Here is a 111,172-nt window from a genome sequence, read left to right on the forward strand (position 1 = left end):
GTGCTGGCGTACATCATCGGGCCCGCGATGCCGGCCAGGCTGACCAGGCTCATCAGCGCGCCCTGGATGCGGCCCTGCACTTCCGGACCGACCTGGCGCGTGATCAGCGCCTGGGTCGCCGGTCCCGCCAATCCCCACAGCGCGCTGATCGGCAGGCCGACCAGGAACATCCAACCCGCTTCGGCCAGCCCATAGATGAAGAAACCGGCCACGCCGCAGGCCAGGCCGAACAATAGCGTGCGGCGCTCGCCCAACTTCGGCACGATCCGTCCGACCAGCCCCGCCTGCACGATCACGCTGAACACGCCGACGATCGCCAGCACCCACGCCACCTGCCTTTCATTCCACTTGTACTGGTACTCGGCGAACAGCACGAAGATGCTCGGGTACACGTAGTGGGCGAGGTTGGCGATCAGCACCACCGTCGCCAGGCCAAACACCTGCGGGTAGCGCTTCAGCAGCACCAGCGAACCGATCGGATTGGCATGCGACCAGTCGAACCGGGGCGTGCGCCTTTCCTTCGGCAACGACTCCGGCAGCACGAACCAGCCGTACAGGAAATTCAGCAGCGCCAGCCCGGCCGAGAACCAGAACGGCAGGCGCAGATCAATCGCCCCCAGCTGACCACCGATGATGGGACCAATGATGAAGCCCACGCCGAACGCCGCACCGATCATGCCGAACGCCTGGGCGCGCTTCTCCGGCGGAGTGATGTCGGCGATATAGGCGTTGGCGGTGGTGAAGCTGGCCGAGAACACGCCCGAGAAGATGCGTGCGATCAGCAGCCACGGCAGCGACTGCGCCAGCGCCATCAGCAGGAAGTCCGCGCCCAGCCCCAGGCAGGACAGCAGGATCACCGGGCGGCGGCCGAAACGATCCGACAGCGCGCCCTGGATCGGCGAGGACACGAACTGGATGATCGCGAACAGGGTGCCGAAGATGCCGACCCACCAGGCCGCCTTGGCGAAGTCGCCACCGACGAACTCGCGCACCAGGCCGGGCAGCACGGGAATGATCACGCCGAACGACAGGATGTCGATCAGGACGGTGACGAAAATGAAGATCAGCGCGGCGCGGCGGCCGCTGACAGGCGGGGCATCGGTCACGGGATACGCACGGCGGAAAAAAGGTGCCGCAGTGTAGTGGATCTCCCGTCTACAAAGGTGAGACGGACAGGCGCTGCCCCAGTCGATGTTCCGCACCCGGTGCCAGACGGACGACATCGGCGCCGGCGTTGGCGGTTTCCACGCACAGGAATTCCCGCCAGCCCTGCGCCGGCAGGTCGGCGATGGCGGCGGTCCCGGCCTCGCCGGGATTCCAGATCACCAGCGACCGGCTGCCCCGGGTTTCCAGCGCGATGCGGCGCCGGCCAACCGGATCGGTCAGGGTGAAGCGCGCGCCGGCATCGGCGTAGATGCGGTCGCTGCGCCCGGGATCACGCGGTTCGTCCAGCCGCCAGTCGCCGGCCTGAGCGTGCTCGTTGCCATCGAACTTGTCGGCGTACCGCAGTCCATCCACGCCGGAAACGGACACCTGCCGCACATCGCCCACGGCGAAGTAGCTGTGCAGCGCCTGGGTGAAGGCGATATCCGCGTCACCGTCATGGGTGGTGATGAGCGTCTGCTCCAGCACGGCGCCGATGCGCAGCCGCTGGCGCAGGCGCAAGGGCGTGCGCGGATCCGGCGGCAACGCCAGATCCAGCACCACCGCATCGTCCTCTTCCACCGCGTCGACGAACTGCCAGGCCGAGATGCGCGCATGGCCATGCTGCGGCGCGTCGGCAGGTTGCCCGTCGCGACCGAAGTACGGCCAGCATACCGGCACGCCGCCGCGGATCGCCTGCGGTGGCCGGCGCGTGGTCGGCGAGCACCACAACACCTCGTCGAAGCCCGCCGGCTGCCACGCCAGCAACTGTCCACCCTGGACGCTGACCGCCGCGCGCACGGCGGACGTGTCGATCCGCCAGGCGGGAATGCCGTTGAAGTCGCCGAGGTGGATGGAAGCGGGCGTCGAGGTCATGGTGGACTCTTGGGCGGTGCGACCGGCGGGCCGGCGCGTTCGAGGGCGGTCAGGATTTTCTGCCCGGCGCGGCCATCGGCAGGCAGCAGACCGAGGGCCTGCTGTTCGGCCTGGATGGCGCGGCGGGTATTGGTGCCGATCATGCCATCGGCCGCGCCGATCGCGTGGCCGCGTGCCAGCAGCAACATCTGCAACTGCTTGCGCTGCACGCGCGACAGGCCGGGATCGTCGGTGGGCCACGGGGTCAGCAGGCCGGTGCCACCGCGCAAGCGATCGGACAGCAGCGCAATCGCCAACGCATAGCTTTCGGCGGCGTTGTAGGCGTAGATCGCATCGTAGTTGCGGAACACCAGGAAGGCCGGACCCTGCGCACCGGTCGGCAACAGCAATGCCGCAGGCATATCCGCCGTGATCAACGCTCCGCCATCGGCGCGGGCGACGCCTCGCGCCAGCCAGTCCGACAGTGGCCGCCGCTTCGTGCGGCCCGCCAGCGAGACATCGAAACCCGGCGGCAGCTTCACCTCGTAGCCCCACGGCTCGCCGCTGCGCCAGCCCGCGCGTTGCAGATAGGCCGCGGTGGAACCCAGCGCGTCGGGAATGCTGTCGACCAGATCGCGCCGGCCATCGCCATCCTGATCCACCGCGATGCGCGCATAGGTCGAGGGCATGAACTGGGTATGCCCGAACGCCCCCGCCCAGGAACCGGTCAGGTTCGGATCCCGCAGATCGCCGGATTGCAGCAGGCCGAGCAGCGACAGCAACTCGCCGCGGAAGAACGACTGCCGGCGGCCGAAGCAGGACAGGGTGGACAGCGAAACGAGCAGCGGGCGCTTGCCCGACACCCGGCCGTAGTCGCTCTCAACGCCCCATACCGCCACCACCGTCGCCGGATCCACGCCCGACTGCGTGTCCACCGTGGCGAGCAGATCGCGATGCAGATCGAGCTGGGCCCGGCCATCGGCCACGCGCTGGTCGTCGACCAGCCCGGCGAGATAGTCCCATAGCGGCGTGGTGAACTCCGGCTGCGCATCCAGCAGATCCAGCACGGACAGATCCGGCGCCAGATCGGCGGTCAGCCGATCAAAGCTGTCCGCCGTGATTCCGCGTGCCGCGGCCAACGGCCGGATCTTCGCCAGGCAAGCGTCGAATACCGGGTCCCGCCGCACCGGCACGGGAGGCGCGGCGGGCGGTGAAGGCGCGGACGTCGATTGCGCCGGCGGACCCACCGGTGGCGCGGGGGGTGGAAGCGGCGGCGGATCCTGCGGCGCCAGCAGCGCCCACAGCAGCAGCGGTTTCATCGGCGGGCCTCCCTGGCCAGTGGGGAACCCTACTCTGCCCTGCCCGTTGTCGATTGGCGACCACATGCCTGAACGGCGCGCTGTGCCGCACCCGACGCCCCGGCTCAGCGGTGATCGCCGTCCACGTAGAACCAGCGGCCATCCCTTTGCATGAAACGACTGAGCTCATGCAGACGCACCGCCGCGCCGCCACCCACGCGATAGCGCGCGACGAATTCGACTTCGGCGATGCGTTCCCCGGCGGCGTTCTCGCCAGTCAGGCGATGCTGTTTCACCGTCAGGCCCAGCCATTGGGTGCGCACGCCGCCGGGCGCGTCCAGTCCGAGGTCCGGCGGGCACGTCGCCGGATCCCAGCTCGCGCGCAGGTAGGCTTCATCGCCGCGCACGAACGCGCTGTAACGCGAACGCATCAACGCTTCGGCGTCAGGCGCGGCTTCACCAGCATGGTATCGGCCGCAGCAGGCGGCATGGGCGGTGCCGGAGCCGCAGGGACAGGCATCGGGAACGGGTTTCATCCGCGCCATCATCGCAGCGGCGCGGCATCCATGCACGCGCCACCGGTGTCGCGCGCCCTACCTTGCCAGCGTCGGGTTCTGCGCAACCGCGCAGTCACGCAGACGGGCGGCATTGGCTTCGTCGCCCGCGTCGTCGAGAAGATTCGCCAGATCCATCTGCGCGGCCGGATCCCCCAGCCACGCCGCATGCCGGCGCAGGCCCTCGACCAATGCACTAGCGCCACCGGAGCCGCCGTCATACCCGGACGTCGCCGCCAGCAGCGTGGCGAGCTTGTTGTAGCCGGCGGGAACCTCCTGTTTCAGCAGCCAGGCCACGACCACCTGGGCCGATTCGAAATCCTCGTCCGCCAGCATCGCGTCGAACAGGCCCGCGGCGGCGCGCCAGTTGCCGCCGCGTGCGGCCTGCGCGTATGCGGCGACCGCGCCGGGCTCATCATCCAGCATCGCCTGGCGCGGCACCGCGTCCTGCGAGGGCGCGGTGGCCACGGCGGGCTTGAGCCGGCCACAGGAAAACGCATCCGGACCGGCACGCCCCGCGTCCGTCGCCAGCCAGCGCCGATGCGCGGCCAGCGAGTTTTCCAGGATGCGCGGCACCTGCTTGAGGCCGACACGCTCGCTCGCCCAGGCGACGCGTGTCTCGCGGTTCTGCCGGCGCGCGGCGTCCTGTCGTTCGAAGGTCTCGGCCTGCTCGCGCTGCCACGCCGAATCCTCGCGCGGGCGGATGGTCACGCAACCTTCGAACCGGGCCGCCGGCAACGGCCAGCAGTGCGCCGGCACCTTCACCGGAAAGCGGCCCCAGATCATCTCCAGCACGTAGTCCTCGTGACCCTCGCGCGGCGCCACCGTGACCCGCGCGGCCGTGTCGCTGAGGCCCTTGCGGATCACCGTGCCATCGGGCAGTTGCCACTGATAGGGCTCATCGGCCAGCCGCGCTTCCAGTTGCAGGTAGGGCTCATCGGCGGCCATCGCGGCCCCTGTCCCTCCCAGCAGACCCAGTCCGCAGGCCAGAAGGCGCAAGATGCGAGCCGGCTTGGCATGACGCCATGGCATCGGCATTTCCCGAAAACAAAGCGCCATTGTGCGGGCGCCACGCCCGGTTCGAGCCGATGGACTCTTCAATGTCACGTGCCGCATCTGAAAATCACGCCCGCAGGGCCGAATCCGCTCAACCGTCGTAGGAACGGCAACCCCAGCGGAACGCGTAGGCGGCAGCTTCGATGCCGCGCCCGATCACCAGGCGCGGTGCGGTCGCATCCACGCCGGAACGCAGCGGCATGACACGGCTGTATTGCACGTCCAGTTCGCCGAAACCGTCGATCGCCGCCCGCTCTGGTGCGTGCGGCGTGGCTTGCACACGACGGACGAAATCCTCCATGTCGCCGCGCGCCTGCGCGATCACCGCCACACCGCTATCGCCGCGCACGACGATGGCGGGAATCTCGGTGCCGTCGATCTTCAACGGTTCGCGGAACCGGTACAGCAGGTCGATGATCTCGCCAGGCGCGCGGTCGGTGATTTCGACGCCGGACGCGCGCAAGCGTTCGGCCAATGCCGGATCACGCCCATCCGGGAAATCGGTGCGGCAATGCAGCGCGTCGGCGAACAGCGCCGTCACGTCCAGCGGTCCCGCCGGAGTCACCGATCCGGATGACGTGGGAGACGCGCAGGCCGCCAGCAGCACCGGCAGCAGGCATGCCAGCAGGCGAAAACGAATCGATACGGGGTGGATCATGCGACAGCCCTCCGATGGCATTGCGTGGGGATCATGTCCGCGCGCCTCGCGGCAGGCCGGCTTCGCGAACCTGTCCGGGCCAGCCCGCGACACAGCCGCGCGCAACTGGCCGACGGCACTCAGCGGCGGCCGCCGGTCTCGATGAAACGCAGGAATTCGGCGCGGGTGCGCGCGTCCTCGCGGAACTCGCCCAGCATCTTGGAAGTGACCATGCTGACGCCGCGCTTGTGCACGCCGCGCGTGGTCATGCACTCGTGCGCGCCGTCGATCACCACGCCGACGCCGCGCGGTTGCAGCACGTCCTGGATGCACTGCGCGATCTGCGCGGTCAGCTTCTCCTGCACCTGGAAGCGACGCGCGTACACGTCCACCACCCGCGCCAGCTTGCTGATGCCGACCACCTTGCCGTTGGGCAGGTAACCCACGTGCGCCTTGCCGATGATCGGCGCCATGTGGTGCTCGCAATGGCTCTCGAACTCGATGTCGCGCAGCACGATCATCTCGTCGTAGCCGGCCACTTCCTCGAAGGTACGCGCCAGATACTCGCGCGGATCCATCCGGTAGCCACTGAACCAGTCGCGATACGCCTTGGCCACCCGCTTGGGCGTGTCCAGCAGGCCCTCACGCGCCGGATCCTCGCCGGCCCACTCCAGCAGCACGCGGACCGCGTCCTCGGCCTGCTCCTGGCTGACCTTGCCGGGCTTGTCGTCGGAATGGCTCATGGCATCGAAAACCTGCTTGCGGGGCTGGAGATCCTACCGCATCGCGGCCAATGGCGTGATTTCGCGGCGCGCGTCGTCGCGGGTCAGAATCGTCGGAAATCAAGCCATCTTTCGTTTCCGATGAGCGCAGGATGAATCCATGCCACTACGGATTCGCGCCCAGCACCACCGTCGCCCGCAAACCACCCCCTTCCCGGTTTCCGAGTTGCACCTGGCCGCCCAGCGCGCGCGCGAGTTGCTGGGCGATGGCCAGGCCCAGGCCGGTGCCGCCGGTGGCGCGGCCGCGCGAGGGTTCGAGTCGCTGGAAGGGTTCCAGCACGAGGTCGAGCTTGTCCTCCGGAATGCCGGGGCCGCGATCGAGCACGTCGATGCATACGCGCCCCGCGTCATCCAACCGCAGTCGCGTCTCCGCGCCGCCGGCATACGCCAGCGCGTTGTCGATCAGGTTCTGCACCACGCGGCGCAGCACCTGCGGATGGGTTTTCAAAGACGCGCTGTCGCCTTCCAGGCGTTGCACGGGCTTGCCCATGTCCTGGTAGTCGCCCACCAGGCTGTCCAGGAACGCGCCCACATCCAGCCGCACCGCGGGCCCGGTGGCGACATTGGCGCCGCGCGCGTAGTTGACGCCTTCGCGCACCAGCTGGCTGATCTGATCCACGTCCTCGAGCAGGCGGATCTGCGACGGACTTTCGTCCATCGCTTCCAGACGCAGCCGCATGCGCGTGATCGGGGTCTGCAGATCATGGGAGATGGCGGCCAGGATCTGGGTGCGCTCGGACACGTGCGCGGCGACCCTCGATTGCAGGACGTTGAGCGCGCGAGCCGCCTTGGCCACTTCCGCCGGACCTTCCTGCGATACCGGTTCGGGCGGTCCGGCGGGATCCATGCCCTCGGCGGCGGCGGCCAGGCGGGCCAGCGGACGCGTCGCCAGGCGCACCGCGATCCAGGCGCAGCCCAGCAGCAGAAGCACCTGCGCCACAAGCACCCACGGCAACCAGCGCGCGATCGGCATCAGCGACGGGGTGACTTCGATGGTCAGCGGCTGCCCGTCCGCCAGGGTCAGTTCCACCTCGTAGCGCTCGGGCGAACTCGACACCGCGCGCGGCCGCAGGGCATAGCGGTGCATCAGCACATCATCGATGGCGGCGGTGACCTGCCGCGCGCGATCGTTGGTCAGCGGCGCGCCGGGCTGCGCCGGGCGCAGCAGGTAGCGGTAGGTGCGACGCTCCAGCCGCGGCACCCAGCGCGCGCGTTCGGCCGGCGACAGACGTTCCAGCAGCGCCACGCTCAACGGAATGTCCTGCTCCAGGCTGGTCAGCATCATCGAGCGCGTCGCGGCGGCGCGCTCGTAGAACAGCAGGGCGAAGGACAGCGCATGCGCCAGCAGCAGGCCGGTGGCGAGTATCAGCAGCACCCGCGCGCCCAGCGTGCGCGGCAGCCAGCGCCCGGCGCGCGATGGCAAGGGTGATGGCGAGGGCGTATTCATGATTCCTCGCCAACCAGCACGACCGGCAGGCTGAAGACGTAGCCTTCGTTGCGCACGGTCTTGATGTAGGTCTGCTCGCGCGCGCCGTCGCCCAGGCGTTGGCGCAGGCGACTGACCAGCAGATCGATGGAGCGATCGAACAGTTCCGCATCGCGGCCCTGGGTGAGGTTGAGCAGCTGGTCGCGGCTGAGCACGCGCTGCGGATGATCGATGAAGACCCGCAGCAGCCGGAACTCGGCACCGCTGAGCGGGTAGGCGGTGTCGTCGACGTCGAGCAGGTGGCGCGCGGTGGTGTCCAGTCGCCACTGGCCGAAACCGATCAGGCGGCTGGCCTCGCTGACCTGGAGATTGGGCGGCAGCATCCGCGCGCGGCGGATCACCGCGTTGATGCGCGCCAGCAACTCGCGCGAGGAGAACGGCTTGGTAACGTAGTCGTCAGCACCCATCTCCAGCCCGATGATGCGGTCGGTCTCGTCGTCGCGCGCGGTCAGCAGCACCACCGGCACCGTGCGGTGCTTGCCGGCGCGCAGGTTGCGGCACAGCGACAGGCCGTCCTCGCCGGGCATCATCACGTCCAGCACGATCAGGTCGATGTCGCTGGTGTCCAGGGTGGCGCGCATCTCGCGCCCGTCGGCGGCCAGGCTGACCCGCAGGCCGTTGCGGCGCAGGTAGTCCCCCACCATCTGGCGGATCTCGCGGTCGTCGTCGACCACCAGGACATGATCGGTGTGGGATGACATGCGTCTTCTGCTCCGGAAATCCGGCCGCGGGGGCCGGTGGTTCTATGTGGATGTCGAATGTTAGCGCCTGACCGTGTGCCCGTTCCTTCAAAGCGGGCACACGGCGGGCAATGCGATGCGGTTCAGTGGCCGCCGGTGGCTTGCGCGGACGGCAGGCCGCTGGCTTCGAGGATGGCCTCGCTCACCGCGTCCGGCGCCGACAACGGCGACACGTGGCCGGCATCGGTCGCACGCAGATGGGCGCCGATGCGCTGCGCGGTGGCGGCCTGCAACTCCGGCGACAGCATGCGGTCGTTGCGCGAGAGCACGTACCAGCTCGGGTGCGATTTCCACGCGGCGGTCGTCACCGCCTCGCCCAGCGCGCTGGCCTTGAGCGGCAACTGGTGCGCTTCGACCTGGCGCAATTCTTCCGGCGCCACGTCCTGGGCGAAATCGCTGGCCAGCGTGGCCGGCGAGAGCGACAGCCAGCCGTCGCGCTCCTGCAACTGTTGCAGGCCCGGAGCGACCGGGAAACCTTCGCCCTGCTGGGCGGAAGTCTGGCCCGCATCCGGTGCGAACGCCGCCACGTAGACCAGGCCGGAGACCTTGGGATCGTCGCCGGCTTCGGTGATCACCGTGCCGCCCCAGGAATGGCCGACCAGCACCACCTTGCCCGGCGCGGCGGCGATCGCCTTGCGGGTGGCGGCCACGTCGTCGCCCAGCGAACTCAATGGATTGTCCACCGCGACCACCGGCACGCCACGCTGGCGCAGGCGTTCGGCCACCTTGTCCCAGCTGGAGGCGTCGGCGAAGGCGCCGTGGACGAGGATGACGGTGGGCGCCTGCGCATCCGCGCGCGGCGCGGCGGTGGCGGGCAGGGCGGCGGACAGGGCCGCCAGCGACAGGCTCAGGGAAAGCGATAGCGAACGCAGCATGGGAACACTCCTCGGGTTGGGGTGCGCCATTGCACCGCCGCGCTGTATCCGCCGGGTGTCGGCCGCCGGCCGCTTTGTATCCGAATGTATCGACCGCCGGTTTTCGCCGGCTTGGCTGACAAATGCGGGCTTGCGGGGACACGTCGCCGATACGCCCGGGGCGTGCAATGGCCCCATCGCCGACGGGGCCTCCGCCGGCTCCCCACGAGGACACGCACATGAGCCAAGACCTTTCGACTTCGAACAGGACCGCGCTGGTATTCGGCGGATCCCGCGGCATCGGCGCCGCGATCGCCCGCCGGCTGGCACGCGAGGGCCATGCGGTGGCGCTGACCTATGCCTCGCGCGCCGACAAGGCGGCCGAGGTGGTCGCCGACATCCGGGCCGCCGGTGGCCAGGCCATCGCGATACAGGCCGACAGCGCCGACCCGCATGCGGTCACCGCGGCGGTGGCCGATGCCACCGCCCGCCTCGGCCCGCTGCAGGTCGCGGTGATCAATGCCGGCGTCTACCGCGGCAGTCCGCTGGATCGGTTTCCGCTGGAGATGCTGGACCAGATGCTGGCGATCAACATCCGTGGCGTGTTCCTGGCCATCCAGGCCGCTGCGGCACAAATGGTGGACGGCGGTCGCGTCATCACCATCGGCAGCAACACCGCCGTGCGCGGCGGTGTGGTCGGCAGCAGCGTGTACGCGATGAGCAAGGCCGCGGTGGCCACATTGGTGCGCGAACTGGCGCTGGATCTGGGACCGCGCCGGATCACCATCAACAACATCCAGCCCGGTCCGATCGACACCGACATCACCACCGGGATCGTCGACGTGCTGGCCGATCGCAATCCGCTCAAGCGGATCGGCCACCCCGACGAAGTCGCCGCGCTCGCCGCCTATCTGGCCGGCGACGAGGCCGGCTACATGACCGGCGCCAGCCTGACCCTCGACGGCGGCTTCTCGATCTAGTCCCGCCGATTTCCCCGTATCCGCACGCCCTTCCCCCTCAGGAGATTCCCATGTCGCTGTCCGATGCCCGCTTCCCCGTCGATCTCGAACGCCGCCGCCTGCTCGGCTCGGCCGCCGCCGCCGCGGCTGGCGCGGGACTGCTTGCCCTGCTGCCCTCGGCCGCCGTGCGCGCCGCCACGTCGCTGGGCGATGACCGCATCCGCCCATTCCGGGCGCAGGTATCCGAACAGGACCTGGCCGATCTGCGCCGGCGCGTGCGTGCCACCCGCTGGCCGGATCGCGAAACCGTCGCCGATACCTCGCAGGGCCTGCCGCTGGCGACGCTGCGCACGCTGGTCGATTACTGGGGCGGCGACTACGACTGGCGGCGGCTGGAAACGCGCATCAACCGCCTGCCGCAGTTCATCACCCGCATCGACGGCGTGGATATCCACTTCATCCATGTGCGCTCGCGCCATGCCGATGCGCTGCCGGTGATCCTGACCCACGGCTGGCCGGGCTCCTTCCTCGAATTCCTCGGCGCCATCGATCCGCTCACCAACCCCACCGCGCACGGCGGACGCGCCGAAGACGCCTTCGACGTGGTCATCCCGTCGATTCCCGGCTACGGCTTCTCCTCGCGTCCGGACACCACCGGCTGGGGGCCGGAGCGGGTCGGCCGCGCGTGGGACGAGCTGATGCGCCGCCTCGGCTACCACCATTATGTTTCGCAGGGCGGCGATCACGGTTCGGTGATCTCCGATGCGATGGGCCGGCAGCCGCCGCCGGGCTTGCGCGGCATCCACCTGACCATGCCGGCCACCGTGCCCGGCGATCTGATGGCGGCGATCAACGCCGGCGCCGCGCCGCCGGCCGGACTGGCCGCCGACGAGCGCGAGGCATTCCAGGCCTTGAGCGCGTTCTTCGGCCGCAACGCCGCCTACGGCGCGATGATGGTCACCCGGCCGCAGACGATCGGCTATGCGCTGAACGATTCGCCGGTCGGCCTGGCCGCGTGGATGTACGACAAGATCGCGCAGTGGACCGACAGCGACGGCCAGCCCGAACGCGTGCTCGGCCGCGACGCCATCCTCGACGACATCAGCCTGTACTGGCTCACCGGCACCGCGACCTCGGCCGGGCGCTTCTACTGGGAAAACAACAACAACAACTTCAGCGCCACCGCGCAGAAGACCGATCGCATCACCGTGCCGGTGGCGGTCTCGGTGTTCCCCGGCGAGATCTACCGCGCGCCGCGCAGCTGGACCGAGCGCGCCTATCCCTCGCTGTACTACTTCAACTCGCTCGACAAGGGCGGGCACTTCGCTGCCTGGGAACAGCCGCAGCTGTTCAGTGCCGAACTGCGCGCCGCGTTCCGGCCGCTGCGCAAGACCCTCTAACCCCTCCCTTCGCATCGAGGCATCGCCATGAACACCGTTTCCATCGCTCCGACTTCCTCCCTCCGCCGCCTGCCCCTGGTGTCCTGGCTGCTGGCCGCGTTGCTCGCTTCCGGCAACGCCGCCGCCACGCCGGTCGAAGCACAGGCCAGCACCGCCACGCCCGCGCTGATCGCCGACAAGCAGATCGACGCCGGTGATCTCAGCATCGGCTACGCCGATCTGGGGCCGGCCAAGGGCGAGGTGGTGATCCTGCTGCACGGCTGGCCCTACGATATCAACAGCTATGCCCAGGTCGCGCCCCAACTCGCCGCACGCGGCTACCGGGTGATCGTTCCGCACCTGCGCGGCTACGGCAGCACCCGCTTCCGTTCCGCCGACACGCCCCGCAACGGCGAGCCGGCGGCGCTGGCCTCCGACGTCATCGCGCTGATGGACGCGCTGAAGATTCCGCGCGCCACCCTGGCCGGCTACGACTGGGGCGCGCGCTCGGCCGACATCGTCGCCGCGCTGTGGCCGGAGCGGGTCAACGCGCTGGTCGCGGTCAGCGGCTATCTGATCAGCAGCCAGGAGGCCGGCCGCAAGCCGCTGCCGCCGCAGGCCGAGCTGCAATGGTGGTACCAGTACTACTTCGCCACCGATCGCGGCCGCGCCGGCTACACCCAGTACACGCACGACTTCGCCCGCCAGATCTGGCAGCTGGCCTCGCCGCGCTGGAAGTTCGACGACGCCACCTTCGCGCGCAGCGCCGCCGCGCTGGACAATCCGGATCACGTCGCCATCGTCGTGCACAACTACCGCTGGCGGCTGGGCCTGGCCGAGGGCGAACCGAAGTACGCGGCACTGGAGCAGCAGCTGGCGCAGGCCCCGGCGATCACCGTGCCGACCATCACCATCGAAGGCGACGCCAACGGCGCGCCGCACCCGCAGCCGCAGGCCTACGCCGGCAAATTCACCGGCAAGTACGAGCACCGCACCTTCGAAGGCGGCATCGGCCACAACCCGCCGCAGGAAGCGCCGGAGGCCTTCGTGCAGGCGGTCATCGACGCCACCCACCTGGCCCACGCGAAGGGAGGTGCGCGATGAGACGCTTGTTGATTGCCGCCGGCGTGTTCGGCGCCGCCGCGCTGACGCTCGGCCTGATCGGTATCGTGGAAGCACGCGACGGCAGCCGCTCGCCCGCCGCGCCGATCTATGGCGTGCAACTGCCGGACGGCTACCGCGACTGGCCGCTGGTGGCGCCCGCGCAGGAAGCCGCGCCGCTGGACGAACTGCGCGTGATCGTCGGCAACCCGATCGCCATGCGCGCCTACCGCGACAACATCCGCCCCTTCCCCGACGGCAGCGTGCTGGTCAAGCGGGCCTGGAAACATGAGCAATCGCCGGATTTCGAACCGGCCTCCACTCCCGGCGCCGCCACCACCGTGCAGGTGATGGTCAAGGATTCCAAGCGCTACGCGTCCACCGGCGGCTGGGGCTATGGGCGCTTCATCGACGGGCGTCCGGTCGATGAAGCCCAGCATCGCACCTGCCATGCCTGCCACGCCGCCCGCGTGAGCGATCGCGACTACGTGTTCACCCGCTACGCGCCGTGAGTCCACGGCGTTCCTCTCCCGCTCCAACCCACAACACCCACCCATCACAGGAGATTCCCATGAACGCACTCGACACCGTCCTCTACACCGGAAAGACCCGCGTCACCGGCGGCCGCGAAGGCCATGCCCGCAGCGACGACGGCCAGCTCGACACCGCACTGTCACCGCCCGGCAGCGGCCGACCCGGCACCAATCCCGAACAGCTGTTCGCCGCCGGCTGGTCGGCCTGCTTCGAAGGCGCGATGAAGATCGCCGCGCGCGCCCAGCGCATCGCCCTGCCGGCGGATCTGGCCATCGACGCCGAGGTGGATCTGGGCAAGGTCGGCGACGGCTACCAGTTGCAGGCACGTCTCAATATCTCGCTGCCTGGCGTGGATCCCGCGCAGGCGCAGGCGGTGGTCGATGAAGCGCACCGCACCTGCCCGTACTCCAAGGCCACGCGCGGCAATATCGACGTGCAGATCCGGATCGTCTGATCCCGTTCGGTAACGAAACACGCGGCGCCCGGTCCCGGACACGTCCGGATACAAAACCGCCGGGCGCCGCACACACCCCCGCGACATGCGCGCGTTGCAATGGCCTCCATCCCGCACGCGAGTCTCTTCCCATGATCGAATACGCACTGGCCATCGCCGCCGGCATGGCCACCATCCTGTCTCCCTGCATCCTGCCGGTGCTGCCGATCGTGCTGGCCACCAGCACCGGCGGCGATCGCGCCGGCCCGCTGTGGGTGATCGCCGGCTTCGTCGGCACCTTCGCCGCCGGCGGCATCCTGCTCGGCGCGCTGTCCGCCTCTTCCGGCGAACTGCAAGGCGTCATCCGCACCGTCTCCATCAGCGTGTTGCTGCTGGCCGGCCTGGCCTGCTTCTGGCCCGCGCCGTTCGATCGGCTGGTGATGCTGTTCCAACAATGGCGCCAGCAACTCGTGCCGGCGGGCTGGCAGGGTCCGCGCATCGGCGGCCGTCCCGGCGCGCTGCTGGTGGGTGCGTCACTCGGCCTGGCGTGGACGCCCTGCGCCGGACCGGTACTCGCCTCGGTGCTGTCGCTCGCGGCGACCTCGCAGGCACCGGGCAAGGCCAGCGCGCTGCTCGGCCTGTACGCGGCCGGCGCCGGCGTTCCGATGCTGCTCATCGCTTACGGCGGCCACTGGATCAACGACCGGTTGCCGTTCCTCAAACGCCATGCCGGTCGATTGCGCCAGGGTTTCGGCGCGCTGGCCGTCGGTGTCGCCGTGCTGCAACTGACCCAGTACGACGTGTTCGTCTCGGCCTGGGCCACCCAGTGGCTTCCCCCCGTCTCGCAAGGACTCTGACCATGAACAAGATCGCTTCCCTCTCCACCCTGCTCGCCGCCTGCCTGTTCGCCGCTTCCTGTTCCCCCAGCGTGCAGGCCGATCCGGTGTCCCCCACCGCCAGTTCGCCCGCGCCGGTCGCACCGGAATTCCGCGGCATCGACCAATGGCTCAACGGCCCGCCGCAGACCCTGGCCGCCCTGCGCGGCAAGGTGGTGCTGGTCGAGTTCTGGACCTACTCGTGCATCAACTGCGTGCGGGTTATGCCGCACATCAAGGACTGGCATGCCAAGTACCGCGACCAGGGCCTGGTGGTGGTCGGCGTGCACACGCCCGAATACGGCTACGAAAAGAAACTGTCCAACCTGCAGGCGGCGGTGAAACGCTTCGGCATCACCTACCCGGTGGCGCAGGACAACAACTACGAAACCTGGAACGCCTACGGCAACCAGTACTGGCCCGCGCTGTACCTCATCGACGCCAACGGCCGCGTCGTCTACCAGCACTTCGGCGAAGGCGACTACGACACCACCGAAGCCAAAATCCGCAGCCTCCTGGCCACCCGCAAATAACCCGCCTCACCGGTACCCGGCCACCCGGGTACCGCCCCCTTCCATCCCTTGTAGGAGCGACGTAAGTCGCGACCGGAAACCACGCCAGCCCGGATCGCCATCAAAAGCCAAACATCCAAACGCTGACACATCGGAAAGCCACATCCACAAACAACACCGACGCGCACACCAGACTAGTCCGAACATCCCCCATCACCACCGCCCCCGGCACATCCGTCAAAGCCGCTCCCCGAAGCTCCAGGCGCGTCCCCGCCAGTCGCATCCGCATTGTTCGCGAACGCGGTCCGATCCATGAATGGCTTGTCGCCGAGCGTAACCGTGGCCCTGAAGGCAAGACAGACGACCGCCCCCAATACGGGTACCAGCCACACCAGCGCAAGCTGGGCCACACGGCGCGAACGCGGCATGTCGGCGTCGCCAACAACCCTGGCGGAGGCAACGAAGTTGAGTATCAACCAAACCCCGATGAGGGCGCCCCATATCCAGCTCATGCGCTCTCCTTGGTATCTCTGCGAACCATCAGCCATCCCCTCTACCGGAACCCCGTTGAACAAACGGGAATGGCAGCTCCCGTAGACCGATATCCGGCATCCGTTCCAGCGCCCGCAATTCCAGCCCTTCCCATGAACCCTGAAGGTCTTCCTCTGCCAACGATGGCATCCGCCAGACCTCGTAGTGGCCGATGAAGTCATCCAGTTCTTCATCGAAGCGGGAGTAAAAGAAAAAAGTTTCCTCGCCACGCCTCGCAACTACCATGCGCGGCACGTCCCAGAAGTCCCTGTAAGCAATCACTGACCAGCTTGCCAAGGTGCTCTCCTATGCAGCCTTGCCGCATGTCTGGAATGCGCTGATGCCCTCGAGGCCCTCACGGGCGAATATCCACCCCAGGTAGGAGCGGCCTCCGGCCGCGAGCTCTCCCGCGCGATGTCCGGTTCCGATGATTGCGACGGTGAGGGTCGTGGCGATCGCGCAAAAAGATCGCGGCCGGAGGCCGCTCCTACCTCGTTTTTTTCTGCATTGCTTCGTGTGCATCGGGGTTTGTGGCGAGCCTTCACGTCAACCCTACTCCGCCGCCTCCGGCGCACAGAACGCATTGCTGTAAATCCCCGACCGATCAAAACAGCAGGCCCGGCGCTTGCCGGACTCCAGCTGATCACACGCGGTAGCAATGCGCTTCACCCGGGTTTCGGCTTTCTTGCCGGAAGTCATCCACTGGATCCAGTCGCGGCGCGCGACCGGGGTGAGGGTGGCCCACTGCGCCTTGGCGGCCGGGTGTTCGGCCAGCGCCTTGCGGATATCGGGCGGGACCTTGGGTTCGGGTTCCACCGCCACCGGCGCCATTTCCAGCGCCACGGTGTCGCCCACCGACACGCCGGCGGCCTCGCGCAGTTTCTTTTCCACCTTGAGCCAGTGGCTGCCCTGCCCATCCGGCTCCAGCGTCGCCTGGAAGGCATGCCCGTCGAGCCTGCCGTCCACGGTCACCTGGCTGCGCGTGGGCAGCTTCGCACTGGCCTCGGCCGGCAGGACCAGGAAAGTCCAGGCCGCGCCTTTCGGCTCCGCCGGCCGGGACAGCTTCGCCTTGAATTTGACGGTGTTGGTGGCTGTGCTCATGGAGGCGAACGATAGCATCGGCAGGGGTCATTCGCCTTCATTGGCCTGGCCCACTCCTTTCGAAGGAACAGGACTATCTGGAATCGAGATCCACAGCCCGGTCTGCGCACCCAAAAAACGGGACGCCCCATCGAAAATCCATTCCACTGCTTCGTCCTCGCTGGCGTGTCGCCATCCCTTTTGAGGTGCGTGACGACCTCGCCGGACCAACAGCTCCGCCTCGGTTCGGCGGACATCCAATGTGGAGTCGTTGTCGTCCGGAACGGGCACATAAATGAGAGCATCAACAGGCAAGGCCCTGATCACCTGCCTAAGCGCACTTCGCATTGACTCACCGGTGATATGGACGTTGTGAACCGTGCCAGCTCCCGAGGGCTGGACGGAGATAAGCTTCAGAGGTAACGAGGAAAAGTCCATCGGATCATTCCATCAGTATTTAGCTCGCCACCGCCTTCTCCAGCGCCGCGATGTCGATCTTCTTCATCTCCATCATCGCCTTGAACGCGCGCTCGGCCTGTTCGCCGCCACCACTGACCAGCTCGATCAGGCGCCGGGGGGTGATCTGCCAGCACAGGCCGAAACGGTCCTTGCACCAGCCGCACATGATCTCCTGGCCGCCGCCCTCGGTGATGGCCTTCCAGTAGCGATCGGTTTCCGCCTGATCCTCCGTCGACACCTGAAAGCTCATCGCATCGCTGAAGGTAAACGAGGCGCCTCCGTTCAACAGCAGGAAGGGCTTGCCGAGAATCGTCATCTCGATGGTCAGCACGCCGCCCTGCTTGCCGTCGGGATAGTCGCCGGGCGCGCGGTTGACCTTGTCGATGCGGCTATCGGCGAAGGTGTCCGCGTAGAACTGGGCGGCTTCTTCGGCGTTGCCATCGAAACACAGGCAGGGCTGGATGCGCGGGATCATGGCGGGCCTCGTGAGTCGGGTTCGGGATGGGGAGCGTACTGCGGTGACATTTGGTTCAAGTGAATACCGGCTGGCCTCCGGCGAGGGCGAGCACAAGCGGCATTCGGCGCTTCTGCCTATGCGAACTCATTCTCTGACGCTACGATTGAATGCTCCTGCGTTACTTCTATTCCCAGCGTGGTCGGCGGCATGATGTGGCGAAAGACTATCCGCTGCCCGTTGCTGGTGGTCAGCGCATATTGGCTGACAAGGCCATCTCCCACGGGATCCGATTCATCAATCCGCAGGATCGAAAAAGGCAAGAATGGCAGTACTTCCTCCAATGGCACGGCATCGATGCACTGATCTTTCGAATAGGAAAGGCGCAGTGCTGAAGGCGAACTGCTCTCCACCTCAAGATTCAGTCCGGAATAGCGATCTGGCCACATGTTGAATTCGCTCGGGTTGATCCGAACCAGTTCACCATCACTGAACTCCAGAAACGCGGCATAGGCAACGATCGGCAAAGTCAGGTCATCCACCCAGGCGGAATGAACGCCACTCGCCCGGAACACCCAGATCCTGTGCACGATTCGGCCAATCAACAGTACGGGGTAATGCACGCTGAGCTCCATCAGTTCAGCCGCCTTCTTGAGATTCCGCCAGTACTCCATGTTGACGGATGCGTTGGAGCCGTGGCGCTCCAATGCATTCAATGCTACTTCAAACTCATTGTGCGACAGGTACTCGGAGACCTCAGAATGTCCATCAACAGATGAAATCTGGGCGAGAGCGCCCTGAAGTAATCCATTGAGAATCTCCCTTTTTTTGATGATTTTCTCGTCCATTGCCTACTTGCCGTTTGTCTACACCGACAACGCTACGGAGAAGAACCCGGCCCCGAGCCAAATCAGAAGGAACAGAACGGCGGCGGGCAACACCAGCACACGGAAGAACGCGCCCAGTGCGAGCGCAGCCGCGAGTGCAAGCGTGGTCATCCAGAACAGCGTGCGGGTTCCTCCCCATACCAGCAGATGCGGGGGACCAACGAGCGACGCATTGAAGATTGAGCCGCCCGGCAACCAGTCCGGTCTATGCAGCGCCACCCAGCACAGACCCGCATAGGCCAATATCAGACCGGCCAATACGCAGGCACCCAGCACATGCGGCAATAGGCCGGCCCGGCGTTCTCCTTGAGCAGACCGCATGCTTCGCTCCTTCCGCCATCCTTCCAATGACTGATCAGCAGCATGCCACGCCCTACGGTCATCTGTGGGCCATCTCCGACGGCAAAGCCGCATGGCTACCGTAGGCAGTCCGACAGGCGCAGCCTGGAGCCGTTGCGGCTGACAATCCGTTTCACGCAACCTCCACCCCCTCACCCCAACGCCTGCGCACGCTTCCAATCCCGCGGCGCCAGCCCCACATGCGCCTTGAACGCGCGCGACAGCGCGGCTTCGCTGCCGTAGCCGACGTCGGCGGCCACGACTTTCAGGGGACGGTCCTGGCGCAGGGCCTGTTGGGCCAGGCTGACCCGCCAGCCTTGCAGGTACTGGCCGGGCGTGATGCCCAGCGTTTCGCGGAAGGCGCCGGCGAAGACGCTGCGCGACATGCCGGCGGTCGCGGCCAGATCGTCCAGCGTCCATTCCCGGGCCGGTGATTCGTGCATGGCCACCAGGGCGTGGCGCAGGCGCGGGTGCGACATGCCGGCCAGCATGCCGCCGCGCACCTCGCCGCGTTCCATCAGCTGGCGCAGGATGAGGACCATCAGCGCCTCGAACAGGCGGTTGATCAAGGCATGGCGGCCGCACCGCTGCGCGAACGCCTCGTCGAACAGCAGATCCAGCACCGGCGAGGCGCCATCAATCGCGTCGAGCGGCAGGCAGATGAATTCCGGCAGCGACGCCGCGATGGGATTGCTCGCGCCACCGTCGAAGCGCACGTTGGCGCAGGTCATGTCCGCGCCGCGCACCGGATCGGTGACGAAGCGGTGCGACATCGGCCGCGGGTACAGCAGCAGGCTGGGCACCTCCACGCAGTGCGAGGCATTGCCGTGGAAAACCTCCACCGCGCCGTGCCGGATCAGGTGCAGCTGGCCCAGGCCCGCCTCGGCCTCCAGCAGGTTGACGCCACACAGGGCCCCGGCCTGGAACACCTGGGCGGTGACGGAAAAGCGCTCCAGCAGGGCGGCGAGTCGGTCGGACATCAGGACGCTCGGTCAAGTTTAAAGGACGATACGTAGCCAATCGTATCGCCTTGGCGCGCAAAGTACACCTCGCCAACCGGCACGGCCTCACCGCCGACCACCCACCCCTTCAGCCAAGGATTCCACCCATGAACGTGCTCACCCGCTCCGTCGCCGTCGCCCTGATCGCCTTTGCCGCCCAGACCGGCGCCACCGCCCAGGCCGCCCAATCCCCGCAGACGCCCACCGCCCTGGGCGCCACCGTCAGCGGCAGCTACGTCACCACCCGCGACGGCGTGCAGCTGTACTACAAGGACTGGGGCCCGAAGGACGGCCCGGTCGTCACCTTCAGCCATGGCTGGCCGCTCAACTCGGACAGCTGGGAATCGCAAATGCTGTTCCTGGCCGCCAAGGGCTACCGCGTGGTTGCCCACGACCGCCGCGGCCACGGCCGCTCAAGCCAGCCGTGGGACGGCAACGACATGGACCACTACGCCGACGACCTGGCCGCGGTCATCGAAGCGCTGGACCTGAAGGACGTCACCCTGGTCGGCTTCTCCACCGGCGGCGGCGAAGTGGCCCGCTACATCGGCCGCCACGGCACCGCGCGGGTCAAGAAGGCCGTGCTGGTCAGCGCCGTGCCGCCGCTGATGCTCAAGACCGCCGACAACCCGGGCGGCCTGCCGATCGAAGTGTTCGACGGCCTGCGCAAGGGTTCGCTGGACAACCGCGCGCAGCTGTACACCGACATCGCCTCCGGCCCCTTCTTCAACTTCAACCGTCCGGGCCAGAAGCCGAACGCCGCGATGATCCAGTCGTTCGTCGCCCAGGGCCTGCAGGCCGGCCACAAGAACACCTACGACTCCATCGCCGCGTTCTCCGCCACCGACTTCCGCGCCGACCTGAAGAAGTTCGACGTGCCCACCCTGGTGGTCCACGGCGATGACGACCAGATCGTCCCCATCGACAGCTCGGGCAAGGCCTCGGCCGCGCTGGTCAAGGGCGCACAGCTGATCGTCTACAAGGGCGCCCCGCACGGCCTGGCGGACACCCACAAGGATCGCCTCAACCAGGACCTGCTGGACTTCCTGGGCAAGTAAGTCAGCCGCATGGCAACAGGCCCGGACATGTCATGTCCGGGCCTGTTTTTTTTTGTGGGTGGCGATACCGGATTCGAGCAACGAGATCGCGCCGGCATGGCGTCAATCGTCAACCGCGCGTGCGCCGACTCACCAGCAACACGCCACGCCCGACCGTCACCTGTAAATCATCACCAACCGCGAAGCCGCATTGCTCCAGCCAGCGGCCGGACAGGCGCAGCTTGGGCACGGGGCGGCTGACGACCTGCTCGTCGTGGCGTTCGTCGTAGTACTGGAAACCCATCGTGCAGCGTTGCGGAATGCGGAAGCGGCGGCGTTGCGGGCGCGGAGGCTTTGCGGGCGGCAGCGGTTCGGGTGGCGTGGCTTCCGTGGCGGGCGGATCTTCCGCGATGGTCCAGACGCATCGGGCGCGGCGGGTTTTGCGAGTGGGGGATCTGGACGCGGTGTTGCGCGCCGGTGACTTGCGATGGGTCATGTGGGATTCCTCGGTTGTCTGGAATCCATCGTCCTGCTGTCAATCAGGGCGACGGACGGTACGCGGTTGACAGACCGGACCGAGGACCGGCAGACCTTGCGGTCTCCGCGCACCGCCCGCCATATGACAGGCATGCATCCATGCGCCGAAGACCGGCATGAAAAAAGCGCCGGTCATCGGTCGATGGGCGCTGGTGCGCCTCGGTGATTCGGGCTGTCAAACCCGGCTGCCGGATTCAGGGCAGCAGGGGAATGGTGCTACGGAGAGGGTGTGGCGTCAAATGACTTTGGAACACTGCGCCGTATGGCGGCTATCGGCCAGAAGCGGACGTTGGCACGTGCCTCTCCTAAGTCCTAAACCCCAGATCTTCTCGCTAGTTCATCCAGCCTCATGTATCTAGGATCCCGAATCAAATTAGGTGCAGCGAGGCCAATTGCATCAAGGCATTGACGAAGTTCCTGCGTAAGCCATCTCGGCTGGTCGCTAAAAACAGTGGATAACAGACGCACTGCATGCTCCGGGAAGCGCTCAGAGAGCCCAGATTGCCGTAGCTGGTGAATCAGATAGCCAGGCTCATCGACCACACCTAGCCAGTTGCCGACCACAGTGATGGCTGATGGGAATTCGTCTCCAGCGGCGACACACAAGCGGGCCAAAGACTCAGCATTGGCATTCAATGCTTGGTCATTCGATTTCGGCCAAATCCTTTCCCAGAAGGGCAAGACCCGGTTCTTCCAGTAGTCTTCGCGCTGTTCTCCTGCGCCTTCCAGCGCCCGCACTAGGGCTCGAGCCGATTCGCGCAGGCCTTCGGCAGGGAGCCCGCGGATGGCTGTGGCCAGTTGCGCTATGGTGAAAGTGTCGCCGGGATCGAGCGCCGCGAATGTCAGGAACGCCGCGAACTGCTCGCTGTGCTTGCCCAACTGTGAATAGTGATTCGCCGTGTCGAGAAAGGCGGGCCTGATCGCTTCCATCAACGGGCGATAAAGGCGTGGCGACCAAAGGAACCCTTCCCATGCAGCCTGCGCTTCGGCTTCGGAACGATTCCAGTCGAGCAGTGGCAGCAGATGTTGCTCCGACCAAGCCTTATCCACCCGGAACAGCGAGAGGGCATGGGCTGCCAGCAAGACCCGACCGTGCCTGAACTTGGCGACCTGCGTGTCGCAAAGTGCCGTGAAAATTGGCTTGATGGAATCCGGCAATCCTTGTCCATCGTCTGGTTCTCGGCGGTACAACCAATCCAGCAATGCCTGCGTCACATGGCCGACAGGGTGATTAATGGCCCGAAAGACTGGATCATCAGTGTCGCCGTCGCTATCGACATCGAAATCCAAATGCAAGATCCGTTTGGCCAACGTCAGGAAGTGATCCTCGTGCCCCTCGAAGGTCTTCGCCACGGCTTGCAGCCACCAACCGATGCCGTGAGACAAGGCTTGTACCAAGTTATCCGGGGAACCGACGACCACTGGAGCCATGAAATGCCACGAACGATCGCGCAGATTTTCTTCCGCCCAGGCTTGCAGCGCATCGCGCCACCGCTCGACGGGCCAATTGTTCTGCTGCGCGAGTGTCCACAACGCGTAGGCCGTTGCCTGAAACATGTCTGAGCACAACTTGCGCCAGTCGTCTTGCTCCGAGTCTCCCAGAACCGGATGTGCCGACAGATAGTTGAGGAGACCCCGCCTCGTGTGCGGAATTGGAGTGAAAACCTTCCACGGATCGCGATCACCGACCCAACCGCCTCCCATCCAGATGGGAAATTCGTCGCTCTCATCCGCTGCGAGTTGCCAAGGGTGCTCTGCTGACAGAGTGTCGAACCGGGACAGTCCCGATTGGCTGAGCATCGCGCCTGTTTGGGCTATTTTCGCAAGTCGCAGCCAAATGCCGTGATCAACGATGTCGTTCCAAGCATCTTGCTCGATTTCTGCGCGATAAAGATCGCGAGGTGGCCCGGAAAGAATGGCCTGCTCCAGCTCGGCCAGCATATCTGCATCCAGTTGCGGAGCCAGAGAAACCAGCAGACGCATGGTTTCACGCCTGGTTTCTTCAGACCAGAGCCACCGTCGCCCATCTGTCAACAGCCAGTCGAATGCCTGCCGAAGTGGGATGACACGCTCCTGCGCGGCCGCGAACAGCGCAAGTCGCCGGAATACCGGATATGAACCGTGCGCCCAGGACTCGGCGACGATCCGCGCTCGTTCCGGGGACTTCTTGGCGACGGACAACCACGCATCGCGGGTCAATTCGATTAGCGCCGTCCAGTCGTGAAAGTTCCTGTTCTGAGAGTGATCTGAAATCGAAGGTTGATGGATGTACGAATGATCGCTATTGCTGTCCACGCCGCCAAGTTCACGCATCAAGTCGAGCGCGTCGCGCAGTAAGGCGCTGAAATCGTCCATCAGTTCCGGCAGTGCCGCTGCCCATCGTTCATCGTCGGGCATGTCACGCAGTCCAGAATGGACGTGATCTGATGCCAGCACGACTTCCCATTCCACAATGTCTTTGATTCGATCCTGCACTTCGTTGTCACTGTCCGCGCCGGACCAGCGGAAAGGCTCGCGCAAAGACAGGCGTGGTGTGAGTGTCTCCCGAAGAGCCAAGCGCACGCTTGCGGTCAACCCTTCGTGCTTGAATTGGTCACGCCAACGGTAGAGGCTTAAGTCACGAAAGCCCGACTTCACATGCCCGTTGAGCAGCAAGCGCCAAAGGGTTCGCATTGCGGGACGAGGAATGGCGTTAGGGGCATTCGCTCGAATACGATTCAATTCGGTGTTGCTGCCACCATTTTTGAGTTTGTCTAGTTCGTCGAGACGACGTTCGATCAACCAGATCAGTTGATTGTGCAGCTGGCCACCGCGCTTGATTAGCCAGATCAATAGTTTTGGGTCGTCGAGGTGACGAAGTAGCCAATGAGCCAGTTGGAACATCACCGAATCCCAGCCGCTGCTGCGATGTCCGGCGTCAACGATCCTCATCCAGGGGGCGAGCGGGTATGGAGTGGGCCTATTGATCAAGCTGTAGGCGAGCTTGTTGTCCACGGTAGTTTGAGCCGGCACACTGAATCGTCCCAAGTCGGCATGACGATAGAGCTCCTCACTCAACGGCTCCAGCCAGTCCAGCGACGGCACCGGGTCAAGTTCCGCGAACCGCTTTGCGGGCAAGCCGCCTGGATCGCTCAACGCCCACAGCATCCGCCCGACGAAATCGTCCTGCTTCGTGCTCGCTAGAGGGCGGGCGATGGCGCATTCGACAACGATACGTTCCTTTCCGCGTACACCGTCGCGGTAGGTGTTTGCCCAAGCCCGTAAGGTTTTGTGCAAATAGGCGTGATGCTGATGCTCACGGTAGAGGATGGGGGTGACGTTTTTTGCCTTCCATTCGCTGGCGCGATCGACCTCCTTGCCCTTGGAATAGCTGCCGAAGGCGAACATCTCCGGTGGGGATTCCCCCAGCAAGCGGTCCGCGGCCAACGCATCCATCATGTAGCGCAACACCGGATCGTTGATGCTATACCCAATGAAGCAGACGGTGAAGTTTCGGAACAACTCGCTCACAAAACGAGCGGCCCAGCGTTCCGTCAGGTAGGCCAGCCCAAAGTCCCCGCTGGAGACCACGAGCCGATCCAGATCGCCTGCCGTTGCCGTGATGGGCAACAGGCCGTGCAGATACACTAGCCCATCCCACCGGGTCTTCGGCACGGGGAGCAGAGGAGCCTTGTAGTCTGGAAACGACAGCGATTTCGCTGCCCTGACCTCCTCGAACAGACGGTCGAAGTTGGTTGTGATGAGTCGTGTGCGGCCATCGCGATTCTGCCCAAGCGTTAGTAGGGCTTCGTGTGTGGCCGTCGCGTTCGGGGCCGTGAGGTTTGGCGTCAGGATCGTCGCAAGTTCACTGCGCACTTTCCCTCGACCACCGACGACATCCGCTTCCAGGAGTCCAATGGCGGTGTCGAACTGCCCGGCCTTGATCGCGGACTGCTGTACCAGATTTGGCGTGACCGAAAGGGCTTGATAGAGCTTGTCTACCAGACCGGAAAACCCAGGCAGCTGTGCAGGATACGAAATTCCCGCGCCACAGAAGAACACTACCTGCCCGTCTTCGTGTAATTGCAGCAGTCGTTCCGGGACATCTGGGCCGTTACGCACGAATTGCATATCAGGCGGACCGTTAGTACAGGGGTTGAGGGAGGATCATGCCATCACCCGAAAGTTCCCTGGCAGGCGCACCGTCCGCTTCGGGTCGAAAGCGGTCATTCCACTCTCCAGTCTTTTCTCAAATAAATTCAGTTGCGTATTCCTTTGCACGTAGGGAACGTGGAGCATCCCCAGAATCCATTTCCATTCCGCCGATTAACTCTGTGAACCATCGTTTCGCCACATCGCGGGCAGGACGGTATGTCTATCAGCTTCTCTGTCGTTGCAGCCAGCTTTGGTTCTACGCGATTCCTTGCGTCAATCGCTCCCGAGCTCACAACTCGTCCTAGCTCGATCATCGCCAACAAAGTTGAACCGTCGATCAGCCCTATCCGCTTCCCCTCGGCAAACCGCTCCGCATCCGGCGTGAAGCCGCCCAGCGCAGCAATCCGCACCTCATCCGCCCGATGATGAGCCATCAGCCCATACATCTCCCGCACCACATTGACCGGCACGCGTTCGCGTCGCCATTGCTTGCACTGCACCAGGATGCGTCGACCATCGCGACGCAGAATCAGATCGATTCCGCCGTCGGCGCCACCCAAGCCGGTTTCCTCGACGCTGTAGCCGCGACGGCGAAAGGCTTCGCCGACCAGCCGCTCGAAGTCGCGCCAACCCAGCGCAGCGAGGCTTTCCAGATCGGTGCGTGTATCCAGCAACCGGCGGGTGCGCCGGGCATTGAAGAACGAAGCCAGCGCGCCGATGGCGCACACGCCGAAGAACAGCCAGCCGAGCAGCGAGAACGGATGGGACGCGCCGGTGAACGCCTGCGCCAACGGCCCACCCTGACGGGCGAACCACAGCGGTACGCCGTGAGCGAGCGTGAGATAGCCCAGCGCACCAACCATCAGACCGACCGGCCAAGGCAGGCCCGCCAGCACGTCGATGAGATTGCGTTTACCACGTCCCATGTGGCCTTCCCCATTACCCCGGGGCGGACCATAGCGCGAATCTGGGCGCTATTGAAGGGTGCGGCCCGCCGTTTGTCGGCTTGGGGAATGGTGGAGCCTCGGAATCTATCTTCCTGCCGACTTGGACTTTACTCCGCCAGTGTCGCAGCCCAGGTCATATGACCCGACCGTTGAGCGCAAGAAGTCTGGCGATGACCATGACCCCAATCCTTTCGTACATTTCCGAGCTGAGGCTCATTGCCTCCATTTCTGCATTCGAAAGTTCAGGAGTAAAGGTAAAGAAATAGTCGTGCGACCAGTTGATGGGATTGGTCTCTCCATCGGCTCGCACATCATCAAAAAAGAGGCGACTTGTGCCATCCCCCATATCGCGAAGACAGACTACAACGCCCATGCTTGCGCGGATTTTGTCGTCAAATTCCATGACTTTCCTTTGGCTTACAGCCGCAGCTTATCGAACTAACCTGCATGGTCTGCGTTCTTCCGCGTAGTGCTTCTGGATGGCCTTGATGATGGATTCCCGCTCATCGTCTGATACGGCACGCACCGATGTCTCATCAGCATCCAGCCAATGCTGAATTGAGTCCGCATGGATTACCCGGCCACGAGAGAATAGACCCTCTTCATAGTCGACCCACACCAGCACCGAGAGCCCCTCCATGCGATATGCAAGCGTCTCCCGGTCAACCCAATCGATGCGGTACTGCATGAGCCGAAGCGTTCCCTGTCTGGCGGACGCCCACTATCTCATGGGTCAGCTTGAATCCGGCTCCACGGCGGCATCCCTCCTTAGTGCCGTTTTGCGGCTTCCTTTTCCTTCAGCGCTTCCTCGAACGCCGCCCTGAAGTCCTTCACCATCGCAGGAAGTACGGCAGGGTCAACAAACGCATCCGGCTCCCCCGCATCACGCCTGGCCGCCCGCTCCAGCACATCCGCCATCTCGGGATGGCTGGTCAGCACGATGTCCGCGCGCATGGCGGCGAGCTTGGCGAAGGTGGCGCGGTAGTCGTCGGCGATGCCGGGATACGCCTGGTTGCCGACCAGGGTGTTGCCGGCCACGGTGATGCTGCACAGGAACAGCACCTGGCGCGGGGTGCCGCGGTCGTCCACGGTCATGCTCCAGCTGGTGCAGCCGCGGGTGTGGCCGGGGGTGAGGTGGGCGGTCAGGACGACGTCGCCCAGGCGGGCCTGCTGGCCGTCGCTGATGACCTCGTCCACCGGGATGGGGTCGAAGGGCATGATGCCGTAGTTGTTGTCGCCTTCGTTCCGGCCGTTCTCCAGCGCCCAGCGGTCGCCTTCGCTGGCGAGAAAGCGCGCGCCGGTGTCGCGCTTGAGCTGCGCCATGGCGCCGACGTGGTCGGCATGGGCGTGGTCGCTGAGCAGCAGTTTGACCTCGCGCAGGGGCACACCCAGGCTTTCGATGTTGCGCTCGATCTGGCTGGCGTTCTCGGCCAGGGTGGCGTCGAGCAGGATGGCGCCTTCATCGGACTTGATGAGGTAGGCGGCCAGGCCCTGGGTGCCGACGTAGTAGACGTTCCCGACGATGCGGAAAGGTTTGACGGGTTCCGACCATTCCGGCGGATCGTGCGCCAGGACCGGCAGCGTCATGGCGCCGGCCATGACCATCGCGAAAATCCGAACCACCGAACGAAACCCATGACCTGCGTTCATGCTCACTGCCAGTCCTCTGTCGGGAAGGACTGGGACATTGCCCCGGCGGGCTTCGGCGCACAAATAACCAAAACTTGTGCGACGCATGAGTTGTTCTAATGGAAGTGTCGGTACAGGCTGATATCACCCGTGAGCGATTTTCCTGCACTTCGGATTTCAGTCACGTCCCTCTGCCGCGTCGCCGGAGGCGTTGCTCCCGGCCGACTTTCCGGGCGGGAGCGCCTGTTGTTCCTTGGCGATTTCTTGCAGGTATTGCTTGAACCCGGAAAGCTCGCCGTCAACTTCGAGCGCATCGAGCCGCTCCAGGTAGCGCTTTGCGTCGTCGTTCCGGCCGATCCTTCGGTTGTACTCGCCGAGCAGGTACAGGTTTTTAAGGGTCTCACCGGGGTCAGCTGACGCCGCCAGGCTCTTCTCGAGCAGGGGGAGCGCCTTCCTCACATACGCAAGGCTAGTCTCGCTATCTTCCCGGGTTTCAAACGCCATCAAACGGAAGAAATGGCACCAGAAGTCATCGTCCATTCCACGGGCGGCATAAACCTTCTCCGCCCACTTCAGGTGATCCTGCCGGGACTGTGGCGGCGCATTTCGATCGAAGTTGGTCTTGAGCCAGTCCTTCAGGACTGCTCGCTTGGCCGTATCCAGCTCCGCGAAGTCGTTTCCGAATGCGATGTAGCCGGACGCCGGGTTGAACCAGAGCCAGTTGCTGTCGGTGAATGGCCAGAAGACCTGATCGGACTTTTCCGGCCAGCTGTAGACGTAGCTGCCGGATGACATGGGTTGGTGAACCTTTACGCGCTCGTTCGTGACCGGATCGCGCACCTCGCTCTTGGCCCAGGTGATCGCCCGGGCGGACATGGGCACGATACAGAGCAGGGCTGCGATCAGCAGCGCTTTGGTGCGAATCCAGTGGTGCATGGCGTCCCCTTTTGGCCTGTTCCCTAGGGCCACGCAGAGCAACGTCCCCAATGCTCCGCGCGTCGTGGGCAGACCTTAGCATGGGGCGGCCGGGTACCTGGCGCCGGGTATCCGGCGGCGGGCTGAATCGCTCGGGCAACTGCTCCCGCCAAGCCGGTATGACCGTCTCTAATCAGATTCGACGCGTTCGGCCCGTTCACTGACCGCCCCGTTCTCGAACACCGCCAGCGTGCGCACCCTGCCCGCCGCGTCGCTTTCAAATTCAAAGTGCAGATCGCGCTCTCGGGCGAAGAAGCGGTTTTTCGTCTCCGGGTAAAGCGTGGCCACGAAGTCGCCGGCGGTGAGCTTGAGGTGATCGCCATCGACGGAAACGAGGATGTCGCCAATCCGTGCCGAGCGGTAGCGGCCCGCGTACGTGGCGAGCGTCGAGGGGTCGAGTGCGAAGGTGACGGATGGCGGCGTGTAGGGGACCGGCCCGTGGCCGTAGCTCAGTACACGATGCATGCGCCATTGGCCGTCGGCGAACTTCCAGACGGTGGTGAATTCGGCCTGCCCGTCCAGGTACTCGGGCTTTCCCGCTTCCTGCGCGTAAAACCGGTGCTTGCCGGAGAGGATGGCATAGCCGTCCTTGAGGGGATGGAACACCAGGCTTTCATCCACGACTTCGCGCCGCACCCGCATCTGTGGATTGCCACACACACCCTTTCGCAGCGACTCAATCAAGGCCTCGCGTGAAACCGTCAGGCCGGTCTTGTCGTGGTAGAACTCGACATCGGCCGTGAGCAGGCGGCCCATCTCCTTCATGTCGCAGGCGTTGTAGGCCTTCCAGAATTGCGTGTCGGCGGCGCGGACCTGTGCGTCTTCGTTCTCCGCCGCGGGCGATGCCGCGATGGCCACGAGGAGTGACGCGGCCATCAGAAACCTGGTCTGCTTCATGTCCCATGCCTCCGCTTCAGCAGGCACGATTGGGAAGGATTACCGCTCCCGGCTCAAGCGCCGTAAGTCACGGCTCCCGACAAATGCCTGGCGAAGGCGGCGAAGCCAGGCATGCGGGTGGAACGGCACTGCCGGTGGGGATAGCGGGCTCGGCTTGGGGCTTGTGGTGACGCTGCCGGTGCTGCTTCCTGCCAGTGGCAATAGACGTCCTGCCGATGGAGGGATTCAACGAATCTGGTAAGTCCCCTGAATCACGACGGGGAAACCCTTCTTGGCGAATGACTCCGGCGGCGGCGGGGCTTTTATCTTCGTGATGCGCTCCGCGTAGCACCGGGTGTAGTTGCTCTGTTCCTTTTCCGCGACGGCGACATTGATGATGTTGCCCGTGGCATCGATGTCGAACACCGTGGTGAACTTCTCCGTTGTTCCTTTCTGTCCCTGGCTGGAGCAATCGCCATGGGCCTTTTCGAACGCCTCGTCTGTTTCCGGCATGAACTCCTGCATCAGATACTCGCGACCAACCGGCGATGAGCGTTCCACCTTGGTGGCGCGGGCAACACGCGCGTCGAAATCGTCACCGGCGTACGCCATTCCGGTGAACAGGAGCAGGGTCAGCATGCATGCGGGCTTGATCATCCGAACCTCGAGGTCAATGGATCCGGCGGAACGCCGGGAATGGAGTCACTCGGAACGTCCAACCGTCTCCGCCGCCTTGGGTGCGAAGCGGCCGGTCCCGGTGTAGTACTCCAGCATGTACCTGGTTCCCTGCCCCTCCCGTCGCGCGGCGGTCGCCACCACGATAGCGAAGTCCTGGCGGAGGCGCCATTTGGCGCCGGGCGTCACCCGCTATCCGGCACTCGCGTCCGGCCCGATCTACCCAAGGCTCGCCATGATGCTCGATGGGCCGGTTATGGATCCCAATCACCGCGCAGCCTGGCAGCACGGCAGCGTGCACGCCATGGACCTGTGGTGGGAACAGGTTCCGCGTCCGCCCAAGACGTGGTGGCTCAACTGGCGGGACGCGTTGGGGTGAGGGGCCATCGGGCAAATCCTGCAAGCAATTCGAGCGATAGAAGTTAATGTCGCGATCGGCAAGCCTGCTATTGCTTCCCTGGACCGGTTCCCGACTGCATCCGGAATGGGAATCTTGCTTGCACTCCAATACGTCCCACCCACGTTCGCCCAGGATATTCAGCGTGGGTGCCTTCAACTGGAAGTCCATCACCACGCTGATCGTTCTTGTCTCCCTGGTTGCCCTGCTGCTCTCCGGGGAGAATGATCGCGGCTTCATCCTCTATGTCTTGTCGATCTGCGGATTGATCTTCTTTGCCTTGTTCTTCCAGATGCATTTCCCGCGGATCACGCTCTCGGGGGATGTCCTGGTCGTGGGCGGCGGTCTCTACAAGGCCAGGGTCGCCCTGTGCCAACTCGAGGTCACGGGCGCTTCCCTATTGGATGGCGACGAACCGTCCGGGCTGGGGTGGCGGCTCAACGGCATCGGCATTCCCGGTTACTGCCAGGGCTGGTTCAGTGGCCCCAGGAAGAAGAAGATCTTCGCCATCGTTACCCGCCGCCGGCAGCGCGTTTATGTGCCCACTTCGGCGGGTTTCGACCTGATGTTGACGCCGGATGATCCACATAGCTTCCTGAGGGCGTTGAAGGCGGAAGCCGACTAGCCATGTGGCCGGGAAGACCGTTCTGACGGCCTGTCGATTTCCGGCCAGGTCGTTCGTCTATCCAGAGAAGGCGGCGCGGCAGCGCCATTCCCATCATCAGGAGACCCGCCATGAGCCCCACCATCACCGCCTTCGAAAGCTCGCCGGATCGCGGCGGGGGCCTGTCACGCGACGTGCGGGTGCGCTGGGCATTGGAGGAAGCCGGGCAACCCTACGATGTGCGGCTGTTGTCCTTCGCCGCGCTCAAGCAACCCGGGCACCTGGCGCTGCAGCCCTTCGGCCAGATTCCCACCTATGAGGAAGGCGACCTGACGCTGTTCGACTCGGGCGCCATCGTGCTCCACATCGCGGAGCGCCACGCCGGCTTGTTTCCCGAAGACCCCAATGGCCGCGCACGCGCGATCACCTGGATGTTCACCGCGGTCAGCACGATGGAGCCGCCCATCGTCGAGCACGGCATGATGAGGATCTTCGAGAGCGGCCAGCCCTGGTTCGAACCGCGCATTGCCATGATCGAGCAGCGGGTCCGGACCCGGCTGGCCCAGCTCTCCGCGCGCATGGGCGACGCCGACTGGCTGGATGGTGCCTTCAGCGCCGGCGACCTGCTGATGATCTCGGTGCTGCAACGGCTGCGCGGTTCGAACCTGGTGGACGAGTATCCGAACCTCGCCGCCTATGTGGCGCGAGGGGAAGCGAGGCCAGCGTATCAGCGGGCGTTCGCGGCGCAGTTGGCGGTGTTCGAGGCTTCGCAGGCGGGATGAAGAACGGTATTGACCAATGGATGATTCAGATATGAGATCGTCGTCTGGAGATGACCCTGGTCCCCATGCCGGATGGACGGCGCAGGTTCCACTTTTCTGACCTGCTAGGTCCCCATGACGAAGAAGGTAAAGCCACTGCCGGTAACCCGGTCAGCATTCATTGGAACCTCCAAGATTTCCTCGAAGAAGACCCTTGCATCCTCTGACTTTGATTCTGGAGGAACATTGAAAATCTCTTCGTCACGCAGGAGGCCCAACGCGAGCATCTCGGCCTCGTCCGGATTGGGAGCCTCCACGAAACGTGTCGTATAGAAACCAATTGGTGACGATTCGCCCAGCATGGCGCCTGGAAAGTTCTCTCCACAGATAGAGCATCTATAAAGCGGCATGGGACGCCTTGCCTTGCGGGTCTGATCCGGGGACAAAATCGTACAACGCGTCGGCGGAAAGCAGAATACGCAAGTGAGCTTACGGCCGGAAAGCGGTTCGCGCTCCCGGCATTGAACCGAATCAGCTCATTGCACGCGGCGGAGTCTCCCCCGAGCGCAAGGTCAGCACCCGCACGCCGGTCCTGGTCACCGCCACGGTGTGCTCGAACTGCGCTGACAACTTGCCGTCGCGGGTGTAGACCGGCCATTCATCCGGATGGGAGCGAATGGCTGCCCGGCCGGCGTTGAGCATGGGCTCGATGGTGAACACCATGCCCTCTTCCAGTTCCAGTCCGGTGCCCGGCGTGCCGTAGTGGAGCACCTGTGGGTCCTCGTGCATTTCGCGGCCGATGCCATGGCCGCAATATTCCTTCACGACGCTGTAGCCATGCGCGCGCGCGTAGTGGGCGATGGCGTGGCCGACGTCGCCCAGGCGCGCGCCCGGACGCACCGCCGCGATGCCCTGCCACATGGCGCGGTAGGCGGTGGCCACCAGCCTTCGCGCCGGATAGGCGACCTCGCCCACCAGGTAGGTGGTGCTGGAATCGGCGATGTAGCCGTTCTTTTCCAGGGTGATATCCAGGTTGACAATCTGGCCGCCGCGCAGCACGTCGTCCTTCGACGGCATGCCATGGCAGACGACGTCGTCGATGGAGGCGTTGAGCACATACGGAAATCCGTACTGTCCCTTGCTGGCGGGCCGCGCTTTCAGTTCGCCGACGATCATGCGCTCGACGAAATCATTGATGTCCAGCGTATTCCGCCCTTCCAGATCCATACGACCCAGCGCGTCGAACACCTTGGCCAGCAGCGATCCGGCTTCCGCCATCAACGCGATTTCGGCGGTGCTCTTGATCACGTGCGGCCCGGGCGCAGGGTTTGCGGTCGCACGCCGGCCGCGCGCAATTCGTTGGCGACGATGTCCTGGAAGCTCAGTTCCGGGTTCATTTCGCAGAGCATGCCGACCTTGATCCAGAAGTTGGCCTGCGCGTTGATGGAGCGGCTTGTCACGGTGCAGGCGCGACGAATCTGGTCGTGGAGGTCGTCGTCGATGTTGACTATACCCATGGGTCTTTCCAGTGGTTGGACTATACGAAGCATATATGTTTCGTATATTGCACTCAAGACCTGCCATTGCCGGTCCGCTGGTGGATATCCGTGTGATTGGAAGCCTTGGGCGATGACGCGGTCGCGACTTACGTCGCTCCTACAGGGCGCGATTGCGTGGTTGAGTCCGCTTCGGTGTGCGGGAAGGCGCAAGGCGGATTAAACCGCGCGTGTGGTTCACGCATCCCATTCGGCAATCCCGGCGAGGAAAAGGCACATGAGTCCAGCGCGCAAGCTCCGCCTGCTTTGCATATTGCTCGGTTCCGCCCTGTGGCTGTCCGCCCTGTTCGCGGCTAGCGCCGCGGAGCCGCCAGAACCGTATGCGGCGATCCAGGCGGACGTCGAGAAGGAAGTCGCGGCCGGCCGGCTCACCGGTATTTCGATGGCGGTGGTCAAGGACGGCCGGATTATCTGGGAGCAGGGCTTCGGCTGGGCCGATCGCGAAGCGCGCCGGCCGGCCACGGCGCACACGGCGTTCTCGGTGGCCTCGACCACCAAGCCGTTCACCACCCAGGCAGTGATGATGCTGGCGACCGAAGGCAAGCTCGATCTGGATCGCCCGGCCAATGACTACCTGGGCGTGGAAAAGATCGTCGACGCGAACGGGCCTTCGCGCGAGGCCACCGTGCGCCGGCTGGCGACGCATTCGTCGGGCTTGCCGACGTTCTTCTCGATGTATCCCGAGGGCGGCGTCGCCAGGCAACCGACCATGCCGGAACTTATCCGCGACTATGGCCACCTGATCGCGCCGGTCGGCGAGCGCTACGAGTATTCCAACGTGGCGATGGGCATCCTGGGCGAGATCGTCGCGCGCCAATCGGAACAGGAATTCGGCGCCTTCCTGCGCGATCGCATCCTCCAGCCGCTGGGCATGAAGGACAGCTTCTTCGACACCGATCTGTCGCGCCGCGCGGAAATGGCCGTGCGCTACAACGACGACGGCAAGCCGCTGCCTTTCTACCTGACCGGCACGCCGGGTTCCGGCGAGCTGTACGCCAGCGCGCACGACCTGGCGCGGTTCGCGATGCTGCACCTGGGCGGCGAGGGGCTGGACGCCTCCGCGAGGATTCTGGGCCAGGCGCAACTGGACGAGCTGCATCGTCCGGCCACTCAGGTCGCGCCGCACTTCCACTACGGGATGGGTTGGGAGATCTACGACGAGCCCGGACGGATCGGCGTGCTGCATCACGGCGGCGGACAGGCGGGCGTCAAGGCGGAGTTCGTGCTGGTGCCGTCGGCCAACGCCGCGGTGATCGTGCTCAGCAACCGGCGCGGCGAGAAGAACTTCATCGACGACGTGCGCGACCGCCTGCTGAAAACGGTGGTGCCCGGCTGGACCCGCCTGCCCCGGCCGGCGAACGCGCCGCTGCTGCCCTTGCAGCCGGTGAAGGACTATCGCGGCACCTGGCGCGGGACGCTGCTGGCGCAGGGCCGGCGCGTGCCGATCGTGATGGTCATTGCGGATGCCGGCAAGGCGACGCTGGCGGTCGGCGACGGCCCGGCCAATCCGATTGCCGATTTCGGCCTGATCGACGGGCTGGTGTCGGGCGAGGTCAAGGGCGATGTCGGCAGCCCGGATACCCGCCGCGAAAGGCTGAAGGATCTGGCATTGGCATTGAAGCTGCGCGGCAACCGGATCGACGGCGAAATCGTTGCCTGGCGCAAGACTTCCGAGAACATGAACATGTTCCCGTTCTGGACGGATCTGGAGCGTGTCGCGGACGAGTGATCGTGCGGGACATTCCCTATTTGCGCAGGATCTTCTCCATCGCCTTGCCCTTCGCCAATTCATCGACCAGCTTGTCCAGGTAGCGGATTTTCCGCATCAGCGGATCCTCGACCTCCTCCACCCGGATGCCACACACCACGCCGGTGATCAGCGAGACGTTGGGATTCAGTTGCGGCGCCTGCGCGAAGAAGGATTCGAGGCTGGCGTCGGATTCGATCTGCTTGCGCAGGCCGGCCTCGCTGTAGCCGGTGAGCCAGCGGATGACCTGGTCGAGCTCCTCTTGCGATCGCCCCTTGGATTCCACTTTCTTGAGGTACAGCGGATACACGCTGGAGAACTTCATCGCGAAGAGCTTTTCTAGGCGCATTGGGATTTCCTCATCAGGGACGCTTACCCTTTCCACGGGTCTTGAGCGCCTTCTCCGCCGCTTCCAGCGTTCGCAGATCTTCCATATCCGCCGCCATCGCTTCCGCGCTGCGCCGCTGGGTGGAAAATTGCTCGTAGCGCTCGTAGGCCAGGGCTTTCATCGAAGCATGGCTGACCGTGCCAGTGCCCTCCAGGACGGGACGATCATTGAAGGCCAGCAGCTTGTCCACGTTCTCGCGCCAGTAGTCGAGGGTAAGCGATTTGCGATCCTTGACCCGAAGTTCCGCCTGTTCAAGGAATATCACCACCAGGCGGTTGAGCGAATCGATCTCGTCGGCGGTTAGATAGTTCTTGGCGACGATGACGTCCGCCTTGCGGACGCGACTACCTTCCCAGGCGTTGAGCCCCATATTGGGCTGGTCGGGGTCGGCACGCGCGATGACCAGCTCGGCGGCCGTCTTGCCGGTCACCGCATACAGCAGTTTGTTCTGGACTTCGGCAAAGAACAGCGACGCCTGCTGCTCGCTGTCGCGGTAATCCACACTGAGGGCGAAGAGATCGCGAACCTTCTGGTAGAAGCGCTTCTCCGACGCACGGATATCACGGATGCGTGCCAGCAGCTCATCAAAATAGTCCCAACCTCTCGGATCCTTGAGGCGGGCGTCGTCCATGACGAAGCCTTTGACCAGATATTCGGAGAGCTGCGTGGTGGCCCACTGGCGAAACTGGGTGCCGCGGGCAGAGCGGACGCGATATCCAACGGCGAGGATCGCTTCGAGATGGTAATGGTCCACCTGGCGGCGAACCTGGCGCTGTCCTTCGTTCTGAACTATCCGGAATTTCCGGATAGTTCGTTCAGGTTCAAGTTCTCCTTCTGAAAAGACGTTTTGCAGGTGCTCACTGATTGTCTTGACGCTTACTTGGTATAGATCAGCGATCTGCACTTGGGCTAGCCAAACTGATCCGCCATCCAGCCGCACCTGGATGCGGGTCTTCGCATCCTCCGTGCGATACAGGATCAGATCCGAAACCGGCTCTTGGGTGTCTTCCGGACTCATGCAATCTCCTTGTGTTTCTCAACTACGCCCATCAGGTTAGCCCTTCCGCCCCTAGACGCCACCCCAACCCCGACCACCGGCTCGCGTGCCTCGCCAGTGCTTCGCGGATCACCGCTTCGCCACCGGCCACGTGCAGTTCGCGGCGGGCGCGGGTAAGGCCGGTGTAAACCAGTTCGCGCGAGAGCACGCGGTTGGTGCGGGCGGGGAGCAGCAGCCAGACGGTGTCGAACTCCGAGCCCTGGGCCTTGTGCACGGTCATGGCGAAAGCGGATTCGTGCGCGGGCAGGGCGGCGGGATGGAAGGCGCGTGGCTGGGCCGGGTCGTCGCCGGGGAACCAGGCGGCGAGCGCGCCCTGTTCGTCCCTCAGGCAGATGCCGATATCGCCATTGAACAGGCGGTGGCGGTAGCTGTTCTCGGTGACGATGAGCAGTTGGCCGTGGAAGTGGCCCTGCCCGGCGGCGCGGGGCAGGCCGGCGCCCTGGCTTTCCAGCAGCAGGCGTTCGATGCGTGCATTGAGCGTGCGCGCGCCCTGCGGGCCTTCGCGCACGGCGGTGAGGATGCGCAGGCGGCTGGAGAGTGCCAGCGCCTGTGCGGGCGTGGTCGCGGTCGCCAACGCTTGCCAGTGGGCGAGCAAGGCGTCCTGCTGGGTTTGCAGCGGGTCGGCGAGGTTTTCGTGGAAGTGGACGTTGGACAGTTCGCCGGCGCGCAGCAGGGCGAGCGTGGTGTCGACATCGCCTGCGCGCACGGCGTCGGCGAGGGGAGCGAGTTGCAGCGACTCGCTCTGGCGCCAGCCACGCTGGAGATGGACGCGGATGCCGGAAAACGTTTCCTGCGTGCCCGGGTGCGGGTCGCTGCCTTCGCCGGGACGATGGGCGATCCCGTCGATGGCGGCGGCGAGGATGGCGGACAGGACGTCGCCCGCCTCCACCGAGGGCAGCTGATCCGGATCGCCCAGCAGCACCAGCCGTGAGCCGTCGGGGATGGCGTCGACCAGCTTGGCCATCAGTGGCAGATCGACCATGGAGGCTTCGTCCACGACCACGACGTCGAACGGCAAGGGATGATCGGCGTCGTGGCGGAAGCGCGGTGAGTCGGGAATCGTGCCGAGCAGGCGATGCAGGGTGGTGCCGGTGGTGGGCAATGCGGAAAGCAGGTCGGCGTCGATGCCGGCGGCGGCCAGTGCCTGGATGGCATGGCGCACGCTTTCGGCCATGCGCTCGGCGGCGCGTCCGGTGGGCGCGGCCAGGGCGATGCGCGGCAGCGGGTGGCCGACATCGCGCGCCTGTGCCGCGAGCAGCACCAGCAGGCGCGCGGTGGTAGTGGTCTTGCCGGTGCCGGGGCCGCCAGTGACGAGCAGGAGGCTGTGATGGAGGGCGAGGGTGGCGGCCAGTGCCTGGTGATCGATGGTCGTGTTGCCCCCATCCGCCCTTCGGGCACCTTCCCCCGCAGGCGGGGGAAGGGATTTGTTGGGTTCAGCACCAAATTGCTCTTCCGCGAATAGAGGAAGTGTCTGATTCTTCTCTACCTTGAGCCCTTCCCCCGCGTGCGGGGAAAGGGTTGGGATGGGGACACCCGGAAACAGCCGAACAAACAACGCATCAAGCGCGGACACTTCTCCCGCATCAACTCGATGCGCCGCGATACGCCGCAGACCCTCCGCCAGTTGGCGTTCGTATTCGCGATAACGACGCAGGTAGAGCAGTCCCCGCTCCAGCACCAGCGGTGCATGCGGATCGGAAACGGCGACCGGATCATCCGGGGTGGCAACCCAGCGCGACGCCGCCAGTTGCGAAGCCCACGTGTCCGCTGCCGGCCAGACGATATCGGCATCCGTCTCCAGCAGTGCCTGCGGCTGCGCGAGCAATAGCCCGGCATGGCCCTTGGACACGGCGAGCGAGGCGAACGCGGTGGCGGCGAGGACGTCGTCGGGAGTGTCGCGATCGAGACGGCGCAGGCTCTGGGCGAGCGCGTGATCGAGGGTGCGCAGGTGGCCGGCTTGCCAGAGGTTGGCGAGGAGGTTGTGGGTGTTCATGCGCGATCACCTGCGCGGTTGCCCCCACCCCGGCCCTCCCCCGCTTGCGGGGGAGGGGGCAGATCGCGGGACGATGGAACGGAGCCGGCGAACAAGGCATCGAGTGCATGGACGAGTTCGGGAGCGAAGCGTTGGGCGTGGACGCCAGGCGAGGGATCCCGGGTGAGATCCATGCCGCGGCAGAACAGGTAGCGCACGCCGCCGAAGTCGCGTACATAGTCATAGGCCTCGCCCAGCCGGAAACGCAGCCAGCGGTGCAGGGCCAGCGTGTAGATCAGCGCCTGCAGGTCGTATTCGCTGTGCGCCATCGCCTGCTGCATCGAGGCGGTGTCATAGCCGGGCAACTGGTTGGACTTGTAGTCCAGCACGTACCAGCGTCCGTCCCGGCAATAGGTCAGATCGATCAGGCCGGTCATCAGGCCTTCCAGCCGCTGGCGCAGGCCGAACGCGTGCCGCTGGCGCAGCACGCCATGCTCGTGCAGCAACGCGAGCAGCGCGGTGACCGGCGTGGAGGTCATGGCGAAATGGAATTCGATTTCCGCGCGGCGCATGTTCGGCGGCAGGTCGGCGAGGCGACCGCCTTCGGGCATCACCGTGCCCAGGGTATGGCCGATCAGCGGCACCAGCACGGCGAGGCCGTCGGCGACATCGGCTTCGGCATAGCCACCCGCGCGCAGGGCGTCGGCGATGATCCGGTCCTGTCCGGCGGGCGCATCGTCGCCGGGTCGCCAGTCGCGCCAGGCAGCGAAGTCGGCGTCTTCCAGCGCGGCGTGCATGACCACGCCGAAGTGGCTGCCGGCGAAACGCGGATCGGCGGTGAAGACGGAAGCGGCGGTTTCGGCGCCGGCTTCGTCGACGTCGGCCACGCGGGTTTCGTCCTCGCCGCCGGGGTCGGCCTGGGTGGCGGCGGCCAGCGGGTCGGCGCCGGATTCGGCGTGGGCGAGCTGGGTGAAGCTGTAGACCCACCAGTCGGCGGCGATACGGCGGCGGGCGATGCGCGCGGGCGCCACGCCGGCGTCGTGTTCGGCAGGCAGGCGTGGCGGCGGCGGTTCGGCCGGGCCTTCGACGATGCGGACATCGGCGTGCCCGCGCAGCGATTCGGCGCCGGCCAGCAGCGGCGCGAGGCGACTCCTGGCGAAGTCGGTGATGTCGCCCGCCGCGATCCACAGCGCATGCTCGGCGCGGGTGAGGCCGACATAGAGCAGGCGTGCGTCCTCGGCCTGGCCATCGCCGGAAGCCGCGTCGCCGGCGGCCTTCCACGCCGGATCCTCCTTGTCGATGCGCCAGCGCAACACGCGGCGGCCGCCTTCGTGCAGCACGCGGTAGCGGCCACTGTCCGGACGGCGCGTGCCGATGCCGGTGAAGGGCAGGTACACCAGCGGGTACTCCAGGCCCTTGCTCTTGTGCAGGGTGACGATCTGCACGCGGAGCGCGTCCGATTCCAGTCGCAGCAGCTGGGTCTCGTCGTCGGGATCGGCGTTGGCGATGCGCGCCTGCAACCAGTCGAGCAGGCCGTGCAGGCCGAGCGTGTGCGCGGCGGCTTCCTGCAACTGTTCGCCCAACTGCAGGTAGTTGGTCATGCGGCGCTCGCCGTCGATCAGGCCAAGCAGGCGTTCGGCCTGTTCGGCGCACAGGTCGGACACCAGCGCGAACGGACCGCTGCGCTGCCAGCGCTCGCGCCAGTGCAGCAGACGGGCCTGGTGGTGCCGCTGCGCGTCACCTTCGGTTTCCAGCGCGGCAATCGCGTGGGCGTCCTCGCCCAGCAGCACGGTGGACAACGCGGTGCGCAGGCGGCCGCTGTCGGCCGGTTGCAGCAGCGCCAGCAGCAGGGTGCGCAGTTCATCGGCTTCGGTGGTCTCGAACAGGCTCTGCTTGCCGGCGGCGACGGCGGGCACGCCGGCGCGGGCGAGCGCCTGCTGCATGCGGGTGGCGTCGCGGTGGTTGCGCACCAGCACGGCGATGTCGCCGGGACGCACCGGACGGCCGTCGAGCAGCGCGCGGCCTTCGCGCGCGTCGTTCAATACGCGATGGATCTCGGCCACGCAGGCGGCGGTGGCGGCGTCGCGCGAGCCGTCGGCGCCGAGCGGCTGGCCATCCGCCTGGCGCAGCAGGCGCAGGGTCAACGCGGGCGCCGGTTCGCCATCGCGCAGATAGTCGGCGTCACCGCGCTTGCCGCCGGCATGCACGGGTTCGAACTGGATGCCGGGATGGAGAAAGGCGTCCTGCCCCGCCTCCCGCGCGCCGTCGTACAGCGCCTGGACGGCGCGCAGCACGCCGGGGCGCGAGCGGAAGTTGTGATCCAGCCGCGGCGCCTCGTCGGCTTCACCGCGCGCGAGCAGGTAGGTGGCCACGTCGCCGCCGCGGAAACCGTAGATGGCCTGCTTGGGATCGCCAATCAGGAATAGCGCCGGCACGTCGCCGATCGCGCGCACCTCGTCCGAGTCGCCGAACACCCGCGCGAAGATGCGCCATTGGCGCTCGTCGGTGTCCTGGAATTCATCCACCAGCGCGACCCGGTACTGCGCGCGCAACCGCGCCACCAGCGCTTGCCGGTGCGGACCTTCCAGCGCTTCGGCGACGCCTTCGATCAGATCATCGTAGGTTCGCACGCGACGCAGCCGCCTGAGCGCGTCCAGGCGCTGGCGCGCCTCGGCGCGCAGGCGGTGCAGCAGGGCCGTGCGTTGCAGCAGCTGCACCCGCTGCCAGGCCGCATCGGCCTCGCACCAATCGCGCAAGGCGTCGAACAACGGCGACGCCGGCGCGCCGGCACCCTGCCCTTCCTTGCAGAAGCCGGCCAACGCGTCCGGCAACAGCTTCTGCACGTGGGTTTTGTCGGTGCGTGGCCAGTCGCCCAGCCGCGTGCCCGCCTGGAGTTCCTCGAACGCCTTGTCGAAGCTCGGCCGCTTCGCGCGCCGGCCATCGAACACCTTGTTGTCGAACGCAGCCGCAATCGCCGCGCGTGCGTCGGCCTGATGGTTGGTGATGGCCTGGATCAGATTCGCGGCGCGGGCCGCGCGCACGGCCTGTGTTTCAGCCTGCGCCCGCGGATCGGCATCGGGCGGTACCTGCGGATACAGCGGCAACGGTCCGCACAGCGCCGGCAGATCCCCGGCGAGCGCATCCGGTCCGTTCCACAGGCCCACCAGCGCGTCGGCGTCGGCCGGATCGGCCGCGTGCGCGCGCCACAGATCGGCGGCGACCTCGGCGTACAGATCGCGTGCGTTGCCGAGCAGTTCGAACGCATCGAAGCCCTGCCCGGTTTCCAGCGCGTGTTCGCGCAGCACGCGCGCGCAGAAACCGTGGATGGTGAAGATCGCGGCCAGATCGGTTTCCTCCGCCGCGATGCGCAGGCGGCGGGACAACTGGTCGGGAGTTTCCTCGCCGCGTTCGAGCTGGCGCTGGAGAATGCCGCGGGTCAGCGCGGCCTCGTGGCTGTCGTCGTTGCCGGCGAGCGTGCCGACGAGGCCGGCGGCCAGCGACAGGCGTTCGCGGATGCGCTTGCGCAGTTCCTGGGTGGCGGCCTCGGTGTAGGTCACCGCCAGCACCTGGCCCATGCGCAGGCGCTGTTCGACGATCAGGCGGGTGAACAGGGTGGCGAGCGTGTAGGTCTTGCCGGTGCCGGCGCTGGCTTCGATCAGCTGCACGCCATCGAGCGCGCGGGTCAGGTAGGCATCGGCCGCGGGCATGGTCGCGCTCATGCGGCGTCTCCTTCGCCGACGTCGCGATCGCGCGCATGGCCGCGCCGCACGAGGTCGTAGATCACCAGGCTGGTGTCTTCCAGCTGGCGATAGTCGGCTTCGTTGGCGAACGGGTCCCGACCGCGCAGTGCGAGCCGGATCGCCTCGCCCTCCCCTTCGGCCCAGCCGCCGTTGCCGTCGCCGTGCCAGCGCTTCCAGGCAACGCCGCGACGCTTCTCCGGATCGGCGTTCCAGATGTCCCAGCCGGTATAGGGCGCGAACCACAGCGGTTCGCGCAGGCCCCGGGCGTGCAGGGAAAGCAGTTGCCGCAGCGCATCGCGCGCCTGTGCCTCGTCCGGCGCGTCGATCACGTACGGGCCCGGACCATCGCCGCCGTCATGGAACTGCACCAGCGGCAGTCGCGCGCCGGCCGCGTTGGCGAGCAGCCAATCCAGGCCCCAGCGCAGCGCGGCGTTGCCGTTGATCGGGTCCGCGCGCATCCGCACCAGGCCGCGCGGATGCACGTCGGCGACGCGACCGTGCAGCTGCACATCGTCAATGCGGATCTCATAGCGCGCGGAGGTGACGACGTCGTTCGCCAGCCAGTCGCGGCGCGCCTGCGCGAACGGGCGGATTTCCGCGAGCAGGGTTTCGAACTGGCGTTCGCCCAGCGCGCCGGAAGGCAGCAGCGCGCGGGCACGCAGGCGGGCGCGCAGGCCGGGCTCCTCGCCGGCGTCGAGCGCCTCGATCACCGCCTGTTGCAGGGCGGCGCGCTCCAGCCCGCGGCCGGGCAGCACCAGCGGTTCGACATCCTCGGCCTGTTCGATCGGCTCCGGCAGCCGCAGACCCAGCCGCTGGGCGAGGAACTGGCCGTGCGGATCGGCGAAGAAACGACGCAGCGTGTCCAGCGACAATTCGGTGGCGGGCGTGTCCAGTGCCGGCAGCGGGCCGGCCAGCCACGGCGACAACGCGGCGCGCGCGCCACCCAGACGATCCGCGGCCGGACGCCATTGCGCGCGATAACTGAAGCGGCGTGGTTCGTCGCCACCGAAGGCCGCCGGCGCGAACGGCTGCAAGGGATGCTGCACGACCAGCGCTTTCCGCGCGGCCGGGTCGGCGTGGTACGCCGCCGCCGCGTCCAGCAGTTCGCTGACCAGCACCGAAGGCTCGCGGGCGCTGCCGTCGCGCGGATCCGCGCCCTGGTAGCTGAGGTAGAACACATCCTGCGCGGCCGCGAACAGTTGCAGGAACAGGTAGCGATCGTCCTCGCGGGTGGAGCGGTCGCCATGCCGGCGGCGCTCGGTGCCCAGTTCGGCGGTGAGGCGGTTGAGGCCGGCGGCCGGATCCCGGTGCGGGAACTCGCCGTCGTTCATGCCGAGCAGGCAGGTCACCCGGAATGGCAACAGCCGCATCGGCACCATCCGGCCCACGCTGATGCCGCCGGTGAGCAGCGGCGCGCGGGTGTCGGCTTCCGAGAGCAGTTCGGTGAAGTGCGCGCGCACCACTTCCGCCGGCACCTCGGCGTCGTGGCCGGCGGCCTCGGCGTCGCGGGCGAAGCGATCAATCAGCGTGCGCAGGCGATCCAGCGCGCGTTGCGCGCGCGGCGCAGCCGGGCGCTCCGGCAGCAGCGCGTCGAGCAGGCGCAACAGGCGTTCGCGCCACTGCGCGGGCGCCAGCGCCTGGCCCAGGTCGCGGCGCTGGCGGGCCAGTTCGCGCAGCAGGCGGATCAGGGTGTCGAGCGCATCGAGCGCGCCGCCTTCCAGCTCCGTCCACGGCGCGACCCCGGCGATCTCGTCCGCGGCGCCGCTGGCGTGGCCCAGCAACAGCCGATCCAGCGCGAACTGCCAGGTGTAGGCGTCGTCGGCGGGCGCAGCGGACGCGGCGCGGTGCGCGGCGTCCAGGCCCCAGCGCGCGCCGGCCGCGCGCAGCCAGCCATGCAGGCGCTCGATGGCGTCGGTGTCCAGCTCGGCGGCCTCGGCCACCGGCGCGCTGGCCAGAAGATCGAGGATCTCGTCCAGGCCGAAGCGCGAGATCGGCAGCGCCAGCAGCCGCAGGAAGACCTCGGCCAGCGGTTCGCTGGCCAGCGGACTGGTGTCGGCCAGCGCCCACGGCAGCGCGTCGGCGTGGCCTTCACCGCCGAATACCGCGTCAAGGTAGGGCACGTAGGGATCGATGTCCGGCGCCAGCACCGCGATCTCGCGCGGCTGCAGCGGCGGATCGAATCGTTTGTCGTCCAGCAGCGCGCGCAGTTGGTCATGCAGTACCTGCACTTCCCGCAGGCGGGTGTGGCAGGCGTGGATCTGCAGGCCGGGATCCTGGCGATCCACCTGCCCGCGCGGCGGACCGGATGGCGCGGGACGACGATGGAACAGATCCCGCTGCATGCGGTGCAGCAGGCTGTCGGACAGACCGCCCTCGGCCAGGGTGGGCGCGGGGTCCTGTTCGGGATCGGCATAGGCGGCGATTTCGCCGGCCGGATGCACGACTTCGTAACTGCCGAGCACGGCCATGAAATCGCGACCGGCCGCGCCCCAGGCCTGCAACAGCGGGTTCTCGCCGGCTTGCCCGGCAAAGGGATCGGCCACGCCCGCGCGCAGGCGTTCGCCCAGTGTCTGCAGATCGCCCCAATACGCCTGGGTGGGCGTGGGCAGATAGAAATGCAGGGTGCCGGCGCGCGCCTGGGTGGCGACCACGCGCAGCACGTCGGGCGAAATATTGAGGGTGGCGAAGGCGAACAGGCGCCCCGGCAAGCCGGCCGGCAGCGCCGAGTCGGGGCCGGCGAAGCGATCGAGATATTGCTGGATGCGGCGCGCGCGATGTTCGCGCCCGGCGGCGATGTGCCGCCACAGCAGCGCCTGCGGATCTTCCGGATCGGCGCCGGCTTCCCAGCGCAGCAGCCAGTCGCGACGCCAGGCCTGGTACTTCTCGAACACCCCGGCCAGCTCGCCGGCCAGCGCCCATGGCTTCACCGGGTCGCGACCGGCCAGATAGGCGCGCAGCGCCGCCAGCGCGGGCCGCGCCAGCAGCGCCGGATCGGTCAGCGCCGCGTACAGGCGCCAGCGCAGGCCGGCCGCGTCCAGATCCTCGCCTTCGCCGGGCACGTTGGCGGCCAGCGCGCGGGCGACGAATTCGCCAGGGGTCAGGAATTCCAGGTTCGCCGCCACCCCGTGTTCGGCCGCCAGCGTGGCCTGCAGCCAGCGCCGCATCGCCACCTGCGGAATCAGCACCAGCTCCGGCGCCAGCAACGGCTGTCCGGGCACGGGCCGGCGCAGCTCGGCCGCCAACAGGCCCGCCAGCACGTCCAGGGAATTGGAGTGGTAGAGGCGGAAGTCGGGCATCGCGGCGTCGGGCATCCGGCTATCTTGCCGCAGCGGACCCGTGGCGCCGAGCCGGATCCGATCCGGCGGCCCGCGGGGCCCGCGGGGCCCGCGCGATGGGATTGTCTTTCCCGCCGGAAACCGGCTCCGTCGGTCCAGGTTTCCGGCACAATACCTGTACCGGTCAGTTCGGTTTTGTTCAGCCGCCAGCCGCGAAGCTTCCTCGTTGCTTTTCCGTTAAGCGCCCGCCCCCGCCATGACATCCGCCGACACACCCGCCGTGCGCCTGTCCGATGTCCGCCTCGATCGCGGCGGACGCGCCATCCTGCGCGACATCGCGCTGACGGTGCCGCGCGGCAGCATCACCGCCGTGCTCGGTCCCAGCGGCAGCGGCAAGTCCACCCTGCTGGCGGCGCTGACCGGCGAACTGCCGCCGGCCGCGGGCCAGGTGGAAGTGTTCGGCCAGGCCGTGCCGCGCCGCAGCCACGCGCTGCTGGAGATGCGCAAGGGTATCGGTGTGCTGTTGCAGGGCAATGGCCTGCTCACCGATCTGACCGTGGCCGAGAACGTGGCGCTGCCGCTGCGCACCCACACCCGGCTGGCCGCGCCGCTGATCCGGCGCCTGGTCGAGTTCAAGTTGAACGCGGTCGGCCTGCGCGCCGCCGCCGATCTGTATCCGCGCGAACTGTCCGGCGGCATGGCCCGCCGGGTCGCGCTGGCGCGCGCCCTGGCGCTGGATCCGCCGCTGATGATCTACGACGAGCCGCTGACCGGACTGGATCCCATCGCCAGCGGCGTGATCATGAGCCTGATCCAGCGCCTCAACGACACCCTGGGGCTGACCAGCATCATCGTCACCCACCACGTCCACGAAACCCTGCCGATCGCCGACCAGGCGCTGGTGATCGCCAACGGCGGCCTGGTGTTCACCGGTACGCCGGCCGAACTGGAGAACACCGGCGACCCGCTGGTGCGCCAGTTCCTGCGCGGCGAACCGGATGGCCCGATCGCATTCGATGCGGTCAAGCGCGTGGGGGAAGCCGCTTGAAGCCGGGAAGCGGGAAGCGGGAAGCGGGAATCGAAGCCGTGCACGGCCGCCTTGCCGCACTCATAAATAGCCCCCTCCCCCGCGACGCGGGGGAGGGTTGGGGTGGGGGCAGGGATGAAGACGTATTCGTCCAGGTTCCTGCATTTGCCCCCATCCGCCCTTCGGGCACCTTCCCCCGCCAGCGGGGGAAGGGACTGCGGCCTAAGGGAGGGATCCACTGATGCCGTTCATTGCCGCCACCCGTTCGCTTGGCCGTGCGGGGCTGTTCTCGCTGTCGGTGTTCCGGGCCTCGGCGCCGACCCGTGATTTCTTCGCCGAGCTGACCCGCGAGATCTACAAGATCGGCGGGCGCTCGTTGCCGATCATCGCGGTCGGCGGCGCGTTCGTGGGGCTGGTGCTGACCCTGCAGGGCTATCGCACCCTGACCACGTTCGGCGCCTCCGACGCGCTGTCGACGCTGCTGGGCCTGTCGCTGTACCGCGAACTGGGTCCGGTGCTGACCGCGCTGCTGTTCATCGGCCGCGCCGGCAGTTCGATTGCCGCCGAGCTGGGCCTGATGCGCGCCACCGATCAGATCAAGGCGCTCGAGCTGATGGCCATCGATCCGGTCGCCAAGGCGGTCGCGCCGCGCTTCTGGGCGGCGGTGCTGACGGTACCACTGCTGACCGGTTTCTTCTGCAGCCTGGCGATCAGCGCCAGCTACTTCGAAGCCGTGCACGTGCTGGGCCTGGACAACGGCACGTTCTGGTCCGCGTTGCAGAACAGCGTGGATTTCTGGGACGACTTCGGCGTGGCGCTGCTGAAGTCGGCGGTGTTCGGCGGCACCAGCGCGCTGGTCGCGGCCTACGTGGGCTACCACGCCGAACCGACCATCGAGGGCACCTCGGTGGCGACCACCCGCGCGGTGGTGAACGCCTCACTGCTGGTGCTGATGTTCAATTTCGTCCTTTCCGCCCTGCTTTTCCGGAGTTGATGCCATGGCCGTCCGTGGACCCCGTCTCGAATTCGCCGTCGGCGCCTTCCTGCTGCTGGCCCTGGCCTCGCTGCTGGTGCTGGCGATCGCCTCCACCAACAAGCGCTTCGGCATCGGTGGCGGCAGCTACGAGCTGAAGGCGCGCTTCACCAACCTGGGCCAGCTGCGCAAGCAGGCGCCGGTCAAGATCGGCGGCGTGGTGGTCGGCCAGGTGGCCGACATTCAGCTGGATCCGGTCAAGTTCGAGTCCATCGTCACCCTGTCGCTGGATACCAAGTTCAAGGATCTGCCCGCCGATACCTCCGCCGGCATCTTCACCAGCGGCCTGCTGGGTGAGAACTACGTCGGCCTGTCGCCCGGCGGCGATCCGGAAGTACTGAAGCCCGGCGAGGAAATCGCCTTCACCCAACCGGCCGTGGATCTGTTGCAGCTGGCCGGCAAATACATGTTCAGCGGCGGCGGCAGCGCCGGCAGCAGCCCCCCCGGCGAAGAAGCCGCTCCGCCCGCACAACCGACGGAAGAACAAACCCAGCCATGAAAACGATCATGAAACGTTCCCTCCTGCCGTTCGCCTTGGCCACCGCGCTGCTTGCAGGCGTGCCGGTGCTCGCCAGCGCGCAGACCGCCACCGCCCAGGCCGCGCCGAGTTCGGCCAGCCAGGTGGTGCTGACCAACAGCTCGCGCATCATCGGCACGCTGGAAAAGCGCCGTGCCGAGTTCAAGGCCAACCCGGCCACCCTGCGCCAGTACGTGTCCGGCGAGTTCAACAACCTGTTCGACCGCGAGTACGCGGCCCGGCTGGTGCTGGGCATCCACGGACGCGGCGCCAGCGACGCCGACGTCAAGACTTTCGCCGACGCGCTCGGCGACAGCCTGATGACCCGTTACGGTTCGGCGCTGCTCGACTTCAATACCCAGCTGAAGGTGCGGGTGAAGTCCGAGTCCGCCCTGCCCGGCGGACGCGGCGTGAAGGTCGCCAGCGAGATGCTGCGCCCGGACGGCGAGCCGATTCCGGTGGATTACCTGCTGCGCCAGGCGGGCGGCAAGTGGAAGGTGTTCGACGTGATGGTGGAGGGCGTCTCGTTCGTGCAGACGTTCAAGACCCAGTTCGACACCCCGCTGCGGCAAAAATCGATCAGCCAGGTCGCCGCCGACCTCCGTGCCGGCAAGTTGCAGACCAATGCCAGCGCCAGCGGCAAGAAGTGACGCCGGCGTCGCCCGCGAGGGCGACGCGCTGGTATTCCGCGGTGCGCTGGATCGCGCCGCGGCGGTCGCGCTGTGGCCGCAACTGGCCAAGGCCACCGGCGTGCAACGCATCGTCCTGACCAATGTCACTACCGTGGATAGCGCCGGCTTGGCATTGTTGGCCGAACTGGCCGCGCAGGTACGCGCGTCCGGCGGCGTGCTGGCCATCGAAGGCCAGCCTGCCGGCTTCACCGAACTGTGTGCCGCGTACCGCCTGACGCCGGGACTGGAGTTCCCGGCCTGACCCTCTCCCCCCGAGATTCCAAGGAAACGGGATGAACACCTTCCGACTCTGCACCGTGCTCCTGTTCGCCGCGCTGGCCACGGCCTGCGCGTCGGCGCCGAAGACGGCCTCCGCTCCGGATCCCGCCGCCGGCGCCACCGTGATCGACGGTAGCGCACCGGTGGCCGCCGCCGAAGCCGCACCTTCGTCCTCGACCGAAATCGCACCGGATCCCGGCGCCACGGTTCCGCCGGTGGAAGTGCCGGCCACTGCCGCGACCACCGATGCCGATGCGCCGGCCACCAGTGCCGAAGACGACTTCGCCGCCATCTACGGCGGTGCGGTGGCAGACCCCACCCTGCCCGCCGCGGTGTCATCGCCGGCGGTGTACGACCCGTGGGAGAAGTTCAACCGCAAGGTGCACCGCTTCAACAACGCGGTGGATCGCGCGGTCGCGCGCCCGCTGGCCCGCGCCTATTCCAACGTGGTGCCGCGGCCGATGCGACTGGGCGTGAGCAATTTCTTCGACAACCTGACCCAGCCGCTGGCCGCCATCAACCACCTGTTGCAGGGCCGCCCCAAGTACGCCGGCCAGGCGCTGGGCCGGTTCCTGTTGAACTCCACGCTGGGCATCGGCGGCATTTTCGATCCGGCTTCCGACGCGAAGCTGCCCCGTCGCAGCGAGGATTTCGGCCAGACCCTGGGCGTCTGGGGCTGGAAGAAGTCGCGCTACGTGGAACTGCCGTTCTTCGGCCCGCGCACCGTGCGCGACGTGTTCGGCCTGGCTGGCGACATTCCGCTCAGTCCGGTGCGCTACATCGAGGACGACAAGACCCGCATCTTCCTGCAGGGCCTGAACCTGGTGGACACCCGCGCCCAGCTGCTGTCGCTGGACAGCCTGCGCGAAGGCGCGGTCGACGACTACACCCTGGTCCGCGATTCGTGGATGCAGCGCCGCGCCTATCAGATCGAGGGCACCCGCTCGCAGGATCAGGACCAGTCTCTGCCGGACTACCTCAACGACGAGGATCCGGATCCGACCGTTCCGGCCAACGCCATGCCGATGCCGGAGATCACTCCGGGCGGCTGAGGCTCTCCGCGACCGACGTTGGTCGCGAAGCGGATCTCCCGCAAAGAAAACCGGCGCAATGCGCCGGTTTTTTGTTTTTCCAACCGGTTCCGGATGGCTTCCTGTGGGAGCGGCGTCAGTCGCGAGTTTTGGGGTTCCGAACGTTGGAACAATCGCGACTGACGTCGCTCCCACAGGGATGGGCCCAGGGGTCGAGGCTATTCCGCCTCGTCGGCGCCGAGCAGCTTCTGGCTGTCCTCGCCGGGCAGGGCTTCGACGTTGCGCAGCTGGCGCTCGATGGCGCGGGTGCGCACGCCGGCGGCCTTGATGCTGTTCTGCACGGTATCGAGCTGGCTGTGGGCCTTCTCCAGCACGGTGGCGAACTTGCCGAACTCGGTCTTCACCGCGCCCAGCAGGTGACGGACCTCGCTGGAGCGCTGTTCGATGGCCAGGGTGCGGAAACCCATCTGCAGGCTGTTGAGCAGCGCGGCGAGCGTGGTCGGGCCGGCCACCACGATGCGGTGTTCGCGCTGCAGGGTATCGACCAGGCCGGGCCGGCGGATCGCTTCCGCATAGAGGCCCTCGGTGGCCAGGAACATCACCGCGAAGTCGGTGGTGTGCGGCGGCACCACGTACTTTTCGTTGATTGACTTGGCCTGCACCTTGATCGCGCGTTCGAGCTGCGCGCCCGCGCCGCGCATCGCTTCGGTGTCGCCGCGTTCCTGCGCGTCCAGCAGGCGCTCGAAATCCTCGCGCGGGAACTTGGCGTCGATCGGCAGCCACACCGGCGCCTGATCCTCGCCACGCCCGGGCAGACGGATGGCGAAGTCGACCGCTTCGCTGCTGTCCGGACGAACCCGCACGCCGCGCGCGAACTGCTCGCCGGTCAGCACCTGTTCGAGCAGGTTTTCCAGCTGCACTTCGCCCCAGCCGCCGCGATCCTTGACGTTGTTCAGCACACGCTTGAGGTCACCCACGCCGGTGGCCAACTGCTGCATTTCGCCCAGCCCACGCTGCACCTGCTCCAGCCGCTCGGACACCAGCTTGAACGAGGCGCCCAGCCGCGCTTCCAGGGTGGTCTGCAGTTTTTCATCCACCGTCTGCCGCATCTGCTCCAGCTTGGCGGTGTTGTCGGCCTGCAGTTCCTTCAGTCGCGCTTCCAGGGTGGTGCGCATCTCGCCGATGCGCAGTTCGTTGCGCTGGGTCAGTTCGGCCAGCCGCTGGCCCAGGGTGTCGGCGAAACGCTGCTGCGATTCGGCCGCTTCCAGCCGGCCTTTACGGGCATCCTCGTTCAGTGCCTCGCGCAGGACGTCCAATCGCTGGTCGGTGCGGGTGCTCAGATCGGCCAGGCTGCGACCGAAGCCCTCGATGCGGATTTCCTGCTGGCGCGACAACCCTTCCAGCTGCTCGCGCAGCTCGCCGCGCCCGTCGCGCTGTTCGTCGCGCAGCGCGCGCTCCAGTACGCCGCCCAGACGGTCCTCGGGTCGGCGCAGCAGCAACACGACCAACAACACGACGGCCGCGGCGGCGAGGATCAGGAGCAGGACGAGCAGGGTCTGGGTATCCATGGCGGACAGTGTAGCCGGGCGCGTCTCAGTCCTTGATACCAACGTCGCGGCAAACCGCCGGTGCACGCGCATGACAGGCCGGATTTTCGGGCGCAGAATCCGAGTTCCCCTGATTGAAACGAATCGCCATGCAGTGGATGGGCATCCAGGATCTCGGCACCTTCGTGGCGGCCGTGATCGTCTTCCTCGCCATTCCCGGTCCGGGCACGTTTTCGCTGCTGACGGCCACCGGCAAGGGCGGCCTGCGCGCCGGTTACGCGACCCTGGCCGGACTGGCGCTGGGCGATCAGATCCTGATGTGGCTGGCGGTGATCGGCGTGGCCGCGCTGCTGAAGGCCAATCCGGTGCTGTTCGGGCTGGTGAAGTACGCCGGCGCCGCCTATCTGATCTGGATTGGCGTGCAACTGCTGTGGCAGCGCGGCGAAGGCGCCGGTGGTCCGGTGCGGATGGAAGCCGGGCGCTATTTCCGCCAGGGCATCCTGGTCACCCTGCTGAATCCGAAGGCCATCATCTTCTACATGGCGTTCTTCCCGCTGTTCATCGATCCGGCCCACCACCAGGGCCTGGCGACCTTCGCCACGATGGCGGCGCTGATCGCGGTGATCACGCTGCTGTACTGCTCGCTGCTGATCCTGGCCGGCCACGCGATGAGCCAGCGGGTGCGCCAGCAGCCACGCCTGCGACGCTGGCTGCAATCGTTGGCGGGCGTTTTCCTGGTCGGCTTTGGCGTGCGGCTGGGCACTGGTTGAGGAGACTCCCATGGACCTGCGGATCAAGCGTGCCTACGAACCCGCCGCGCGGACGGACGGCAAGCGGATCCTGGTCGACCGGCTTTGGCCGCGCGGGGTGTCGAAGGAAAAGCTGGACGCGGAGTGGATGAAGGCGGTGGCGCCCAGCGCCGAATTGCGTACCTGGTACGGGCATGAGCCATCGCGCTGGGATGGGTTCCGGGAGCGTTACTTCGCCGAACTGGACGCCCAGCCCGAAGCATTGGCACCGCTGCGCGAGGCTTTGAAGCACGGCCGGGTGACCCTGGTCTACGGCGCGCGCGACCCCGAGCACAACCAGGCCGTGGCGCTGGCGGAGTATCTGAAGAAGCATCGCGGGCGGTAGGGTTCGGCGCCCCGGGGCAGAAGCAAATCCCCCTCGGTCCCCCTTTTTCAAAGGGGAGGAAAAGCTGGTTTCCGGCGCGGGGCTTCCCTGCATGCCCCTTTGACCAGCCATGCGGCTGTTGAAAGGCGCTTGAAAAAGGGGGCGGGCGGCCGCGTCAGCGGGTGACGGGGCTTGACCCGCATTCGGCGGTTGAGAAGCGCTTGCTTTTCGCGCCAGCATCCAGCGCTCTTCGGCAACCGTAAACCCGGACACCGGTGGTGCGCTGCCGATTGCCAGCAGGGCGACCGGCCTTTAGCCTGCACGCGCCTCGACTCATATTGCCGTCGAGCCTCACCCGGCCTGCCGGGTCCCTTCCGTATTCAAGGACACTCCATGCAGACCTGGCTCCGGCGCAAGTCCATCGATCGCGTCACCGTGCACGAGGAGGGCCGCCGGCTGGTGCCCACGCTGAGCTGGCCCCATCTGGTGGCGCTGGGCATCGGCGCGATCGTCGGGACCGGCATCTACACCCTGATCGGGGTGGGCGCGAACCTGGCCGGTCCCGCCGTGCTGCTGTCGTTCGTGGTCGCCGGCGTGGTCTGCGCCTGCGCGGCGCTGGCCTATGCCGAGATGGCGACGCTGATGCCCGCGGCCGGCAGTGCCTATACCTACAGCTACACCGTGCTGGGCGAATCCATCGCCTGGGTGGTCGGCTGGAGCCTGATCCTGGAGTACTCGCTGGTGGTCAGCACGGTCGCGGTGGGCTGGTCGGGTTACGCGGTCGGCTTCCTGAAAGGCATGGGCGTTGATTTGCCGACCATGCTGACCGTCGGTCCGCACGCAGGCGGCCTGATCAACCTGCCGGCGGTGCTGATCACCTTCGTGGTGGCCGGCCTGCTGATTGCCGGCACCCGCGAGAGCGCCACCCTCAACGCCATCCTGGTGGTGGTCAAGGTGATCGCGCTGGCGGTGTTCGTCGCCATCGCGCTGCCGCAGTTCGATGCGGCCCACCTGGAACCCTTCATGCCCTACGGCTTCGTCAAGTCGATGGGTGCGGACGGCGTCGAGCGCGGGGTGATGGCCGCGGCGGCGATCATCTTCTTCGCCTTCTACGGCTTCGATGCGATCTCCACCGCCGCGGAAGAAACCAAGAATCCCGGTCGGGATCTTTCGATCGGCATCGTCGGCTCGATGATTGGCTGCACCCTGATCTACATCGTGGTCGCCGCCGCCGCGGTCGGCGCGATGAGCTACACCGTGTTCGGCCAGAGCCCGGAACCGCTGGCGCTGATCCTGCGCGAACTGGGCCAGGGCACCGCCGCCAAGGTCATCGCCGGCGCCGCCGTGGTCGCCCTGCCGACTGTGCTGCTGGCGTTCCTGTACGGCCAGAGCCGCATCTTCTTCGTGATGTCGCGTGACGGCCTGCTGCCGCGCGGGCTGTCCAAGGTCAACCCCCGCACCGGCACGCCGGTGGCGATCACCGTGTTCACCGCGATCCTGGTGGCCGCGCTGGCCGGCGTGGCGCGCCTGGACGAAATCGCTGCGCTGGCCAACGCCGGCACGCTGGCGGCGTTCATCGCGGTGGCGGTATGCCTGCTGGTGCTGCGCAAACGCGATCCCAACCGTCCGCGCGTGTTCCGCACGCCGGCCGCCTGGCTGGTCGGCCCGCTGGCGATCGGCGGCTGCCTGTATCTGTTCTGGAGCCTGCCGCGCACCACCCAGCTGTGGTTCCTGGCCTGGAACGCCATCGGCGTGGTGGTCTACCTGCTGTACAGCCGTCGCAGCAGCCTGCTGGCCAAGGGCAGCGACGCGTAAGCCTCGCCGCCGGCAACACGCCGGGAAGAAGCGGGCTCCGGCCCGCTTTTTTTCATGCGCGATGGCGACTGTACGCAGGCGAACGGAATGCCACCGATACCGGCCTGCTTCATTCCGCGGGGCGCGGGCGGGTAAGATGCCGCGCAGACAAACACCGCCTGGTACCCGACGTTGATCATCCATCCCAAAGTCCGCGGCTTCATCTGCACCACCACCCATCCGCTCGGTTGCGAGCTCAACGTCCGTGACCAGATCGCCGCCACGCGCGCGCAGGGCGTGCGCACGGACGGTCCGAAGAAGGTATTGGTGATTGGTGCGTCCAGTGGCTACGGGCTGGCGGCGCGCATCTCGGCGGCGTTCGGTTTCGGCGCGGACACCCTGGGCGTGTTCTTCGAGAAGCCGGGCAGCGAGAAGAAGGCCGGCACCGCCGGCTGGTACAACGCCGCCGCGTTCGACAAGTTCGCCAAGGAAGCCGGGCTCTACAGCCGTTCCATCAATGGCGACGCGTTCTCCGACGAAGCCCGCGCCCAGGTCATCGAGCTGATCAAGAACGAAATGGGTGGCCAGGTGGACCTAGTGATCTACTCGCTGGCCTCGCCGGTGCGCAGGCTGCCCTCGACCGGCGAGCTGAAGCGCTCGGCGCTCAAGCCGATCGGCGCGGCCTACACCTCCACCGCCATCGACACCAACAAGGACGCCATCATCCAGGCGACCATCGAGCCGGCGACCGAGCAGGAGATCGAGGACACGATCACCGTGATGGGCGGCCAGGACTGGGAACTGTGGATCGACGCGCTGGCCAAGGCCGGCGTGCTGGCCGACGGCGCGCGCACGGTCGCCTTCAGCTATATCGGCACCGACATCACCTGGCCGATCTACTGGCATGGCGCGCTGGGCCGGGCCAAGGTCGATCTGGACCAGACCGCGCACCGCCTGGACAAGCGCCTGGAAGCGACCGGCGGCGGTGCCAATGTCGCTGTGCTGAAGTCGGTGGTGACCCAGGCCAGCTCGGCGATTCCGGTGATGCCGCTGTACATCAGCATCGTGTTCAAGGTGATGAAGGAACTGGGCCTGCACGAAGGCACCATCGAGCAGCTCGACCGCCTGTTCCGCGATCGCATGTACCGCGCGGACGGCCAGCCGGCGCAGACCGACGACGAGAACCGCCTGCGGCTGGACGACTGGGAACTGCGTCCGGAAGTGCAGGCCAAGGCCAAGGCGCTGTGGCCGCAGATCACCAGCGAGAACCTGTTCGCGCTGACCGACTACGCCAACTACAAGCACGAATTCCTGAAGCTGTTCGGCTTCGAGCGCGATGACGTGGACTATGACGCCGACGTGGATCCGGACGTGAAGTTCGACTGCATCGAATTGTCGCCGGAAGGCTGAGGGATCAGGGAGCTTTCTTGCTTCTGCCTCCCCCTTCGGAGAAGGGGGAATGAGGGGGACTCACTGTTTGCGCGAAGAGCAAATCCCCCGTCGCCTCCGGCGCCCGCCCCCTTTTTCAAAGGGGGCTAAGTGAAAGCCTTATCGTCAGGAACCCTCTTCTTCTTCCCCCTTTGCAAAAGGGGGATTGAGGGGGATTTGCTTTCGCGCCAAGAGCAGGCGCTTCCCAACAGCCGAATGGCTGGTCAAGGGGGCTAAGAGAAACTCTATCGTCCGGAGCCCGCTTTGACCTCCCCCTTTGAAAAAGGGGGAATGAGGGGGATTTGCTTTTGCAAGGTCTCCCGCCGACCGCTCAGTCCACCACCCGGCAGAACACCGCTTTCAGGTAGCGCGATTCCTGCACGTGCGCCATGAAGGGATGGTCGGCGCCGGCGCCGGACACCTTGAGGATCTGGATGGTGCGGCCGGAGAAGTAGGCCGCGCGGCGCAGCATGTCGAGGAACTGTTCCTCGCTGACCAGGCCGGTGCAGGAAAAGGTCGCGAACAGGCCGCCCGGCTTGACCACGCCCAGTGCCAGCTTGTTCATGTCCAGGTATTTCTTCAGCGCCGCGATGACCTGTTCGCGATCGCGGGTCATCTTGGCCGGATCCAGGATCACCACGTCGTACTGATCGCCCCGGTTCGCCGCATCGCGCAGGTACGGGAAGATGTCGGCCTGCACGAACTTCGGCCGCACGTCGTTCAAGCGCGCGTTGCCCTTGGCGATCTCGATCACATCCTGGTCGATGTCCACGCCGACCACTTCGCTGGCGCCGCGCGCGGCCGCGTAGACGGCGAAACCGCCGGTGTTGCAGCACAGGTCCAGCACCCGCTTGCCGCCGCACTGGTGCGACAGCCATTCGCGGTTCTCGCGCTGGTCGGCGAAGAAGCCGGTCTTGTGCGCCCCTGCCGGATCGGCGCGGAACTTCACCCCGTACTCGCTGATGACGGCCGGCGGCACCGGATCGCTGCCGCGGAAATCGAAGCTCTCCTGTTTCTGGATGTGCTCCTCGGCGAAGCTGTAGAAGCGCGCGCCGGGGAACTGTTCCTGCAGGGCCTCGTAGATCCACTCGCGGTGGCGGAACATGCCGGCGCTGAAGAACTCGACCACCAGCAGGTCGCCGTAACGATCCACCACCAGGCCCGACAGACCGTCGCCCTCGGCGTGGACCACCCGCCAGGCGTCGGTGGTCGCGTCCAGCTTGAGCACGTCACGCCGCAGCGACACCGCCTCGGCGATCTTGCGCGAGAACCAGCCGGCGTCGATCGGAACCTCCGGATGGGTCTCCAGGATACGCACGGCGATGCGCGAATGGCCGTTGTAGAAGCCCCGGCCGATCCACTCGCCGTCCACCCCGACCACGTCGACGATGCTGCCCGGCTTGGGCTTCTGGACGGGCTTCTCCACCAGTTTCTGGAAAATCCACGGGTGGCTGGAGCGCCAGGCGTTCTTGAGGCGTACGACGGGGAGCGGGCTGTTCATGAACGCCATTTTACATTTCCCGTTGACCGGCCCGGCCCCTTGCCCTGAAAATCGCCGCCAGAAGGGGAGTAGCTCCCAACGTGCCGGCCGTCATTTCGAGCGTTCACGCTCCGGTCCCACGGCAGCCAGAGACCTGGCTGTGAGCGAGACCTTCGCCGCAACGGCGAAGATCTGCCCCGGAGTCCCCCCGATCCCGTGCATGCCTGTCGCCCTGCGGCCTGGACTTGACTCTTTCCGACGGGACTTTCGATGCAAACGATAGGCAATCCATGGTTGTGGGCCGGCTTCGCCGGCGTGGTGGTGATCGCGCTGCTGGTCGATCTGGTGCTGATGCGCCACGGCGGCGCGCACCGGGTGACCTTCAAGGAGGCGCTGTACTGGAGCCTGGGCTGGATCGGCCTGGCGCTGCTGTTCAACGCCGGCCTGTGGTGGTACGTCAATGAAACCGCCGGCGTGGCGATGGCGAACAAGGTCGGCCTGGAATTCCTCACCGGTTACCTGGTGGAGAAATCGCTGGCTGTCGACAACATCTTCGTGTTCCTGATGCTGATGAGCTACTTCGCGGTACCGGAGGAGCAGCGCCAGCGCGTGCTGGTGATCGGCATCCTCGGCGCGATCGTCCTGCGCAGCATCCTGATCTTCGCCGGCGCCGCGCTGTTGGCCCATTTCCACTGGCTGCTGTACGTGTTCGGCGCGTTCCTGCTGCTGACCGGCGTGAAGATGTGGTTCGCCGCCGGCAAGGAGCCGGATCTGGAGCGCAACCCAGTGCTGCGCTGGATGCGCGGGCACCTGCCGCTTTCGCCCGAGTACCACGGCGAGGCACTGAGCGTCGTCCGCGACGGCAAGCGCTGGTACACCCCGCTGTTCGTGGTGCTGGTGCTGATTGGCGTCACCGACGTGATCTTCGCGGTGGACAGCATCCCGGCGATCTTCGCGATCACCGCCGATCCGTTCATCGTGCTGACCTCCAACGTGTTCGCGGTGCTGGGCCTGCGCGCGATGTTCTTCCTGCTGGCCGGCATGGCCGATCGCTTCCACCTGTTGCCCTACGGCCTGGCGGTGGTGCTGGCCTTCATCGGCACCAAGATGCTGCTGATCGACGTGTTCAAGATCCCGGTGCTGTGGTCGCTGGCTGGCGTGGCCGCGATCCTGGGCGTGACCATCGCCCTCAGCCTGGCGCGTCCGGCCAAGCCGGGCACGCACGCCTGACCGGCCGCCGGGACGGCCATCCCGTCCACGGGATGGTCTGTCCCCGGCCGCCGGCCCTTGCAAACGCGGGGGCCGGGCGCCATGCAGATTTCCATGGACCTGCATCATCCCGATCATCCGGCCTTCGATCCGGACACCCAGCGCCGGCATGACCGCCGGCGCCTGCTGTGGGCGCTGAACCTCAGCCTGGCCTTCGTGCTGCTGCTGGCGGTGGTGTTCTCGGCGCAGTCCAGCTTCGACTGGGCCCGGTTCGCCATCGCGCCGCTGCAGGTGCAAGGCCTCATCGGCATCCTGACCGCGCCGCTGCTGCACGGTTCGGTCGAGCACATCGCCGCCAACGCCACCGCCCTGCTGATGCTCGGCACCCTCGCCGGCGCGGTATACCCGCGCGCGACCGCCTGCGCCGTGCCACTGGTGTGGCTGGGCGCGGGATTGGGGCCGTGGCTGCTGGGCGATCCGGGTTCGCATCACCTCGGCGCCAGCGGCCTGACCCATGGCCTGATGTTCATGATCTTCATGCTCGGCCTGCTGCGCCGGGACCGCGCCGCGATCGCGGCCGGCATGATCGCGTTCCTGTTCTACGGCGGCATGGTGCTGAGCATTTTGCCGCAGGAACCCGGCGTGTCCTGGCAGGCGCACATGGGCGGCGCCGTCGGCGGCTTCATCGCCGCGATCCTGTTCCGCCGCCTGGACCCGCCACTGCCGCGCAAGCGCTACAGCTGGGAGGACGAGGAAGAATCGATCGCGCCAATCGACGACGAACTGGAACCCCCGGCGCCGCGCGAGGTGCCGGTGCTGTGGGTGCGCCCGCAGGACGACGGCGTGCGCGGGGTGGTCCTGCGCTTTCCGCCGCGCGAGCCGCCGGGGCAGTAAATCGTTTGCCTGTTGGGGCGATTCCACTGCGATCCGTTTTGTTGTTCGAGCGGGTCGGGAATCGCGACTGACGTCGCTCCCACATGATGGGATTCTCGGCATTGTTCCTTGTGGGAGCGACGTGAGTCGCGAGCTTTTGACTCCTCGGACGAGACGGGATTGTCGCGACTTACGTCGCTCCTACAAGGATGGATTCGTGGCACCGCTTTCTGTAGGAGCGACGTAAGTCGCGACAGCCTTTCGATGGAATGGCGAAACGCCGTCCATATCCAGGCCGCAGTCCAACCCCATGTCCTGCCGTCATCCGAACGGACATCCGGGGGCGCATGACAGTCATCGCATGACCTTCCCTTGCGAAGTAACGACGCCGCCCGGACATTCATCGCCATCGCGATTCGAGTCGCTTCCTCAATATGAAAGTAATCGTATAGTGACGGCCCCGCTTGGAGTCGCGATGAAATGAGCAGATTGATTCGGTCAGGGTGGTTGGCGCTGGCTTTCGCTTTCTCGGTCGGCGCCGTCGAAACACAGGCCGCGCAGGCGAAGGACGATTCGGGATATCGAGTGATCGGCTACGTCTCCGACGGCGAGAAGCTTCCGCCGATCAGCGCGCGCAAGCTGGACGTCATCAACTTCGCCTTTGCCCACGTCAATCCGCAACATGAAGTGTTCCTGCCCCGCGAAACCGCGGCGCGCTCGCTGGCGGGACTGACCGCGCTGCGCAAGGACAATCCGGATCTGAAGATCGTGCTGTCGGTCGGCGGCTGGGGCGCGGGAAATTTCTCCGAAGCGGCCGCCACCGAAGCGGCGCGTGCGCGCTTCGCCGACACCGCGGTCGAACTGGTGCGCCGGCATGATCTCGATGGCGTGGACATCGACTGGGAATACCCCGGCCATCCCGGGCCGGGCATCAGCTACAGCGCCGACGACAAGGCCAACTTCCCGCTGATGCTGGAGGCTGTACGCACGAAACTCGACGCGCTCGGCAAGACCCAGGGAGATCGGTATTACCTGCTGACCATCGCGGCGGCCGACGGTGACGCGGCGCGCGGCCTGGACATCCCGCGCATCTCGGCGATCCTGGACTGGATCAACCTGATGACCTACGACTTCTACGGCAGCCTCAAGCGCACCACCGGCCACCACGCCGGCCTGCGTCCGTCGCGCACGGCCGAGCCGGGCAGCCGCAACACGGTGCAGGCGGTGGAGGAGTTCCTCGCTGGCGGCACGCCGCCACGCAAGCTGCACGTCGGCCTGGCATTCTACGGCCGCACCTTCGACGAGGTGACCGACGGCAACAATGGCCTGGACCAACCGTTTGCCAGCGGCGGCGGCTTCATTTCCTGGCGGGAGATCGCCCGTTCACGGCTGAACAAGGAAGGCTACGTCCGCCATTGGGACGAGCAGGCACAGGCGGCGTGGCTGTGGAATCCGACGCTGCGCAAGATGATCAGCTACGAGGATCCGCAGGCGCTGAAAGCCAAGGTGGCCTACGTGCGCGAGAAGGGCCTGGGCGGCGTGATGTACTGGGAGCAGAGCAACGACCCGGACGAGCAGCTGCTGGATGTGACCCGCGAAGCCCTGTTCACCGACACGCCCGCGAAACGCTGAACCGCGGAAATGCCTTCTTGTGGGAGCGACGTGAGTCGCGACGGTGGTTTCCGGAGCCGATGCGCTGGAAAGGCGTCGCGACTTACGTCGCTCCCACAGGGAAGGGTTGTGAGAATCGGATGCAATGCAACACCCGAATCGCCCTTGTAGGAGCGACGTGAGTCGCGACAGCGGTTTCCGAAGCCGATGCGCTGGAAGGCGTCGCGACTCACGTCGCTCCTACAAAAAGCGATGGCATCCCGCTCCGCCGGTTGGACGGCGGAGCGGGCGTTTCCTCAGAACTTCATCGTGAACTCGGCGCCGACGGTGCGCGGTTCGTTGATGAATCCGGTCAGGTTGTTGAAGTCGATCGCGCCGACGATGCGGGTCTGGTCGGTGATGTTGCGGCCGAACAGTGCCACTTCGTAGTCACCGTAGTTCCAGCCGTAGCCGATGCGCAGGCCGCCTTCCAGCGAGGACTTGCCGGTGAATTCCACCGACTCGTACAGGAAGAAGTTGACTTCGCTGCGATAGGCCCAGTCGGTGTAGAAGTACAGCTCGGCGCCGTCGCCCATCGGTACGCTGTAGCGCGCGGTCAGGTTGTGCACCCACTTCGGCGCCTGCGGCAGCGGATTGCCGTTGATGCGGGCGAAGCCATTGACGATCGGATCGGTGACCGTGCAACCGCCGCCGCACGGGGCGACGCCAAGATCCGCATCCTTGATCTCGGTGTCGTTGTAGCTGCTGCCGAAGGTCACCAGCAGGTTGTCCAGCACGTAGGCTTCCAGATCCAGCTCGAAGCCTTGGCCGATGGTCTTGTCGGCATTGAGCAGGTTGGCCTGGTTGGTACCACCGCCGACCGCGATCAGCTGCTGGCCGTCGACGTTGTAGCGGAACACGTTGAAGCCCACGCGCGCGCGCTTGTCCCACAGGTCCGCCTTGACGCCGGCCTCGTAGGAAATCACTTCCTCCGAGTCGGCCTTGGTCACGGTGCCGAAGGCCACGCGGCCCTGGATCGACGGCGCACGGAAGCCCTTGGCGACGCGGGCGTAGAAGTTCACGTTGTCGTTGAACGCATAGACCGCGCTGCCATCCCAGCTGACATCGTCCACGTCGGTGTGCTCGCGGAACGGACCGCCGATCGGCGAACCGCCGGGTACCGCCTGCAGCACGCTGGCGCTGAAGTCCTTCTTGTCCTGGGTGTAGCGCACGCCGCCGCGCAGCTTCAGCTTGTCGGTGGCCTGGTACTCACCGGAGGCGAACACCGCCCACGCCTTGTTTTCCTGCTCCTGGATCGCGTGGCCGCTCTGCGGATTGCCCGAGGCCAGCGAGTCGTAGTTGAAGCTGTCGATGCGGATGTCTTCCTTGAACCAGAACAGGCCGGCCTGCCAGTTGAACTTGCCGGCGTAGTCCGATTCCAGGCGGAACTCCTGGGTGAGCTGCTTGTGGTGCGGCAGGCCGTCGGCCGATTCGGACGGGAAGCGCGCGCCGATCAGCGGCTGGCCGGCGTCGATGCCGTCGGCCGGGTTGAAGTCGAAGGTGTACACGTAGCCGCCGTCGATGTCGCCGCGGTTGAGCGATTCGGCGGTCTCGTAACCGGTGATCGAATACAGGTTGTAATCGCCCAGATCCCAGCGCAGGCGGGCGCTGCCGCCCCAGGTGTCGAGCTCGGAGAAGTTCACGCCATCCGTGTACATCTTCTCCTTGTCGAAACCCGGCACGAAGTCATTCGTGCCCGGCTTGATGATGTTGGCGCGGAACAGGCGGGCGGTGCCGTTGAGGTGGCGCTTGTGCAGGTTGAACAGGCCTTCGAACGCGTCGCCCTCGTACAGGAACTGCACGCGCGCGGCGGATTCGTCGTAGCCCTCGGCACCGCGATCCGGGCCGGCCGGGTTCTGGTTCGTCACCCAGTCTTCCTTGCGCTGGTACAGCGCCGACACGCGCGCGGACCAGCGCTCGCTCAGCGGACCGCCGATGGCGCCCTCGAAATTCCACATGTTGTCGCTGCCGTAGGACAGCTGGGCATAGCCGTCCAGCTCGCGGGTCGGCTTGGCCGATTCGAACTTGACCACGCCGGCCGGGGTGTTGCGGCCGAACAGCGTGCCCTGCGGACCGCGCAGCACCTCGATGCGCTCCAGGTCGAAGATCGGGAAGCCCTTCAGCAGCGGGCTTTCCTGGACCACTTCGTCGTACACCAGCGAGACCGGCTGCGAGGCGTTGAGATCGAAGTCGGTGTTGCCCAGGCCGCGGATGTAGAAGCGCGGGAACGCGCGGCCGTAGGAGGATTCGATGTTGAGGCTGGGCACGCGCGCGGACAGGAAGCGGATGTCGTTGCCGCCGGAACCAAGCACGTCCAGCTTCTCGCTGCTGACGCTGGAGATGGAGACCGGGACGTCCTGGATGTTCTCGACCTTGCGCTGCGCGGTCACCTGCACGGTGTCCAGCGTGGACGCTTCGGTCTTGGGAGCGGTGGTGGCTGCTTCCTGGGCGAGCACACTGCCGAACGGCAGCAGCGCGGCGATGGCGAAGGCAAGGCGGTGCGGCCGCACGGCGGTGGAGCGGAGTCGGGACATGGCGATGGCTTTCCGGTGGGTGGTCGGGAGCGGCGGGCGCCGCCTAGCATGCGAATGTTGCATTACAGCAACAGGCGGGGCAATGGCCGGAAGTCCTGTTCATGCCGAAGGTAACGGCAATCCCGCCGCCCCGCGATGGCGGTCGCGTTCCGACCGTACCGGGCAGGACTTCCGGGTATGTCGCAGGCGGGGTCGCGCGGCTAGACTCGCGGCTCTTTCCACCCCCGGACACCCCTCATGAGCCAGTGGTATTTCCATAGCCCCAATGATCAGCAGCGGGTCGGTCCGCTGGACGACGAAGCCGCCCGCCGCCACGCCCAGCTCAACCCCGGCGCGCTGGCCTGGCGCGAGGGCATGCGCGAGTGGAAGGCGGTGCGCGAGGTGCCGGAACTGGGCGGCGGCGCCAGCACCCCGCCGCATGTGCCGCCGCTGCCGGGTTCCGGCGGACGCCGCGGTGCCGACGAGATCGATTTCCGCATCGTCGGCCACGACATGCAGTTCGTCGAGGTCGAGCTGGATCCGGGCGAGAGCGCGATCGCCGAAGCCGGTGCGCTGATGTTCAAGGACGGCACGGTGCAGATGGATACCGTGTTCGGCAACGGCTCGCACAGCGGCCAGGGCGGCGGCTTCATGGACAAGCTGCTGTCGGCCGGCAAGCGCGTGCTGACCGGCGAGAGCCTGTTCACCACGGTGTTCACCCATACCGGCACGGGCAAGGCCAAGGTCGCGTTCGCCGCGCCCTACCCCGGCACGGTGCTGGCGATGAAGCTGGACGAGCACGGCGGTCGCCTGATCTGCCAGAAGGACAGCTTCCTGGCCGGCGCGCGCGGCGTCAGCGTGGGCATCCACTTCCAGCGCAAGATCCTCACCGGCCTGTTCGGCGGCGAGGGCTTCATCATGCAGAAGCTGGAAGGCGACGGTTGGGTGTTCGTGCATGCCGGCGGCACCGTGGTCGAGCGCGAGCTGCAGGCCGGCGAGCGCATCGACGTCGACACCGGCTGCGTGGTCGCCTACCACGCCAGCGTGCACATGGACGTGCGTCCGGTCAGCGGTATCAAGAGCATGTTCTTCGGCGGCGAAGGTGTGTTCCTGGCCACCCTGACCGGTCCGGGCAAGGTCTGGATGCAGTCGCTGCCGTTCTCGCGCCTGGCCGGCCGCATGCTGCAGGCCGCGCCGCAGGCCGGCGGACAGGCGCGCGGCGAAGGCTCGGTGCTGGGCGGGCTGGGCCGGATCCTGGACGGCGACAACAGCTTCTGAGCAGGCACCGGCGGCGGGAGCGCAGCCACTCCCGTCGCCCCGAAGCCGGCTGGCTGCCAGGACAGCCTCGGGCAACCGGAGCCGCCGGTTGGAAGCCATTGAACCGCCGCGCGGTATCCTGCGCCGTCGATTTCCACTCCACCTGCACATTCATGAATCCGCTCCGCCCTCGCCTTTCCTGGCTGCTGCCACTGGTGCTGCTGGCCGCCTGCGGCGGCAATACCCGGCCATCGCCGCCGCCCGCCGCGGTGACGCCGGTCGCGCCGGTACCGCCACCGCCGCCGGTGAAGATCGGCATCGCCCTGGGCGGCGGCGCGGCCAAGGGTTTCGCCCACATCGGCGTGATCAAGATGCTCGAGGCCAATGGCATCCAGCCGGTGGTGGTTTCCGGCACCAGCGCCGGCAGCGTGGTCGGCGCGCTGTACGCCAGCGGCATGGATCCGTTCCAGATGCAGAAGCAGGCCTTCGCGCTGGATGAAACGAAAATCCGCGACGTGCGGCTGTTCTCCGGCGGGCTGGTGCAGGGCCAGGCCTTGCAGGACTACGTCAACGACCTACTGGGCAAGCGTCCCATCGAGAAGCTGAAAAAGCCGTTCGCCGCCGTCGCCACGCAACTGGAAACCGGACAGCGCACCGTGTTCGTGCGCGGCAATGTGGGCCAGGCGGTGCGCGCCTCCAGCAGCATCCCCGGCGTGTTCGAGCCGGTGGTGATCGGCAAGTCGACCTACGTCGACGGCGGCGTGGTCAGTCCGGTGCCGGTGGATGCCGCGCGCCAACTGGGCGCGGACTTCGTGATCGCCGTGGACATCTCCACCAAGGCGCCTGGCACGCGGCCGGGCAGCATGCTCGGCATCGTCAACCAGTCGATCACGATCATGGGCCAGAAACTCGGCGAGCAGGAGTTGGCGCGCGCGGACATCGTCATCCGGCCACGGGTCAACGAGATTGGTCCTGCGGATTTCGAGCAGAAGAACAACGCGATCCTGGAAGGCGAGCGCGCGGCGATGGCGGTGATGCCGCAGATCCGCGAAAAGCTGCAACGCGTGCAGCGCGAGCGCCTGGCCGCGCACACGGCGAAGACCGCGCCGGTCGTTCCGCCCAAGCCCGCGGACTGCGACGACGAGGGATTCCGCCTCGGCAAGCTGTGGGGCGGCAAGAAGAAATGCGAGTAGAGCGGAGCTTGCTCCGCTGAGCGTTTCCGGACCGGCGCCAATGCCGGGCAAGCTCGGCATCTACATGATGCCGCGTACCCGCCGCTAAGCCACCGCGCGTGCCAGGTTTTCCCTTGCGCGGGTTTCCAGCCGGTCGTGGAAATATGGCGTCGTGTACAGCCGTGGCCGCTCCAGGAATCCCTGCAGGATGGCGCGCCGCTTGCGCCGGAACAGCCAGCCGGGCACGAAGGCGTATTCCCGCCGGATCTGCGCTTCGTATTCGGCGAAGCGCGCCGTGTCCGCACCGAGGATGCCCAGATCGATATCCACCAGCAGCTGCGCGTCGGCATCGGCGGGAACCGCATCGTGCCGGGTGGCCATGATCAGCGCATGCACGCGATCGGCGACCGCGCGTTCCACCTCCGCGTCCAGCAGCGCCTCACGCGCCCAGTCCGCGCTGCGAGCCTCGTTGTCGGATCGCTTCACGTCGTAGATGGCGTCGTGGAACCACAAGGCCAGCGCGATCTCATCGGGATGTGGCGCCAGCGCGCGCGCCTGGTCGAAGGCCGCCAGGCATTCGCCGAGGTGTTGCAGCGTGTGGTAGTGGCGATGCGGTTCCTGGTAGCAGGCCAGCAGCCGCTCGCACCACGCCAGGCCATCACCGATCGCGCCGACGCCGCGCCATGCGCGCTGCCAGGACGATTGCAGATGCTGTTTCATCGTGCGAAGTCTACGCCTCTTGCCCACGCGTGATCCGCCCGCATCTCTGCCATCGAATCCCCCGCCGGAGTTCCCGCCGCATGTCCGTTTCCTCCCCTGCCGACCTGGCCGCCATCAACCACAAGATCGTCGCCGCGGGCGAAGTCCTGCCCGCGGTCACCCTGAAGGACGGCAGCCGCGTGCAGACCGGTACCGTGGCCACGCTGCTGCACAACATCACCCTGTACAACGCGGGCGAACGCGGCCGGGTGGAAACCGAACTGGCCGCCGCCATCCCGACCCTGTTCAAGGTCGGCCTGTTCGATCTGTTCCCGCCGGCCGAATGGATCGCCGGCGACAATCCCGGTCGGCGCCACGTGGGCGAACTGGCATTGGCGCACCGGGACGGCGCGCGCGTGGAAAGCGGCGACGCTTGACCGCGCTGGAGACGCCATCCGTCTAGAGCAGGCGGATCCATTGCCGCAGCACGGCTTCGAACGCGGCCTGGCGACGGCGCAGATCCGCCATGTCGGCGAAGACCACCCGCGCGCGATCCGGTCCCAGCCATTCCAGCAAGCCGTCGGGATCATCAATCGCGGGTTTTCGCTCCGGCGCCCGCGTCTTCGCGCCCAGATGCAGGATCACGCCCATGCCCTGTTTCGCACGCAGGTGGGTGGTGGCGAAGTATTCGTCCAGGCGCCAGCTCGGCGCATTCCATTTGACGCCTTCGGCGATACGCGCGTCCACGCCGGTGATGATCCGGCGCAGCGCTTCCAATTCCGCCTTGCAGGGATGATCCAGCGCGGCCATGTAGGCATCGACGGCGTCCGTGGTGTCGGTGGTCTTGCGGTGCATGGCGGCGACGCTCCTGTCACCCGGGATCGGGCCCGCGGATTATTCCGGTTCCACCCGGCCCAGGTCATGCTGCGCCCGCGCTTCGGCCAGTGCGGCGTGGTGGCGCTCCGCCCAACGGTCCAGCCCGACCAGCGTGCGGTCCAGCGAACGCCCCAGGTCGGTCAGGCGATATTCCACGCTCGGCGGCACCGTGCCATGGTCGATGCGTTCGATCAGGCCGCTGCGCTCCAGTTCGCGCAGGTTCTGGGTCAGTACCTTCTGCGACACGCCGTCGATGCGCCGAAGCAACGCGTTGTTGCGCACCGCGCCGCGCGCCAGTTCGGTGAGGATCGGCAGTGCCCACTTGCCCGCGAGCAGGGTCATCACCGCCTGCGACGGGCAGGCGCCGCTTGCGGTTTCCGGCTGTTCCGGCAGGGCTGGCTGAGCGCTGTCCACAGGCACCTCGAAGTGCGTACTTGTACGGTAGCCAGTGTGTGGTCAGGCTGGGCGCCCTTCAAGTGAACCGGAGTCCGCGATGGCGTGGTGGCTGCTGATCCTTGCCGGCCTGATGGAAATCGTCATGGCCGGCGCGCTCAAATCCGCGCAGGGATGGACGCGTCCCCTGCCCGGCGTCATCGGCATCGTCGCGGCGCTGGTCAGCATCTTCCTGCTGACCCACGCCATCCGCGATCTGCCCACCGGCACCGCCTACGCGGTGTGGACCGGGATCGGCGCGATCGGCGTCGCCGCGCTGGGCATCTTCGCCTACGGCGACAGCCCGTCGCCGGCGCGGCTGGGCTGCATGGCGCTGATCCTGCTCGGCATCATCGGCCTGCGCTGGCTGGAAGCGTAGGACGCGCGCCTACGCTTCGTAGTCGTCCAGGTACACCGGCGGCAGCGCTTCGGCCTCATGCAGCCATTCGCGCACGGTGGGCCGGGACAACAGGCGTTCGCTCCAGTCGATGGCATGCGGCCAGGCGCTGGCGTCGACATCGTGCGCGAACAATCGCCACAGCACCGGCACGAACGCCAGATCCGCCAGTGACAGCGCGCCACACAGATAGGGCCCGCCGCTGTGCATCAGCGCCTGCTGGCAGGCGGCCAGGATGCGCCCGGCCTCGGCCTGTTCCTGCGTGGTCATGCGCCGCCGTTGCGGATAGAAAGCGCTTTCGAACGACAGCCGGCCACATAGTCCGGACAACCCAGGCGAGCAACGCTCGCGCCCGTGCGCGAGCGAGGATGTCGGCGGGCAGCAGTGGCGAAGCACCCAGTTCACTGGCGTATTCCATGATCGCGAGCGAGTCGTAGATGACGGTCTCGCCGTCCACCAGCACCGGCACGGCGGCCGGCGGCGAGAACACCGCGATGCGGGCGAGGTTCTCGAACCGCTGCGGCTTGCGGATGTCGACGATGCGTTCCTCGAACGCGATGTCCTGTTCGCGCAGCGCCAGCCACGCGCGGAACGCCCAGCTGGAGGCGTTGCGGGTGCCACTGTAGAGGATGCGGCTCATGCGCCGAGGTCGCCGTAGGGTCCGGCCACGACCACGACATAGCCATCCGGATCACGCAGCCAGATCTCGCGATGCTGCGCGTTCGGATTGACCTTCGGTCCTTCCAGCACCTCCGCACCGGCCTGTTCCACGCGCCGGATCGCGGCATCGAAGTCTTCGGCCAGGAACCACAGCAGCACACCATTGCCGGGCGCGATATCCGGCTGGCCCAGATGCGGGTGCGCATGCGCTTCCCAGCGGTGCAGTTGCAGGATCATCTCGCCGTCGGCCATCAGCTGTTCGTACTCGTCGCCGCCGTGACCGCTGTCCAGGCCAAGCGCGGCCTGGTACCAGCGCCGGCTGGTCGCAACATCCCGCACCGCGATCAGTGGCTGCGGTTTCATGCCGTCGCCTGTGCCAGACCATGGCCGCCGACGGGCGCGGTCTCGAAATGTTCGCCGAAGCCGGCGATCAGCGGCTTGGCGCGGGCGATCACCTGTTGCACCGCCGGCAACGACAGGGAGGCCTTGTGGCTGGCGGCGCTGTCCCAGACCTCGGTGATCCAGATGCCATCGGCGTCGGCCGGGTCGCGCGCGACGATGTAGCTCAGGCAACCGGGCATGGCGCCGACTTCCTCCAGCATCAAGGCGATCAGCGCTTCGCGCTGGCCGCCCACCGCTTTCATCTTGCCAATCAATCCATACATCGGGGGTTCTCCATGGATATGGGCCGGCAGTCGTGCGGATACGAGCATCAGTGCCGCGCCGGTCCCGGCCAACAGATCGCGGCGTTTCATTTCACGGCTCCGAAGGCTTTCGATCGGAGGGATGGTTCACGCCATCCTCGACCGGCACTTCGCCCAGTGCGAACGGGTTGACGCCATCCAGGCAACCGACGTTGTAGCCGTATTCGTTGGGATCGGAGCGGCGCTGGTGGTGCGTGTAGATGCCGCAACGCGAACAGAAGTAGTGCCGCGCGACCTTCGTGTTGAACTGGTACAGGGTCAACACGTCCCCGCCCTGCACCACCCGCAGGCCGGACAGTGGCACCGAAGCGACGATGGCACCCTTGCGTCGGCACAGCGAGCAGTCGCAGCGGCGCGGTTTGACGATGCCGTCTGGCAGATCCAGCTCCAGCACCACCGCGCCGCAATGGCAGCGCGCGCGATGCGTGGCCTGGATGGGTACACGGCCGACTTCCCGGATCATGCCGTGCCTGCCTCTCGTTCCGACGCGCCGCGCCGCGGGGACGCCAGTTTATTACGATCGTGATGAGCGACGTGGTGGCGCATCAGGTATGGGTCAACATCAACCGATAGCCATCCGGATCGGCCAGCGGGAACTCGCCCCGCGGGCAATAGAACGGATGGCTCATCGGACCGACCGGCCACCCCTCGGCGCCCAGTCGCGCATGCACCACCGCGATATCGTCAAAGTACAGATAGAACAGGATTCCCTGCTTGCCCGCATCGACCGACTCACTGGCCTTCGTCAGCATCAGCTGCCCTGCCCCGCCCTCCAGCCAGGCCCACACCGGCGCGCCATCGTCGTCGGCACCGCCCGGTGCATGAGTGTTGCGTAGCTCGAAACCCAGCCGCGAATAGAACGCCAATGAACGCGCCATATCGGCGACCTGGAGCATCGCGACCAGGTTGCGGGGCGGAACCGGAGGTGGAGCGCTCATCTCGGACTCCCTGCCGCGCATGCGGCGTCAACGCTTGAAGTCGGTCGGACGCTCGAGCTGGTAGATGGCGTCCTGGATATCGTCCAGCTTCGCCACAAGCGCGGCCTGCGCGTCGTACAGGCCGCGATTGTAGTAATAGGCGCCGACCTCCCGGGAGAAGAAATCGAGCAGGAATTCGGCGTCGAACCGGCCGATGGCCTGTTTCAGCTCTTCACTGAAGTACAGCTGGATCCGATTGACGATCAACGCCTTTTCTTCCGTGGAAAACTGGATTTCGCTCATGGTGTCCGCATCACTCTTCGAGGCGCGCGACCCGCGCCGGCAACGGAAAGGAGATCGCCTGCGGCATGCGTCAGGGCTGCACCGGCAGGATCGACTCACACCACCATCATCACGCAACCGATCTCACCCAATGCGATCGGCATGCCCGCGCGGTTCCCGCGTCATGCCTTTGCATCGGCTTCCGGCGGCTCCAGTCCCCGGAACATCACGTACGCATCCACCCAGCCCAACCGCTCGTGGCGGAACGCGCCGGGCAGTGTCCCGACGATGTCGAAACCGAGCCGGCGATAGAGTTCCACCGCGCCCCCGTTGGTACTGACCACGTAGTTGAACTGGATGCCGCGGAACCCGGCGGCGCGTGCACGGGCCAGGCTGTGCTCGACCAGTCGCCTGCCCACGCCCCGGCCCTGCATGGCGGGCGCGACCGCGTAGGTGGCGCTGGCGACATGCGCACCCCGCCCGGCGTGGTTGGCCCCCAGCTTGTACATGCCGATCACCTCGCCGCCCTGCTCCGCCACCGAGGCGGCATGGGCGCCGAACCAGTGCTCGCGAAAGGTGTCGCGATCGAAACCCTCGTCGAACGGCAGTGCGTCGCCCGGCGCGATCACCGCGCGGAAAATCGTCCACATGGCGTCGAGGTCGCCGGTCGTGGCGGGCCGGATGTGCAATGTGTCCATTCAATCTCCCGGGAGCGTTCTCATGCCTTCGGCAGCGGCCAGCCACCGAAGGCTTTCACGGTGCGCAGCACGAAACTGGAATTCACGTCGGCGACGCCGCTGGCGTCGAGCAGCTTGTCCAGCAGGAAACGCGAGAAGTGTTCCAGATCCTGCACCACGACGTGCAGCAGGTAGTCCATGTCGCCGGTCAGGGCGTGGCAGGTGACCACTTCATCCCAATGCTGCACGTTGTCGGCGAACAGGGCGATGCCGCTCTGGCCATGCTTCTCCAGCTGCACGCGCACGAACGCCTGCAAGCCCAGGCCGACGCTCTGCGGTTCCACCCGCGCGGCGTAGCCGGTGATGACCCCGGCCGCTTCCAGCCGCTGGATCCGGCGCAGGCAGGCCGAGGCCGACAGGTTCACCTGGGTGGCGATGTCGGAGTTGGGGGCCCGGCCCTGCTGCTGCAGCAGGGCCAGCAGGCGCAGGTCGGTCCGGTCCAGGGTTACGGATTCGGCCATTTGTTGCCTCGCAACATGATTCTACGCAACAAGATTGCGCCAATGACCCCTATGTGCGCAACTTTGCAAGCCCATTGCGCGGTCCCGGCGCTAGCATGCGATCGCAGGACTTGCCCTGCCAGGAGCCCACCATGAACGAACCCCGCCGCGTCGAGCACCAGCAGACCGACAAGGGCTATGTGCCGGTCTACACGACCGCCGTAGTGGAGCAGCCGGCCGACTATCCGGCCGCCGACCACGACACCTGGGGCAAGCTGTACGAACGCCAGCGCGCGCTGCTGATCGGCCGCGCCTGCGACGAATTCCTGCGGGCGCAGGACGCGATGGGCATGAGCCCGGACCGCATCCCGCGCTTTGACGAACTCAACCGGGTGCTGAAGGCGACTACCGGCTGGACCCTGATCGGCGTCGAGGGCCTGCTGCCGGAACTGGACTTCTTCGATCACCTGGCCAACCGGCGTTTCCCGGTCACCTGGTGGATTCGCCGCCCCGACCAGATCGACTACATCGCCGAACCGGATCTGTTCCACGATCTGTTCGGCCACGTGCCGCTGCTGATGAATCCGGTGTTCGCCGACTACATGGAGGCGTACGGCAAGGGCGGGGTGAAGGCGCACGGCATCGATCCGGAGGCGCTGGTCCACCTGACCCGGCTGTACTGGTACACGGTGGAATTCGGCCTGATCAACACGCCCGGCGGACTGCGCATCTACGGTGCCGGCATCGTCTCGTCGAAGGGCGAATCGCTGTACTCGCTGGAATCGCCGGCGCCCAACCGGATCGGTTTCGATCTGGAGCGGCTGATGCGCACCCGCTACCGCATCGATACCTACCAGAAGACCTACTTCGTCATCGACAGCTTCGATCAGCTGATGAACGCCACCGCGCCGGACTTCACCCCGATCTACGCGCGCCTGGCCGACCAGGAGGCCATTCCGGCCGGCGACGTGCGCGAGGGCGACCGGGTGTTCACCCGTGGCACCGGCGAAGGCTGGCTGGCCGACGGCGACGTCTGACCCGGCCGTCCGATTCCCCTGTAGGAGCGACGTCAGTCGCGACCGCACCATCAGGCCCGCCGTCTGTTTCCAACAGCGGGCTGGCTTCATGGTCTTCCAGGGATGCAGGTGGTCCGGAGACTCCGGTCGCGACTGACGTCGCTCCTACAGGGTACGGCGGGACTCTAGAATGCACGCATGACGCATCTACCTCGTGCCACGCTGGCGCTGGCCCTTCTCGTCGCCTTGCCGGCGGCCGCGCAGGACACCGCGCGCACCCTGGACCGTGTCACCGTGCAGGCCGCTCGCCTGGAGGGTGTCTCGGCGTTCGACACGCCTGCCTCGCTCGATCTGATCGATCTGCGCGAGGATGCCGCCACCGCCGGGGTAAACCTGTCCGAGCGCCTGGGCGGCGTGCCCGGACTGCTCGCGCGTGACCGGCAGAACTACGCGCAGGACACCCAGTTGTCGATCCGCGGTTTCGGCGCGCGCGCGACCTTCGGGGTACGCGGGGTGCGGCTGTATGCCGACGGCATTCCGGCCACGCTGCCGGACGGGCAAGGCCAGCTGTCGCATTTCAACCTGATGGGTGCCGAACGGGTGGAAGTGCTGCGCGGTCCGTTCTCGGCGCTGTACGGCAATTCCTCCGGCGGAGTGATGCAGTTGTCCAGCGCGCGCGGCGAAGCGCCGGGCGAACTGCGGGTGCGGGGCTCGGTGGGCAGCCATGCGACCCGCACGCTGGGCGCGCAATGGTCAGGCGCGCAGGACGGAGTGCACTACAACCTCGCGGCCAGCATTTTCGACACCGACGGCTACCGGGACCACAGCGCGGCGCGGCGCGAGTCGTTCAACGGCAAGCTGGGTTTCGATCTGCCAGGCGAGGGCACGCTGGATCTGGTGTTCAACCATTTCGATTCGCCGCGCGCGCAGGATCCGCTCGGCCTGACCCGGGCACAGTGGCGCGCGGACCCGGCGCAGGCGATCGCCGCCGCGCACCAGTTCAACACCCGCAAGTCGGTGCGCCAGGATCAGCTCGGGCTGGTACTGGATCAGCCGCTGGCCGCCGGTCATCGCCTGCGCGCGACGGCCTATGCCGGCAGCCGCGATGTCGAACAGTTCCTGCCGCTTCCCGTCGGTGCGCAGGGCAATCCGCTCAACAGCGGCGGCGTCATCGATCTGGGCAATGACCAGGCCGGCATCGACGCGCGCTGGTCATGGCAGGGCGAACTGGCCGCACGGCCGTTCGAGGCCACCGTGGGCGTGAATGCGGACCGCCAGCGCCAGCACCGGCGCGGTTACGAGAATTTCATCGATGCGGAGTGGGGCGTGCGGGGCCGGCCGCGTCGCGACGAACGCAACCGGGTGGAGAACGTGGACCAGTATGCGCAGGCGTGGTGGCGCTTCGCCGATCGCTGGTCGCTGCTCGCCGGCGCGCGCCACAGCGCCTTGCGGTTCGCCTCGCGCGATCATTACGTCACCGCCACCAACCCCGATGACAGCGGTCGCGTGCGCTATGCCGAGACCACTCCGGTCGCGGGCGTGATGTTCGATGCCGGCGCCGACTGGCGCCTGTACCTGTCGAGCGGACGTGGTTTCGAGACCCCGACCTTCAACGAACTCGGCTATCGCGCCGATGGCGGTGCCGGGTTGGCGCTGGACCTGCGTCCGGCGATCAGCCGGCACTGGGAACTGGGCAGCAAATGGCGCTGGTCCGCCGGCGACCTGGCGTTCGCGCTGTTCCGCGCCGACACCGACGACGAGTTGTCGGTCGCCAGCAACCTGGGCGGGCGCAGCACCTACCGCAACGTGGGGCGTGCGCGACGGCAAGGCGCGGAGGCGAGCATGCGCGCGTCGTTCGGCGAACACTGGCAATGGCAGGCCGCCTGGACCTTGCTGGATGCCGAGTTCCGCGACGGCTTCCTGACCTGCGCACGCAGCGGTTGCGCCGTGCCGGACATGCCGGTGAAGGCGGGCGCCACGATTCCCGGTATCGCGCGCCAGCAGTTCTTCGGCCGGCTTGAATGGCGTTCGGAGACCTGGAGCGCGGCCGCCGAAGCCGTCGCCCAGGATCGGGTGGGCGTGAACGATATCGGCAGCGAGCAGGCCCCGGGCTACGCATTGCTGCACCTGGAAGCCGCGCGCCGCTGGCGATTCGGCGACGATACGCTGCGCGCGTTCCTGCGCGTGGACAACGCGCTGGACCAGCGTTACGCCGGCTCGGTGATCGTCAACGAAGGCAACAGCCGTTACTACGAGCCCGGACCCGACCGTGGATTCCTGCTGGGCCTGGAGTGGCGCAAGATGCCCTGACGCCCCTCAGGCATCCGAAGGCGGCGGGCCGACCCGGCGGAAGTACGCCTCCAGGCCATGCTCGGGATCGTCGGCGAAGATCTCGCCGGTCTCATCCAGTTGAAGGATGCGGTCGGGACGGAAGTTGCGGAAATCGCGGCGGAAACGGCACCAGGCCCCGAGCGTCCAGCTGCCGCCCCAGAACGCCAGGCACAGCGGCTCGATGTCGCGCCCGGTTTCCTCGCCGGAATGATCGGCGTAGCGGAACCGCAGCACCCGGCGCTGCTCGATGGCTTCGTGCAGGCGATCCAGCAGGCCGGTGGATTCGAAGCGATCCTTCAGTTCCGGCGCGTAGATGCGGGTGCGCTGCGCACGCGCCTGCAGATCCGGCGGCAACACCGCCTGTATTTTCAGCAGTGCCGAGCGCGCGCCGACGGACAGGCGCTTGCCGCCGAAGGCACGGACGAAGCGCGTGCCGACCACCAGGGCTTCGAGTTCGTCGGCGTTGAACATCAACGGAGGAATGTCCGCGCCCTTGCGCAGCAGATAACCGATGCCGGCCTCGCCTTCGATCGGCACGCCGGACAATTGCAGGTCGGCGACATCGCGATAGACCGTTCGCAGCGAGACCGCCAGGGTCTCGGCGAGGGTACGGGCGGGCAGGGCGGTGCGGCGTCCACGCAGGGCATGGATGATCAGGAACAGGCGGTCGGCGCGGCGCATGTCGGCATCATCCCTTGCCGGCGCCGGGGGACGCAAAGGGACGCACGCATCTCACGCCTCCCCGCCGGGACGCGAGTCGCGCCCCATCCGCGAACGCGCGGTGGGCGCCAGCCGCAGCAACTCGGTGCGATGCGGCTGCGCGCCGATCCGCCAGGCGGCCTGGAGCTGGCGATCGCAGCGTTCGTGGGTGGCTTCGTCGGCGAACTGCAGGAGACAGGCGAACACGTGCTCGCCCTCGCGCACCGGCAGGGCGGCGTAGTCGTTCGGCGCGGCGCTGCTCACCAGCGTGCCAAGCACGCGCGCCTGCATGTCCTCCAGCCATGGCCGTTGTATCTGTTCGAAATGATCCCGCCACTCCTGGCTCACCGGCGCATCGAAATGGTGCAGGCAGATGACGACGCGGGCCTGCTCCGGCGCGGCCGCGTCCATCGGCGGCGGCGGCGTCGACACCCGCAACGCCGGGCCCGGATGCGCGGGCTGCAGCAGCAGCACGTTGTCCGAATCGATCATCGTCGCGTTGGCGGCATCGCGATTCGCGCGCCAGGCCTGTCCCTGGTAGAACCGCGCCAGTGCCTCCCGCCGCGTCGCCATGTCGGCGAATCCGCGCAACCAGACGAAGCGATCCGGATCGTCCAGATCGCGGAACTGGCCCAGCAGGTGCATCCCGGCCGCTTCCTGGGTTTCGATGAACTCGCGTTCGAACAGGGTGATCAGTTCGTCGCGCCGGCCCGGGTGCAGGGTGTACTGGCGCAGTTCGATCACGCCTGGAACCGCGGTGGCGACCGGCGGGACAGCGAGGGGACGGGAAGGGCGGGCCGTCGTGGGGGAGAGGGTATCCAGCATCACGTCACTCCTGGCGCAGGGCATCGACAACGGTGGTGTCCATCTCGATCACCACCGACAGGTATTCCTCGATCAGATCGAGCACGGCCTGGCGCGGTCCATCGCGCCATTGATCGCTGCCGTAGAAGGCGTCCTGCTCGCGCTGGCGCGCGTCCAGATCCGCGTAGGCACGGATCAATAGGTAGGACGTGCGGTCGTGCGGGGACGGCCCGTGCCGGACCACGTCCATCGGCCAGCCGCGCAGCATCGGCATGACCGTGGCGGTGATCAGCCGGTGGAAGTCTTCGCGCGTGCCGGGGCGCAGGCGATAGCTGCGGAACTCGACGGCCCGGGTGGAAACCGACGCGCTCATGCGGCCTCCCGGCTCAGGTACATGTGCCAGTTGGTTTCCCAGTGGCCGCCACGATCCGGCGAGAACGCCTGCTCCCAGTGCGCGCTGTCCGGCTGGATCTCGTGCCAGCGGAACCGCACCCACACCTCGCGGCCCTTGTGGCGATCGCGGCCATGGAAGGTGCCGACGCCGTTCTCGAATCGGCCGATCACCGGCGGTTCGAGCAGGCCCTGGAGGTTGTTGGCCCAGTACAGGCTCCACTGCCGCTGGAGCGGGTCGTACAGGCGCAGGGTCATGCCGCGATAGCCACCCGACCAGTCGGTGACGAACTCGTCCATGTTGCCGACGCCGCCCAGCACCGGACCGCATTGCTGGCGCGCCTCGAAGTGTTCCCATTCCTCGCACCCGGCCAACCGCTCCTTCAGCCGCACGTTGCGCACCCGCCAGCGGCCGTGCAGGAAATCGAAGTCGTGCCGGCCTTCCGCGGGCAATGGGTGGCCGGGCGACGCCGGATAGACAAGCTGGTCGCCGCTCACCAGGCTACGTCCCAGGCCGGCAACGTAGGCGTGGAAGGCGCGCGGCAGCAGGTCCTGGGCGCGCGCGGTCAGACTCCGGGGGCTCATGCGTATTTCCTCCTGAAAATGGCAGGGGTCCATCCTGATGCGGGGCTGCTGACAACGTGGTGTCAGCAGCCATCGACCTGCCGGAAGTCACGACTTGCGCGATGCCCGTGGCGTCCGCCAGCGGCGGCAGGCAGCATGTCCGCATGCGCGAACGCCTGAAGCTGCTGCTGCAACCCCTCAATCTGTCCGGCGTCCTGACCTGGGCGGCGGTGATGCTGGCGATGCGCGGTGAGACCGGCGGCCTCGACGGCCCGCGCCTGGGTACGCTGCTGGCGTTCCTGGCCGCCTTCCTGCTGCTGGATCAGCCCGGCGTCGGCCGGCGCCTGCGCGATGCGCTGTTGTGGCTGCAACTGCTGCTCGCCTTGCTCATGATCGAACTGGCGCCACGCACCGGAACCGCGCCGGTCCTGCTGGTGGTGGTGGCCGCGCAACTGGCGATGACCTGGCGCCCGCTGCATGCGCTGCTGGTGATGCTGGCGGCGAACCTGGTGTTCGGCCTGCTGATGGTCCGTGCCGGGCACGACGCGGCCTGGTTCATGGTCGCCATCTACGGTGGCTTCCAGGCCTTCGCCGCGCTGATCGGCCACTACGCGCGCAGCGCCGAGAACGCCCGCGATCGCCTGGCGCTGGTCAACGCCGATCTGCTCGCCACCCGCGCGTTGCTCGCCGACAGCGCGCGCGACGCCGAGCGCCTGCGGGTGGCGCGCGAGCTGCATGATGTCGCCGGGCACAAATTGACCGCGATGAAGCTCAACCTGCGCGCGCTGGCTTCCGATCCCGCGCTGGCCGGACGTCCGCAGGTGCGCTTGAGCGAGCAGCTGGCCAGCGAACTGCTGGAGGACATCCGCAACGTGGTCCAGGCGCTGCGCGATTCGCGCGGGCTGGATCTGGAAACCGCGTTGCGCGCATTGGCCGCGCCGTTGCCGCAGCTTCGCATGCAGCTGAACATCGGCGAGGACGCGGTGATCCGGGATCCGCAGCTGGCCGAGACCGTGCTGCGGATCGTGCAGGAAGCCATGACCAATGCGGCGCGCCATGCCGGCGCGGCGACGTTGTGGGTCGAACTGCGGCGCGAGGGTTCGCGGCTGTGGCTGCGGATCGCCGATGATGGCCAGGCCCCGGCGCTGCTGCGCGAAGGCAATGGGCTGGCCGGCATCCGCGAACGGGTCGCCGCGGTCGGCGGGGATCTGCGCATCGGCCGCGGCCTGGCCGGCAACCTGGAACTGACCGTGGAGTTTTCTCATGAGTGATATGTCCGGATCCGCGATCGTGCGGGTCGCGCTGGCCGACGATCAGGCCCTGGTCCGCGCCGGCCTGCGCGCGTTGCTGGACGGCCCGGACGAAATCCGGGTGGCGTTCGAGGCCGAGGGCGGCGCGGAATTGCTCGAGCGGCTCGCCGACAGCCCGGTGGATGTGATCCTCAGCGACATCCGCATGCCCGGCGTAGACGGCATCGACGCGCTGCTGCGACTGCGCGCGCGCGGTGACCGGACACCGGTGCTGTTGCTGACCACCTTCGATGACCGCGACCTGCTGCTGCGCGCGGCCGAAGCCGGCGCACAGGGATTCCTGCTCAAGGACGCGGCGCCGGAAGACCTGCGCGCCGCCATCCGCCGGGTCGCCGCCGGCGACACCCTGCTGCAGCCGGTCGCCACCGATCCGGTGCGCGCGCGCTACCGGTTCCACGACGAGAGTCCGTCCAGCGATCGTTTCAGCGAGCGCGAAGTCGCGATCCTGCGCCTGCTCGCCGGTGGCTACTCCAACAAGGAAATCGCGCGCACGCTGTTCCTCGCCGAAGGCACGGTGAAGAACTACGTCTCCAACATCCTCGACAAACTCGGCACCCGCGACCGCACCCGCGCCGTGCTCAAGGCGATCACCCTGCGGATCATCTGATCGGACTCTCCTTGTGGGAGCGACGTGAGTCGCGACGATTCCGTGTCTGATTGGATGACGGTCGCGACTCACGTCGCTCCCACAAGTAAGGAATTCCCCGCTCAGGTCAACACCAGCACCGCCAACCCCGCCGCCAGCGCGGCCAGCAATCCAGCCGCGACACGCATGCCGTAGGCGGCGCCGCCACTGATCCAGGCGATCACCGATTTGGTCGCCAGGCTCGCGCCCAGCAGCGCCAGCATCAGCCAGCGCGCCTCGATGTCGCTCAGGCCGCCGCGGGCGAACTGGTTGGCCAGCGTCGCCACCGCCGCGTGCAATTCGGCGGTCGCCGAGATCACCGCCGCGGCCATCGCGCCACGCGGCCCGATCCATGCCGCGAGCGCGGCCGACACGAACGTCAGCACGGCCACCACCAGCGCGAATCCCAGCGCCTGTCCGAACCGGAACATCCGGCTTTCCGCGGTCGGCGGCGCGGCGGGATCGTCGCGTCCCGCGCGCAGGCCCAGCAGGCCGCCGGCCAGCAACACCGCGCCGATCGCGGCCAGCTCGGGCCACAGGTCGATGACCAGCGGCGGCGACACCGCCCACAGGATCGGCACGCACAGACTCAATGACGCCAGGTTGGACAGCAGTGCCGCGGCCACCGTCGAGGACAGCAGCGCGGGGGTTTCCCGCGCCCGCTGGCCGAAACCGATCACCGCCGCGGTGGAGGACACATAGCCGGCGAAGAATCCCGCCGCGGCCAGGCCCCAGCGGTTGCCGATCAGGCGCAGCGCGACATGGCCGAGCGCACTGACTGCCATCACCAGCACCACCAGCTTCCACAGGGTCGCCGGGTTGATGGCCTGGAACGGACCGATCGCCTCGTCCGGCAGGATCGGCAGGATCACCAGCGCCGAGGCCAACAGCAGCAGGCCGTCGAATACCTCGCGTTCGCTCAGCACCTGGCGGGTCAACCGGTGCAGAGGCTCCTTGGCGTACAGCAGCAGTGCCGCGACCACCGCCAGTCCGGTCGCCAGCGGCGGCGACTGCATCGCCAGCGCACCCAGCAGGGCGGTCAGGAGCAGGGCGACCTCGCTGGTCAGGCCGGCATCGTGGTCGCGCGTGCCCAGGTAGGCCAGGGCGGCCAGGACCACCACCCCGGCCAGCATCACCAGCAGCACCGGCAGGCCAAGCTGGGCGGCAACCGCCGCGCCCAGTGCGGTCAGGGCGTGGGTGCGCAGGCCGGCGATGGCGCGCGCCTCGCCCCCGGCGCGCTCGCGGACCAGGCCGATCAGCAGGCCCAGGCCCAGCGCCGAAGACAGGGAAAGCCATACCGCCGGGGGGGTCGGAATCAAGGTGTGCCCTCGGATCCATGAAATTGGTCTTGCATTGGTCCGCAATGTCCGGACAATGCGCGGTTCTTCCGCCCGCCATCCTGCCATGCCCACGCCCACCGCCCATACCGTCTCCCTCAGCCGCTACCTGATCGAGGAACAGCGCGCCGGCCGCATCGACGCCGAACTGCGCCAGCTGATCGCGGTGGTCGCGCGGGCCTGCACCAGCATCTCCATCGCGGTCAGCAAGGGCGCGCTGGGCGGGGTGCTGGGCGACGCCGGCACCGGCAACGTCCAGGGCGAGGCGCAGAAGAAGCTGGACGTGCTGAGCAACGACATCCTGCTGGAGGCCAATGCCTGGGGCGGCCACCTGGCGGCCTGCGCCTCGGAGGAAATGGAGCACAGCCAGCCGATCCCGGACGCCTATCCGCGCGGCGGCTTCCTGCTGCTGTTCGATCCGCTGGACGGCAGTTCCAACATCGACGTCAACGTCTCGGTCGGCACCATCTTCTCGGTCCTGCGCAGCCCCGAGGGCGTGAGCCGGCCGGGCGACGAGCATTTCCTCCAGCCGGGACGCCGGCAGGTCGCCGCCGGCTACTGCATCTACGGGCCCAGCACGATGCTGGTGCTGACTACCGGCCACGGCACTCACGCCTTCACCCTGGACCGGGAACAGGGCGCGTTCGTCCTGACCCAGCGCGACATGCGCATCCCGGAGGACACCCGCGAGTTCGCCATCAACGTCTCCAACCAGCGTCACTGGGAGCCGGCGATGCAGGCTTACGTGACCGACCTCCTGGCCGGCAAGGAAGGCCCGCGCGGCAAGGATTTCAACATGCGCTGGATCGCCAGCATGGTCGCCGACGTGCATCGCATCCTGACCCGCGGCGGCATCTTCATCTATCCCTGGGATCGCAAGGAACCCGGCAAGCCGGGCAAGCTGCGCCTGATGTACGAGGCCAATCCGATGGGCATGCTGGTCGAGCAGGCCGGCGGCGCGGCCAGCACCGGGCGCGAATCCATCCTCGATCTGCAACCCGACCACCTGCACCAGCGAGTGCCGGTGTTCCTGGGCTCGCGCAACGAGGTGGAAGCGGCCGCGCGGTATCACCTCGGAGCCCGCTGATCCCCGCACCTGACCTGTGGGAGCGGCGTCAGTCGCGATACTTTCCGGAGACGGGATTGATACGGTCGCGACTCACGTCGCTCCCACAAATGCCTTGGCCATTCAGAACAGCTCCCCCTGCGGCGAGGGCGGCCGCGGTGGCACGAACTTGCTCACATCCAGTCCCTGGTGCCTGCGCCGATCGAAACCCAGTCGCCGATAGGCCAAATCGAAGCGGCGCGCCAACAGCTCCGCATACACCCCGTCGCCGCTGAATCGCTTGCCGAAGCGGGCGTCGTAATCCTTGCCGCCGCGCAGTTGCTGGATGGTGCTCATCACGTGTTCGGCGCGCTGCGGCAGGTGGGTCTGCAACCAGTCACGGAACAGGGGCGACACCTCGTGCGGCAGGCGCAGCAGCACGTAGCCGGCGGAATCGGCGCCCGCATCCCGCGCCGCCTCCAGCACCGCTTCCAGCTCCGCATCGTTCACCCAGGGGATCACCGGCGCGAACATCACCCCGACCGGAATGCCGGCCTCGCTCAGCCGGCGCACGGCGCGCAGGCGCGAATGCGGCGCCGACGCCCGTGGCTCCAGCCGCGCGGACAGGTGGTTGTCCAGGGTGGTGATCGAGAAATACACCTGCACCAGGTGTTCGCGCGCCATCGGCGCCAACAGATCCAGATCGCGCTCGACCAGCGCATTCTTGGTGATCAGCGAGAACGGATGCCGGGTTTCGGCTAGCACCTCGATGATGCGCCGGGTCAGGCCCAGTTTCCGCTCGGTCGGCTGGTAGGCGTCGGTATTGATGCCCAGCGCGATCGGGCTGCACCGGTAGCCCGGCTTCGCCAGCTCCTTGCGCAGCAGTTCCGGCGCGTTGGTCTTGGCGAAGATCCGGGTCTCGAAGTCCAGGCCGGGCGACAGGTCCAGATAGGCGTGGCTCGGCCGGGCAAAGCAGTACGAGCAACCATGCTCGCAGCCCCGGTAGGGATTGAGCGATTGCTGGAACGGGATGTCCGGCGACTGGTTGCGGCTGATGATGCTGCGTGCGCGCTCCTCGGTCACCCGGGTCGCCGGCGAGGACGCGATCTCGTCCTCGCGGTCCCGCTCGTGCCAACCGTCGTCCTCGGCCTGCGCCGTGGTCACGGCGAACCGGCCGGGCAGGTGTCCCGTGGAACCGCGGCCTTTGATCATCTCGCCCATCCATGCAGGTTACGCCGCCGGCGTCTCAGCGGCGGCGACACCGCATGGGCAACACCGCATAGAATCTCGCCATGCTGGAAACCCTGCACGCCTGGTGGGATGCCTTCCTGTCCATCCCGCACCTGAACCGCTGGCTCACCGCCGCCTGGCTGCTCTACCTGATCCCGCTGTGCGGCTGGATCGTGCTGCAGAAGCGCGAGCCGGTCGCCACCCTCAGCTGGGTGCTGTCGCTGTCGCTGCTGCCCTACATCGGCTACCTGATCTACTTCCTGCTGGGGCCGCAGAAGATCAAGCGCCAGCAGCTGCGCCGGCACCAGTCACGCACGGGAATGGATACCTACGAGACGTTCTGCCCGGTCGATGAGGGCTGCACCGAACTGGCGATGCTGGCCCAGACCACCACCGGCCTGCCGCCGTCCACCGCCACCTCGGTGCAGTTGCTGGTGGACGGCTCGGCGACCTACGAAGCCATCCTGGACGCGGTCCGCCAGGCCACCAACCACATCCATCTGGAGTACTACATCTACAACCCGGATCGCTGCGGCCAGCGCCTGCTGGAAGCGTTGATCGCCAAGGCGCGGGAAGGGGTGAAGGTGCGGCTGCTGCTGGACGCGGTCGGCTCCTCGCAGGTGGGTCGGCGCTTCCTCCAGCCGCTGCACGAGGCCGGCGGCGAGAGCGCCTGGTTCCACCCGACCCGGTTCCGGCCATTCACCCGTCCCTGGGTCAACCTGCGCACCCACCGCAAGATCGTGGTGGTCGACGGCCGCATCGCCTTCACCGGCGGCATCAACATCACCGACGAGGAAGACGAATCGCTGCGCCCCGATGCCTACCGGGATCTGCACCTGCGGATGGAAGGCGACGTGGTGCGCAGCGTGCAGCAGGTGTTCGTCGAGGATTGGGTGTACGCCACCGGCCAGAAGCGCAAGGACTTCCAGGGCACGCGCCTGTGGCATGCGACCGACAACGGCATCGAGGGCGGCATCGCGGCGCAGACCCTGGTATCGGGACCGGATTCGTCCTGGGAGCCGATCCACCGCACCTACGTGTCCGCCATCCACGAAGCGAAGTCGCGGGTATGGCTGGTGACGCCCTATTTCGTCCCCGGCGAGGCGGCGCGGATGGCGTTGACCTCGGCGGCGCTGGGCGGACTGGACGTGCGCCTGCTGGTGCCGCGGATGAGCGACTCACGGCTGGTCACCTACGCCGCGCGTTCCTATTTCGATGAACTGCTGGCCGCCGGCGTGAAGGTCTACGAATACGGGCCGCGCATGATGCACAGCAAGGCGCTGCTGTGCGACGACAACCTGGCCCTGATCGGCAGCGCCAACTTCGATCACCGCAGCTTCCGGCTGAATTTCGAGATCTCGATGCTGTTCCGCGACCGCGGCCTGGCCGGCCAGTTGGCGCAGTTGCTGGAGGGTGAATTCGCATCCTCGAGGCCGGTCAGCCCGGAACGTCGGCGGTCATTGTGGCGGCACCGCCTGCCGGAGGCGCTGGCGCGACTGACCTCCCCGCTGTTGTGATCCGCAACGCTTCACGCCATCGCCGGGCGTTGTAAACTCCCGCCATCCAGGGGAGGGACGGTCATGCACTGGCTCTATCTATTGTTCGCCGCCGGCGCGCTGGTGCTGTCCATGCGCACCACGTCCACCGCATTGATGGTGGTCGGCCTGATCGCGTCGCTGGGCCTGTTCGTCGCATGGATCGTCGGCTGGTACGCCGCACGGATGGGCGACAGCCAGCGCGACGAATCGCACATGATCGACCCCACCGAACTGCGTCGCCTGCGCGAATTGGCCGAGGCGCGCAAGCAGGGCACGGTGCCGCCGCCAGGACCACCACCGCTGTGAGAGGCGAACCTTGTTCCGCAGGGAAGCCGGCATGAGCCTCCTGAGCGTCAACGTCAACAAGATCGCGGTGCTGCGCAATTCGCGCGGCGGCAGCGAGCCGGATGTCGTGCGCGCCGCCCGCGCCTGCCTGTATGCCGGCGCGCATGGCATCACCGTGCATCCGCGGCCCGACCAGCGCCACATCCGCGCCGATGATGTCCACGGACTGGCCGAGCTGACCCGCGAAAGCCAGGTGGAGCTCAACCTGGAAGGCAACCCGTTCGCGCCGCCGCGCGAGGGCTATCCGGGTTTCCTGGCCCTGTGCGAACAGGCGCGTCCGGCCCAGGCGACCCTGGTTCCCGACAGCGACGGCCAGATCACTTCCGACCACGGTTTCGATTTCGATCGTGACGGCGAGCGCCTGCGGCCGCTCGTCGCCGAGCTGAAATCCTACGGCTGCCGCGTGAGCGTGTTCGTCGACGCCGGTTGTTCTTCCCTGGAAAAGGCGGCCGCCATCGGCGCCGACCGCATCGAGATCTATACCGGACCGTTCGCCGAGGCGATGGCCGCCGGCGACGCGGAGGCGGAACTGGCGCACTGCATCCAGACGGCGCGCCTGGCGCGCTCGCTGGGCATGGGAGTCAATGCCGGCCACGATCTCAGCCAGGCCAACCTGCAGGAATTCCTGGAAGCCGTGCCCGGCGTCCTCGAAGTCTCCATCGGCCACGCCCTGATCGGCGAGGCGCTGTACGCGGGCCTGCACCGCACGGTGCAGAACTACCTAGCCATCCTCGAATCGGTACGCGCGGCACAGGCGAAGCACTGAGGTTCGCCTGGCCGTTTCACGGCAACCGCCCGCGAATCAGCGCTCCCCGCGCCAGGACACCTGCTCGATCCCGCTGGCACGGACTTCGGCCAGGGCGGTAACCACTTGCTGATAGTCCGCATCGGGCGAAGCGCTCAAGGTCAGCACCGTCTTCGGGTCGCTGCGCAGCGCATCGTCCAGGCGCACGCGCAGATCCCGCGCCGAAAGCGGACGATCGTCCAGCCGCAACGTGCCATCGGCGGCGACATCCAGACTGAGGATGCTGGGTTTGTCGGGCGAGGGCGTATCCCTACCCTGTGGCAGGGACAGGTCCAGTGGCCGCGAGAGCAGCGGAGCCGTCACCATGAAGATGATCAGCAGGACCAGCATGACATCGACCAACGGGGTGACATTCATCTCCGCCAGGGCGGAGGGACGTGCGGTTGCGGAGAAAGCCATGGCGTACTCCTTTCGCGTCGGGTCGACTCCACGCTACGCCTGCCTGTTGCCTCCTGGCAAGAGGGTGGGAAAGCGCCGTGGAGCGACGTCAGTCGCGACCGGGAAGCTTGGTTGGTTGTGGAGCCAACCCCATGCGGGCGAAAGGACGCCGTGAGCAGATGCTGGATTCCGGTCGCGACTGACGTCGCTCCTACAAGGACTAGCTTCCGCGGAGAACGGCCAAAAAAAACGCCGCCCGAAGGCGGCGTTCAACAGGTTTGCGTCTATGCGTACTACTGCACGAAACCGATTTTCTGCATCTGAGCGTTCTTGGCCGCGGCCAGTACTTTCGCCATCACGTCGTACTGGGCGTCCGGGTTCGCGTCGATGCGCAGTTCCGGCTGGTTGGTCGGATCACGCTGGATCTCCTGCTCCATGCGCTGCTGCAGATCGCGCACGTTGACAGGCGAGTTGTTCCAGTAAACCGAGCCACCCGCATCGATGCGCAGATCGATCGGCGGCGGCGGTTCCTTCAACTGCGGCGGCGGGTTGATCACGCGCTGCGGCAGGGCCACGTCGATCGGGTAGGTCATGATCGGCGCGGTCACGATGAAGATGATCAACAGCACCAGCATCACGTCCACGAGGGGCGTGACGTTGATGTCGGCCATGGGGCCCTTGCTTCCACCACTACTGAATGCCATGGCTTACTGACCCTTCTCTTTGGTGGCAACGTAGCCGATGTCCAGCATGCCCTGGCCCTGCGCGATCTTCGTCACCTCGGTGATCGTGCGCATCTTGGTGGTGCGATCACCACGCAGATTGAGCTTGGGCTGCGGCTGCAGCTGCGCCGTACTGGACAGACGCGACTCAAGGATTTCCTTGCCGATCTTCTCGTCGTTCCAATACAGCGAACCGTCTTCCTTCACCGAGATGGTGATCGGCGGAACCGGCGGAGCCTTCTTGTCCTCTTCGTTCTGCACGAGGTTGGCCTCGGGCAGTTCGATCTTCACCTTATGCGACATCAGCGGCGCGGTGATGATGAAGATGATCAGCAGCACCAACATCACGTCCACGAGGGGCGTGACGTTGATCTCGGCCATCGGGCCACTGCTATTACCACTACTGAAAGCCATTTTCGGGCTCCGTCAATGCTAGTCGATGTGCGTGGGACTGCTGTTGCCTGCGGCTTAGCGGACGCGCGAGCCGGTGGCGAAGAAGTCGTGCAGATCGTGGGCGAACGTATCGAACTTGGAGATGGTCGAGCTGTTCGTCTTGCTGAAGAAGTTGTAGGCGAACACGGCCGGGATGGCGACGAACAGACCGATGGCGGTCATGATCAGCGCTTCACCCACCGGGCCGGCAACGGCGTCGATCGAAGCCTGGCCGGTGGCGCCGATGCGGATCAGGGCGCCGTAGATGCCCCACACCGTACCCAGCAGACCCACGAACGGGGCGGTCGCACCGACGGTGGCGAGCAGGGTCATGCCGCTCTGGAGCTTGGCGCTTTCGCGGGTGACGGCCTGGCGCAGGGCGCGGTCGACGAACTCGGAACGGCTCAGGGCTTCACCCAGACCGGCGCTGGAACCTTCGGCGCGCTGGTGGTGGGCGGCGGCCTGGGCGGCGTCCAGGGCGATCTTGGAGAACGGCTCGTTCTTCGGCTGTTCTTCCATCAGGCGGATGGCGTCCTGCGCGTTCGGGGTTTCCCAGAAGGTGCTGACGACGCGGTCGGCCTGGCCCTTCAGGCGCACGCTCTTGAGCGAGTTGATGACGGTCCAGTACCAGGACATGGCCGACATCGCGACCAGGATGAGCAGCACTGCCCAGGAGACGGCGTACTCGCCGGGCTTTTGCACCATTTCGGTGATCAGGTGCTCGAAGCCCATGTTGGTGAGGGCACTCGCGGCGTTGTTGCCCCCGGCTGCGGCGGCGATGATGGTTTCCTGCAGCATGACGCTTACCTTTATTTAAGAGTGTTGATTGAGGGTGTTGCGGGTGACGAAACGGATGGAGTAACTCGCGAGGGGCGGCCGATCAGCCGCCCATCTTGAAGTCGACCGGGACGCGGACGCGGCCGGCGGCCTTCTGGCCGTTGACGACGGACGGATTGAAGCGCCACTTGCGGGCGGCTTCCATCGCCGCGCGGTCCAGGTCGCGGTTGCGGCTGGACTTCTCGACGGAGACGTTGGTGACGTTGCCACTGGCGTCCACGTCGATGATCAGGATGACCGTGCCTTCGATACCGGCGCGGGCGGCCGACGGTGGGTAGCGCGGCGGGTTCATGTTCTTGGACGAGATGTCCACGCTGGCGCCGATGTCGGCGACCGGAGCCGGCGGCGCCGGGGGAGCCGGCGGCTGGTAGACGTCGGTCGGACGCGGCTCGGACACTTCGACCGGCGGCGCTTCCGGCGGCGGCGGCAGCGGAGTCTGCTTCGGCGGCGCCAGGTTCTTGACCGGCGGCGGCGGCGTGTCCTGCTTGGGCGGCGGCGGCGGCGGCGGCGGCGGGGGAGGCGGTGCGTCAACGATCACCACGGAGGTACGTTGCGTTTCTTCCTTTTCCGCCGGCGGAGCCACAGCCGGAATGAGGAGCAGCAGCAGCGCGGCCGCGTGCAACGCGATCACGAAGGCAATGCCGATGATCCGGGGCCAGTTGAGGCTCTTGTCCTCTTCCTCTTCCCGATACCTATTGATGACCAGTTGTTCAGCCATGCGCCAATGAACTCAAGGTTGGTGCGGGACGCCGCAACGTCCGCGTCGTATTGGTTTCCCCCACCTGACTTTTGGCAGGGGGAACTCTCAGCTTATACCATTCCGTGGTGCCAAAACCATCGTTTTTTCGATGTTTCTGGCCGTCGGTTTATTGGTTTCCCGTTAGGGCAGGGCCAGGATTTTCTTGGCGTCCTCGGGCTTCTTCAGACCCTTGTCCAGTGCGGACTTGGCGGCCTGCTTGGCCTCCGGGATCCGGTTTTCCTGCCACAGCACGCGCGCCAGGTTCAGGTAGGTTTCGCCGTTGGGCGACTGCGGCGCGGCCTTCTTCCAGGCCTCGATGGCCTGCGGGATCTGCTCGGAGTAGTAGTAGGACTGGGCCAGCGCCAACTGGGTCTGGTAGTCGTCCTTCAGGACGCCTTTCTGCAGGCCTTCGTTGATGACGGCGATGACGTCCTTTTCGCGGCCGTCCATGTTCGCGTACATGCTGTACAGCTGGCGATACTCGCGATCGTCGGTGAGCTGGCCGGAAGCGCGCAGCTTCTCCAGCACGCCGGCGGCCTGGTCGGTCTTGTCGGCCTGCAGGTAGACCGAGGCCAGGTTCATCTGCGCCTTCTTGTCGGTCGGGCTCTTGGCGGCCAGCTGTTCGGCGAGCTTGACGGCGGCGTCGTTCTGGCCGGCTTCGGCATAGCTGGCCATCAGGATCTGCAGCCATTCGTTCTTCGGTTCCGGCGAGCCTTCCACGGCCTGCTTCAGGAACGGAATCGCGTCGGCGTAGCGCTCGGCGCGATACAGGATGTTGCCCTTGACCACCAGTTCCTCGGGCTTCTGCGACTTGGTCTCGGCGAAGAACTTGTCCATCGTCGCCAGCGCTTCGTTGAACTGGTCGTCCTGCATCTGCAGTTGGGCCAGGAAGAACATCGTCTGGTAGTGGTTGTTGTTGTCCAGGCCGTTGAACTCCAGGACCTTGTTCGCATAGTCCTTGGCCAGCTTGGCATCATCCTTGCCGTAGGCGGCCTGCGCACCGATCTGCGCGGCGACCGACTTGTCGTAGGCGTTGGCCTTGTCGCTGGCGATGATCTCGTTGACGAGCGTCATCGTCTCGTCTTCGTTGTTTTCCTTCTCGTAGGCCTTGAACAGCTTGTTGAGCTGGTTCTGCATCTTGGCCGACGCCTTTTCCTTCGGCTCCTGGCGGGTCGCTTCGGGATACCTGATTTCGACCTTTTCCTTCTTCTGCCGGCGCATCGAACTGCTGTCATCGCGGTTCATCTGGGCAACGGCATCGGCGGCAACCCCTGCGCCCAGCAGGCCGATGATGGCGAAGGAAAGCAGGGCGTGTCTGGACTTGCGATGCAGCATGGGGGTCACCTCAAAGCGGACGGCAGAAGTCTATCGGGGGCGGTCGGATCCTTCCGGGGCCGGAAAAGCTATCAGAAACTTCGGTGAAACAGGTAAGGTTTTTGTTGCTGCAGGGCAGCAATACCCTGGCGTTCTCAGCCGCAGCGGGGGATGTTTCCGGCCTTGCGGGCGGCTTCATAGGTGGGGACCAGCGCCGGGGCATCGCGCTGGAGTTCGCGGATGCGGTTGGTCGGGTCCGGGTGGGTGGAGAGCCACTGCGGCGGCCTTCCGCCGCCAGCGGCCATCATGTTTTCCCACAGATTGACCGCCTGGCGGGGGTCGAAGCCGGCCTGGGCCATCAGCCGCTGGCCGACCACGTCCGCCTCGCTTTCCTGGGTGCGGGAATTGGGCAGCAGGATCAGGCCCTGCGCGCCCAGGCTGCCGAACTGGCTGACCGCATCCATGCCGGTCTGGCCGTATTTGGCGCCGGCCAGCGCGCCAAGGATGCTCAGGCCCGTCTGCGTGCCCATCTGGCGCGTGATGCGCTCCTCGTGGTGGCGACTGATGACATGGCCGATTTCATGCCCCAGCACCGCGGCGAGCTGGTCCTGGTTCCTGGCGACCGTGAAGATGCCGGTGTTCACCCCGACCTTGCCGCCCGGCAGGGCGAAGGCATTGGGTTCCTTGTCGACGAATACCGCCGTTTCCCACGCAACCGAGCGCTGCGCGGGCGGCAGCTGGCGCACCAGCGCGTTGACCACGCAGGTGACATAGGCGTTCTGCTTCGCGTCGCGGTTGGCGGGTTCCTTGGCCTTGGTCTCGGCGAAGGCCTGGGCGCCCAGCTGATCCAGCTGCTGCTGCGAAATGCCGCCCACCACCTGGGTGCGGCCGGTGGGCGAGGTGGTGGTGGCGCAGGCGACCAGCAAAGTCGCGACGGCGGCGGCGAGCAACCAGGGTTTCATGGCAGTGCACTCCAGTGCGGAACCGCGTTTAGTGTCGGCAAGGCCGTCTTAACATTCCGTCAACCGGGCGCGGCGGTCAGCCACCGGCCAGCTGCATGGCCCCCAGGGCCAGGGCGTTGTTCAGCGCATGGGCGGCGATGGGCGCCCAGAGCGTGCCCGTGCGCCGATACAGCCAGGCGAAGGCCACGCCCATGCCGGCATAAACGACCAGCAGCAGTGTCGTGGCCGCCGCGCCGTTGCCGTTGAGTCCGGGCGCTTCGTGCGCGAGCGCGAAGGCGCAGCCACTGAGGATCATGCCCAGCACCGGATATCCGGCCTGCCACATGCCGCCGAACAGCACGCGCCGGAACAGCAGTTCCTCGTACAGCGGCGCCAGCAGCACCGCGAACGCCATCATGAAATAGGGATGGTGTTGGGAGAGGTCCTGGATCGGCGCCAGGTTGCTGGGATTCGGCGGCACCCCCATCCGTTCTCCCAGCCAGCTCGCCAGGCTGCTGGACAGGAACGTCAGCACCGCCACGCCGACCACCGCGACCCAGGTGCCGGTCCGGCGCGCCGCCCATTGCGAATGCCGGCGTTCCTGCGCGCTGGCGGGACGTCGCCAGAAGTACAGCAGCAAGGCGGCGCTGCCCATCGAGAACAGCGCGATCAGGATCTGCACGACCGCGTCGGGCCTTTCGAGCGCGGCCGTGATTTCAGCTTGCTCGGCGCCCGCGGCAGCCAACTGGATGGCACGCGCGACGCCCCAGAGAACGCCGGCGCCCAGCATCAGCACGACGGTGATGACGAGCGCCAGCGCGGTGTCGGCGCAGAAGCCGGCAAGGGCCGAACGCAGCGGCCGCAATGGCGGCGGCGAAGACAGCCCTGTTTCCGGCGCGTCCGGCATCGGATCAGACGTCGAGGTTGGCGACCTTCAGCGCGTTGGCTTCGATGAAGTCGCGGCGCGGCTCCACCACGTCACCCATCAACGTGCTGAAGATCTGGTCGGCGGCCACCACGTCCTCGATGCGCACCTGCAGCAGGCGACGGGTATCCGGATTGACCGTGGTATCCCACAACTGCTCGGGGTTCATTTCACCGAGGCCCTTGAAGCGCTGGATGCTGCGGCCCTTCTTCGCTTCCTCCAGCAGCCAGGCCTGCGCCTGGGCGAAACCTTCGATCGCCTGGGTCTTGTTGCCGCGCACGATGGTCGCGCCTTCGCGGACCAGGCCATGCAGCAGATCCGCCGCTTCGCGCAGCGCGCGCAGTTCGCCGGTTTCGAACACCGACAGCGGCAGCACCTGGGTCAGTTCCTCGCCCATGTGCCGGCGGGTGGACAGCAACGCGGCCGGACGCTGTTCGTTGGCCGACTGCAGGTGCAGCGAATAGCGCGGACTGCCCAGGCGGCCCCGGTTGAGCTTGGCTTCCAACGCGTCGAGATCGGCACGCTGGTCCTGGTTGCGCTCGGCGAAAGCGGCATCCAGCGCCGGCGCGTCGATCAGCGCTTCGAGCAGCTGCGAATCGAAGCGGTGCGCATTGCGCGCAATCGCTTCGCGCGCGTTGGCGTAGGCGAGCAGCAGCTTCTCCAGCGCTTCGCCGGCGATCGGCGGTTCGCCGTCGGCCGGGATCAGCGAAGCGCCTTCCACCGCGCTGTTGGCGAGATAGACATTCAGTGCCGCGTCGTCCTTCAGGTACAGCTCCTGCTTGCCCTGCTTGAGCTTGTACAGCGGCGGCAGGCCGATGTAGACGTGGCCGCGCTCGATCAGTTCCGGCATCTGCCGGTAGAAGAACGTCAGCAGCAGCGTGCGGATGTGGGATCCGTCCACGTCGGCGTCGGTCATGATGATGATGCGGTGGTAGCGCAGCTTGTCCGGGTTGTATTCGTCCTTGCCGATGCCGGTGCCCAGCGCGGTGATCAGCGTGCCCACTTCGGCCGAGGACAGCATGCGATCGAAGCGCGCGCGTTCCACGTTGAGGATCTTGCCGCGCAGCGGCAGCACCGCCTGGTTCTTGCGGTTGCGGCCCTGCTTGGCGGAGCCGCCTGCCGAGTCACCCTCGACGATGAACAGTTCCGACAGCGCCGGATCCTTCTCCTGGCAGTCGGCCAGCTTGCCGGGCAGGCCGGCGATGTCCAGCGCGCCCTTGCGGCGGGTCAGTTCGCGGGCCTTGCGCGCGGCTTCGCGGGCGCGGGCGGCGTCGACGACCTTTTCCGCGATGGCGCGGGCCTCGTTCGGGTGTTCCTGCAGGAACTCCTCCAAACGTGCACCGAACGCGGCCTCAACGGCTGGCTTCACGTCGGAACTGACCAGTTTCTCCTTGGTCTGCGAGGAGAAGCTGGGATCTGGCACCTTCACCGACAGCACCGCGATCATGCCTTCGCGCATGTCGTCGCCGGACAGGTTGACCTTGGCCTGCTTGGCGATGCCGTTCTGTTCGATGTAGTTGCTGAGGGTGCGGGTCAGCGCCGCGCGGAAACCCGCGAGGTGGGTGCCGCCGTCCTTCTGCGGGATGTTGTTGGTGAAGCAGAACATCGTTTCCTGGTAGGCGTCGGTCCACTGCAGGGCGACGTCCACGGTGATGCCGTTGGTTTCTCCGGTCACCGAGATGACGTTCGGGTGCAGCGGGGTCTTCAGCTGGGCCAGGTGCTCGACGAAGCTGCGGATGCCGCCTTCGTACTGGAACACGTCCTGGCGGCCTTCGCCGCGCTCGTCGATCAGGGTGATCTTCACGCCCGAATTGAGGAACGACAGTTCGCGCAGGCGGCGGGCCAGGATGTCGTAGTGGAACTCGACATCGGTGAAGATTTCCGCCGACGGCCAGAACCGGGTCAGGGTGCCGCGCTTGTTCGAGGCTTCCAGCTGCCTCAGCGGATACACCGGCTCACCGAGGTGGTATTCCTGCTCGTGGTGGAAGCCATCGCGCCAGATATCGAGGGTGAGCTTGTTCGACAGTGCGTTGACCACCGACACGCCGACACCATGCAGGCCGCCGGAAACCTTGTAGCTGTTGTCGTCGAACTTACCGCCGGCGTGCAGCACGGTCATGATGACTTCGGCCGCCGAAACGCCTTCTTCCTTGTGGATGTCGACCGGAATGCCGCGGCCGTTGTCGGACACCGAAACCGAGCCGTCCTCGTGGATCTTCACGATCACGTCGTCGGCATGGCCCGCCAGGGCTTCGTCGATCGAGTTGTCGACGACTTCGAACACCATGTGGTGCAGGCCGGTACCGTCGTGCACGTCGCCGATGTACATGCCGGGCCGCTTGCGGACCGCTTCCAGGCCCCGAAGGACGGTGATTTTGCTGGAGTCGTAATTGCCGTTCGGTGCAGGAATCGTTTCGTCGGTCATTCGCTTCGTGGTCGGCTGCATAGCCACTGGTGCCGGACCGGGGAACGCCGGGCAGGCACGCAGCTATAGGGATACGAAGCGAAATTATAGCACCCCGGCGGACCCGGCCCCGCCGCGCGGCGGCGTCAGACAGGGGACAGCCGGCCGTGTTCCACGTGGAACCGGGTTGGGTTGACGCCTATTTCCTCCAACGCGGCTGGAGGCTCGGTGCCGGTGATGAAGATCTGGGCACCACTGCCCAGCAGGCGTTCCAGCACGCGGCGTTGGTGTCCGCGGTCCAGTTCGGAAGCCAGGTCGTCCAGGGCGATCACCGGCCACTCGCCGCGCCGCGCCGCATAGTCCTCGGCCTGGGTGAGCAGGCAGGCCAGCGCGGTGAGCTTGGCCTGGCCGCGCGAAAGCGCTTCCCTGGCGGGGCAGGCGGCATAGTCCACCCGCCAGTCGGCGCGATGCGGCCCCACGGAGGTATGGCCGGCCGCGCGATCCCGGTCCCTGGCCAGCAGCAGGGCATCGGCCAGGGACAGTTCGTGTCGGCGCCAGCCGGGTTGGAACTCCAGGGTGGCCCGGCCCAGCCCGGGGACCAATTCGGCCGCCACCCGGCTCAGGCGAGGTTGCAGCTGCTCCAGATATCCGAGCCGCCGCTGGGTCAGCGGTTCACCGGATTCGGCCAGCTCATGGTCCCAGGCGTCCAGCTGGGCGCCGCCGATTCCGGATTTGAGCAGGGCATTGCGCTGCTTCAGGGCGCGGGCATAGCGGCGCCACAGTCCCAGGAAGTCCTGTTCCACGTGGAACAAGCCCCAATCGACGAAGCGCCGGCGGGGCTCCCCGCCCCCGGTGACCAGGGCATGGCTGCCAGGTTCGAAGCTCACCACGGCCAATGCCGCGCAAAGCTCGCCCAGCTGGCCGACCGTCTCGCCATCCAGCCGGCCGGTCCAGACCTGGCCGCTGTGGCGCAGGCCGGCGCGGCGCGGCCGGACGGCCGTGGCTTCCTCCCACTCCACGAAAATCTCGACCGCCTCGCTTCCCGTCCGTACCAACCCGTCCCGGACCCGGCCGCGAAAGCTCCGGCCATAGGCCATCACGTGCAACGCCTCCAGCAGGCTGGTCTTGCCCGCACCGTTGTCCCCGGTCACCAGGTTCAGGCCCGGGCCCGGCTGCAGGCTGGCCTGCTCGAACCGACGCAGCCCTGCCACCGTCAATCGGGTCACATGCACAGGGACACCGCTCCGGCCGGACGGGGGCTGGAAACAGGGAACGAAAACCAGGAAGCCGCCGGTGTTGGCGGAAAGGTGCGGGAGGGCATGCAGGGATCTTACCGGGATCCGGCGCCCCCGATTCCGGGCGGATGCGCAATGGGCGGCCATCGCATCAGGGCCAGACATGCGCGCTCCGGTTGAATCCACCTCGGTAGGGCTTGCCCACGCAGAAGCGGTGCCCACTGGGCGCCTGCATGACCACCCATTCGGCCTGCCGGCTGACCAGGACCGCCCCCAACTGTCCCAGCCGACGGACTTCCAGCGGGATCGAATCCGTCTCCAGGTCCAGATGGACGCGGGGGGCATGGCGGACCTGCTGGAGAATGACCCGCACGTCGTCCGCCGGCGTCCGCAGCCGGATGAAACGGCCTTCCCAATCCCCCGGCAGAGCCAGGCCGAGCGTGGCACTCCAGAACTCCGCCGCAGCTGGGAGATCGTCTGTCCGGCAATCGATGACGAGATTGCCAAGCCTGCTCCGGTGCATGGTGGCCTCCGCTGGACTCTGGAATCGACACCGTAGCGCCCTGGGCTCCCAGGGAATGTCGACGGGACTCCACAACGAAAACGCCCGGCATCAAGCCGGGCGCTGTTCGTGTTCCACGTGAAACAAGATGTCAGAGGCGCAGCGGCATGACCACGTGGCGGGACTTCTCGCTGCTGGCTTCACGCACCAGGGCGGAGGAATTGGCGTCTCGCAGCTGGATGACGACCTGCTCGTCGCGCAGCGCGCTGAGCGCATCCAGCAGATAGTTGACGTTGAAGCCGATGGCCAGTCCGTCCACCTTGGTGTCGGCTTCGATTTCTTCCTGGGCTTCTTCCTGTTCCGGGTTGTGCGCGCTGATCTTCAGCTGGCCGGGCGAAACTTCCACCCGCACGCCGCGGTACTTTTCGTTGGACAGGATCGCCGCGCGTTGCAGCGCCGCGCGCAGGACTTCGCGATCCAGCAGAACCTCGCGATCCGCGCCAATCGGAATCACCGCGGCATAGTCCGGAAAACGGCCATCGATCAGCTTGGACGTGAAGGTGACATCGTCCCGCTTGACCCGGATGTGGCTGCGACCGACTTCCAGTTCCAGCGCCCGATCACCGCCTTCCAGCAGGCGCTGCAGCTCGGTCACGCCCTTGCGCGGCACGATGATCTGGCGCTTGGACAGCGGCGAGCCTTCCAGTTGCGCTTCGCACAGGGCCAGGCGATGGCCGTCGGTGGCCACGCAGCGCAGGGTGCGGTCGGCCAGGTCGAACAGCAGGCCGTTGAGGTAATAGCGCACGTCCTGCTGCGCCATCGCGAACGCGGTGCGCTCGATCAGTTCCTTCAGGGTCGCCTCTGGCACGTCCACGCGCTCGGTCGCCTCGACTTCATCCACCGACGGGAAGTCGTTGGCGGGCAGGGTGGCAAGGGTGAAACGGCTGCGCCCGGCTTGCACGGTGACCTTGTCCGCCGATTGGCTGACGGTGACCTTGCTGCCATCGGGCAGGGCACGCACGATTTCAAACAACTTGCGCGCGGGGATCGTGGTTTCGCCGTCCTGCGCGTCCTCGACCGCGCTGCGCGCAATCATTTCCACTTCCAGATCGGTGCCGGTCAGCGACAGCTGCCCGTTCTGCACCTGCACCAGGAAGTTCGCCAGGACCGGCAGGGTCTGCCGCCGTTCGACCACATTGACCACCTGGGCCAACGGCTTGAGGAATGCTTCGCGCTGAAGGCTGAAACGCATGTCGGTGGGTGCCCCTTGTGCCTTGTGCTTCTAAAAAGAAGGAAAGATCTTAAAAACTGGTGGTGATGGTTTCGCCGATTTCAGTGGGGAACCATCACAAACATTTGAATCACAACGATTTTCCGACAGATCCAACCCCGTGGACAAGCCCCTCGGGAAGGGCACTGAAACCTGTGGATAAATTTTGGCGGAAATTCCAGCCACAGTTTGTCCACAAGGGAGCAGGCCGCTTACTCACTGAGTTTACGGATCAACTTATCCCAATCCTCGCGGAGTTTGCCATCGGTCTCCATCAGGCTCCGGATCTGGCGGCAGGCATGCAGCACGGTGGTGTGGTCGCGGCCGGCGAACGCGTCGCCGATTTCCGGCAGGCTGTGCTCGGTGAGTTCCTTGGCCAGCGCCATCGCGACCTGTCGCGGCCGCGCCAGCGAGCGCGTGCGGCGCTTGGACAGCAGATCCTTGATCTGCAGTCCGTAGTAGTCGGCGACCGTTTTCTGGATGTTGGGGATGCTGATCGCCTGCTGCTGCGCGCGCAGCAGATCGCGCAGGGTTTCCTGGGCGAATTCTGGAGTGATCGCGCGCCCGGTGAAGTTGGCGCGCGCGGCCAGGGTGTTGAGCGCACCTTCCAGATCGCGCACGTTGCTGCGCATCTTCTTGGCCAGCAGGAACGCGACCTCGTCGGGAATCTCGGCGCCGCGATCGCGCGCCTTGGCCAGCACGATCGCCGCGCGCGTCTCGAAATCCGGCGGTTCGATCGCCACCGACAGGCCCCAGGCCAGGCGCGATTTCAATCGTGGCTCGAGCCCTTCCACTTCGCGCGGATAGCGATCGCAGGTCAGGATGATCTGCTGGCGGCTGTCGAACAGCGCGTTGAAGGTGTGGAAGAACTCTTCCTGGGTGCGGTCCTTGCCGGCGAAGAACTGGATGTCGTCAATCAACAGCGCGTCGACCTGCTGGAAGCGGCGCTTGAACTGATCCATCGATTTCTCGATCAGCGCCTTGGTCATCGCGCTGAAGAACTGTTCCGAGCGCAGGTAGAGCACGCGCGCGTTCGGGTTCTGCCGACGCATCTCGTTGCCGGCGGCGAACATCAGGTGGGTCTTGCCCAGGCCGGTGCCGCCGTACAGCAGCAACGGGTTGTGGGCGCGGTCACCCGGCTTCTGCGCCGCCTGCCAGGCCGCGGCGCGGCCCAGCTGGTTGCTGCGGCCTTCGACGAAATTGTCGAAGGTGTAATGGGTATCCAGGTTGCCGGCATAGGGCTCGGCCGAGGCCACGGCCGGCATTCCCTGGCCGGGGGCGGCCGGCCTGGCCGGTTCCGGCGCGCGGGCGCGCGAGCCGATCTCCAGCGAAACCTCGGCGTGGCCGGCGAAATAGTCCAGCAGCTCCCGGATCCGGTCCAGGTAACGCTCGCGCACCTGTTCCACGATGAAGGCGTTCGGCGCGTACAGGACCACCGCATCGCTGCGCTGTTCGGCCTGCAGCGGCTTCAACCAGGTGTGTACATCCTCTGCCGGAAATTCGGCTTCCAGGCGTTCAAGGCAGCGGGGCCAGGCATCCATCGCGTGAAACAACTCGTTCTTGATAAGGTGTGGAAAACACGGCGTCCGCGCCACGCGATTGCATGGACGGGAGCCTGTAAAGAAGGGGTCGGCCAGACTACCACCGCCATCCGGCCGCGCCAATGGTTCCTGTGCATAAGATGTGGATGAATGGACCGGCGGCGATCCCTTCCGGCGCGGGGCCTTGCGCAGCCCATTTCGATCTTCTTCGCCGGTGTTGACCGTAACCGGCGGATACCTATAGAATTTCCGGTTCTTTCCATCCGCAAACCCGCACGAGGGCCCCATGGCCACCAAGCGCACTTACCAACCCAGCAATCTCAAGCGCAAGCGCGACCACGGTTTCCGTGCCCGCATGAAGACCGCCGACGGCCGCAAGATCCTGTCGCGTCGCCGCGCCAAGGGCCGCAAGCGCCTGACCGCCTGATGGCTTTGCCGCAATTCGCGGCCGAGACATCAATCATGCGATGCCCTTGCCAGGAGCCCGCACTGAACGGTGCGGGCTTCTTGCTGTCATGAGCGCAGCATTTCCACGCCACGCCCGGGTCCGCACGGGCGCGGAGTATGCGCGCGTGTTCGAGCAGTCACGCCGCACTTCGGATCCGTTGCTGAGCCTGCACTGGCTGGCCGGCGAGCAGCCGGCCCGGCTGGGCATGGCCGTTTCCCGCAAGGTCGATCGCCGCGCGGTGGGCCGCAACCGGATCAAGCGCCAGCTGCGCGAACAGTTCCGCAGCCTGCGTTCGCAGCTGCCCGGCGGCGACTATGTCGTGGTTGCGCGACCGCCGGCCGCCGCCGCCAGCAATGCGCAGCTGCGCGCGACCTTCCTCCGCGTGCTGACCCGCGCCGGCGCATTGCCGCCGCCAGCGACGGTAGGCACAATGCCGGCGGCCTTGAATTCCCCCTCTTCTCCCTCCACGACACCGGAACCCGACGCCGGTTGAGATTGCCTGTCCGATGAACCAGACCCGTGTTTTCCTGATTTTCGCCTGGCTGATGGTGGCGATCCTGTTGTGGATGGAGTGGGGCAAGTTCAATGCGCCCGCCGTCGCTGCGCCCACCGTGGCGGCCACCGCCGCGACGCAGTCCGGCAGCACCGTGCCCGCCTCGGCGCCCGCTGCGCAACCCGGCAGTACGGTCCCGCAGGCGCCGACTGCGGTCGAGGCCCCGGCCGCCGTTGCCGCCGCGCCGTCGGCCGGCCAGCGCGTCACCATCAGCAGCGACGTGCTGAAGCTGACCCTGGATGGCGGCAGCGTGCTGGAAGCCGAACTGCTGCAATACCCGCAGGAAAAGCGCCCCGGCAGCCCGGCGGTGAAGCTGTTCAACCAGGATCCGGCGCACTACTACGTCGCCGAGAGCGGCTGGGTGCCCGCCGGCGGAACGCGCGCCGCGCCGAATCACGAGAAGGGTTTCGTGCCGGAAGCCGGCACCGCCTTCGCGCTGGCGGCGGGTGGCAATGACATCTCCGCGCCCTTCATCTGGCGCGGTCCGGACGGCGTGACCATCCGCCGTGTCTACACGCTCAAGCGCGGCGAATACGCGCTGACCGTGCGCGACGAAGTGGTCAACGGTGGCAGCACGCCATGGCAGGGTGCGATCTATCGCCAGCTGACCCGGATCCCGCCGCTGGTCAAGCGCGGTATGACCAATCCGGAGTCCTTCAGCTTCAACGGCGCCACCTGGTATGACGGCGGCTACCAGCGTCGCAAGTTCGACGAGGACTACGTGGCCGATGGCCGCGTCGATTGGCGCGGCACCGGTGGCTGGATCGCGATGCTGCAGCACCACTTCTTCACCGCCTGGATTCCGCAGGCGGCCGATCACACCACCATCTCGCTGGACGAGCCCAAATACGCCACTGGCCCGCGTCCGCTGATCCGCGACATGGCCGATCCGCTGAACGTCGCGCCGGGCCAGACCGTGGCCATCAGCGCGCGCCTGTGGGTGGGCCCGAAGCTGGTCAACAAGATCAAGGCCGAGAACGTGCCGGGCCTGCACCGCGCGGTCGACTACAGCCAGTTCAAGATCTTCGACCTGATCGGCCAGGGCCTGTTCTGGATCCTGGCGCACCTGCATGCGCTGCTGGGCAACTGGGGCTGGTCGATCATCGGCCTGGTGGTGCTGGTGAAGCTGGCGCTGTATCCGCTGTCGGCGGCGCAGTACAAGAGCTTCGCCAAGATGCGCAAGTTCCAGCCGCGCATCCAGCAGCTGAAGGAACGCTACGGCGACGACAAGCAGAAGTTCCAGGTCGCCATGATGGAGCTGTACAAGAAGGAGAAGATCAACCCGATGGGCGGCTGCCTGCCGATCCTCGTGCAGATGCCGATCTTCCTGTCGCTGTACTGGGTGCTGGTGGAATCGGTGGAACTGCGCCAGGCGCCGTGGTTCGCCTGGATCCAGGACCTGACCGCGCAGGATCCGTACTTCATCCTGCCGATTCTCAACATGCTGGTGATGTGGTTGACCCAGAAGCTGACGCCGGCGCCGGGCATGGATCCGATGCAGCAGAAGATGATGCAGTTCATGCCGCTGGTGTTCGGCGTCATGATGGCCTTCTTCCCGTCCGGTCTGGTCCTGTACTGGGTCACCAACGGCGCGCTGGGCCTGCTCCAGCAGTGGTGGATGACCAAGCGGCACGGCGAACCGGCCACCGCGACGGCCACCGCCAAGAAGTAAGCCGCGCCATTCCGAGAAAAACCCGCCGCAAGGCGGGTTTTTCTTTGCCGGGGTAACATGCGCGACCACCTTTCCGCCGTTCCACGGGGCGTGCCGCGATGCCATTCCGCTGTTTCCTTGCTCCGGTGCCGGCGCCGCTGTCCGGCTTCACGCGGGTGGCGCGCGACAAGGACGACGTCACTTCGGCGGTCGGGATCGGAAAAGCAAAGATCGCGCCCCGGGCGGAGGCGATCAGCGCGTATCCGGCTCTGCAACCGGCCGGCGCCTCCGCCTACGCGGCGCGCGAACAGCTGAGGCAACTGCAATGAATCCCGCGCCGGCTTCCGACACCATCGCCGCCGTCGCCACCGCGCCCGGTGCGGGCGGCGTGGGCATCGTGCGCCTGTCCGGCCCGCGTGCGCTGGCCATCGCGGCGGCGATGTGCGGACGCGCGCTGCATGCGCGGCGTGCCCACCACGTGCGTTTCGATGACGGCGAAGGCGGCATCCTGGACGACGGCATCGCGCTGGCGTTCCCGGGTCCGGCGAGTTTCACCGGCGAGGACGTGGCCGAACTGCAGGCCCACGGCAGTCCGGTGGTCCTGCAGGCACTGGTCGATCGCGCCTGCGCGCTGGGCGCCCGACGTGCCCGTCCCGGCGAGTTCAGCGAACGCGCCTTCCACAACGACAAGCTGGATCTCGCCCAGGCCGAAGCGGTGGCCGATCTGATCGCCGCGTCCGACACCCGCGCCGCGCGGGCCGCGCGGCGTTCGCTGGACGGTGTGTTCTCGCGCCGGGTGGACGCCATCGCCGCGCGCCTGCTGCGGCTGCGCGTGCATGTCGAGGCGGCGATCGATTTCGCCGACGAGTCGATTGAAACGCTCGGCGGCGGCGAGGTCCGGGCCGGGTTGCAGCAGGCGCAGGCCGAATTGCGGCAACTGCTGGCCGACGCCGAACGCGGGCGCAAACTGCGCGACGGTCTGCATACGGTCATCGTCGGCCCGCCCAACGCCGGCAAGAGCTCGCTGCTGAATGCGCTGGCCGGCAGTGATCGTGCCATCGTCACCGATGTCGCCGGCACCACCCGCGACACCCTGCACGAAACCATCCGCCTGGATGGACTGGAATTGCATCTGGTCGACACCGCCGGCCTGCGCGAGGGCGGCGACGCAATCGAACGCGAAGGCATGCGCCGCGCCCGCGCCGAATTGCAGCGCGCGGACCTGGCCCTGATCGTGGTCGATGCCCGCGACGTGCAGGCTGGCGCGGCGGCGGTGGCCGACGTGGTTGCCGACGTGCCGCGCCGGTTGTGGATCCACAACAAGGTCGATTTGCTGCCGACGGCGCCGGAGGATCCCGATGCGGAGGTCGTGACGGTTTCAGCCGCGACCGGCCAGGGTTTGCCGGCACTGCATGCGCGCCTGCGGGAACTGGCCGGGCAGGGAGCGGGCGAGGGCAGCGAAGGGGAGTTCTCCGCCCGGGCCCGCCACGTCGATGCCCTGCGCCGCGCATCCGGGCATGCTGAACAGGCAAATGGTGAACTGAATCACGAAATGCTGGAGCTGGCCGCCGAGGAACTGCGGTTGGCGCACGACGCGCTGGGGGAGATTACCGGCAAGATTTCCGCCGACGAGATGCTGGGATACATCTTCTCGACCTTCTGCATCGGCAAATAAGGTGACAAGATTGACAGACGGGGCGTGATCCCGTGTGCTGGGCACGCGGGATCCATTGATTCACTTTCGTGTTTCTGGGGGAAACAACCGATGCTGTCGAAGACGCACTACGCCAAGTCGCGCTTGGCGGTACCGCTATTGCTGGTACTGACCATCGCCGCATGCTCCAAGGACGAACCGGCCACGGCCCCTGCCACCGGACAGGCCGCCGCCGCGGGACAGGCCACGCCGCCGCCGCCGGCGGTTTCAGCCGAAGTCCAGGCCATGAACGTGGACCAGCTCCGCGACGCCGCCACCAACGCGTTGCGCGAGAACCGCATCTACGCGCCCGGCGGCAACAACGCCATGGAGTACTACCTGGCCCTGCGCGACAAGCTACCCAACGATCCGGGCGTAACGAGCGCCTTGACCGACCTGATGCCCTATACGCTGATCGCCGCCGAGCAGAGCATCGCGCGCGAGGAGTTCACCGAGGCGCAACGCCTGTCGGCGATCATCGAGAAGGCCGATCCCAAGGCGCCGGCACTGCCGCGCTTGAAGCAGAGCATCACCGCGGCGCAGGAAGCGGTCGCCCAGCGTGCGCAGGACAGCGAGGCCAAGACCAAGGCCGCGGAAGAGGCGAGGTTGAAGGACCAGCAGCGACTGGCGCAGCAGGCCGAACAGCAACGCGCGACCGAGGCCGCCGCCGCACAGCAGCTGGCCCAGCAGCAGGAAGCCGCCCGCCAGGAAGCCGAACGCCAGGCCGCGGCGCGGCGCGAGGCCGAACAGCGCGAGGCCGCCGCCCGCGCGGCGGCGCAGACACCGTCCGCACCCGCGTCGGCGCCAGCCAGCACCGCGGCGACTTCCAGCGGCAGCAACCAGTTGCGTCCGATCAGCACGCCGGCGCCGCGCTATCCGCCCGAAGCCCTGCGCGCCGGTACCGCCGGCGAGGTGCTGGTGGAATTCACGGTGGGCACCGACGGTTCGGTCACCTCCGCGCGGGTCGTGCGCGCCACTCCGGCCCGTGTATTCGATCGCGAAGCGGTCAACGCGGCCAAGCGCTGGAAGTTCCAGCCGGTCAGCGAGCCGGTCACCACCCGCCGCACCATCGGGTTCAATCCGGGCGGTTGAACCGGAACACCAGGCAAAAAAAGGGGGCGGAATTTCCGCCCCCTTTTTTCATTCCGGCATCGCGCCCCGTCAGCCCGAGATCGCCAACCGCTCCTGGTGGTAGCGGCGCACCGCGGCGAACCACAGCAACGCCGCCAGGGCGAACGCGCTGGCCAGGTAGATGCCCCATATCTGCGGGGTGATGGCCTCGTTGCGGATGACCTTGAGGATCAGCTGGTTCTGCGCGAGGAACGGCACCGCGAACTGCCACAGCTGGCTCTTCACCGGGCTGGCCATCAGCGCGAAGGTCGGCACCATCGGCAACAGCAGCAACCAGGTCATGTGGCTCTGCGCCTCCTTCATGCTCTTGGCGCTGGCGGCCAGCCAGGTCAGCAGCGACGTGCCGATGAACAGCATCGGCAGCAGCACCAGCAGCATCTGCGCCATCGCCGGGAACGACACGTTCAACTGGCGGCCGACACCGGAGGAAATCTGCGCGCTGAAACGGAACGCCAGCAAGGTCAGCACCAGCGTGCCCATGCCGATCACGCAGGCCGCGGCGATCTTGCCGCTGACCACCGCGCCGCGCGAAGCCGGCGTGGCGAGCAAGGGTTCCAGCGACTGCCGTTCGCGCTCGCCGGCGGTGGCGTCCAGGATCAGGTAGGCGCCGCCGATGAACGAGGTCAGGATCAGCAGGTAGGGCAGCAGCACCGACAGCAGCACGCCACGCTTGGCTTCCGGCGTGGCCAGATCCTGCGCGCCGATGTTCACCGGCTTGGCGACCGAGGCATCCAGCCCCCGCGCCATCAGCCGCAGCGCGCCCGCCTGCTGGCTGTAGATCGCCAGCGTGGTTTCCAGCCGTCGGCTGGGAATCTCGGCATCGCGACGGGTGCTGTCCTTGATGATTTCCACCAGCGCCGGCTTGCCGGCGCGCCAGTCCCGGGCGTAGTCGGGGCTGATGCGCAGGGCGACGTCGATGTCCTGGTTGCGGATCGCCGCGGCCAGATCCTTTGGCGGTTCCACCGCCTTCAGGCCGTAGCTGGCGAGGAAGGCCACCAGGTTGGGCGCGTTCTCCTTGCCGACCACGGGAATGTCGAGTTCCTTGTCGATCTGGGTGCGGGCGCGCTTCTCGGCCAGCGAACCCATGCCCAGCATCAGTGCCGGGTACAGCAGCGGGCCGAGGAACAGGGCCAGGGCGAGCGTGCGGCGGTCGCGCGACAGGTCCTTGAGCTCCTTGCGCATCACGGTGATGACGGTACCGAACAGGCTCATGCGTGCAGTCCCTCCTCGGACCCGATCACTTTGACGAAGGCGTCTTCCAGGTTGTCCTCGCCGACCTGCCGGCGCAGTTCGTCGGCGGTGCCGGCGGCGACCACGCGCCCCTTGGCGATGACCACGATGCGATCACACAGCGCGGCGACCTCCTGCATGATGTGGCTGGAGAAGATCACGCAGCGGCCCTCTTCGCGCAGCTGGCGCAGGAAGCCGCGCATGGCGCGCGTGGTCATCACGTCCAGGCCGTTGGTCGGTTCGTCGAGGATGACGTTCTTCGGGTCGTGCACCAGCGCCCGCGCAATCGCGGTCTTGGTGCGCTGGCCCTGCGAGAACCCCTCGGTCTGCCGATCCAGGATGTCGTCCATGTCCAGCGCCTGCGACAGCTTGCGGGTGCGCTCGGCGATGACCTCGCGCGACAGGCCGTGCAGCTCGCCGAAATAGGCGATGTTCTCGCGCGCGGTCAGGCGCTTGTACACGCCGCGCGCATCCGGCAGCACGCCCAGCGCGCGACGCACCGCGACCGGGTCGCGGGCGGCATCGATGCCGTCGACCAGCACGCTGCCGCGATCCGGTGACATCAGCGTGTACAGCATGCGCATGGTGGTGGTCTTGCCGGCGCCGTTGGGGCCGAGCAGGCCGGTGATCTCGCCGTCGCGCGCCTGGAAGCTGACCGCGTCCACCGCATTGACCAGGCCGGTCTTGGTCTTGAAGCTCTTGTGCAGATCCTGTGCCACGATCATCGAATGTCTCCTGGAATCGCTGCTGCGGATGGGAAGGGAATGCGAAGGTCCATCACGGCTCCCATCCGTTGAAGCTGGTGAAGGCGGGCGTGCCGTCGATCGCATCCAGGCACTTGGCGTCCAGCGCCTTGGCATCCGTCGATTCGATGAACTGGCTGACCAGCTTGGGCATGCAGCCCTGGCCGATCACGTTGTGGCCCTGGCCGCGCAGGACCAGGTGGCGGCCGTTGGACAATCCCTTGAGCACGGCTTCGCCGTAGCTGGGCGGAGTGACCGGATCCTGCTCACCGGACATCAGCAGCGCCGGCACCTTCGACACCAGCGGCTGGTTGAAGCCGGCCGGGCGTTCGCCCTTCGGCCAAACTGCGCAGGGACTGAAGAACAGCCGGGCCAGGTCGTCGCCCATCACCGTATCGGCGTCGGCCGGATCCGGCCGATAGCGATCGGCGTCCTCGGCGCAGATCACCGACAGCTGCATGCCGCGCGCCATCTGGCCGGACACCTGTCCGTCCATGAACTTGGCCAGCGACATCAGCGGGCCGTAGCGGCCTTGGTCGGCTTCGTCCAGCACCAGCGGCAGCAGCGAGGTGGTGGCCGGCATGTAGGAGAACGCATGGGTCAGGCCGGTGACCGTCGAGGCGGACAGCTTGTCCCGCTTCTCCTGTCCGTTGGACGGATCCCGGTAGGTCACCTCCACCGGCGCGGCGGACAGGCGCTGCTTGAGCGCCAGCAGGCGGGTGCGCAGGTCGGTCGGATAGCGCGCGCGGCAGGCGGCATCGGCGGCGCAGGCCTTGGATTGCAGCGCCAGCGCGTCATCGAAACGGCGGGCGAACTCACCGCCGACCACCAGCGCGTTCGGCGCCACGCCGTCCAATACGATCGCGCGGGTGTGCTGCGGATAGGTGCCGGCGTACTGCTGGGCGACGCGGGTGCCGTAGGACACCCCGATCAGGTTGATCTGCGCGGCGCCGATTGCGGCGCGCACGGCGTCCAGGTCGCGGATGGCTTCGGTGGTGGTGTAGAAGCGCAAATCGGCGTGCTTGGACAGCGCGTCCACGCACTTGCGCGATATGGCCTGCAGGGCGGCCTCATCCAGCGAATCCATGTCGGCGACCGACGGACCGTCCTCGGGGCCATCGCATTCCAGCGGATTGGAGCGGCCGGTGCCGCGCTGGTCCACCAGCACCACGTGGCGCTGCTTGCGGACCTCGCGCAGGGCCGCGTCGACCAGGACCGCATGCTCGGTCGCGGCCTGGCCGGGACCACCGGCCAGGAAGAACACCGGATCCTCGAGGGCCGCGCCTTCGTCGGTGGCCGGCAGCCAGGCGAGGTTGAGGGCGATCTTGCGGCCCTGCGGCGCCTGCCGGTTCTCCGGCACCTCGAAGGTCGCGCATTGCGCTTCCACGTTCCCGCCGGTCCCGGCCTCGGCCAGGGTGCAGGGCTGGAAAGTGACGCGGCCATAGTGGCGGCCGGTGGCCGCCTTGTCCGGCGCGGGGGCGTTGCTGCAGGCGGTGAGCGCGAGCAGGCCGGCGCAGGCCAGCAGGGTCTTGCGGTGGTGTCGCATGGGCGTTCGTCCTGGTTGCGATGCGTTTCAGGATGCCATGACGACGCCAACCGACGGATGTGACCAAAGTGCGGTGGCTTTTTTTCCGACCGCCTGCAGGCATCCCAAACCATCGGAATCACCGACCGGCGGTAGGAGCCGCGTCCCGCCGCGAGCCTTTTCACACAGCGGCCGCCAATGCCCGGTGAAGAGCTCGGCGAAGAGTCCGGCGAAGAGCTCGCGGCGGGACGCCGCTCCTACCGGTTTTATTTGCTGCTGACGTATTTTTCGCGGCGGATCTGCGGAATCGGCAGGCCGGCGGCCTTCAGCGCCTCGAAGCAGGCATCGACCATGTCCGGATTGCCGCACAGGTAGGCGATGTCGGTATCCGCATTCGGGGCGAACTCGGCCAGATGCTGCTGCACGTAGCCCTGGCGGACATCCGGGTGCGGATGTTCCGGCAGTTCGCGGGAGAAGCAGGGCACGAAACGGAACTGCGGATGCTGGTCGGCGAAGGCGCGGAAATCCTCGCCGTACAGCAGTTCGGCGGGTGTACGCGCGCCGAACAGCAGCACCACCTCGATGTCGCGGCCGGCGATCTGCTCGGCCAGCTGCGGCAGCATCGCCCGGTAGGGCGTGACGCCGGTGCCGGTGGCGATCAGCAGGTAGCGGCGGTTGCGGTCGTTGGGCATCAGGCAGAACCGGCCGTAGGGACCGCTGGCGTCGACGTGGCCACCTTCGGGCAGGCCCTCGAACAGGGCCGTGGCCGCGCCGCCGGGCACGTAGCTGACCGCGATCTCCACCGCCTCGCCCGGTCCCAGCCGGTGATCGTGGATGGTCGCCAGCGAATAGCTGCGCTTGGCAGGGGTCCCGTCGGCGTAGCTGAAATGCACCTGGATGAACTGGCCCGGGATGAAGTCCAGGGGCTGGCCGTCGTCACGGACGAAGACATAGTGGCCGACGCTGGGGGCCAGCATGCGGCGCCCGACGAGCTTCAACGGAAAATGGACGATGGCCAAGGTGCTGGGCGATGGAACGGTGTGGTGCCGGGACCGACCCGGCGGGGTGCCTATAATAAGCGTTCGTGTCCCCCCGGGCGCCCACGCTGGCGCCGCAAGGTCCCCTACGTGTCCCAACCCGTGGTTCCCGCGAACGCGCCCGCGCTCGCCATTTCCGATCTCCGTAAGGTCTACGACAACGGCGTGCAGGCGCTCAAGGGCATCTCGCTGCAGGTCGCGCCCGGCGATTTCTTCGCCCTGCTCGGCCCCAATGGCGCCGGCAAGTCGACCCTGATCGGCATCGTCAGCTCGCTGGTGAACAAGAGCGGCGGCGAAGTCGAGGTGTTCGGCGTCAACCTGTCGCGCCACCGCGACGACGCCCTGCGGCTGATCGGCCTGGTGCCGCAGGAATTGAACTTCAACATGTTCGAGAAGCCGATCGACATCCTGGTCAACTACGCCGGTTTCTACGGGGTGCCCCGCGCCGAGGCGCTGGTGCTGGCCGAAGAGGAACTCAAGCGCGCCCAGCTGTGGGACAAGGCGCAGATGATGAGCCGCACGCTGTCCGGTGGCATGAAGCGGCGGCTGATGATCGCCCGCGCGATGATGACCCGGCCGAAGCTGCTGATCCTCGACGAACCGACCGCCGGCGTGGACATCGAAATCCGGCGTGGCATGTGGAAGACCCTGAAGGACATCAACGCCGCCGGCACCACCATCATCCTGACCACCCATTACCTGGAGGAGGCCGAAAGCCTCTGCCGCAACCTGGCCATCATCGACCACGGCACCATCGTCGAGCAGGGCCCGATGCGCGAGCTGCTGGCCAAGCTGGACGTGGAAGGCTTCCTGCTGGACATCGACGGCGAGCTGCCGGCGCAGCTGCCGCTCATCGAAGGCGCGACGCTGGTGGCGACCGATCCGCAT

At 66.8% G+C, this 111,172-nt stretch carries 114 protein-coding genes and 1 pseudogene (2 of these 115 only partly in view); 43 read left to right on the forward strand and 72 right to left on the reverse strand.

The annotated features are described in order from the left end of the window. From IQ458_RS04020 to IQ458_RS04065, 10 genes are all read right to left on the reverse strand, one after another. A protein-coding gene (locus IQ458_RS04020) for a TCR/Tet family MFS transporter (protein WP_328805075.1) crosses the window boundary here: on the reverse strand, positions 1-1,106 show its 5' portion. 136 nt of this gene lie to the left of the window's left edge; the window shows 1,106 of its 1,242 coding nt (coding positions 1-1,106); it begins with the start codon at positions 1,104-1,106; its stop codon lies off the left edge, out of view. Between the two features lie 49 nt (positions 1,107-1,155). Next, positions 1,156-2,019: a D-hexose-6-phosphate mutarotase gene (locus tag IQ458_RS04025; protein WP_203321993.1), complete on the reverse strand. Its 864-nt coding sequence runs from the start codon at positions 2,017-2,019 to the stop codon at positions 1,156-1,158. After that, positions 2,016-3,317: a lytic murein transglycosylase gene (locus tag IQ458_RS04030; RefSeq protein ID WP_203321994.1), complete on the reverse strand. Its 1,302-nt coding sequence runs from the start codon at positions 3,315-3,317 to the stop codon at positions 2,016-2,018. Before IQ458_RS04030 ends, IQ458_RS04025 begins: the two co-directional genes overlap by 4 nt. Positions 3,318-3,421: 104 nt before the next feature. After that, the gene (locus tag IQ458_RS04035; RefSeq protein ID WP_425504630.1) at positions 3,422-3,832 is read right to left on the reverse strand and encodes a YchJ family protein; all 411 of its coding nucleotides are present in this window, start codon (positions 3,830-3,832) and stop codon (positions 3,422-3,424) included. 57 nt (positions 3,833-3,889) lie between these two features. Further along, on the reverse strand, positions 3,890-4,849 hold the full coding sequence (locus IQ458_RS04040; protein WP_203321996.1) for a hypothetical protein: 960 nt from the start codon (positions 4,847-4,849) through the stop codon (positions 3,890-3,892). Positions 4,850-4,997: 148 nt separating this feature from the next. Further along, positions 4,998-5,564 (reverse strand): hypothetical protein, encoded by a 567-nt coding sequence (locus IQ458_RS04045; protein WP_203321997.1) that lies wholly within the window; start codon positions 5,562-5,564, stop codon positions 4,998-5,000. A gap of 119 nt (positions 5,565-5,683) precedes the next feature. Continuing rightward, positions 5,684-6,286 carry a GTP cyclohydrolase I FolE gene (folE, locus tag IQ458_RS04050; RefSeq protein WP_141454851.1) on the reverse strand — a complete coding sequence of 201 codons (603 nt, stop codon included), beginning with the start codon at positions 6,284-6,286 and terminating at the stop codon, positions 5,684-5,686. Between the two features lie 145 nt (positions 6,287-6,431). Next, positions 6,432-7,772: a sensor histidine kinase gene (locus IQ458_RS04055; protein WP_203321998.1), complete on the reverse strand. Its 1,341-nt coding sequence runs from the start codon at positions 7,770-7,772 to the stop codon at positions 6,432-6,434. After that, the gene (locus IQ458_RS04060; protein WP_203321999.1) at positions 7,769-8,512 is read right to left on the reverse strand and encodes a response regulator; all 744 of its coding nucleotides are present in this window, start codon (positions 8,510-8,512) and stop codon (positions 7,769-7,771) included. The genes IQ458_RS04055 and IQ458_RS04060 overlap by 4 nt, the downstream gene beginning before the upstream one ends. Before the next feature lie 122 nt (positions 8,513-8,634). After that, positions 8,635-9,426 carry an alpha/beta fold hydrolase gene (locus IQ458_RS04065; protein ID WP_183640010.1) on the reverse strand — a complete coding sequence of 264 codons (792 nt, stop codon included), beginning with the start codon at positions 9,424-9,426 and terminating at the stop codon, positions 8,635-8,637. A 218-nt stretch (positions 9,427-9,644) separates the two neighbouring features. On the opposite strand from IQ458_RS04065, the gene IQ458_RS04070 reads away from it, so the two are divergent. From IQ458_RS04070 to IQ458_RS04100, 7 genes are all read left to right on the forward strand, one after another. Beyond that, on the forward strand, positions 9,645-10,385 hold the full coding sequence (locus IQ458_RS04070) for an SDR family NAD(P)-dependent oxidoreductase (RefSeq protein ID WP_203322000.1): 741 nt from the start codon (positions 9,645-9,647) through the stop codon (positions 10,383-10,385). Between the two features lie 50 nt (positions 10,386-10,435). Then, positions 10,436-11,764 (forward strand): epoxide hydrolase family protein, encoded by a 1,329-nt coding sequence (locus IQ458_RS04075; RefSeq protein WP_203322001.1) that lies wholly within the window; start codon positions 10,436-10,438, stop codon positions 11,762-11,764. Between the two features lie 27 nt (positions 11,765-11,791). Then, positions 11,792-12,847, forward strand: a complete 1,056-nt coding sequence (locus tag IQ458_RS04080; RefSeq protein ID WP_203322002.1) for an alpha/beta fold hydrolase — start codon at positions 11,792-11,794, stop codon at positions 12,845-12,847. Next, positions 12,844-13,356 carry a cytochrome P460 family protein gene (locus IQ458_RS04085; RefSeq protein WP_203322003.1) on the forward strand — a complete coding sequence of 171 codons (513 nt, stop codon included), beginning with the start codon at positions 12,844-12,846 and terminating at the stop codon, positions 13,354-13,356. The genes IQ458_RS04080 and IQ458_RS04085 overlap by 4 nt, the downstream gene beginning before the upstream one ends. Before the next feature lie 59 nt (positions 13,357-13,415). Beyond that, positions 13,416-13,832 carry an organic hydroperoxide resistance protein gene (locus IQ458_RS04090; protein ID WP_203322004.1) on the forward strand — a complete coding sequence of 139 codons (417 nt, stop codon included), beginning with the start codon at positions 13,416-13,418 and terminating at the stop codon, positions 13,830-13,832. Positions 13,833-13,963: 131 nt separating this feature from the next. Continuing rightward, positions 13,964-14,668, forward strand: coding sequence for a cytochrome c biogenesis CcdA family protein (locus tag IQ458_RS04095; protein ID WP_183639998.1), 705 nt, complete (start codon positions 13,964-13,966; stop codon positions 14,666-14,668). 2 nt (positions 14,669-14,670) lie between these two features. Next, entirely contained in the window at positions 14,671-15,219 is a 549-nt protein-coding gene (locus IQ458_RS04100; protein WP_203322005.1) for a thioredoxin family protein, read from the forward strand. A 519-nt stretch (positions 15,220-15,738) separates the two neighbouring features. Here the strand turns inward: IQ458_RS04100 and IQ458_RS04105 are convergent. The 7 genes from IQ458_RS04105 to IQ458_RS04135 form a co-directional block, all read right to left on the reverse strand. Then, entirely contained in the window at positions 15,739-16,026 is a 288-nt protein-coding gene (locus IQ458_RS04105) for a hypothetical protein (RefSeq protein WP_203322006.1), read from the reverse strand. Between the two features lie 255 nt (positions 16,027-16,281). Further along, entirely contained in the window at positions 16,282-16,830 is a 549-nt protein-coding gene (locus IQ458_RS04110) for a YdeI/OmpD-associated family protein (protein ID WP_203322007.1), read from the reverse strand. Between the two features lie 27 nt (positions 16,831-16,857). Beyond that, positions 16,858-17,247: a hypothetical protein gene (locus tag IQ458_RS04115; protein WP_203322008.1), complete on the reverse strand. Its 390-nt coding sequence runs from the start codon at positions 17,245-17,247 to the stop codon at positions 16,858-16,860. Positions 17,248-17,266: 19 nt separating this feature from the next. Next, positions 17,267-17,743 carry a VOC family protein gene (locus IQ458_RS04120; protein WP_203322009.1) on the reverse strand — a complete coding sequence of 159 codons (477 nt, stop codon included), beginning with the start codon at positions 17,741-17,743 and terminating at the stop codon, positions 17,267-17,269. Positions 17,744-17,859: 116 nt separating this feature from the next. Continuing rightward, the gene (locus IQ458_RS04125) at positions 17,860-18,570 is read right to left on the reverse strand and encodes a hypothetical protein (RefSeq protein WP_203322010.1); all 711 of its coding nucleotides are present in this window, start codon (positions 18,568-18,570) and stop codon (positions 17,860-17,862) included. 18 nt (positions 18,571-18,588) lie between these two features. Beyond that, positions 18,589-18,930 (reverse strand): hypothetical protein, encoded by a 342-nt coding sequence (locus tag IQ458_RS04130; protein ID WP_203322011.1) that lies wholly within the window; start codon positions 18,928-18,930, stop codon positions 18,589-18,591. A 170-nt stretch (positions 18,931-19,100) separates the two neighbouring features. Continuing rightward, positions 19,101-19,928, reverse strand: a complete 828-nt coding sequence (locus tag IQ458_RS04135; protein ID WP_203322012.1) for an AraC family transcriptional regulator — start codon at positions 19,926-19,928, stop codon at positions 19,101-19,103. Positions 19,929-20,056: 128 nt separating this feature from the next. On the opposite strand from IQ458_RS04135, the gene IQ458_RS04140 reads away from it, so the two are divergent. Next, complete coding sequence (locus tag IQ458_RS04140) at positions 20,057-21,007, forward strand: alpha/beta fold hydrolase (RefSeq protein WP_203322013.1); 951 nt, start codon at positions 20,057-20,059, stop codon at positions 21,005-21,007. A 109-nt stretch (positions 21,008-21,116) separates the two neighbouring features. Here IQ458_RS04140 and IQ458_RS19530 read toward each other — a convergent pair whose 3' ends face one another. The 9 genes from IQ458_RS19530 to IQ458_RS04185 all read right to left on the reverse strand — a co-directional run bounded on the left by IQ458_RS19530 (position 21,117) and on the right by IQ458_RS04185 (position 30,723). Next, complete coding sequence (locus tag IQ458_RS19530; RefSeq protein WP_235996613.1) at positions 21,117-21,482, reverse strand: SymE family type I addiction module toxin; 366 nt, start codon at positions 21,480-21,482, stop codon at positions 21,117-21,119. Between the two features lie 353 nt (positions 21,483-21,835). Beyond that, on the reverse strand, positions 21,836-25,633 hold the full coding sequence (gene dsr1, locus IQ458_RS04150; RefSeq protein ID WP_235996614.1) for an anti-phage defense-associated sirtuin Dsr1: 3,798 nt from the start codon (positions 25,631-25,633) through the stop codon (positions 21,836-21,838). 128 nt (positions 25,634-25,761) lie between these two features. Next, entirely contained in the window at positions 25,762-26,583 is an 822-nt protein-coding gene (locus IQ458_RS04155; protein ID WP_203322014.1) for a restriction endonuclease, read from the reverse strand. A gap of 154 nt (positions 26,584-26,737) precedes the next feature. Further along, positions 26,738-27,007 (reverse strand): hypothetical protein, encoded by a 270-nt coding sequence (locus IQ458_RS04160; protein WP_203322015.1) that lies wholly within the window; start codon positions 27,005-27,007, stop codon positions 26,738-26,740. 27 nt (positions 27,008-27,034) lie between these two features. After that, entirely contained in the window at positions 27,035-27,292 is a 258-nt protein-coding gene (locus tag IQ458_RS04165) for a hypothetical protein (protein WP_203322016.1), read from the reverse strand. A gap of 80 nt (positions 27,293-27,372) precedes the next feature. Beyond that, positions 27,373-28,209, reverse strand: a complete 837-nt coding sequence (gene bla, locus IQ458_RS04170; protein WP_203322017.1) for a subclass B3 metallo-beta-lactamase — start codon at positions 28,207-28,209, stop codon at positions 27,373-27,375. A 201-nt stretch (positions 28,210-28,410) separates the two neighbouring features. After that, entirely contained in the window at positions 28,411-29,169 is a 759-nt protein-coding gene (locus tag IQ458_RS04175; protein WP_203322018.1) for a DUF2225 domain-containing protein, read from the reverse strand. A gap of 168 nt (positions 29,170-29,337) precedes the next feature. Then, positions 29,338-30,105, reverse strand: a complete 768-nt coding sequence (locus IQ458_RS04180; RefSeq protein WP_203322019.1) for a nuclear transport factor 2 family protein — start codon at positions 30,103-30,105, stop codon at positions 29,338-29,340. A gap of 225 nt (positions 30,106-30,330) precedes the next feature. Beyond that, positions 30,331-30,723 carry a hypothetical protein gene (locus IQ458_RS04185; protein ID WP_203322020.1) on the reverse strand — a complete coding sequence of 131 codons (393 nt, stop codon included), beginning with the start codon at positions 30,721-30,723 and terminating at the stop codon, positions 30,331-30,333. Between the two features lie 578 nt (positions 30,724-31,301). Between IQ458_RS04185 and IQ458_RS04190 the strand changes: the two genes are divergently transcribed. Both IQ458_RS04190 and IQ458_RS04195 read left to right on the forward strand, forming a co-directional pair. Further along, the gene (locus tag IQ458_RS04190; protein ID WP_203322021.1) at positions 31,302-31,781 is read left to right on the forward strand and encodes a PH domain-containing protein; all 480 of its coding nucleotides are present in this window, start codon (positions 31,302-31,304) and stop codon (positions 31,779-31,781) included. A gap of 110 nt (positions 31,782-31,891) precedes the next feature. After that, a complete protein-coding gene (locus tag IQ458_RS04195) occupies positions 31,892-32,542 on the forward strand; it encodes a glutathione S-transferase family protein (RefSeq protein WP_203322022.1) in 651 nt (216 codons plus the stop codon). 104 nt (positions 32,543-32,646) lie between these two features. On the opposite strand, the gene IQ458_RS04200 is transcribed toward IQ458_RS04195, so the two are convergent. From IQ458_RS04200 to IQ458_RS04210, 3 genes are all read right to left on the reverse strand, one after another. Beyond that, a complete protein-coding gene (locus IQ458_RS04200) occupies positions 32,647-32,883 on the reverse strand; it encodes a hypothetical protein (protein ID WP_203322023.1) in 237 nt (78 codons plus the stop codon). 169 nt (positions 32,884-33,052) lie between these two features. Then, positions 33,053-33,829 (reverse strand): type I methionyl aminopeptidase, encoded by a 777-nt coding sequence (gene map / locus IQ458_RS04205; protein ID WP_203322024.1) that lies wholly within the window; start codon positions 33,827-33,829, stop codon positions 33,053-33,055. Then, entirely contained in the window at positions 33,826-34,038 is a 213-nt protein-coding gene (locus IQ458_RS04210; RefSeq protein ID WP_141454886.1) for a ParD-like family protein, read from the reverse strand. Before IQ458_RS04210 ends, map begins: the two co-directional genes overlap by 4 nt. A 256-nt stretch (positions 34,039-34,294) precedes the next feature. On the opposite strand from IQ458_RS04210, the gene IQ458_RS04215 reads away from it, so the two are divergent. Beyond that, a complete protein-coding gene (locus IQ458_RS04215) occupies positions 34,295-35,806 on the forward strand; it encodes a serine hydrolase domain-containing protein (RefSeq protein ID WP_203322025.1) in 1,512 nt (503 codons plus the stop codon). 16 nt (positions 35,807-35,822) lie between these two features. On the opposite strand, the gene IQ458_RS04220 is transcribed toward IQ458_RS04215, so the two are convergent. Genes IQ458_RS04220 through recC form a run of 5 tightly spaced genes read right to left on the reverse strand, consistent with a single transcriptional unit; the run spans position 35,823 to position 46,292 of the window. Beyond that, positions 35,823-36,173, reverse strand: a complete 351-nt coding sequence (locus IQ458_RS04220; RefSeq protein WP_203322026.1) for a DUF2200 domain-containing protein — start codon at positions 36,171-36,173, stop codon at positions 35,823-35,825. A gap of 13 nt (positions 36,174-36,186) precedes the next feature. After that, positions 36,187-37,230 (reverse strand): virulence RhuM family protein, encoded by a 1,044-nt coding sequence (locus IQ458_RS04225; protein WP_203322027.1) that lies wholly within the window; start codon positions 37,228-37,230, stop codon positions 36,187-36,189. Between the two features lie 31 nt (positions 37,231-37,261). Then, the gene (gene recD, locus IQ458_RS04230; RefSeq protein ID WP_203322028.1) at positions 37,262-39,262 is read right to left on the reverse strand and encodes an exodeoxyribonuclease V subunit alpha; all 2,001 of its coding nucleotides are present in this window, start codon (positions 39,260-39,262) and stop codon (positions 37,262-37,264) included. After that, on the reverse strand, positions 39,259-42,960 hold the full coding sequence (locus IQ458_RS04235) for a UvrD-helicase domain-containing protein (RefSeq protein WP_235996615.1): 3,702 nt from the start codon (positions 42,958-42,960) through the stop codon (positions 39,259-39,261). The genes recD and IQ458_RS04235 overlap by 4 nt, the downstream gene beginning before the upstream one ends. Continuing rightward, positions 42,957-46,292 carry an exodeoxyribonuclease V subunit gamma gene (recC, locus tag IQ458_RS04240; RefSeq protein ID WP_203322029.1) on the reverse strand — a complete coding sequence of 1,112 codons (3,336 nt, stop codon included), beginning with the start codon at positions 46,290-46,292 and terminating at the stop codon, positions 42,957-42,959. The genes IQ458_RS04235 and recC overlap by 4 nt, the downstream gene beginning before the upstream one ends. A gap of 220 nt (positions 46,293-46,512) precedes the next feature. Between recC and IQ458_RS04245 the strand changes: the two genes are divergently transcribed. From IQ458_RS04245 to IQ458_RS04270, 6 genes are all read left to right on the forward strand, one after another. Next, positions 46,513-47,304 (forward strand): ABC transporter ATP-binding protein, encoded by a 792-nt coding sequence (locus IQ458_RS04245; RefSeq protein WP_141454891.1) that lies wholly within the window; start codon positions 46,513-46,515, stop codon positions 47,302-47,304. Positions 47,305-47,524: 220 nt separating this feature from the next. Further along, positions 47,525-48,277, forward strand: coding sequence for an MlaE family lipid ABC transporter permease subunit (locus IQ458_RS04250; RefSeq protein WP_183639932.1), 753 nt, complete (start codon positions 47,525-47,527; stop codon positions 48,275-48,277). Positions 48,278-48,281: 4 nt separating this feature from the next. Further along, positions 48,282-48,815 carry an outer membrane lipid asymmetry maintenance protein MlaD gene (gene mlaD / locus IQ458_RS04255; RefSeq protein ID WP_183639930.1) on the forward strand — a complete coding sequence of 178 codons (534 nt, stop codon included), beginning with the start codon at positions 48,282-48,284 and terminating at the stop codon, positions 48,813-48,815. Between the two features lie 8 nt (positions 48,816-48,823). Continuing rightward, entirely contained in the window at positions 48,824-49,483 is a 660-nt protein-coding gene (locus tag IQ458_RS04260) for an MlaC/ttg2D family ABC transporter substrate-binding protein (protein WP_183639928.1), read from the forward strand. Continuing rightward, positions 49,458-49,766: an STAS domain-containing protein gene (locus tag IQ458_RS04265; protein ID WP_192198249.1), complete on the forward strand. Its 309-nt coding sequence runs from the start codon at positions 49,458-49,460 to the stop codon at positions 49,764-49,766. The genes IQ458_RS04260 and IQ458_RS04265 overlap by 26 nt, the downstream gene beginning before the upstream one ends. A 31-nt stretch (positions 49,767-49,797) precedes the next feature. Then, positions 49,798-50,835: an MlaA family lipoprotein gene (locus tag IQ458_RS04270; protein WP_203322030.1), complete on the forward strand. Its 1,038-nt coding sequence runs from the start codon at positions 49,798-49,800 to the stop codon at positions 50,833-50,835. 197 nt (positions 50,836-51,032) lie between these two features. On the opposite strand, the gene IQ458_RS04275 is transcribed toward IQ458_RS04270, so the two are convergent. Next, the gene (locus IQ458_RS04275) at positions 51,033-52,328 is read right to left on the reverse strand and encodes a DNA recombination protein RmuC (protein WP_328805083.1); all 1,296 of its coding nucleotides are present in this window, start codon (positions 52,326-52,328) and stop codon (positions 51,033-51,035) included. Between the two features lie 167 nt (positions 52,329-52,495). Here IQ458_RS04275 and leuE point away from each other — a divergent pair, with 167 nt between their 5' ends. From leuE to fabV, 4 genes are all read left to right on the forward strand, one after another. Then, a complete protein-coding gene (gene leuE / locus IQ458_RS04280; protein ID WP_225562371.1) occupies positions 52,496-53,131 on the forward strand; it encodes a leucine efflux protein LeuE in 636 nt (211 codons plus the stop codon). Between the two features lie 10 nt (positions 53,132-53,141). Next, positions 53,142-53,495: a DUF488 domain-containing protein gene (locus IQ458_RS04285; RefSeq protein WP_192198252.1), complete on the forward strand. Its 354-nt coding sequence runs from the start codon at positions 53,142-53,144 to the stop codon at positions 53,493-53,495. 372 nt (positions 53,496-53,867) lie between these two features. Then, positions 53,868-55,289, forward strand: a complete 1,422-nt coding sequence (locus IQ458_RS04290) for an amino acid permease (RefSeq protein ID WP_183639919.1) — start codon at positions 53,868-53,870, stop codon at positions 55,287-55,289. Between the two features lie 171 nt (positions 55,290-55,460). Beyond that, positions 55,461-56,678, forward strand: coding sequence for an enoyl-ACP reductase FabV (fabV, locus tag IQ458_RS04295; RefSeq protein WP_203322031.1), 1,218 nt, complete (start codon positions 55,461-55,463; stop codon positions 56,676-56,678). Between the two features lie 349 nt (positions 56,679-57,027). Here the strand turns inward: fabV and IQ458_RS04300 are convergent, their stop codons facing one another. After that, positions 57,028-58,197: a class I SAM-dependent rRNA methyltransferase gene (locus IQ458_RS04300; RefSeq protein ID WP_203322032.1), complete on the reverse strand. Its 1,170-nt coding sequence runs from the start codon at positions 58,195-58,197 to the stop codon at positions 57,028-57,030. Positions 58,198-58,446: 249 nt separating this feature from the next. On the opposite strand from IQ458_RS04300, the gene IQ458_RS04305 reads away from it, so the two are divergent. The 3 genes from IQ458_RS04305 (at position 58,447) to IQ458_RS04315 (ending at position 61,890) form a co-directional block, all read left to right on the forward strand. Then, positions 58,447-59,406, forward strand: a complete 960-nt coding sequence (locus tag IQ458_RS04305) for a TerC family protein (protein WP_183639913.1) — start codon at positions 58,447-58,449, stop codon at positions 59,404-59,406. Between the two features lie 93 nt (positions 59,407-59,499). After that, entirely contained in the window at positions 59,500-60,279 is a 780-nt protein-coding gene (locus tag IQ458_RS04310; protein WP_203322033.1) for a rhomboid family intramembrane serine protease, read from the forward strand. A 459-nt stretch (positions 60,280-60,738) separates the two neighbouring features. Beyond that, a complete protein-coding gene (locus IQ458_RS04315) occupies positions 60,739-61,890 on the forward strand; it encodes a glycoside hydrolase family 18 protein (protein ID WP_203322034.1) in 1,152 nt (383 codons plus the stop codon). A 275-nt stretch (positions 61,891-62,165) separates the two neighbouring features. Here the strand turns inward: IQ458_RS04315 and IQ458_RS04320 are convergent, their stop codons facing one another. Next, a complete protein-coding gene (locus IQ458_RS04320) occupies positions 62,166-64,442 on the reverse strand; it encodes a TonB-dependent receptor (RefSeq protein WP_203322035.1) in 2,277 nt (758 codons plus the stop codon). 237 nt (positions 64,443-64,679) lie between these two features. Between IQ458_RS04320 and IQ458_RS04325 the strand changes: the two genes are divergently transcribed. Beyond that, complete coding sequence (locus IQ458_RS04325; protein WP_203322036.1) at positions 64,680-65,699, forward strand: TIGR00266 family protein; 1,020 nt, start codon at positions 64,680-64,682, stop codon at positions 65,697-65,699. A gap of 152 nt (positions 65,700-65,851) precedes the next feature. Then, entirely contained in the window at positions 65,852-66,871 is a 1,020-nt protein-coding gene (locus IQ458_RS04330; RefSeq protein WP_203322037.1) for a patatin-like phospholipase family protein, read from the forward strand. 84 nt (positions 66,872-66,955) lie between these two features. Here the strand turns inward: IQ458_RS04330 and IQ458_RS04335 are convergent, their stop codons facing one another. Next, the gene (locus IQ458_RS04335; RefSeq protein ID WP_203322038.1) at positions 66,956-67,570 is read right to left on the reverse strand and encodes an HD domain-containing protein; all 615 of its coding nucleotides are present in this window, start codon (positions 67,568-67,570) and stop codon (positions 66,956-66,958) included. A gap of 80 nt (positions 67,571-67,650) precedes the next feature. On the opposite strand from IQ458_RS04335, the gene IQ458_RS04340 reads away from it, so the two are divergent. Further along, positions 67,651-67,986 (forward strand): DUF7709 family protein, encoded by a 336-nt coding sequence (locus tag IQ458_RS04340; RefSeq protein WP_183639899.1) that lies wholly within the window; start codon positions 67,651-67,653, stop codon positions 67,984-67,986. A gap of 22 nt (positions 67,987-68,008) precedes the next feature. Here the strand turns inward: IQ458_RS04340 and IQ458_RS04345 are convergent, their stop codons facing one another. Together IQ458_RS04345 and IQ458_RS04350 are read right to left on the reverse strand one after the other, a co-directional pair. Beyond that, on the reverse strand, positions 68,009-68,404 hold the full coding sequence (locus IQ458_RS04345) for a DUF1801 domain-containing protein (RefSeq protein WP_203322039.1): 396 nt from the start codon (positions 68,402-68,404) through the stop codon (positions 68,009-68,011). 39 nt (positions 68,405-68,443) lie between these two features. Next, on the reverse strand, positions 68,444-68,839 hold the full coding sequence (locus tag IQ458_RS04350; RefSeq protein WP_328805077.1) for a winged helix-turn-helix transcriptional regulator: 396 nt from the start codon (positions 68,837-68,839) through the stop codon (positions 68,444-68,446). A 79-nt stretch (positions 68,840-68,918) separates the two neighbouring features. On the opposite strand from IQ458_RS04350, the gene IQ458_RS04355 reads away from it, so the two are divergent. Then, positions 68,919-69,236 (forward strand): DMT family transporter, encoded by a 318-nt coding sequence (locus IQ458_RS04355; protein ID WP_183639895.1) that lies wholly within the window; start codon positions 68,919-68,921, stop codon positions 69,234-69,236. A 9-nt stretch (positions 69,237-69,245) separates the two neighbouring features. On the opposite strand, the gene IQ458_RS04360 is transcribed toward IQ458_RS04355, so the two are convergent. From IQ458_RS04360 to IQ458_RS04400, 9 genes and pseudogenes are all read right to left on the reverse strand, one after another. Continuing rightward, positions 69,246-69,524, reverse strand: coding sequence for a glutathione S-transferase family protein (locus IQ458_RS04360; protein ID WP_203322040.1), 279 nt, complete (start codon positions 69,522-69,524; stop codon positions 69,246-69,248). 190 nt (positions 69,525-69,714) lie between these two features. After that, positions 69,715-69,894, reverse strand: a pseudogene (locus IQ458_RS19960) (thioredoxin domain-containing protein); the annotation flags it as partial. Next, entirely contained in the window at positions 69,891-70,277 is a 387-nt protein-coding gene (locus tag IQ458_RS04370) for a VOC family protein (RefSeq protein ID WP_203322041.1), read from the reverse strand. The gene IQ458_RS04370 and the pseudogene IQ458_RS19960, both read right to left, overlap by 4 nt. Next, positions 70,274-70,669 (reverse strand): putative quinol monooxygenase, encoded by a 396-nt coding sequence (locus tag IQ458_RS04375; protein ID WP_235996616.1) that lies wholly within the window; start codon positions 70,667-70,669, stop codon positions 70,274-70,276. Before IQ458_RS04375 ends, IQ458_RS04370 begins: the two co-directional genes overlap by 4 nt. Before the next feature lies 1 nt (position 70,670). Further along, positions 70,671-71,081, reverse strand: a complete 411-nt coding sequence (locus IQ458_RS04380) for a GFA family protein (RefSeq protein WP_203322042.1) — start codon at positions 71,079-71,081, stop codon at positions 70,671-70,673. Between the two features lie 82 nt (positions 71,082-71,163). Continuing rightward, positions 71,164-71,556 (reverse strand): VOC family protein, encoded by a 393-nt coding sequence (locus tag IQ458_RS04385; protein WP_203322043.1) that lies wholly within the window; start codon positions 71,554-71,556, stop codon positions 71,164-71,166. Between the two features lie 27 nt (positions 71,557-71,583). Continuing rightward, on the reverse strand, positions 71,584-71,838 hold the full coding sequence (locus IQ458_RS04390; protein ID WP_203322044.1) for a DUF2164 domain-containing protein: 255 nt from the start codon (positions 71,836-71,838) through the stop codon (positions 71,584-71,586). 161 nt (positions 71,839-71,999) lie between these two features. Further along, positions 72,000-72,515: a GNAT family N-acetyltransferase gene (locus IQ458_RS04395; RefSeq protein WP_235996617.1), complete on the reverse strand. Its 516-nt coding sequence runs from the start codon at positions 72,513-72,515 to the stop codon at positions 72,000-72,002. Positions 72,516-72,535: 20 nt separating this feature from the next. Further along, positions 72,536-73,015, reverse strand: coding sequence for an Lrp/AsnC family transcriptional regulator (locus IQ458_RS04400; protein ID WP_183639883.1), 480 nt, complete (start codon positions 73,013-73,015; stop codon positions 72,536-72,538). A 131-nt stretch (positions 73,016-73,146) separates the two neighbouring features. Here IQ458_RS04400 and phhA point away from each other — a divergent pair, with 131 nt between their 5' ends. Both phhA and IQ458_RS04410 read left to right on the forward strand, forming a co-directional pair. After that, entirely contained in the window at positions 73,147-74,031 is an 885-nt protein-coding gene (phhA, locus tag IQ458_RS04405) for a phenylalanine 4-monooxygenase (RefSeq protein ID WP_203322045.1), read from the forward strand. 177 nt (positions 74,032-74,208) lie between these two features. Further along, on the forward strand, positions 74,209-76,320 hold the full coding sequence (locus IQ458_RS04410; protein WP_203322046.1) for a TonB-dependent receptor family protein: 2,112 nt from the start codon (positions 74,209-74,211) through the stop codon (positions 76,318-76,320). 6 nt (positions 76,321-76,326) lie between these two features. On the opposite strand, the gene IQ458_RS04415 is transcribed toward IQ458_RS04410, so the two are convergent. From IQ458_RS04415 to IQ458_RS04430, 4 genes are read right to left on the reverse strand one after another with little or no spacing between them, the layout of a single operon-like run. Beyond that, complete coding sequence (locus tag IQ458_RS04415; RefSeq protein WP_183639877.1) at positions 76,327-77,022, reverse strand: helix-turn-helix transcriptional regulator; 696 nt, start codon at positions 77,020-77,022, stop codon at positions 76,327-76,329. Between the two features lie 51 nt (positions 77,023-77,073). Further along, positions 77,074-77,865, reverse strand: a complete 792-nt coding sequence (locus IQ458_RS04420; RefSeq protein ID WP_203322047.1) for an NIPSNAP family protein — start codon at positions 77,863-77,865, stop codon at positions 77,074-77,076. 4 nt (positions 77,866-77,869) lie between these two features. Next, positions 77,870-78,217: an NIPSNAP family protein gene (locus IQ458_RS04425; RefSeq protein ID WP_203322048.1), complete on the reverse strand. Its 348-nt coding sequence runs from the start codon at positions 78,215-78,217 to the stop codon at positions 77,870-77,872. Next, positions 78,214-78,819 (reverse strand): hypothetical protein, encoded by a 606-nt coding sequence (locus IQ458_RS04430; RefSeq protein ID WP_203322049.1) that lies wholly within the window; start codon positions 78,817-78,819, stop codon positions 78,214-78,216. The genes IQ458_RS04425 and IQ458_RS04430 overlap by 4 nt, the downstream gene beginning before the upstream one ends. Before the next feature lie 101 nt (positions 78,820-78,920). Here IQ458_RS04430 and IQ458_RS04435 point away from each other — a divergent pair, with 101 nt between their 5' ends. Together IQ458_RS04435 and IQ458_RS04440 are read left to right on the forward strand one after the other, a co-directional pair. After that, positions 78,921-80,069, forward strand: coding sequence for a sensor histidine kinase (locus IQ458_RS04435; RefSeq protein ID WP_425504631.1), 1,149 nt, complete (start codon positions 78,921-78,923; stop codon positions 80,067-80,069). A 1-nt stretch (position 80,070) separates the two neighbouring features. Beyond that, entirely contained in the window at positions 80,071-80,715 is a 645-nt protein-coding gene (locus tag IQ458_RS04440) for a response regulator (protein ID WP_203322102.1), read from the forward strand. A 101-nt stretch (positions 80,716-80,816) separates the two neighbouring features. Here the strand turns inward: IQ458_RS04440 and IQ458_RS04445 are convergent, their stop codons facing one another. Next, positions 80,817-82,052, reverse strand: a complete 1,236-nt coding sequence (locus IQ458_RS04445; protein WP_192198271.1) for an MgtC/SapB family protein — start codon at positions 82,050-82,052, stop codon at positions 80,817-80,819. 85 nt (positions 82,053-82,137) lie between these two features. On the opposite strand from IQ458_RS04445, the gene IQ458_RS04450 reads away from it, so the two are divergent. Then, the gene (locus IQ458_RS04450) at positions 82,138-83,157 is read left to right on the forward strand and encodes a class 1 fructose-bisphosphatase (protein ID WP_203322050.1); all 1,020 of its coding nucleotides are present in this window, start codon (positions 82,138-82,140) and stop codon (positions 83,155-83,157) included. Between the two features lie 102 nt (positions 83,158-83,259). Here the strand turns inward: IQ458_RS04450 and IQ458_RS04455 are convergent, their stop codons facing one another. Then, positions 83,260-84,336, reverse strand: coding sequence for a PA0069 family radical SAM protein (locus IQ458_RS04455; RefSeq protein ID WP_203322051.1), 1,077 nt, complete (start codon positions 84,334-84,336; stop codon positions 83,260-83,262). 71 nt (positions 84,337-84,407) lie between these two features. Here IQ458_RS04455 and cls point away from each other — a divergent pair, with 71 nt between their 5' ends. The 3 genes from cls (at position 84,408) to IQ458_RS04470 (ending at position 86,994) form a co-directional block, all read left to right on the forward strand. Beyond that, the gene (gene cls, locus IQ458_RS04460) at positions 84,408-85,862 is read left to right on the forward strand and encodes a cardiolipin synthase (RefSeq protein WP_183639867.1); all 1,455 of its coding nucleotides are present in this window, start codon (positions 84,408-84,410) and stop codon (positions 85,860-85,862) included. A gap of 63 nt (positions 85,863-85,925) precedes the next feature. Next, on the forward strand, positions 85,926-86,189 hold the full coding sequence (locus IQ458_RS04465) for a hypothetical protein (RefSeq protein WP_183639865.1): 264 nt from the start codon (positions 85,926-85,928) through the stop codon (positions 86,187-86,189). Positions 86,190-86,220: 31 nt separating this feature from the next. Continuing rightward, positions 86,221-86,994 (forward strand): pyridoxine 5'-phosphate synthase, encoded by a 774-nt coding sequence (locus IQ458_RS04470; protein WP_203322052.1) that lies wholly within the window; start codon positions 86,221-86,223, stop codon positions 86,992-86,994. Positions 86,995-87,030: 36 nt separating this feature from the next. Here IQ458_RS04470 and IQ458_RS04475 read toward each other — a convergent pair whose 3' ends face one another. From IQ458_RS04475 to dnaA, 13 genes are all read right to left on the reverse strand, one after another. Beyond that, complete coding sequence (locus IQ458_RS04475) at positions 87,031-87,432, reverse strand: ExbD/TolR family protein (RefSeq protein WP_183639861.1); 402 nt, start codon at positions 87,430-87,432, stop codon at positions 87,031-87,033. A gap of 272 nt (positions 87,433-87,704) precedes the next feature. Further along, positions 87,705-88,115, reverse strand: a complete 411-nt coding sequence (locus tag IQ458_RS04480) for an ExbD/TolR family protein (RefSeq protein ID WP_183639859.1) — start codon at positions 88,113-88,115, stop codon at positions 87,705-87,707. Between the two features lie 3 nt (positions 88,116-88,118). Further along, the gene (locus IQ458_RS04485) at positions 88,119-88,547 is read right to left on the reverse strand and encodes an ExbD/TolR family protein (protein WP_183639857.1); all 429 of its coding nucleotides are present in this window, start codon (positions 88,545-88,547) and stop codon (positions 88,119-88,121) included. Positions 88,548-88,601: 54 nt separating this feature from the next. Continuing rightward, positions 88,602-89,363: a TonB-system energizer ExbB gene (gene exbB, locus IQ458_RS04490; RefSeq protein WP_141454935.1), complete on the reverse strand. Its 762-nt coding sequence runs from the start codon at positions 89,361-89,363 to the stop codon at positions 88,602-88,604. An 82-nt stretch (positions 89,364-89,445) separates the two neighbouring features. After that, on the reverse strand, positions 89,446-90,120 hold the full coding sequence (locus IQ458_RS04495; protein WP_183639854.1) for an energy transducer TonB: 675 nt from the start codon (positions 90,118-90,120) through the stop codon (positions 89,446-89,448). 162 nt (positions 90,121-90,282) lie between these two features. Next, positions 90,283-91,476, reverse strand: a complete 1,194-nt coding sequence (locus IQ458_RS04500; protein ID WP_183639852.1) for a tetratricopeptide repeat protein — start codon at positions 91,474-91,476, stop codon at positions 90,283-90,285. Between the two features lie 134 nt (positions 91,477-91,610). Then, complete coding sequence (locus IQ458_RS04505) at positions 91,611-92,417, reverse strand: M48 family metallopeptidase (RefSeq protein ID WP_203322053.1); 807 nt, start codon at positions 92,415-92,417, stop codon at positions 91,611-91,613. Between the two features lie 76 nt (positions 92,418-92,493). Then, complete coding sequence (locus IQ458_RS04510; protein ID WP_192198276.1) at positions 92,494-93,303, reverse strand: CPBP family intramembrane glutamic endopeptidase; 810 nt, start codon at positions 93,301-93,303, stop codon at positions 92,494-92,496. Positions 93,304-93,307: 4 nt separating this feature from the next. Then, positions 93,308-95,746, reverse strand: coding sequence for a DNA topoisomerase (ATP-hydrolyzing) subunit B (gene gyrB / locus IQ458_RS04515; protein WP_183639846.1), 2,439 nt, complete (start codon positions 95,744-95,746; stop codon positions 93,308-93,310). 125 nt (positions 95,747-95,871) lie between these two features. Then, positions 95,872-96,957, reverse strand: a complete 1,086-nt coding sequence (gene recF, locus IQ458_RS04520) for a DNA replication/repair protein RecF (RefSeq protein WP_203322054.1) — start codon at positions 96,955-96,957, stop codon at positions 95,872-95,874. Positions 96,958-97,111: 154 nt separating this feature from the next. Next, the gene (locus tag IQ458_RS04525) at positions 97,112-97,483 is read right to left on the reverse strand and encodes a VOC family protein (RefSeq protein WP_203322055.1); all 372 of its coding nucleotides are present in this window, start codon (positions 97,481-97,483) and stop codon (positions 97,112-97,114) included. A gap of 130 nt (positions 97,484-97,613) precedes the next feature. Continuing rightward, positions 97,614-98,714: a DNA polymerase III subunit beta gene (gene dnaN / locus IQ458_RS04530; RefSeq protein ID WP_141454943.1), complete on the reverse strand. Its 1,101-nt coding sequence runs from the start codon at positions 98,712-98,714 to the stop codon at positions 97,614-97,616. A gap of 230 nt (positions 98,715-98,944) precedes the next feature. Further along, positions 98,945-100,273: a chromosomal replication initiator protein DnaA gene (dnaA, locus tag IQ458_RS04535; RefSeq protein WP_183639840.1), complete on the reverse strand. Its 1,329-nt coding sequence runs from the start codon at positions 100,271-100,273 to the stop codon at positions 98,945-98,947. A 286-nt stretch (positions 100,274-100,559) separates the two neighbouring features. On the opposite strand from dnaA, the gene rpmH reads away from it, so the two are divergent. The 6 genes from rpmH (at position 100,560) to IQ458_RS04565 (ending at position 105,710) form a co-directional block, all read left to right on the forward strand. Further along, complete coding sequence (gene rpmH / locus IQ458_RS04540; protein ID WP_097123437.1) at positions 100,560-100,700, forward strand: 50S ribosomal protein L34; 141 nt, start codon at positions 100,560-100,562, stop codon at positions 100,698-100,700. A gap of 88 nt (positions 100,701-100,788) precedes the next feature. After that, the gene (gene rnpA / locus IQ458_RS04545) at positions 100,789-101,214 is read left to right on the forward strand and encodes a ribonuclease P protein component (RefSeq protein ID WP_203322056.1); all 426 of its coding nucleotides are present in this window, start codon (positions 100,789-100,791) and stop codon (positions 101,212-101,214) included. Between the two features lie 13 nt (positions 101,215-101,227). Then, positions 101,228-102,946 carry a membrane protein insertase YidC gene (yidC, locus tag IQ458_RS04550; protein ID WP_203322057.1) on the forward strand — a complete coding sequence of 573 codons (1,719 nt, stop codon included), beginning with the start codon at positions 101,228-101,230 and terminating at the stop codon, positions 102,944-102,946. A 98-nt stretch (positions 102,947-103,044) separates the two neighbouring features. Further along, positions 103,045-103,254 (forward strand): hypothetical protein, encoded by a 210-nt coding sequence (locus IQ458_RS04555; RefSeq protein ID WP_203322058.1) that lies wholly within the window; start codon positions 103,045-103,047, stop codon positions 103,252-103,254. Further along, complete coding sequence (gene mnmE / locus IQ458_RS04560) at positions 103,251-104,600, forward strand: tRNA uridine-5-carboxymethylaminomethyl(34) synthesis GTPase MnmE (RefSeq protein WP_203322059.1); 1,350 nt, start codon at positions 103,251-103,253, stop codon at positions 104,598-104,600. The genes IQ458_RS04555 and mnmE overlap by 4 nt, the downstream gene beginning before the upstream one ends. A 90-nt stretch (positions 104,601-104,690) precedes the next feature. After that, entirely contained in the window at positions 104,691-105,710 is a 1,020-nt protein-coding gene (locus tag IQ458_RS04565) for an energy transducer TonB (RefSeq protein WP_203322060.1), read from the forward strand. Between the two features lie 69 nt (positions 105,711-105,779). Here the strand turns inward: IQ458_RS04565 and IQ458_RS04570 are convergent, their stop codons facing one another. The 4 genes from IQ458_RS04570 to IQ458_RS04585 form a co-directional block, all read right to left on the reverse strand. Continuing rightward, entirely contained in the window at positions 105,780-106,961 is a 1,182-nt protein-coding gene (locus tag IQ458_RS04570) for an ABC transporter permease (RefSeq protein ID WP_192198283.1), read from the reverse strand. After that, positions 106,958-107,704 carry an ABC transporter ATP-binding protein gene (locus IQ458_RS04575; RefSeq protein ID WP_203322061.1) on the reverse strand — a complete coding sequence of 249 codons (747 nt, stop codon included), beginning with the start codon at positions 107,702-107,704 and terminating at the stop codon, positions 106,958-106,960. The genes IQ458_RS04570 and IQ458_RS04575 overlap by 4 nt, the downstream gene beginning before the upstream one ends. 52 nt (positions 107,705-107,756) lie before the next feature. Next, a complete protein-coding gene (locus IQ458_RS04580; protein WP_203322062.1) occupies positions 107,757-109,268 on the reverse strand; it encodes an alpha/beta hydrolase in 1,512 nt (503 codons plus the stop codon). 245 nt (positions 109,269-109,513) lie between these two features. After that, on the reverse strand, positions 109,514-110,320 hold the full coding sequence (locus IQ458_RS04585) for a ferredoxin--NADP reductase (RefSeq protein WP_425504634.1): 807 nt from the start codon (positions 110,318-110,320) through the stop codon (positions 109,514-109,516). A gap of 66 nt (positions 110,321-110,386) precedes the next feature. On the opposite strand from IQ458_RS04585, the gene IQ458_RS04590 reads away from it, so the two are divergent. Beyond that, positions 110,387-111,172: the 5' portion of an ABC transporter ATP-binding protein gene (locus IQ458_RS04590; RefSeq protein WP_318289411.1), read on the forward strand. 159 nt of this gene lie beyond the right edge of the window; the window shows 786 of its 945 coding nt (coding positions 1-786); it begins with the start codon at positions 110,387-110,389; its stop codon lies off the right edge, out of view.

It is taken from the genome of Pseudoxanthomonas beigongshangi, from assembly GCF_016820515.1.
Lineage (GTDB): Bacteria > Pseudomonadota > Gammaproteobacteria > Xanthomonadales > Xanthomonadaceae > Pseudoxanthomonas_A > Pseudoxanthomonas_A beigongshangi.

Bases quoted from the DNA above. Each gene is read 5' to 3' on its own strand.
- IQ458_RS04025 (WP_203321993.1), bottom strand. From the start codon at position 2,019: ATGACCTCGACGCCCGCTTCCATCCACCTCGGCGACTTCAACGGCATT.
- IQ458_RS04030 (WP_203321994.1), bottom strand. From the start codon at position 3,317: ATGAAACCGCTGCTGCTGTGGGCGCTGCTGGCGCCGCAGGATCCGCCG.
- IQ458_RS04035 (WP_425504630.1), bottom strand. From the start codon at position 3,832: ATGAAACCCGTTCCCGATGCCTGTCCCTGCGGCTCCGGCACCGCCCAT.
- IQ458_RS04045 (WP_203321997.1), bottom strand. From the start codon at position 5,564: ATGATCCACCCCGTATCGATTCGTTTTCGCCTGCTGGCATGCCTGCTG.
- folE (WP_141454851.1), bottom strand. From the start codon at position 6,286: ATGAGCCATTCCGACGACAAGCCCGGCAAGGTCAGCCAGGAGCAGGCC.
- IQ458_RS04055 (WP_203321998.1), bottom strand. From the start codon at position 7,772: ATGAATACGCCCTCGCCATCACCCTTGCCATCGCGCGCCGGGCGCTGG.
- IQ458_RS04060 (WP_203321999.1), bottom strand. From the start codon at position 8,512: ATGTCATCCCACACCGATCATGTCCTGGTGGTCGACGACGACCGCGAG.
- IQ458_RS04065 (WP_183640010.1), bottom strand. From the start codon at position 9,426: ATGCTGCGTTCGCTATCGCTTTCCCTGAGCCTGTCGCTGGCGGCCCTG.
- IQ458_RS04070 (WP_203322000.1), top strand. From the start codon at position 9,645: ATGAGCCAAGACCTTTCGACTTCGAACAGGACCGCGCTGGTATTCGGC.
- IQ458_RS04075 (WP_203322001.1), top strand. From the start codon at position 10,436: ATGTCGCTGTCCGATGCCCGCTTCCCCGTCGATCTCGAACGCCGCCGC.
- IQ458_RS04080 (WP_203322002.1), top strand. From the start codon at position 11,792: ATGAACACCGTTTCCATCGCTCCGACTTCCTCCCTCCGCCGCCTGCCC.
- IQ458_RS04085 (WP_203322003.1), top strand. From the start codon at position 12,844: ATGAGACGCTTGTTGATTGCCGCCGGCGTGTTCGGCGCCGCCGCGCTG.
- IQ458_RS04090 (WP_203322004.1), top strand. From the start codon at position 13,416: ATGAACGCACTCGACACCGTCCTCTACACCGGAAAGACCCGCGTCACC.
- IQ458_RS04095 (WP_183639998.1), top strand. From the start codon at position 13,964: ATGATCGAATACGCACTGGCCATCGCCGCCGGCATGGCCACCATCCTG.
- IQ458_RS04100 (WP_203322005.1), top strand. From the start codon at position 14,671: ATGAACAAGATCGCTTCCCTCTCCACCCTGCTCGCCGCCTGCCTGTTC.
- IQ458_RS04110 (WP_203322007.1), bottom strand. From the start codon at position 16,830: ATGAGCACAGCCACCAACACCGTCAAATTCAAGGCGAAGCTGTCCCGG.
- IQ458_RS04115 (WP_203322008.1), bottom strand. From the start codon at position 17,247: ATGGACTTTTCCTCGTTACCTCTGAAGCTTATCTCCGTCCAGCCCTCG.
- IQ458_RS04120 (WP_203322009.1), bottom strand. From the start codon at position 17,743: ATGATCCCGCGCATCCAGCCCTGCCTGTGTTTCGATGGCAACGCCGAA.
- IQ458_RS04125 (WP_203322010.1), bottom strand. From the start codon at position 18,570: ATGGACGAGAAAATCATCAAAAAAAGGGAGATTCTCAATGGATTACTT.
- IQ458_RS04130 (WP_203322011.1), bottom strand. From the start codon at position 18,930: ATGCGGTCTGCTCAAGGAGAACGCCGGGCCGGCCTATTGCCGCATGTG.
- IQ458_RS04135 (WP_203322012.1), bottom strand. From the start codon at position 19,928: ATGTCCGACCGACTCGCCGCCCTGCTGGAGCGCTTTTCCGTCACCGCC.
- IQ458_RS04140 (WP_203322013.1), top strand. From the start codon at position 20,057: ATGAACGTGCTCACCCGCTCCGTCGCCGTCGCCCTGATCGCCTTTGCC.
- IQ458_RS19530 (WP_235996613.1), bottom strand. From the start codon at position 21,482: ATGACCCATCGCAAGTCACCGGCGCGCAACACCGCGTCCAGATCCCCC.
- dsr1 (WP_235996614.1), bottom strand. From the start codon at position 25,633: ATGCAATTCGTGCGTAACGGCCCAGATGTCCCGGAACGACTGCTGCAA.
- IQ458_RS04155 (WP_203322014.1), bottom strand. From the start codon at position 26,583: ATGGGACGTGGTAAACGCAATCTCATCGACGTGCTGGCGGGCCTGCCT.
- IQ458_RS04160 (WP_203322015.1), bottom strand. From the start codon at position 27,007: ATGGAATTTGACGACAAAATCCGCGCAAGCATGGGCGTTGTAGTCTGT.
- IQ458_RS04165 (WP_203322016.1), bottom strand. From the start codon at position 27,292: ATGCAGTACCGCATCGATTGGGTTGACCGGGAGACGCTTGCATATCGC.
- bla (WP_203322017.1), bottom strand. From the start codon at position 28,209: ATGGTCATGGCCGGCGCCATGACGCTGCCGGTCCTGGCGCACGATCCG.
- IQ458_RS04175 (WP_203322018.1), bottom strand. From the start codon at position 29,169: ATGCACCACTGGATTCGCACCAAAGCGCTGCTGATCGCAGCCCTGCTC.
- IQ458_RS04180 (WP_203322019.1), bottom strand. From the start codon at position 30,105: ATGAAGCAGACCAGGTTTCTGATGGCCGCGTCACTCCTCGTGGCCATC.
- IQ458_RS04185 (WP_203322020.1), bottom strand. From the start codon at position 30,723: ATGCTGACCCTGCTCCTGTTCACCGGAATGGCGTACGCCGGTGACGAT.
- IQ458_RS04195 (WP_203322022.1), top strand. From the start codon at position 31,892: ATGAGCCCCACCATCACCGCCTTCGAAAGCTCGCCGGATCGCGGCGGG.
- IQ458_RS04200 (WP_203322023.1), bottom strand. From the start codon at position 32,883: ATGCTGGGCGAATCGTCACCAATTGGTTTCTATACGACACGTTTCGTG.
- IQ458_RS04210 (WP_141454886.1), bottom strand. From the start codon at position 34,038: ATGGGTATAGTCAACATCGACGACGACCTCCACGACCAGATTCGTCGC.
- IQ458_RS04215 (WP_203322025.1), top strand. From the start codon at position 34,295: ATGAGTCCAGCGCGCAAGCTCCGCCTGCTTTGCATATTGCTCGGTTCC.
- IQ458_RS04220 (WP_203322026.1), bottom strand. From the start codon at position 36,173: ATGCGCCTAGAAAAGCTCTTCGCGATGAAGTTCTCCAGCGTGTATCCG.
- IQ458_RS04225 (WP_203322027.1), bottom strand. From the start codon at position 37,230: ATGAGTCCGGAAGACACCCAAGAGCCGGTTTCGGATCTGATCCTGTAT.
- recD (WP_203322028.1), bottom strand. From the start codon at position 39,262: ATGAACACCCACAACCTCCTCGCCAACCTCTGGCAAGCCGGCCACCTG.
- IQ458_RS04235 (WP_235996615.1), bottom strand. From the start codon at position 42,960: ATGAGCGCGACCATGCCCGCGGCCGATGCCTACCTGACCCGCGCGCTC.
- recC (WP_203322029.1), bottom strand. From the start codon at position 46,292: ATGCCCGACGCCGCGATGCCCGACTTCCGCCTCTACCACTCCAATTCC.
- IQ458_RS04245 (WP_141454891.1), top strand. From the start codon at position 46,513: ATGACATCCGCCGACACACCCGCCGTGCGCCTGTCCGATGTCCGCCTC.
- IQ458_RS04250 (WP_183639932.1), top strand. From the start codon at position 47,525: ATGCCGTTCATTGCCGCCACCCGTTCGCTTGGCCGTGCGGGGCTGTTC.
- mlaD (WP_183639930.1), top strand. From the start codon at position 48,282: ATGGCCGTCCGTGGACCCCGTCTCGAATTCGCCGTCGGCGCCTTCCTG.
- IQ458_RS04260 (WP_183639928.1), top strand. From the start codon at position 48,824: ATGAAACGTTCCCTCCTGCCGTTCGCCTTGGCCACCGCGCTGCTTGCA.
- IQ458_RS04265 (WP_192198249.1), top strand. From the start codon at position 49,458: ATGCCAGCGCCAGCGGCAAGAAGTGACGCCGGCGTCGCCCGCGAGGGC.
- IQ458_RS04270 (WP_203322030.1), top strand. From the start codon at position 49,798: ATGAACACCTTCCGACTCTGCACCGTGCTCCTGTTCGCCGCGCTGGCC.
- IQ458_RS04285 (WP_192198252.1), top strand. From the start codon at position 53,142: ATGGACCTGCGGATCAAGCGTGCCTACGAACCCGCCGCGCGGACGGAC.
- IQ458_RS04290 (WP_183639919.1), top strand. From the start codon at position 53,868: ATGCAGACCTGGCTCCGGCGCAAGTCCATCGATCGCGTCACCGTGCAC.
- IQ458_RS04300 (WP_203322032.1), bottom strand. From the start codon at position 58,197: ATGAACAGCCCGCTCCCCGTCGTACGCCTCAAGAACGCCTGGCGCTCC.
- IQ458_RS04305 (WP_183639913.1), top strand. From the start codon at position 58,447: ATGCAAACGATAGGCAATCCATGGTTGTGGGCCGGCTTCGCCGGCGTG.
- IQ458_RS04310 (WP_203322033.1), top strand. From the start codon at position 59,500: ATGGACCTGCATCATCCCGATCATCCGGCCTTCGATCCGGACACCCAG.
- IQ458_RS04315 (WP_203322034.1), top strand. From the start codon at position 60,739: ATGAGCAGATTGATTCGGTCAGGGTGGTTGGCGCTGGCTTTCGCTTTC.
- IQ458_RS04320 (WP_203322035.1), bottom strand. From the start codon at position 64,442: ATGTCCCGACTCCGCTCCACCGCCGTGCGGCCGCACCGCCTTGCCTTC.
- IQ458_RS04325 (WP_203322036.1), top strand. From the start codon at position 64,680: ATGAGCCAGTGGTATTTCCATAGCCCCAATGATCAGCAGCGGGTCGGT.
- IQ458_RS04330 (WP_203322037.1), top strand. From the start codon at position 65,852: ATGAATCCGCTCCGCCCTCGCCTTTCCTGGCTGCTGCCACTGGTGCTG.
- IQ458_RS04335 (WP_203322038.1), bottom strand. From the start codon at position 67,570: ATGAAACAGCATCTGCAATCGTCCTGGCAGCGCGCATGGCGCGGCGTC.
- IQ458_RS04340 (WP_183639899.1), top strand. From the start codon at position 67,651: ATGTCCGTTTCCTCCCCTGCCGACCTGGCCGCCATCAACCACAAGATC.
- IQ458_RS04345 (WP_203322039.1), bottom strand. From the start codon at position 68,404: ATGCACCGCAAGACCACCGACACCACGGACGCCGTCGATGCCTACATG.
- IQ458_RS04355 (WP_183639895.1), top strand. From the start codon at position 68,919: ATGGCGTGGTGGCTGCTGATCCTTGCCGGCCTGATGGAAATCGTCATG.
- IQ458_RS04360 (WP_203322040.1), bottom strand. From the start codon at position 69,524: ATGACCACGCAGGAACAGGCCGAGGCCGGGCGCATCCTGGCCGCCTGC.
- IQ458_RS04370 (WP_203322041.1), bottom strand. From the start codon at position 70,277: ATGAAACCGCAGCCACTGATCGCGGTGCGGGATGTTGCGACCAGCCGG.
- IQ458_RS04375 (WP_235996616.1), bottom strand. From the start codon at position 70,669: ATGAAACGCCGCGATCTGTTGGCCGGGACCGGCGCGGCACTGATGCTC.
- IQ458_RS04380 (WP_203322042.1), bottom strand. From the start codon at position 71,081: ATGATCCGGGAAGTCGGCCGTGTACCCATCCAGGCCACGCATCGCGCG.
- IQ458_RS04385 (WP_203322043.1), bottom strand. From the start codon at position 71,556: ATGAGCGCTCCACCTCCGGTTCCGCCCCGCAACCTGGTCGCGATGCTC.
- IQ458_RS04390 (WP_203322044.1), bottom strand. From the start codon at position 71,838: ATGAGCGAAATCCAGTTTTCCACGGAAGAAAAGGCGTTGATCGTCAAT.
- IQ458_RS04395 (WP_235996617.1), bottom strand. From the start codon at position 72,515: ATGGACACATTGCACATCCGGCCCGCCACGACCGGCGACCTCGACGCC.
- IQ458_RS04400 (WP_183639883.1), bottom strand. From the start codon at position 73,015: ATGGCCGAATCCGTAACCCTGGACCGGACCGACCTGCGCCTGCTGGCC.
- phhA (WP_203322045.1), top strand. From the start codon at position 73,147: ATGAACGAACCCCGCCGCGTCGAGCACCAGCAGACCGACAAGGGCTAT.
- IQ458_RS04410 (WP_203322046.1), top strand. From the start codon at position 74,209: ATGACGCATCTACCTCGTGCCACGCTGGCGCTGGCCCTTCTCGTCGCC.
- IQ458_RS04415 (WP_183639877.1), bottom strand. From the start codon at position 77,022: ATGCGCCGCGCCGACCGCCTGTTCCTGATCATCCATGCCCTGCGTGGA.
- IQ458_RS04420 (WP_203322047.1), bottom strand. From the start codon at position 77,865: ATGCTGGATACCCTCTCCCCCACGACGGCCCGCCCTTCCCGTCCCCTC.
- IQ458_RS04425 (WP_203322048.1), bottom strand. From the start codon at position 78,217: ATGAGCGCGTCGGTTTCCACCCGGGCCGTCGAGTTCCGCAGCTATCGC.
- IQ458_RS04430 (WP_203322049.1), bottom strand. From the start codon at position 78,819: ATGAGCCCCCGGAGTCTGACCGCGCGCGCCCAGGACCTGCTGCCGCGC.
- IQ458_RS04435 (WP_425504631.1), top strand. From the start codon at position 78,921: ATGCCCGTGGCGTCCGCCAGCGGCGGCAGGCAGCATGTCCGCATGCGC.
- IQ458_RS04440 (WP_203322102.1), top strand. From the start codon at position 80,071: ATGTCCGGATCCGCGATCGTGCGGGTCGCGCTGGCCGACGATCAGGCC.
- IQ458_RS04450 (WP_203322050.1), top strand. From the start codon at position 82,138: ATGCCCACGCCCACCGCCCATACCGTCTCCCTCAGCCGCTACCTGATC.
- IQ458_RS04455 (WP_203322051.1), bottom strand. From the start codon at position 84,336: ATGGGCGAGATGATCAAAGGCCGCGGTTCCACGGGACACCTGCCCGGC.
- cls (WP_183639867.1), top strand. From the start codon at position 84,408: ATGCTGGAAACCCTGCACGCCTGGTGGGATGCCTTCCTGTCCATCCCG.
- IQ458_RS04465 (WP_183639865.1), top strand. From the start codon at position 85,926: ATGCACTGGCTCTATCTATTGTTCGCCGCCGGCGCGCTGGTGCTGTCC.
- IQ458_RS04470 (WP_203322052.1), top strand. From the start codon at position 86,221: ATGAGCCTCCTGAGCGTCAACGTCAACAAGATCGCGGTGCTGCGCAAT.
- IQ458_RS04475 (WP_183639861.1), bottom strand. From the start codon at position 87,432: ATGGCTTTCTCCGCAACCGCACGTCCCTCCGCCCTGGCGGAGATGAAT.
- IQ458_RS04480 (WP_183639859.1), bottom strand. From the start codon at position 88,115: ATGGCATTCAGTAGTGGTGGAAGCAAGGGCCCCATGGCCGACATCAAC.
- IQ458_RS04485 (WP_183639857.1), bottom strand. From the start codon at position 88,547: ATGGCTTTCAGTAGTGGTAATAGCAGTGGCCCGATGGCCGAGATCAAC.
- exbB (WP_141454935.1), bottom strand. From the start codon at position 89,363: ATGCTGCAGGAAACCATCATCGCCGCCGCAGCCGGGGGCAACAACGCC.
- IQ458_RS04495 (WP_183639854.1), bottom strand. From the start codon at position 90,120: ATGGCTGAACAACTGGTCATCAATAGGTATCGGGAAGAGGAAGAGGAC.
- IQ458_RS04500 (WP_183639852.1), bottom strand. From the start codon at position 91,476: ATGCTGCATCGCAAGTCCAGACACGCCCTGCTTTCCTTCGCCATCATC.
- IQ458_RS04505 (WP_203322053.1), bottom strand. From the start codon at position 92,417: ATGAAACCCTGGTTGCTCGCCGCCGCCGTCGCGACTTTGCTGGTCGCC.
- IQ458_RS04510 (WP_192198276.1), bottom strand. From the start codon at position 93,303: ATGCCGGACGCGCCGGAAACAGGGCTGTCTTCGCCGCCGCCATTGCGG.
- gyrB (WP_183639846.1), bottom strand. From the start codon at position 95,746: ATGACCGACGAAACGATTCCTGCACCGAACGGCAATTACGACTCCAGC.
- IQ458_RS04525 (WP_203322055.1), bottom strand. From the start codon at position 97,483: ATGCACCGGAGCAGGCTTGGCAATCTCGTCATCGATTGCCGGACAGAC.
- dnaN (WP_141454943.1), bottom strand. From the start codon at position 98,714: ATGCGTTTCAGCCTTCAGCGCGAAGCATTCCTCAAGCCGTTGGCCCAG.
- dnaA (WP_183639840.1), bottom strand. From the start codon at position 100,273: ATGGATGCCTGGCCCCGCTGCCTTGAACGCCTGGAAGCCGAATTTCCG.
- rpmH (WP_097123437.1), top strand. From the start codon at position 100,560: ATGGCCACCAAGCGCACTTACCAACCCAGCAATCTCAAGCGCAAGCGC.
- rnpA (WP_203322056.1), top strand. From the start codon at position 100,789: ATGAGCGCAGCATTTCCACGCCACGCCCGGGTCCGCACGGGCGCGGAG.
- yidC (WP_203322057.1), top strand. From the start codon at position 101,228: ATGAACCAGACCCGTGTTTTCCTGATTTTCGCCTGGCTGATGGTGGCG.
- IQ458_RS04555 (WP_203322058.1), top strand. From the start codon at position 103,045: ATGCCATTCCGCTGTTTCCTTGCTCCGGTGCCGGCGCCGCTGTCCGGC.
- mnmE (WP_203322059.1), top strand. From the start codon at position 103,251: ATGAATCCCGCGCCGGCTTCCGACACCATCGCCGCCGTCGCCACCGCG.
- IQ458_RS04565 (WP_203322060.1), top strand. From the start codon at position 104,691: ATGCTGTCGAAGACGCACTACGCCAAGTCGCGCTTGGCGGTACCGCTA.
- IQ458_RS04570 (WP_192198283.1), bottom strand. From the start codon at position 106,961: ATGAGCCTGTTCGGTACCGTCATCACCGTGATGCGCAAGGAGCTCAAG.
- IQ458_RS04575 (WP_203322061.1), bottom strand. From the start codon at position 107,704: ATGATCGTGGCACAGGATCTGCACAAGAGCTTCAAGACCAAGACCGGC.
- IQ458_RS04580 (WP_203322062.1), bottom strand. From the start codon at position 109,268: ATGCGACACCACCGCAAGACCCTGCTGGCCTGCGCCGGCCTGCTCGCG.